Genomic DNA, 112,617 nt, shown 5'->3' on the forward strand with positions numbered 1-112,617 from the left:
AGCTGTTCGCCCGCGAGCGGGTGGAGCGGCTCGTCGACCCCGGCAGCTTCGTCGAGGACGGCCTCTACGCCAACGCGTTGGCCGATGGCCTGCCGGCCGACGGCGTGATCACCGGGACCGCGACCGTCGACGGCCGCCCGGTCTGCCTGATGGCCAACGACTCCACGGTGAAGGCGGGCTCCTGGGGCGCGCGCACCGTCGAGAAGATCATCCGGATCATCGAGACCGCCTACTCGACCGGCGTGCCCATGGTCTACCTGGTCGACTCCGCCGGCGCCCGGATCACCGACCAGGTCGAGCTGTTCCCCGGCCGCCGCGGCGCCGGGAAGATCTTCCACAACCAGGTCCGCGCCTCCGGCTCGATCCCGCAGGTCTGCGCGCTGTTCGGGCCGAGCGCGGCCGGTGGCGCCTACATCCCCGCGTTCTGCGACGTGGTGATCATGGTCGAGGGCAACGCGTCGATGTACCTCGGTTCCGACCGCATGGTCGAGATGGTCACCGGGGAGAAGACCACCCTGGAGGAGATGGGCGGCGCCGCCGTGCACTGCACCACCTCCGGCGTCGGCCACTTCCTGGCCAAGACCGAGGACGAGGCGCTGGGCACCGTGCGCCAGTACCTGTCCTACCTGCCGTCCAACTGGCAGGGCGAGCCGCCCGCCGCCGAGCCGACCGGCCCCGGCAAGGGCGACCTGCGCAAGCTCGTCCCGGACAGCGAGCGCCAGGCCTTCGACATGCGCCGCTACATCAAGGCGCTGCTCGACGACGGCTCGTTCTTCGAGATCCACGCCCTGTGGGCCAAGGAGCTGACGGTCGGCTTCGGCCGCGTCGACGGCCGGGTCGTCGGTGTCGTGGCGAACAACTCGATGTTCAAGGGCGGCGTGCTGTTCGTGGACTCCGCGGACAAGGCCAGCCGGTTCATCCAGCTCTGCGACGCGTTCAACGTGCCGCTGCTGTTCCTCTCCGACGTGCCGGGCTTCATGGTCGGCACGGCCGTGGAGAAGCAGGGCATCATCCGGCACGGCGCCAAGATGATCACGGCGGTCTCCGAGGCGACGGTGCCGAAGCTGTGCGTGGTGGTGCGCAAGGCCTACGGCGCGGGCCTCTACGCCATGGCCGGTCCCGGTTTCGACCCGGACGCCACGATCGCCCTGCCCACCGCCAAGATCGCGGTGATGGGCGCGGAGGCCGCGGTGAACGCCGTCTACGCCAACAAGATCGCGGCCATCGCGGACGAGGCGGAGCGCGAGGCCTTCGTCCAGGCCAAGCGCGCGGAGTACGAGCAGGACATCGACGTGCTCCGGCTGGCGAGCGAGCTGGTCATCGACACGATCGTGCAGCCGGAGGACCTCCGCGCCGAGCTCATCCGCCGCTACCGCGCAGCGGCGAACAAGGACCGCCACTTCTCCCGCCGCCGCCACGGCGTAACCCCCGTCTAACCCCACCCCTTTCTCGCCATTCGCGGGCTTATGGACCTCTTCGGTACTGGCGGAACGGTCCATAAGCCCGCGAATGGCCGGGGGGTCAGGAGAGGAGGGATAGGGCGTGGGGGTGGAGCAGGGAGTTGGAGGTCAGGACGCTGCCCTTGGTGTAGTCGGGGGAGCCGTCCAGCGCGGTGAACCGGCCGCCGGCCTCTTCGACCAGGACCTGGACCGAGGCCACGTCCCAGGGGTTCACGATCGCCTCGGCCGCCAGGTCGATCGCGCCCTCCGCCACCAGGCAGTGCTGCCAGAAGTCGCCGAACGCGCGGTTCTCCCAGCAGGCGTCGACCAGCCTCAGGTACGCCTCGCGTGAGTGGAACTCCACCCACGAGCCCAGGTGGGTGGTGGAGAGGTAGGCGTCCTCGATCGCGTCCACGCCCGAGACCGAGATCCGGCGTCGCGACCCGTCCTGGTCGGAGGTCCACGCGCCCAGGCCCCGAGCCGCCCACCAGCGGCGACCCATCGCCGGGGCGCTGATCACGCCCACCTCCGGGGTGCCGTCCACCACCAGCGCGATCAGCGTCGCCCACGCCGGGACACCGCGCAGGAAGTTCTTCGTGCCGTCGATCGGGTCCAGCACCCAGGACCGGCCCGCACCCGCCGTACCCCCGCGTTCCTCGCCGACCACCGTGTCGTCGGGACGCGCGTTTGTGAGAAGTTCGCGGACCGCGTCCTCCACCGCCAGGTCCGCGTCGGTGACCGGGGTGCGGTCCGGTTTCCGGCTGACGCGCAGGTCCTGGGCGCGGAACCGCTGCGAGGTGATCGAGTCCGCCGAGTCGGCCAGCCTGAGCGCAAGATCGAGATCAACCGATAGGTCCACACGGAGGAGCCTAGGCTGGCCCTGTGAGCGTTGTGCTGCTGGCCGAGGACGATCCGGCCATCGCTGAGCCCCTGTCCCGCGCGCTGGGACGGGAGGGCTACTCCGTCCAGGTCGTCTCCGAGGGCCCGGCCGCACTGCAGGCCGCCGTCAACGGGGGCGTCGACCTCCTCGTGCTCGACCTCGGCCTGCCCGGCCTCGACGGCCTGGAGGTCTGCCGCCGCCTGCGCGCGGCGGGGCGCGGCATACCCGTGCTCATGCTCACCGCGCGGGTCGACGAGGTGGACTTCGTCGTCGGCCTCGACGCGGGCGCCGACGACTACGTCGCCAAACCGTTCCGGCTGGCCGAGCTCATGGCCAGGATCCGTGCGCTGCTGCGCCGCCGCTCGCACAACAGCCTGGAGTCCAACGGCGTGCGCATCGACTTCTCCGCGCGGCGGGTGCAGGTGGACGGGCGTGAGGTCCAGCTCGCCAACAAGGAGTTCGAGCTGCTGCGGGTGCTGATGGAGCGCGCGGGCCAGGTGGTCAGCCGCGACGACATCCTCGACGAGGTCTGGAACGACCCGGAGCTGCGCGGCAGCAAGACGCTGGACATGCACATCTCCTGGCTGCGCCGGAAGATCGGCGACGCCCACGCGGGCACCGCGGAGCGCCGCATCGCGACCGTGCGCGGTGTCGGCTTCCGCTTCAACGCAGACTAGGGGGCGCCAAGCATGCGCCGCCGCATCCTCCGCGCGATCTTGCTCGCCGTCCTGGTGACCGGCTTCGCGCTGGGCATCCCCTTGGGCTACAGCGCCCTCCAGGTCGTCGAGGACGTCACCCGCAAGGAACTGTCCGCGCGGGCCAGGCAGATCGCCACCGAGCTGGACAACCAGCTCGCCGGCGGATCGCACTCGGTCGAGCTGCAGGGGGTGCAGCTCGCGGTGCCGCCAGGCGGCGAGCTCGTCGTCACGCTCCCCGGCCTGCCCTCGCAGCGCCTCGGCCCGGAGCTGACCGGGGACGTGCTCACCGAGGCCCAGCCGATCGTGCGGCAGGGCGAGGTCCGGCTCACCATTCCCGGCGCGACACTGCGCCGCGACCAGCTGGAGATGGCCGGACTGGTGATGCTGCTGGTCGTGGTGTCGATGGCGATCGGGACCGCCGTGGCCACGGTGACCGCGCGCCGCCTCGCCGACCCGCTGCGGCACGTGGCCAACCGCGCGGCCCGCCTCGGCGCCGGCGACTTCCGCCCGGACCGCCGCCGCTACGAGGTGCCCGAGCTGGACCGGCTCGCCGAGGCGCTGGACACCTCGGCCTCCGCGCTCGCCGAGCTGATGCAGCGCGAGCGCGAGCTCATCGGCGACGTCTCCCACCAGCTCCGCAGTCGGCTGACCGCGATGCGGCTGCGACTGGAGGGGTTGGCGATGCATCCGGAGGAGTCCACCGCGAGCGAGGCGGCTGCCGCTCTGGAGCAGGTCGACCACCTGGTCACGGTCCTGGAGGAGCTGCTGGCCGCCGCGCACCGGGCCCGGTCGGTCGGCGCGGAGCCGGTGGACCTGGCCAGCGAGCTGCCCGCGATCGCCGCGGAGTGGCGCGAGCCGCTGCGCAAGGACGGCAGGGCGCTGCGGATCCGGGTCACCTCCGGTCTGCTCGCCCGAGCCACCCCGTCCCGCCTGCGTGAGGCCGTTGGCGTGTTGCTGGACAACGCCAACAGGCACGGCGACGGCACCGTCACCGTCTCCGCCAAGCACGGCGACGGCATGGTGACCGTGGAGATCACCGACGGCGGAGCGGGCGTGCCGGACGAGCTGGTCGCGCACGTCTTCGAACGGGGTGTGTCGGGCTCGGGTTCGACCGGCGTGGGCCTGGCGCTGGCCAGGGCGCTGGTGGAGGCCGACGGAGGGCGGCTGGAGCTCTCCGCGACCCGCCGCGCCACCTTCGTGATCTTCCTGCCGGTGCCGCGCGCCGACGACGTGCTCGGCGTCCCCTGGCCCGCCGAGAGCACTCCCCGCTGACCAGATGCCTTGCGCCATGCGGATTCCGCCGATGTGACCGTCCCCATCGGAAATCGCGAGTGCGGTCGCCCGCGGTGCGGGTCGTGCCGGGCGCCGCACGGCTCAGGAGTGGCCGAACTCCTCGTACTCGGCGTCGACGTTGCGGGTCGAGCCTTGGAGCGCGCGCGGCTTGGCGTTCTCCTCCGGGAAGACGAACTTCCGGAACGCCCACCAACGGAACACCATGCCCAGCAGCACGCCGCCGATCTGGCCGAGGAAGAAGTCGCCGAGCTCCTGGTAGGCCACCGCCACGTCCGGGTACCGCAGGTCCAGCACGTAGCGGGAGAAGAACAGCGGGAAGGCGTAGATCCCCACGCCGATGCCGCTGACCAGGAAGTACAGCGCGGCCTCGTGCCGCTTCTCCCGGCCGCCCCGCGCGCGGAAGGACCACTCGCGGTTGAGGACGTAGGACACGATCGTCGCCACGAGCACCGCGATGACCTTCGAGGTGACGGGGCGGTCGTGCAGGATCGTCAGCTTCAACCCGTAGAAGATCGCGGTGTCGATCACGAACGTCGTGCCACCGACGAAGGCGAACTTCAGCAGCTCACGGTGCTTGAGCATCAGCTCGCGCACGGGCTTGGGGAACTTACCGACGACCGTGTGGATCAGGGACACCCGGCGAGTCTACGTACGCGGAAATCACTCGGATGCCGGTTCGGTCCGGCGCGCCTGTTCCTTGAGCAGCTTCTCGGCGTCGCGGACCACGCGGGCGCCCTCGTCGGGGAAGACGTACTTCCGGAACGCCCACCAGCGGAAGACCATGGCGAGCACGGTGCCCAGCAGCATGCCGCTCGCGAAGTCGGCCACCTCCTGGACCAGGGCGCTGACGTGCGGTTCCTCCAGCATCAGCCAGTAGCGGGACGCGTAGAGCGGGGCGGAGTTGATCAGGACGCCGACGCCGCTGATCAGGAAGTACAGCGCGGCCTCGTGGTGCCGCTCGCGCCCGCCGCGGGTGCGGAAGGACCACTCCCGGTTGAGCACGTAACCGACGATCGTGGCGACGATCACGGCCACCGCGAGGGCGCTGACCGGCTTCGGCTCCAGGATCGTCCACTTCAGACCGTAGAAGACCACGGTGTTCACCACGAAGGTGATCGAGCCGACGATCGCGAACTTCAGCAGCTCGTGGTGCTTGACGAGCAGGTCGCGGTACGGCTGGGGCAGGCGGACGAGAACAGCATCCAGGGCGGCCACTTCCGCATTCTACGGAGCCGGTTCACCCATCCGGATGCAGCCCCCGGTACAGGGGTCTGGTGCGGTGAGGGGCGGGATGTGACACTTGCTCCAACTATTCAGCAAGGGGTGTCACATGCCTGACTACCGGCTCGATGCCGAGCAGGAGGACTTCCGCAAGACCGTGGAGGACTTCGCCAGCACCGTGGTGGCGCCACAAGCGCACGCCAACGACGCCGCTGGGACCTTCCCTTACGACGTCGTCCGCCAGATGGGCGAGATGGGCCTGTTCGGCCTGCCCTTCCCCGAGGAGCTCGGGGGCATGGACGGCGACTACTTCGTGCTCTGCCTGGCCCTGGAGGAGCTGGCCCGCGCCGACTCCTCCGTCGCGATCACCCTGGAGGCCGCGGTCTCCCTCGGCGCGATGCCGATCTACCGCTTCGGCACCGACGAGCAGCGCGCCACCTTCCTGCCCGACCTGGTCGCCGGGCGGAAGCTGGCCGCCTTCGGCCTCACCGAGCCCGGCAGCGGCTCGGACGCCGCGGCGCTGCGCACCACCGCGCGGCTGGACGGCGACGAGTGGGTGATCAACGGGTCCAAGTGCTTCATCACCAACTCCGGCACCGACATCACCTCGGCGATCACCGTCGCGGCGCGCACCGGCGACGACGAGATCTCCTCGATCATCGTGCCCGCCGGGACGCCGGGGCTGACGGTCGCGCCGAAGTACCAGAAGGTCGGCTGGCGGGCCTCGGACACGCGTGAGCTGTCCTTCGACGACCTGCGGGTGCCCGCGGCGAACCTGCTCGGCGAGCGCGGCAGGGGCTTCGCCCAGTTCCTGTCCACCCTGGACGAGGGCAGGGTCGCGATCGCCGCGCTCAGCGTCGGCCTCGCCCAGGGCTGCGTCGACGAGTGCGTCCGCTACGCGGCCGAGCGCACCGCGTTCGGCCACAACATCGGCCACTACCAGGCGATCCAGTTCAAGATCGCCGACATGGAGATGCGCACCCACGTGGCCCGGCTGGCCTGGTACGACGCCGCGGCGCGGCTGGTCGCTGGGCAGCCGTTCAAGAAGCAGGCGGCCATCGCCAAGCTCTACGCGTCGACCATCGCCGTGGACAACGCGCGCGACGCCACGCAGATCTTCGGCGGCTACGGCTTCATGGACGAGTACCCCGTCGCCAGGCACTGGCGCGACGCCAAGATCCTGGAGATCGGCGAGGGCACCAGCGAGGTGCAGCGCATGGTGATCGCCAGGGAGCTCGGCGTCCGCTGAGGCCCAGGGATCTGCGTGCGGGGTCTCGTGAACATGGACTCCACACGCAGGCCCTAGCTCCCCGATGTCGTCGTGGGTGGCGACGTCGGGGAGCTGGTCGTGCTCCTGGGCGGGGTCGTCGCTGGCGGAGTGGTCGTCGTCGTGTGGGGCGCCGGTTTCCCAGGACCGCCCGGCACGCGCAGACCACCCGGAACCGGCGGGATGGTGTTGATGTCCGGGCTCAGGCCGGGGACGCCGACCCGGTCCTCCGGCAGGTCGATGGGCACCGCGAGCTCCCGCGACGCCGCGCCGAGCTGGGCACGCAGCTTCACGGTGCCCTTGTCAGCGCCGAGCGAGAGCAGCCACAGCTGCACCGTGTACTGGCTGCCCGGGTTGACCTGCTTCTCGCAGTGCAGCGTCGTGCCCTGGCCCTTGCACCCGGCAGGCCAGCCGATGCCAACGAAGCCCTGCGGGATGCCGATGTCGACCTCCATCTTCCCGCGCTGCGAGCCCCGGTTCGTCGCGACCACGTCCAGCCGCGCCGGCCACCGGCCGATGTAGCGCACCCGGGCGGACAGGTCGATCGCGTCGACCGGCTTCACCTCGACCGGCACGGTCGGGATGTTCACGTTCGGCAGTGCGCCCGCGTTGATCGTGCCGGTGATCTGACCCGGTTTGGCGTCGACCGAGGCGTAGAGCTTGAAGTGGAACGTGGCGCTCTCGCCGGGCGCGATCCCGCCGGGACTGGTGCACGTGGCGTCGGTGCACTCGATCACCGCGCGCGAGCTCATCGGCGCGAAGCGCGGCGCGGGCTTGCCGACGGTCACGCCCGGCGGCAGGTTCAGCTTCACCGTCACCGGGTCGGAGACCTTCTCGCCGTTGTTGGCGACGGTGATGCCCATCTCCTGGGGCGGACCGCCGGGCGTCAGCGGTCCCTCCGGCGCGGCCACCGAGGGCACCAGCCGCGCGGGCTGCGGCTCCGGTGGGGGCGGAGGCGGCTCCGGGGCCGGGGCGGGGGGCGGCTCCGGCGGGGGAGGGGGAGCCGGTGCCGGCGTTGGCGCCGGTGGCGTCGGCTTGGCCGGGGGCGGGTTCGGCGGTGGCGGTGGCGGTGCGGGTGGGGGCGGTGCCGGCCTCGTGGTGGTCACCTGGGCGGTGATCTTGGGCGGCTCCTTGTCCTGGTCCGCGGTCATGCCGACCGCGATGGCCGCGCCCAGCGCGACCGCGGAGACGGCGCTGCCGACGATCTGCCTGGGCAGCGCGCTCGCGGCGCTGCCGACGCCACCACCACCGGCGCCGCCTCCGGCTCCGGCGGCCGCGCCCGCTCCGGCAGCGGCTCCCGCCGTGAACAGCCCGGCGGCCGCGGCCTTCGCCGTTCCGGCTCCCGCCGCGGCGAGGTACGCGGTGACCGCGCCCCCGAGCACCAGCGGGGCGATGACCAGCCGCAGCGCGCCGTTGACCTCGCCGAGCTCGGCGGCGAGCACGCGGCAGCGGTCGCAGCTGTCGAGGTGCGACTCGACCTGCGCGGTCTCGCGGCGGGACAGGCCGTCCCGGGTCCACGCGCCGAGTCGCTCGATCGTGGCGCGGCACTGCTCTCCGGTCCCGGACCCGACGTGCACCTGGAGGTAGGCCTGCCGCAGCCCCTCCCGGGCGCGGTAGGCCAGCGCGGACACCCCGTTGGCGGTGAGCCCGAGGATGGGGGCGACCTCGGCGGGGGACTGTCCCTCGATCTCGGTATGCCACAGCACCGCCTGCCACCGCTCGGGCAGCCGCGCGAAGGCCTTGGCGGCCAGCGAGCGGTCCAGTCCGGCGACCGCGGTGTCGGTGAAGGGCACGACGACCGACGCCGCGTCGGCGACCGTGGAGATGTCGTCGGAGAACTCGACCCTCCGGTCCCGGCGGGTCTTGTCGTACGCGGTGTGGCGCAGCGCGGTGAGCAGGTAAGCACGGAAGGCAGCGTCGGGTCCCCGGCCACCGCGCAGCGTGTCGAGAACCTTGGCGAAAGCCTCTGACACCAGGTCATCCGCTTCCGCCGTCGAGCGCGCGAGTTGTCGCGCGAGGTTGTAAGCAGCTGCCACGTGCCGCTCGTAGAGCCGGCCGTACGCCTCGGTCGAGCCGTTGCGCACTTCCGTGATCAGCTCGGCATCACCGCGGCTGGGTGTGTCCCCCTGAACGCTCGACACTCTTGCCCTCTCGTTGGGGCGACCGGTCTGATGGGCAGCCGGTCGTCCGTTGTGCTCGCTCAGTGTGACGGAGCGGGACCGGAAACGTCACGCCGAACGGCGTCACGAGTTCTCCAGAGCTGCGTCAGGGAAGTCGACAGTGATCGAGGTCCGGGAGGGTGGCGACGGTGGGTACGCGCGAATTCACGCCACGGGTGGACCGTGAGCGTGATGAAGGCGCGATCCGTACTCTCCGTGCACGGTGGCGTGCCACGAGCCTGGCGGCGGGCTGGCCGTTCCCGAGCGACTGGGCACTGGCCGAGGTCGACGAGGTGTGCCGCGCGCACGTGCTCGGCGGCGACACCGCGCCCGCGCTCAACCGGCTGGCCCAGTCCCGGGCGCAGACCGGGGCAGGACTCGCCGAGACGCTCCAGGACCTCGCCGCGCTGCACGCCGTGCTGACCTCCGCCGGGCCGGGCGCGGTCCCGGTCGACCCGGACGCGGTGCCGGTCGAGCTGATCAGGGCGCACGCGCTCGCCTGGGCCGACGTGCTCTCCCGGCAGGTCGGCGAGCGCGAGGCCGAGGACGGGCTGACCGGGCTCGCCACCACCGCCTACCTGCGCACCAGGCTGCGCGAGGTCTACCGGGAGGCGCGGTCCCGCGAGCAGCGCTGCGAGGACGAGTACGGCCTGGTGCTCGTCGCCACCGACCTGTCCGCGGCGACCGGCTGGTCGAGGCTGGTGGTGATGGTGCTCATCGCCGAGGTCGTCCGGCTCGTCTTCGACTCGGGGGAGACCCTCGCCGCGGTCGGCCCCTCGGTGGCCGCGGTGCTCGCGCGGCGGGACGACCGGCTGCAGCGCCGCGTCGCCGCCACGGCGTGGCTGGTCAAGCGCCGCCTCGCGGTGGACCCGGACCTCGACGACACCGGACCCGTCCGCGTCTGGCTCGAACGCCTCCCCACCACCCCCGAGGCCGCCGGCGACCTCATCACCCACCTCGCCCGAGCCTGACCCCCCCGTTTCCCGGCCATTCGCGGGCTTATGGACGCTTCCGGAGCTCCTCACAGGTCCATAAGCCCGCGAATGGCGGCTGGTGAGCGGGCGTCCAGTAGTGTTCACGGACCGTGGACTCCCGCACCGGCACCCCCGTCGTCGGCATGGTTGGCGGCGGCCAACTCGCCAGAATGACCCACCAGGCCGCCATCGCCCTCGGCCAGTCACTGCACGTGCTCGCCGTGTCACCGGACGACCCGGCTGCGCTGGTCGCGCCCTCGGTCACCCTGGGCGAGCACACCGACCTGGACGCGCTGCGCGCCTTCGCGAAGTCCTGCGACGTGCTGACCTTCGACCACGAGCACGTGCCCGGTGAGCACCTGCGCGTGCTGGTCGAGGAGGGTGTCAAGGTGCACCCCGGCCCGGACGCGCTGCTGCACGCCCAGGACAAGCTGGTGATGCGGGTCAAGCTCGCCGAGCTCGGCCTGCCCGTCCCTCCCTTCGCCCGTGTCGAGGAGGTCGGCGACGTCCTGCGCTTCGGTGCCGAGCACGGCTGGCCCTGCGTGCTCAAGGCGATCCGCGGCGGCTACGACGGCAAGGGCGTGTGGGTGCTGAACACGCCGAGCAGCGCCGAACGGGTGGTTCCCGAGCTGCTCGCCGCCGGGACTTCGGTGATGGTCGAACAGTGCGTGCCGATGCGTCGTGAGCTCGCCGCGCTGGTGTCCCGTTCGCCGTTCGGCCAGGGCGGCGCGTGGCCGCTGGTGGAGACCGTGCAGCGGGACGGCATCTGCGTCGAGGTCCTCGCGCCCGCCCCCGGCCTGGACCCGGAGGTCGCTGCGGCAGCGCAGGAGCTCGCGCTGCGGGTGGCCGACGAGCTCGGGGTCGTCGGTGTGCTCGCGGTGGAGCTGTTCGAGACCGCCGACGGCGTCGTGGTGAACGAGCTGGCGATGCGCCCGCACAACTCCGGGCACTGGACCATCGAGGGTGCCCGCACCTCGCAGTTCGAGCAGCACGTGCGCGCGGTGCTGGACTACCCGCTCGGCGTGACCGACATGGTCGCGCCGGCCGTGGTGATGGCCAATGTCCTTGGCGCGCCGGAACTTCCGGGCATGACGGTGGACGAGCGGCTGCACCACCTGTACGCCCGGTTCCCCGACGCGCACGTGCACCTCTACGGCAAGGCCGAGCGGCCGGGGCGCAAGGTCGGGCACGTGACCGTGCTCGGCACGGACATGACCGAGGCGCGGCGCAGGGCCGTGCTCTCCGCGCACTGGCTCTCGCACGCCGAATGGCCGGACGGCTACGACATCCACGGCTCCGAACCCCAGGGGGACAGCTGAATGACAGGCACACCATTGGTCGGCGTGATCATGGGCAGCGACTCGGACTGGCCGGTCATGCAGGCCGCCGTCGAGGCGCTTGCCGAGTTCGACGTGCCGCACGAGGTGAGCGTGGTCTCCGCGCACCGGACGCCGCAGCGGATGCTCGACTACGCCGCGAGCGCGGTGGAGCGGGGCATCCGGGTGATCATCGCGGGCGCGGGCGGGGCGGCGCACCTGCCGGGCATGGTCGCCTCGGCCACGGTGCTGCCGGTGATCGGCGTGCCGGTGCCGCTGAAGTACCTGGACGGCATGGACTCGCTGCTGTCGATCGTGCAGATGCCCGCGGGCGTCCCGGTCGCCACGGTCTCCGTCGGTGGCGCGCGCAACGCGGGCCTGCTCGCGGTGCGCACGCTCGCGGCGGGCTCGGACGATCTTGCGGCGTCCTTGCGGCAGCGGATGGCCGCGTTCCAGTCGGATCTGGAGAAGCTCGTGCTGGACAAGGACGCGGCGCTGCGGGACCGAATCGGCCAGTAAGGGCAATCAGCATCGAATGATGTGAAGCGAGAGTGATTCACCTCTCGTGCGGACTTACTTTCCCCGCATGGGAGCAAAACTCTTCGCAGGTGAGACGGGGTGGCGTCGCGGCTGGGGTCGCGCCGCCGCCCTGCTCGGCGCGGTAACGCTCGGCCTGGGGGCCATTCCGGCGCAGGCGGCGGCACCGGCCGCGACCGGCTCGTACACGATCTTCAACAACCCGACGGGCAGCACCCCCGACCACCGCATCGAAACCGACCTCGTCAGCCTGGTCGACGGCGCACCGGCCGGCTCGGAGATCCACGGTGAGATGTTCACCTGGACCAGGACACCGGTCGCGACGGCGCTGAAGAACGCGCAGGCGCGCGGGGTGAGGGTGTACCTCGCGATCGACCGCGCGGGCGCAGGCGACTCCAACCTCAAGCCCGACAACGAGGCGATCAAGATCCTCAAGTCCGCGGGCCTCACCCGCCTGGTCTTCTGCGGCAGCGCCTCGGCCGGCTACTCCTCCTGCATCAGCAGCCGCAAGGGCGCGATCAACCACAACAAGGTCTTCATGTTCTCCGCGACGAAGAACATGACCAACGCGGTCTGGGTGTCGTCGCAGAACCTGACCAACAGCCAGAACGAGCACTTCAACAACGCGGTCGTGGTGCACGGCGACAAGCCGCTGTACGACTTCTTCGACCAGCACCTCGACGCGATGCTCAACCAGAAGCGCACCTCGAACTACAACAAGTACTTCCGCTCCGACACCGCGAGCGTCCGCGCGTACCTCTCCCCGCGCGCGGACTCGAAGGGCGGCACGTCGGCGGAGCACTCGACCGACACGATCGCCCAGGTGCTGAAGTACGTGAAGTCCGAGCCCGGCTGCACGGTGGACGTGGCGCACGCGCAGTTCACCGGGCCGCGTCAGCCGGTGATCAGCGAGCTGGTCCGCATCGGCAAGCTGGGGTGCAAGGTGCGGGTGCTGGTCGGTGACAACCTCAGCCAGTACGTGCGCGACGCGTTCAAGGGCCAGAAGAACATCACGGTCCGCCAGCTGAAGAAGCTGCACTCCAAGTACATCGTGGTGAAGTCGCACTACAACGACACCGCGAAGCGGCACCTGGTGTTCACGGGTTCGCAGAACCTGACCGGCCCGGCTCTGCGCACCCACGACGAGACCCTGATCCGCGTGGAGCGCCCGGACGTCTCGAAGGACTACGCCGACAACTTCTCCGCGATCTGGGCCAAGGGCTCCTAGCCCCCTGGCGCCCTCACCACCCCTTGGCGCCCGCACCACCCCCTGGCACCCGCACCACCCCTGGCGCCCTCACTCGCGTGCCCCTCATATCGCGTTTTGTAGCCTTAATGCGAAATGGGAGCGCTCTTTTGCGCATTTAGGTGACAAAACGCGAAAATACCGGCCACGCCAGCCAGCCAGCCCGGGCGCACATCGGGGCATCGGGACGACTTGCGGGACCGGCTGCTCGCCCCTGCCGAGGGACGCCGGAAGTGTGACGGGTCCGTAGGCGACGAAGTTCGGCCGGTACGGGACACGTCCTCGGCAGGGAACGAGAGGGAACCGGCCGAACAGCTCCGACAGCGTGATCCGGCTTTCCAACCGCGCCTGCGCGGAAGTGCGGGCCGTACGCGAAGGACGAGGTGCGCGCTGGGGGCACTGGTGATGTCGAACTCGCCTGCGGTGGGGCCGTACTAGGGACGTGCTGGCCGACCCGGCGGCCAGAGCGGCCACGATCGGAGAGATCGCCGCTAGGAGCGGCTTCACACCGACCTGGTTCTCCTCGGTGTTCAAGGCCCGCTCCGGAGAAGGGCCGAGGGAGTTCCGGCAACGCGGGCTCGCGGAGCCGGTCGAGCCGGGCCGCCGTGGTCAGGGGTGGTAGGTGTTGAAGGCGACGAGGAGTTCTTCCTGACGGCGCAGTGCTTCCGGAGCCTGGTCGGCTCGGCGGGCGGCCACTCCCGCCGCCATCGCCTGGGCCAGCCCCACGAGGGCGGTCACCGAGCGGAGCAGGCCCGCGCCCGCCGTGTCGGCGAAGAAGACGGAGTCGGCCATGTCGGCCAAGGGGGACGCCGCCGTGTCGGTCAGCGCGATCGTGGTCGCTCCCGCGGACTTCGCCTGGCGCACGGCCCGGACCGTGTCCGCCGCGTAGCGGTGCAGGGAGACCGCGACCAGGACGTCGGTGGACTCCAGGCGGCGCAGCCGGTCGGTGAGGGTGCCGGGGCCGGGGATGACCAGGGAGACGTCGTCGAGCACCAGGTCGAGCAGGTAGGCGAGCAGGTAGGCGACCGAGTGGGACTTGCGCAGCCCCATCACGTGCACCCGGCGCGCGCCGGCCAGGGCCCCGACGGCCCGGCGCCACGCGTCCGGGTCGACCCTGGCCAGGGTGCGGGTGAGGTTCTGCTTGTCCAGCTCGACGGCCTTGCTGAGCAGCTCGTCCGGCGCGTCGGCCAGCGATCCGAGCCTGCGGACCAGCTGGGCCTGACCGGAGAGGTGCTCGCGGCAGAGCTTGATCAGCGCGGGATAGCCGGACAGTCCGCACCGCTGGGCGAAGCGGACCACGGTCGCCTCGTTCACCCCGACGTCGCGGGCCAGCTCGCTGACCGTCTTGAAGGCAATGCCCTCCGGGTCGGCCAGCACGCGTTCGGCCAGGGTCCGTTGCGACGGTGTGAACCCGTCGGACTCCCTGCGCAGCAGCTCGCTCAGCTCGGCGAAGGACGTCGGCGCGTCGCTCACCGGGCTCGCCGCCTCAAGCTGGAGATCACCCAGTGCTCCCTCCTGTGAGGTCGTCGACGGCTTCTGCCAGCCGGTTCAGCGCGTCGGCGATCCAGGGCAGCGCCACCGGGTCGGCACTGTGCAGGGCTTCCCACCGCTGCACGTCGTCGGTTCCGTAGAGCAGGCTGGTCGCCATCCGGAAGCGCAGTGCCCTGGGATCATCGCCGAAAGCCTCACCGCGCAGCACACCGACCCGGTACATCGTCAGCAGCACCTCCGCGAGGTCGGCGCCGGAGCCCAGCCGGAACCGCTCCCGCGCCGGTTCGAGGTCCGGGTACAGGTAGAAGCCGCCACCAGGGGCGCGGCACGAGGCACCCGCGGCGACGAGCAGGCGGTGGGCCTCCGTGACGACCTTGCGGTGCAGTTCGCGCCCGGCCCGGACGTACTCGCGCACCTCGGTGGGCTCGTCGAGCAGGTAGCCCGCGGCGATCTGCACCGGCATCGCCGGGTTGGACCACACCTCGCTGGCGACGCCGACCAGTCGCTCGCGCAGCTGAGCGCCCTCGCGGGTCTCCGGGATGCGGCAGAAGCCCAGCCGCCAGCCGCCGAGCGCGTTCGCCTTGCTCAGCCCGGTGGTGACGATCGTGCGCTCCGGGAACACCGCGGCCGGGCTCAACAGCGCGTCCGGGTCGTGCGCCAGGTCGCGGTAGATCTCGTCGGAGATCACCACCAGGCCGTAGCGCTCGGCCACCGCGCAGACCTGCCGCACCAGCTCCGCGTCCGGGGTGGTCCCGGTCGGGTTGTCCGGTGAGGTGACCACGAGGACGCCGGGCCGCTGCCCCCGCCACCTGGCTTCGAGCAGCGCGTTCTCCAGGGCCTCCGGGTCGGGGACACCACCGGTGTGCTCCGGCACGTCCACCCAGATGACCTCCTTGCCCGCGAGCGCGGCTTGCGCGGCGTAGCTCACCCAGCTCGGCCTCGGCAGCACGATGTCGCCCGGCAGCACCGTGAGCAGCGCGTAGAGCAGCGGCTTGCTCCCCGGGCCCGCCACGATCTGGTCCGGCTCGGTCGGCACGCCCCGGCGGCTGAGGTAGCCGGCCGCCGCGGCGCGCACGGCGTCGGTGCCCGCGGTCGGGCCGTAGGAGTTCTCCGTCGCGGCCGCGGAGAGCGCGGCGGCGACCTCGGGCAGCACCGGCAGCCCGGCCTCCCCGAATGCGAGGTGCACCACCGACTCCCCGGTGGCCTGGATGGCGCGGATGCGTTCGTTCGCGGCGAGCGTGGCCGACTGCGCGAGACCTGTCCGCGCGGGCGCGCTCTGGTAGCTGAGCATGAGTCGAGGCTACAACTGAAAATGCAAGAAACAAGACCTTTGCAACTTTGTTTGCAGAGCCGGGGTGCTTCGGTGCTCCGGCGAAGGCGGCTAGCATCCAGGGCAGGAACGGCTACTCGGAGGTAACAAACGTGGACCCGAGCTTCGGCACCTACCAACTGGCCGAGGAGCACGACGCCCTCCGCGACGCGGTCCGGGCGTTGGCAGAGAAGGAGATCGCCCCGCACGCCGCCGAGGTCGACGAGCAGGAGCGGTTCCCGAGCGAGGCCCGTGACGCGCTGGTCAAGGCGGGCTTCGCCGCGGTGCACGTGCCGGACGCCTACGGCGGTGAGGGCGCCGACTCGGTCGCGACCTGCATCGTCATCGAAGAGGTCGCCCGCGTCTGCGGCTCCTCCTCGCTGATCCCGGCCGTCAACAAGCTCGGCACGATGCCGATCCTGCTCTCCGGCTCCGAGGAGCTGAAGCAGAAGGTGATGCCGTCCATCGCCAGCGGCGAGTCGATGGCCTCCTACGCGCTGTCGGAGCGCGAAGCGGGCTCGGACACCGCGTCGATGCGCACCCGCGCCCGGCTCGACGGCGACAACTGGGTGCTCAACGGCACCAAGTGCTGGATCACCAACGCGGGCGTCTCCGACTGGTACACCGTCATGGCGGTCACCGACCCCAACGCGGAGAAGAAGTCCAACGGCATCTCCGCTTTCGTGGTGCACAAGGACGACCCGGGCTTCGAGGTCGGCCCGAAGGAGAAGAAGCTCGGCATCAAGGGCTCGCCGACGCGCGAGATCTACTTCTCCGACTGCACCATCCCGGCGGACCGCATCATCGGTGAGCCCGGCACGGGTCTGAAGACCGCGCTGCGCACGCTGGACCACACCCGCCCGACGATCGGCGCGCAGGCGGTCGGCATCGCGCAGGGCGCCCTCGACGCGGCCATCGCCTACGTCAAGGACCGCAAGCAGTTCGGCAAGGCCATCTCGGAGTTCCAGGGCGTGCAGTTCATGCTCGCCGACATGGCGATGAAGGTCGAGGCGGCCAGGCACATGGTCTACGTCGCCGCGGCCAAGGCGGAGCGCGGTGAGCCCAACCTCGGCTTCATCACCGCCGCCGCCAAGTGCTACGCCTCCGACGTGGCCATGGAGGTCACCACCGACGCCGTCCAGCTCTTCGGCGGCGCGGGCTACACCCGTGACTTCCCGGTCGAGCGCATGATGCGCGACGCCAAGATCACCCAGATCTACGAGGGCACCAACCAGATCCAGCGGGTCGTGATGTCCCGCGCGCTGCTCAGGTGAGCTAGCTCGACTACGCCGAGGCCGGTGACCCCCTGCGGTCACCGGCCTTTCGCGTGGTTAGGGGTTATTCAGGGGCGGGCAAGGGGATGTCCGCGGTTCGTTGGCGGGGGAGAGTGGCCGGACCACGAGTAGGGGAGAGCGCGATGGACGACGGCAAACCCGGGCGGTCGGGGCGGCTGCGCGACGTGGTGCCGCTGCTGCGGGGGCACGGCAGGTGGATGGCCGTCGCGATCTCCCTGATGCTGACCGGGTCCGTGCTCGGCATCGTCCAGCCGCTCGTCGTGCACAGCGTGGTTCAGACCGCGGGGACCGGCGTCATCGTGTGGGGCACCATCGTGGTGTTGGTCGGCGTGTTCCTCGCGCAGGCGCTCGTGGTCACGCTCGGCGGGTACGTCCTGGAGCGCACCAGCGAGTCGGTGGTGCTCGGGTTGCGGCTCAACCTCATCCACCGGTTGCTGCGGCTGCGCATGGAGTCCTACGACCGGCACCGCACCGGTGACCTGCTGTCCAGGACCGGGTCGGACAGCGCGACGCTGCGGATGATGGTGGCCTCCGGGTTCACCGAGGTGGTCACCGGTTCGCTCGGGCTCGTCGGGACCGTCACGTTCATGCTCATCCTGGAGCCGACGCTGTTCCTGATGGTCATGGGCCTCGTGGCGATCGGCGCCACCGTGGTGTTCTCCGTGCTGGCCAAGGTCCGCGCCGCCTCGCTCCAAGCGCAGGAGGCGCTCGGCGTGATGAACTCCGACCTGGAGCGGGCGTTGACCGCGATCCGGACCGTGCGCGCGGTGCAGGCCGAGGAGCGCGAGACCGAACGCATTGGTGGGCAAGCGAAAGCGGCTTTCGGCGCGAGTGTGCGGATGGCGAAGCTCAACGCGCTCGTCGGGCCGGCCGTCGAGCTCTCGGTCAACGGGTCGTTCCTCGTGGTCTTCCTCGTCGGCGGCATCCGGGTCGCGACCGGGGCGACCAGCGTCGCCGACCTGGTCGCCTTCCTGCTGTACATGAGCTTCCTGGCGATGCCGCTTTCCCAGCTGTTCCAGGCGATCGTGACGATGAACCAGGGCGCTGGCGCGCTGCAGCGGGTGCACGAGGCGCTGGACCTGCCGGAGGAGACCGACGAGAACCGACCCGCGCGGACGAGTCCTCGCGTGGTGGAGAAGGGCTCGCCGGTCCTGGAGTTCCGGGACGTGTGGTTCGGCTACCAGGACGTCGCCGAGCCCGTGCTTCGCGGGGTGAACTTCGAGGTGCCGCAGCGCGGGCACGTCGCGCTCGTCGGTCGTTCCGGGGCGGGGAAGTCCACGATCTTCGCCCTGGCCGAGCGGTTCTACGAGCCGGACCGCGGGCAGCTGCTGTTCGAGGGCGCCGATGTCGTCGAGCTCTCGCGCAAGGAGTACCGGCGCCGCGTGGGGCTCGTCGAGCAGCACTCGCCGGTCATGTTCGGCACGCTGCGGGAGAACCTGCGCTACGCCGCGCCGAACGCCACCGACGAGGAGATCCGGCACGTCGTGGAGCTGGTCAACCTCGACGAGCTCGTCGATCGGTTGCCGGACGGGTTGGACACCGCGGTCGGCGAGCACGGGATGAAGCTCTCCGGCGGTGAGCGGCAGCGGGTGGCGATCGCGCGGGCGCTGCTGCCCCGGCCTTCGCTGCTGTTGCTCGACGAGCCCACCTCGAACCTGGACGCGGTCAACGAGGCCGCTTTCCGACGGGCCGTCGAGCAGGTCGCGTCGGAGTGCTCGCTGCTGGTCATCGCGCACCGGCTGTCCACTGTGCAGGCCGCCGACCGGGTCGTGGTGCTGGAGAACGGGGTGGTCACCGGCACCGGGACCAACGATGAGCTGGTGGCGGGCAACGAGTTCTACCGGAGTTTCGCGGCCGGCCTCACCTCCGTGGATTCGAGAGTCTGATTGAGAGCTTGATCAGTTTTACCCTGGCTTTAGTTCAAATTTGTACCGTCCTCCCGTAAGAGCAAACGGGAGGAACCACAGTGGGAAAGCTCGTGCACAGCCTGCGTGACGCGGTGCTGTTGATCGCCAGGATCGGCATCGGCGTCGTCTTCATCGCCCACGGGGCCATGAAGCTCGGCGACCTCGGCGGCACCGCCGCGGGCTTCGGGCAGATGGGGATCCCGCTGCCGACGCTGTCCGCGTACTTCGCCGCCTTCGTCGAGACCTTCGGTGGCGCCGCGCTGGTCCTCGGGGCGCTGCTGCCGATCGTCGGCGTGCTGCTCGCGGTGGTCACGGCGGGCGCGATCGTGTTCGTGCACGGCAAGAACGGCTTCTTCATGCCGAGCGGCTACGAGTACGTCCTGACGCTCACCCTCGCCGCGCTGGCGCTGGGCTTCGGCGGCGGTGGCAGGTACTCCGTCGACGCGTTCCTCGCCGCGCGCAAGGGGCAAGCCGTCTCCGCGTGATGCCACCGTGCCGGGCGGGGTGCTCCCCGCCCGGCGCAGTCGTTCCTACGCTGTGGTCAGGTCGACCGTGATCTGCTCGGTCCTGCGCCGGTCGTCCAGCTTGGCCGGGTCCGGGTTGGTGCACTGCACCAGGGACGCGCCGGCCGCGATCACCGCGACCAGCCCGTCCACAATGGACTGCGGTGACCTCCAGTCCAGGTCGGACAGGACCCGGTCGCCCTCTGAGATGCCCTGTTCCTGTGCGCGCTTGCGCGCCAAGGAGATCAGCTCGTCCACAGTGGACTCGTTCAGGGCGGGGGTGTCACCGGGAACGGCGGCGTAGGAATGGAAGAAGTCGCCGTGCACCCGGATCTCGCCGATGTAGTCCACCGTGCCAGGAGCCGTGTCGCGCAGACCCCGGCCCAGCGGGTCCAGCGCGACCACCGCGACGTTCTCCGCGTCCGACTCGAAGCCCTGCGGCACGAAGGCGACCTCGATGTCGTCCGCGTCCGGGTCGGTCACCACGGACGCGCCCGCCCACCACGAGCCGAGCAGCACGCCCACGGTCTGCCAGTGCGCGGGCAACGCCACCAGCACGCGTGCGCCCTCCTCGATCGCGATCTCGTCGCGCAGCCAGTTCGCGGTCTTCGCCGCCCAGTTCGCCACGGTCGCCCTGGACAGCTCGATGCGCGTGCCGTCGGCGTCGTCGTAGTGGCTGACCAGGGGCCGGGCCGAGTCCGCCATCAGCGGGGCGAACAGAGCTTCGGTGACGTTCATCGCTGGTTCTCTCCGCTCGGTGCTCAGTACACGCAGGGGATGCCGCCCGCCGTGATCGGCTCCTCGCCGGTTCCCGGCTGCTGCGCGGGCACGGGGGTGGCGGCCCCACCACCGTCCAGTCTGAGCAGCCCGCGCCCGGCCATCTTCGGCGGGGTGGTGCCGCCCTGGACGACCAGGCCGGTGACCCAGGCCCTGACCGCGTCCCTGTCCACCGCCACGATGCTCTGACCGCGGTCGTTGCGCGCGTTGATGTTCACCACCGGGATGGTGCGGAACTCGAAGTTGCCCGCCGCCAGGCCCTGGAACTGCCGCGCCAGCGTCAGCGGCTCCCAGCCCTCGTCGAAGACCAGCGACTTGCGCGCCGCGTCCAGCAGCGCCGACAGCTTCGACGGATCGGTCAGGGTGCCGGTGGAGAGCATCTTGTTCACCACCGCCGCCATGAACACCTGCTGGCGCACGACGCGGTCGATGTCACCCCTGGGCAGCCCGGACCGCTGCCGCACGAAGGCCAGCGCGTCACCGCCGGAGACCGACTGCCTGCCGCGCCGGAAGTTCGCGCCGGAGTCGGGGTCGCTCGTCGACTGGCGCAGGCACACCTCGACGCCGCCGAGCGCCTCGGTGAGCAGGTAGAAGCCGTAGAGGTTGATCTCGGCGTAGTGGTCCACCCGCAGGCCGGTCAGCTCCTGCACCGCACGGCCGAGCACCAGGCGGCCCGCCTGGTCGGACTCGCGTTCCTGACGGGCGCGGTCGGTGACGCCCGCCGCGCGCAGCTCGGCCAGGCGCCGGTTCTTGCCCAGCACGTACGCAGCGTTGATCTTCTCGTCCTGGAAGCCGGGGATCGGGACGTAGGTGTCGCGCGGGATGGAGATCGCGGTCGCCTTGCCACCGTTGTCCGGGATGCGCAGCACGATGATGGTGTCGGTGTTCAGGCTGGCGTTGGCCTCGGTGCGCAGCTTCCGGAGCACCGCGGCGGGCAACGGGGCGCCCTGCGCGTCGGTGCGGCTGTCGCTGCCGACGAGCAGGATGTCCGTCGCGCCGTCGCGCACGGGCGGCGCGCCCGGCTGGCTGCCGAGCTGGTTGACCACGTCGGTCGTGCTGACGTTGTCCTGCAACCGTTCCAGCGTGGCCCAGCTGATCCCGCTCGCGGTGAGCGCGACCGCCGACAGCAGCGCGACGACCGCGCGGCCGATGTGGCCCGCCACCCGTCTCGCCCGGCCGGGCCGGGGTGGTGCGGGCCGCTCGTCGGGCTCGTCGTCGTCCAACGGCACGAACTTCTCGGCTCGCTCGGACTCCTCAGCCTGCTCGGACCGCGCCGTCGAGGAGTCGCCGGGCTCCTCGTCCTGGTCCGTCGGGCGCGGCCGGTCCGGCACGTGCTCCTCCTAGCGGAAGTCGTCGCGAAGCAAGGGATCGCGGCCGTTCCGCGGGGACGATGACCCGCTGGGGCCGCTGACTACCAGGCTAGCCAGCCGCAAGCGGGTCACCGTCCTCATGAGTCCACTCGTTCGAGCGCTTTAGTTGATGCAGGGGACCCCGTCGGGCGTGGTGTCCGGTTCCGCGCCCTGCTGCGGCGCGGCCGGGCGGAGCCCGTTGAGCTCCAGGACCGGTTGTCCCGCCACGTTGTTCTTCTTGCCGGGGCCCGAGTAGTCCTTGCCGATGAAGATCCGCACGGTCCCCGCGGGCACCAGGTTCTCCCGGTCGGCCTCCAGGACCACGTTGCCGCCGAGGGCCTCAACGACCTTCTTGCCGAGGTCCTGCTGGCCCTTGGAGTGCCGGACCACCGTCTTCGCCCTGATCGCGGCGTTGTCGGTGTTGCCCTTGATGAAACCCTTGGCGGCCAAGGCCTCCAGCACGTCGTTGGCCAGTCCTGCCGCGCCGGTGGCGTTGCGCACCTCGACGGTGATCGCGGTGTTGCCCGCGTCGCCGCCACCGGGTCCCGGCGGGGGTGGGGTGGTGGTCTCGTCCTTGGTCTGGTTGGCGACGAAGTCCTTGACCCGCTTCGGATCCACCTTCAGCGCGTCGCCGTCACCGGTCTTGATGTCGCCCTCGATCGGGATGGTCTTGAACTCCACCCCGCCGCCCATCACCGTCTGCATCTGCTGGGCGAACTGGAGCAGGTCCATGTTCTTGTCCACCACCACGGACTTCTTCACGGCGCCGACCAGGTCGTTGAGCTTGCCCGGATCGGTCAGCGTGCCCGCGGAGGTGATCTTCTTGGCCATCGCCTTGAGGAAGGTCTGCTGGCGCACGATGCGGTCCAGGTCGCTGGGCAGGCCGTGCCGCTGACGGACGAAGGCCAGCGCCTGCGCGCCCTGGATGGTCTGCACGCCCTTGGGGAAGTTCGCCCCGGACATGTTGTCCTTGGTCGCGGCCTTGAGGCAGACCTCGACGCCGCCGATCGCCTTGGTGATCTCGTAGAAACTGGCCAGGTTCACCTCGGCGTAGTGCTCGATCGTCACCCCGGTCAGCGCGCTGACGGTGTCGAGCATGCCCTTGCGGCCAGCGCGGGTGGACTCCTCCTCGACCTGCGTCTTGCTCTTGCTCGCCGCGCGCAGCTTCTTCGCCGCGGCGTTCTTGTTGTACGAGTACGCGGAGTTGATCTTGTGTTTGCCGAACCCGCCCGCGATGTCCACATAGGAGTCCCGGGGCAGTGAGATGCCGACCGGCTTCCCGTCCACCGGGATGTGCACCAGGATCATCGAGTCCGTGGTGCCGCCGCCGTCGTTGCTGTCACCGGCGTGCAGCTCCCGCAGCACCTCGGGCGGCAGCTCGTTGCCCTGCGCGTCGGTGCGGCTGTCCAGGCCGACCATCAGGATGTCCACCGCACCGTCGAGCGGCTTGGGGCCGGCCGCGGCCTCGGTCACGTCATCGGTGGTGACGTCCCTGAGCGTGCCCCACGCGTATCCGGTGACGCAGAGCACGATCACCGAGACCAGCGCCACGACCGTCTTGCCGGGATGGATGCGCCGGGGGGAGGACGTCCGCGCGGCGGCTGCCGCCGACGGTGGCGTGCGCTTGGTCGTTCGCGCGTCGCGAGAGGACTCCCTGCCCGAGTCCCGCGCCGACGACCTGACGTCGTCCGTGCGGGGACGGGGGGTGCGGCCGCGCGCGGGCGGCGGTCCCTGCGGAACCACCCGCGCGTCGCGCGCACCGGGACGGCCGCTCTGGCCCTGGCGTGGACTCTGACCTTGCCGCCCGCCCGCGCCCTGACGGCGCGGCTGGTCGCTGGGGGGCACCCGGCCCGCCGGAGGAGGGACCGCCCGCCCGCGCCCGCCGCCGGCGGGTGGCTGCTGGGACCGTCCCTGCTGGTCGGGTGCGGGCCGCCCTGGCTGGTTCCGCGACGGAACACCGCGCCTGGGGTTGCCCCCTGGCCGCATGGGCCGGTCGTCCACGTTCACTCCTCCCCGCCGCTGGTCACCGTGTGCTTCGTACCGGTCTCGACGCGCTGGTGGCCCGAGATCCGGTTCTCCAGGCTAACGGCGGTCCGGTCCCGGCTGGTCACTCCCAGCACTTTGTGGACGTACCGCACTTCCATCGGGTTGCTTTCGCGGCCCCCGGTGCTGCTCAGGCCCGTGGCAGACTGCCAGAAGCGGGTGAAGCCGAGGGGGACTTGGAGAGTGGAGAGCATGCGCGTACTGGTCACCGGTGGCGCCGGGTTCATCGGGTCGAACTACGTGCGGAAGGTGCTGACCGGGGCTTATCCGGCCTTCTCCGACGCCGAGGTGGTGGTGCTGGACAAGCTCACCTACGCGGGCAACGAGGCCAACCTGGACCCGGTCGCGGACAACCCGAGGTACCGCTTCGTCAAGGGCGACATCTGCGACCCCTCGGTGGTGAGCGAAGTCATGTCCGGCGTGTCGACCGTGGTGCACTTCGCCGCGGAGTCGCATGTGGACCGCTCGATCCTGGGCGCGTCGGACTTCGTGCTGACCAACGTGCTCGGCACCCAGACCCTGCTCCAGGCCGCGCTGGACGCGGGCGTGTCGAAGTTCGTGCACGTCTCCACCGACGAGGTCTACGGCTCCATCGACACCGGCTCGTGGACCGAGGAGCACGTCCTGGAGCCCAACTCGCCGTACTCCGCGTCGAAGGCGTCCTCGGACCTGCTGGCCCGCTCCTACTTCCGCACCCACGGGCTGCCGGTGTGCGTGACCCGCTGCTCCAACAACTACGGGCCGTACCACTTCCCGGAGAAGGTCATCCCGCTGTTCGTGACCAACCTGCTCGACGGGAGCGAGGTCCCGCTCTACGGCGACGGCCTCAACGTCCGCGACTGGCTGCACGTCGACGACCACTGCCGGGGCATCCAGCTCGTCGCCGAGGGCGGCAGGCCGGGGGAGGTCTACAACATCGGCGGCGGCACCGAGCTGACCAACCGCGAGCTGTGCGAGAAGCTGCTGGCCGCGACCGGCAAGGACTGGTCGAGCGTGCGGCCCGTCGCGGACCGGCTCGGCCACGACCGGCGCTACTCGGTGGACATCACCAAGATCACCGATGAGCTGGGCTACGCGCCCCAGGTGCCCTTCGAGCAGGGGCTGGCCGACGTGGTCGCCTGGTACCGCGACAACCGCGCGTGGTGGGAGCCCCTGAAGCAGCGGGCGGCCTTGGCGGCACACTAGCCACCGTGACCGACTTCGCACTCCTGGTTCCCGGCGGACGCGGCCAGCTCGGCTCGGACGTCTCCGCACTCGCCGAATCCGCAGGAGCCGGGTTCGTGCACGCCCCGGGCTCGGCCGAGCTGGACATCACCGACGCGGAGGCCGTCGCCGACGCGGTCAGCTCGCTCGCCGCGACCGCGCACGACGCGGGGCTGCGGCCGGTGGTCGTCAACACGGCGGCCTACACCGCGGTGGACGCGGCCGAGACCGACGAGGCGGCGGCGCTCGCGGTGAACGCGGACGGTCCTCGCAACCTCGCCGCCGCCTGCGCGAAGCAGCGCGTGCGGCTGCTGCACGTCTCCACCGACTACGTCTTCCCCGGCGATGCCACGCGGCCTTATGAGCCCGGCGACGAGGTCGGTCCGCGCGGCGCCTACGGCCGCACGAAGCTGGCCGGAGAGCGCGCTGTGCTCGACTCCGGAGCGGCGGCGTGGGTGGTGCGCACGGCGTGGGTGTACGGCGCGGTCGGTGCGAACTTCGTCAAGACGATGGCCAAGCTCGAAGGCCAGCGCGACCAGCTTTCCGTGGTCGGCGACCAGGTGGGCTGTCCGACGTGGTCAGCCGACCTCGCGCGCGGCTTGCTGGAGCTGGCGGCTCGTGCGGAAGGACCGCGGCAGCGGGTGCTGCACGCTGCGGGCGGTGGGGAGACCAGCTGGTTCGGCTTCGCCAGAGCGATCTTCGAAGAGCTCGGCGCGGACCCGACGAGGGTGTCCCCGTGCACGACGGAGGACTTTCCCCGCCCCGCGCCCCGGCCCGCCTACTCGGTGTTGTCGCAGCGCGCGTGGCAGGAGGCGGGCCTGACCCCGCTGCGGCCGTGGCGCGAGGCCCTGGCCGCGGCGTTCGCGGAGTGCGGGCCGGCACTGCGATCCTGAACCAGCTACGGCGACAGCGGGGAGCGCGGATGGCGAAGTGGGGCAACAAGCAGCCTGCGGCCGAAGGCAGGACGCGCAGGACGAGCTGGACGAAGCTGACCGGCACGCTGCTGCTGGTCCTCGTCGTGGGTTCGCTGGGCTACCTGTTGGCGCGTACCGCCCTCACGGCGAACCGCCTGCCCAACCCCGGCGCGACCGACCTCCGGGGCACCGCCGTCGTCCAGTCCTGTGTGGACGTGGGACCGGTCAGCGCCAACGGGTTCGGCACGTACTCGCGCTGCACGGCGGAGGTGGCGTGGGACGACGGTGCGCGTGAGTCCCACGAGTTCGACGGCTCGGAGCTGACGGCGAAGGACGTCGGCCAGTCGGTTCGCGTCGTTCGTGTGACGACTCCGCCGTACCAGTGGTTGCCCGCGCCGGAGTCCTACCAGCGCGAGGACGGCGACCGCGCCGGTGAGTGGACCGCGACGATGATCTACGCGATCGTCGGAGGAGTGATCCTGGTGAGCGGCGCGGCGGTCCTCGGCGGCCTGCTCTCCTTCCTCCGCACCCTCGTCGCCCGCAACTAGGCCGTGCGCCGCCTCCTCGCCGCCGCCCACTCCCGCACGTGGCGACACGCCACCTCGCCGACCGCCCGCCCCCGTCGTCTCGGGCCGGCCCAGATTCGCGTTTTGTCACCTTGATGCGAAATGGGAGCGCTCTCCTTCGCATCAAGGTGACAAAACGCGCGAAACGCGATCGGTGGGGTGGCTGAGAGGGCCGGGTCCTAGGTGGTGGGCGGGAAGGTGCCCGCGCGGCCGAGGAGGGCGGGCACCTCGCGGCCGAGGCGCTCGGAGAGCCAGGCCGAGATGTCGATCACCGCGTTGATGTCGACGCCCGTGCGCACGCCCATCCGGTCCAGCGCGTAGAGCATGTCCTCGGTGGCCACGTTGCCCTGCGGCGACGGGGTGTACGGGCAGCCGCCGATGCCGCCGACCGTCACGTCCAGGGTGGACACACCGCAGTCCAGCGCGGCCAGCGCGTTGGCGTAGCCGGTGTTGCGGGTGTTGTGGAAGTGGCCGCGCAGCGGGACTCCGGGCGCGACCGCGCGGACCGCGTCGGTGAGGCGGCGGACCTGGTCCGGGGTGCCGACGCCGATCGTGTCGGCGAGGGAGATCTCGTCCGGGCGGGCCTCGGCGACGCGGCGGGCGATGCCGATGACCTCCTCGGCGGAGACGTCCCCGCTGTACGGGCAGCCGAAGGCCGCCGCGATCGTCACCGTGGTGCGGACCCCCGTGCTGGCGGCCTCGGCGGCGATCTCGGTCCAGGCGCGCAGCGCGTCCTCGACGCCGACCGCGAGGTTGCGCCTGCTGAACTCCTCGGTGGCCGCCACGACCACGTTCACCTCGTCAACGCCCGCGGCCAGCGCGCGGTAGAGGCCCTTGCGGTTGAGCACCAGTCCGGCGTAGGAAACCCCCTGCACCCTCGGCACCGAGGCCATGACCTCTTCGGCGTCGGCGAGCTGGGGGACCTTCTCCGGGCGGACGAAGCTGGCCGCCTCGATCCGCCGGAGCCCGGCGGACACGCAGCACTCGATCAGCTCGATCTTGTCGACGGTGGACAGCAGGCGCGGCTCGTTCTGCAGGCCGTCCCTCGGCCCGACCTCGATCAACTCAATGCTGCGCATCGACCCGCCCTTGTATACAACTTCTCGACCAGCTGAAGGATTGATTTGGCTGGATAGTTGTGTCAAGCCGAATTGGATCCTAATTTGCATACAAAAGATCGGTAGGCTGGGACCGACCGCGCCGATGACGGTGGTGACTGAAGTGGCTCTGGCAGCCGAGAAGGCCTACGAGGTCCTGCGTACGGCGATCCTGGACGGCACCTACCCCCCTGCCGAGCGGCTGGGCGAGGTGGAGCTCGCCGACGCGCTCGGGATCAGCCGTACCCCGATTCGGGAGGCGCTACGCAGGCTGGAGGTCGAGGGCCTCGTCGAGCTGCTGCCGCACCGGGGCGCCAGGGTGGCCAGCTGGTCCAGGGAGGACCTCGACGAGATCTACGAGCTGCGCATCCTGCTGGAGTCCTTCGCCGCGGCCAGGGCCGCGTCCCGGGTCTCCGACGACCAGCTGAGGCGGCTGGGCGAGCTGCGCGACGAGATGGACCGGGCCGTGCACGCGGGCGACGTGGAGCGGGTCGCGGCGTGCAACGCGGAGTTCCACGGCATCGTCCGGCGGGCCGCCTCCAGCACCAGGCTGCTGATGATGCTCAACGCCGTCGTCCAGCTGCCCCTTGTGCTGCAGACCTTTCACCGCTACACCCATGAGGACCTCCAGCGGAGTGCGGCCCACCACCGCGAGCTGGTGCACGCGTTCCGAGCGAGGGATCCGGCATGGGCGGAGTCAGTGATGCGGTCGCACGTGCTGGCCGCCAAGCGCGTGCTCGCGGGCGAGCCGAGGGATGAGGAGTAGACACGCCATGGGGTACCGCCTCGGCGTCGACGTCGGTGGCACCTTCACCGACGTGCTGCTGGTCGAACAGGCCACCGGCCGCACCTTCCGCGTCAAGACGCCCTCAACGCCCGACAACGCCGGGGTGGGCGTGCGCAGGGGCATCGCCCTGGTCTGCGAGCAGGCCGGGGTCCGGCCGGACCAGGTCAGCCAGGTGGTGCACGGGACGACGCTGGCGACCAACCTGATCCTGCAGGGCAAGGGCGCGCGGGTCGGCCTCGTGACCACGCACGGCTTCCGCCGGATGCTCCAGATCGCCCGCTCCTACCTGCCGAGCCCGCTGGCGGGCTGGGTGATGTGGCCGAAGCCGGAACCGTTGGCGCGCATGGAGAACACCGTCGAGGTGGTGGAGCGCGTCGACGCCGACGGCACCGTGGTTGTGCCGTTGGACGTGCAGGACGCGCGGGAGGGGCTGCGCGGTCTGCGCGGGTCCGGCATCGAGGCGCTGACGATCTCGCTGCTGAACTCCTACGCCAACGACGTGCACGAGCGGCTGCTCGCCGAGATCGCGGCCGAGGAGCTGCCCGGAGTGCCGATCTCCTTGTCCGCCAAGGTGATCGCCGAGCCGGGGGAGTACGAGCGGGCCCTCGCCGCGGTGACCAGCAGCTACGTGCGGCCCGGGGTCTCCCGCTACCTCGGCGATCTCGGTGACGTGCTCGACAGCGCCGGTATCGCGGCGCCGCTGTCGATCCTGCGCGGCGACGGCGAGCAGACCATGCCCGACCGCGCGGCCGACCAGCCGCTGGGGCTGCTGCAGTCCGGGCCCGTCGGCGGGGTCGCCGGGGCCAGCTGGTTCGCCCAGCAGCTCGGGCTGCGCGACTTCCTGACCTTCGACATGGGCGGAACGTCCACCGACATCGCCCTGGTCCGCGACGGGCGCCCGCGCGTGGCCAAGCAGACCGTGGTCGGCCGGATCGAGGTCCGGGCCAACAGCGTGGACGTGCGCAGCGTCGGAGCGGGCGGCGGGTCGATCGCGGCGCTGGACGAGCACGGCGACCTGGTGGTCGGGCCGGAGTCGGCGGGCGCGCGCCCGGGGCCCGTCGCGTACGGGCTCGGCGGTGACGAGCCGACGGTGACCGACGCGAACGTGCTGCTCGGCCACCTGCCGGGCAAGCTGGCGGGCGGCGAGATCATGCTCGACCGCGCGGCGGCTCGCCGGGCGCTGAAGGGCCTCGCCCACGAGCTGGGCATCCAGCGCTCCTTCGAGGCCGCCGAGCAGGTCATCGAGACGGTCAACGAGAACATGGCCGCGGCGATGCGCCTGATCAGCGTGCGCCAGGGCGCGGAGCCCAAGGACTTCGCGCTGCTGGCCTACGGCGGCGCGGGACCGTTGCACGCCAACGCGATCGGCGTGCTCACCGGCAGCTGGCCGGTGATCGTCCCGCCCGCGCCCGGTGTGCTGTGCGCGCACGGCGACGCGACCGCGGGCCTGCGCGACGAGGACACCGCGTTCATACGTCGTCCCCTTGATGAAATCGATAACAGTGAGCTCAGAGCCCTAATAGATGATCTTGAGAGGTCAGTGTGCCACCGGCTTGAGTCCCTGGGCGTGCCCCGGGCCGAGCAGACCGTGCGCCGCGAGGCCGTCCTGCGCGGCCGCCGACGGGGCCAGGAGTTGCGCGTCGAGCTCACCGACTCCCTGCTCGGCTCGCAGGACCTGCTCAGGGCCCTCGGCCACCTCCTCGGCGACGTCCCACCCGCCGAACGCGAGCTGGTGCGGATCGGACTGGTCGCACGTGGCCCCCGGCTGGCCTTCGTCTCCGCGGCGGTGCCTCCCGGTGAGGCGGTCCCGGTCACCGCGCTGATCGGCCACACCGAGATCTGGCACGGCGGCAGGCCGGTGGACGCGCGCATCTACGACCGGGCGAAGCTGCTGGCGGGCAACGTGGTCGTCGGTCCGGCGATCATCATGGAGATGGACTCCACCACCCTGGTCCTCGCCGGGCACGCGGCGACCGTCCACCCCACCGGCTGCCTGGTCCTGCGGCCGCAGGGCTGACCCCAGCAGCCCGGACGCGACGGCCGCCAGCAACGCGATCTCGGTGAGCAGCAGCGCCCGCTCGGTGAGCCCGAGCACGAAGATCCCGTCGGCGACACCGGAAACCGGGTAGTCGGGCAGCAGGCTCACCGAGAACACCGCCATCACGCCCCACACCGACAGGACCAGCCGCCGCACCGGGAACACCGGCGCCAGCAGTGAACCGGCGATCGGCAGTGCGACGAACGCGGCCCCGATGGAGTACAGGTGGATGCTCCCGCCGACGGTCACCTCCCCGAGGTCGTCGGTGGGGAACACCGCGACCGCGCCGAGCCCGGCCAGCCACACGGCGAACAACGCGAGGAGTCGCGGATCCCTTGTCACATCGACAAGTCCCCACAGCAACGCGGCCGACCCGACGAACAACGACAGCACGGCGGCGGTGAAGAGAACGCCCGCCCCGTCGACGTAGACGTACTCGCTGATGGTCCGGCCGACGACGTCGAAGCTGTCGAAGGAGCTGATGTCGAGGTAGAGCACGGACGCCGTCGAGAAACCGAAGCCGGTGAGCGCGAGCACCGCCGCACTGGTCCTCCGCCGCGTGTCAGCCATGCGATCGAGTCTGCGCCGCGAACTTTAAGAGAACGGTGAGAGCGGAGTGAGCCTTCGCGCCACTTTTCCTTAGGAACCGAAGCCGGGCGCGCAGGATCAGAGCCTGTCCTGCAAGTCATCCCGATGCCCCGAGGCGGCGCCACCTCCGTGCCCCCATGTGCGCGTGGCCCTGGCTGGCGTGGTCGGGGTTTTCGCGTTTTGTCACCTTGATGCGCAAAGGAGCGCTCCCAATTCGCATTAAGGTGACAAAACGCGAACTGGGGGGCACGTGGGTGGGGGCGCCAGGGGGTGGTGTTGCCACGTGCAGGGCACGACCTAGTGGGCGGCGCGGCGGTAGGCCTCCACGGTGGTCTCCGCGCAGCGGCGCCAGGTGAACTCCGCGGCACGGGTCCGGCGAGCCGCCAGGGTGCCCGCGTCGGCGGAGGACTTGACCACCGTCTCCAGTGCGTCGGTCAGCGCGTCGACGTCGCCCACCGGCACGTGCAGCGCCTGACCGCCCGCCACTTCGCGCAGCGACGGCACGTCGGAGCACACCACCGGCACCCCGCACGCCAGCGCCTCCAGCACCGGCAGGCCGAAGCCCTCGTCGCGGGACGGCAGCACCAGCACCGACGCGCCCGCCACCACTCGGCGCAGGTCCAGCTCCGACAGGTATCCCGTGCGGATCACGTCGCCGTCGGTGCGCGCGGGTCCCGGCCCGGCCAGCACCAGCGGCGGCAGGGCCGCGCTCGCCCCGTGCGCCTTCAGCAGGTTCGGCAGGCCCTTGCGGGGGTTCTCCGCGCCCACGTGGAGCACGTAGCGCTCCGGCAGGTTGAGCCGCTTGCGCAGCGCCAGGCTCGGCGCCTGGGCCACGAACCACGCCGGGTCGACGCCGAGCGGGGTGACGATGATCTTGTCATCGCGCACGCCGAGCCGCTCGTGCACCACGTCGGCGACCGCGCGGGTGGGCGTGCAGATCACCGCCGCGCGCTTCGCCGAGACGCGGACCAGTTCGGGCAGGTCACTCTCCACTTCGGACAGTTCGTCCGCGGCGTCGAGGAAGGCGAGGTCGTGGATGGTCAGCACACCACCGGCGCGCAACGACGGCGGCAGCACGAAGTTCGTGCCGTGCACCACGTCGGTCGGCCCGGCGAACAGCTCCACCGGCGGCAGCGGCGTGCGCAGCCAGCACGCACGCAGGGCCCTCGCGGGCACCGGCAGACCGCGGGCCTTCACACCGTGCGGCACCACCGAGCGCAGCTGGCGCCAGCCGCGCGTGGTGAACGCGACCGCGCGGACCTGGATCTCCGGCATCGACGCCAGCTCCTCGGCGAGGGCCGAGGTGTAGCGGCCGACGCCGGTGCGGTCGCCCAGCAACGGGTTGCCGTCCAGCAGGACCCGCAGCGGCTTGGTGTTCTCCGCCATCAGCGGCCCCGCAATCTCTCACGCACCAGGCGGCGGAGGCGGCCGGAGGCGCGCTTGGCGACCTCGGCGGCTCCACCGGCTTCCAGGTACTCCTTCACCAGCCCGATGTCCCTGCGCACCCGCTGCGACACCCCGACCGGCAGCACCGAGGGCGCCGGGGCGCCCGTCCTGCGGTCGGCGGCGGGCTGGGGGTTGCGGCAGAACTCCACCAGCGGCGCCAGCACCTGCTCCCAGGTGAAGCGCTCGCGGACGACCGCGATGTTGTCCACGCAGCGCGCGGCGAACTCCGTGTCGTAGAGCACCTTCTCCAGCGCGTCGGCAAGCGCCCGCGGGTCCTCGGCCGGCACGACCAGGCCGAGGCCCTCCGTGCGCACCATGTCCGCGAAGGCGTCGCCGTCGGTGGTGATGATCGGCAGCCCCGCCCACAGGTAGTCCAGCGTCCTGGTGCGGAAGGCGAAGGTCGTCTCGACGTGCTCGTAGTGCGTCGTGACACCGCAGTTCGCGTCCAGCAGCCAGTTCTGCCGCTCGTGGTAGGGCACCCAGCCCTCGTTGAAGAACACGTGCCGCCCCACGATGTCCAGCCGCTCCGCGAGCCGCCGGGTCTGGGTCGCCATGTCCATCTCGGGCACGTCCGGGTTGGGGTGGCGCATGCCGAGGAAGCAGAGCTTCACGTCGGAACGCTTGTGCCGCAACCGGTCCACCGCGTGCACCAGGGTCAGCGGGTCGAACCAGGAGTAGACGCCACCGGCCCACAGCACGACCTTGTCGTCCTCGCCGATGCCGTCAACGCCTGCCCGGAGACCGGGGCCGGTGCGCTCGGCGGGTTTGGCGGACAGGCCGAACGGCGACACCGCGAGCAGCGAGCGCACCGTCGGGTCGGCGTCGTAGAGCAGCGGGGTGAGCCTGCCGATCGCGCCGAGGTGGCCCAGCCACAGGTGCCGCTGCCGCTCCGAGGCGCACAGGAAGAAGTCGCCGCGCTCCAGCTGGTTGCTCAGCACCGTGGTGACCACGTCGACCACGTGCGCGCGCTGGCCCGCGTCCAGGTCCTTGCCCTGTTCGAGCTGTTCGAGGTGCATCGGGTCGTAGACGTCGCAGACCAGGATCTGCTCGGAGGTCTTCAGCCAGGGCAGCATCTCCAGCACGTGGCCCTGCAACACGATCACGTCGGCCCACGGCGTCTGCTCGTGCATCTTCGCGGGCGGGATGTAGCGCACCGGGAACGGCGCCTCGGGCGGCTCGCAGTGCCTGTTCAGCGTGACCAGCCGGACCTCGTGCTCCCGGCCGAGCACCTCGGCCATGTTCCACGCGCGGATCGCGGGCCCGGCCATCTTCTTCGAGATCGAGTCCGCGGTGATCACCATGATCTTGCGCGGCCTGCCGTAGACCTCGTCAACGCCGAGGGTCTCCACCAGCGCGTCGTGCGCCAGCAGGTACGGGATCTCCGGCGACGCGCGCTCCATCGCGTTGCGCATCAACGGGAGCAGGTCCCGGTCGGAGCGGCGGCGGGCGGCCTGCTCGACCTCGCGGGAGGCCTTCAGCGAGGGCAGCATCTCCACGAAGCGGTCGATGGCCAGCATCCCGGCGAGGGTGATCCTGGGCAGCTCCACCGGGCCGGAGAGGTCGGGGCCGTCCGGCCGCCTGGTGATCTCCAGCTGCTCCGGGTCGACCTCGCCGCGCGCGGTCGCCCTGCGCACGGTCAGCGCGAGCGCGGCCGGCAGCGCCTTGGCCAGCGTCTCGTCCTCGACGTTCTTGTACAGCGCGGCGAGGGCGTTGCGCTCCAGCAGGTACGCCTCGCGCGAGTTGTCCACAGTGGACATCGAGGCGTGGTGCCGGTGGTAGGCGATCGAGCGCGGCTCGAACCGGACCCGCCAGCCGCGCAGGTTCATCCGCCAGCCGAGGTCGACGTCCTCGTAGAACATGAAGAACCGCTCGTCGAAGCCGCCGAGCGCGCGGAAGACCTCGGCGCGGACGAACAGCGAGGAGCCGGTGCCGAAGAGCACGTCCTTGGGGCTGTCGTGGCTGCCGTCGTCCCGCTGGCCGCCGTGCAGCTTGTAGCCGGCGCCGTACCAGGCCAGCCCGCCGTCGACGAAGTCGATCTTCTTGCCGTCCCAGTCCAGCACCTTGCCGGCGACCGCGCCCACGGTGCGGTCCGCGGCCAGCACCGCGACCGCGGCGCTGGCCCAGTTCCGGTGCGGACGGGCGTCGTTGTTCAGGAAGGCCAGCACCTGGCCCTTGGCGTGCTCGACGCCGAGGTTGCAGCCGCCCGCGAAGCCCAGGTTGGCGGGGGCCTCGACCAGCCGGACGCCCGGTTCGGCGCGCAGCCGCTCTGCCGAGCCGTCGCCGGAGGCGTTGTCGACGCAGATGATGTCCAGCCGGTCGGAGGGGTAGTCCAAGTCCGTGCGCAGAGCGCGCAGGCAGGTGAGGGTGTCCTCGACGCCGCGGTAGTTGACCACTACCACGGAGACGAGGGGCAGCGCCGCCCGGTCCGCCACGTTCCTGGCTCCTTCCCGCCGTGTTTTCGAGGGCATAAGCGTGCACCATCCGGCGTTGATCACTACTGGGAGTCGGGTAGAACGCCGAGTGATCTGGCGCTCACCGTATGGTGACCTGCGCACCCAGGTAGGGAGGCAGTGATGGGCCAGCTTCGGATCCGGCCGCTCAACAAGCTGTCGGATGACCAGTTCGACGTGGTCCAGGGCATCTTTGAGCAGGCATATCCGGATTGGCTGCGCCTGTCGATCGACGAGCTGGACGGCGGAAGGGGCTCCGACCGGATCGCGGTCGCGGGGCTGCTCGACGAGGTCCCGGTGGGCTTCGCGGCGGTCCGCGTGCTCCCCCGATCGGGTTGGTCTTTCCTCAGATACTTCGCGATCACCCCCGATCGCAGGCGCGAGGGACTCGGCCGCACGATGTGGACCGAACTCGTGGACTACCTGGCGCTCAACGTCGCCCCGCGCCGCCTGGTGTGGGAGGCGCAGCTGCCGGAGCGGTCCCAGCCGGGTTCGCCGCAGCACGAGGCGCGCACGACGGCGCTGGCCTTCTACGAGGCCATCGGCGGTGAGGTGCTGCCGGTGCACGACTACGTCATGCCGACGACGCTCGGCCTGCCCGCCGAGCCGATGCTGCTGATGGCGCTGGACCCGACCAGCCCGGTGAAGGACCCGAACGGCCTGGTCAAGTCGTTGCTCTCCGAGCACTACGGCGTCTGACCGGCCCACTTCCGCCAGATCGCGTTCCGCGCGCCACGGCTGGCTTCCACGCGCCGCCGGGCGGCGAGCGAACGCGGCAGCCGGACCAGGACCTCGCCGAGCACGCGCAGCCGCAGCCGCACGGAGAAGTTCGCCGCGTCCGGCCGTGACCCGCGCAGCGGCAGCAGCGCGGTGATCGCGGCGAACCTGGCGAGCTGGGTCAGGGCCACCCCGGCCGGAGCGCAGCGCAGCAGCATGAGCAGCCGGTTCCGCTCGTTCCAGCGGTGGAAACTCCGCGAGCCGGGCTTGGTGCTGGCGCCGTGCTGGTGGAGCACGCGCGCGTTCGGGGCCGGGACGATCTCGTGCCCGTCGAGCCGCAGGCGCCACGCGGTCTCGGTGTCCTCGTAGTAGCAGAAGAAGTCGGCCGGAACTCCGCCGACGGCACGCAGGACTTCGGTCCGCAGCAGCACCGCGCCACCACAGAACCCGAAAACCTCTTGGGTTTCTTGGTTGACGTCCGCCCCGTGCCCGTCGGCGGTCAACCGCACACCTGTCGATTGGACGGTCCCGGCCGGCGTGAGCAGCACCGAGCTGGCGGCGGCCGCATCGGGCCGATCGTCGAGCGCTTTCTCAAGCGCCCCAAGCCAATCAGGCTCCGGGGCGGCGTCGTCGTTGAGCCACGCGACGAACTCCGTGCCGACCCGGGGGAGTGCGGCGGCGATACCGCCCGCGTAACCCAGGTTCTGCTTGAGCCGCAGCACGTCCACGTCGCGCAGCAACTCCGCGGTGCCGTCGTCGGAGGCGTTGTCCACCACGAGGATCCGATGTGGACGGTCCTGGGCCCGCAGTGCGCTCAGGCAGGCCTCGATGTGCTCGCGCCCACGCCACGTCACCACGACCACCGTGCTCCGCACACCGCCCACCCTGGGAAAGTACCTGGCATGCCGGAGTTGGTTGTGGTGGCGGAGCAGTTGCTGGCGCCCGTGCCTGGCGGGACCGCGCGGTACACCAGGGAGCTGGTGCGCGCGCTGGCCTCGACCGCACCCGTTGGGTGGGAGGTCAGCACGGTCGTCGCCCGGCACGCCGATCCGAGCGCCGCGATCATCCCCGGCGCGAACGGACCGCGTGTGCTCGGCCTGCCTCGGCGCGCGTTGACCGCCGCGTGGGAGCGCGGGCTGCCCTTGTGGCCTGGCGGCGACTCCGTGCACGCTCCGACGCCGTTGGCGCCCGCCAGGGCGAAGCGCGGCCGCAGCCTCGTCGTCACCGTGCACGACACCGTGCCGTGGACCCATCCCGAGACCCTGACGCGCCGCGGTGTCGGCTGGCACCGCCGGATGATCACCCGCGCGGTCGACCGGGCCGATGCGATCGTGGTGCCCACCGCGGCCGTCGCCGCCGACCTCGCGCGCTTCGCGCCCGGATCGAGCCAGGTCCACGTGATCGGCGAAGGCGTCTCCGCGAGCCTCGGCGAACCCGATCAGTCCACACAGGACGCCGTCGCGCACCGGTTGGACCTGCCGAAGCGGTACCTGCTCGCGGTGGGCACGGTGGAACCGCGCAAGGGACTGGATGTGCTGGTCAAGGCCCTCGCTGAGGAGGGGGCGCCGGAGATGCCCCTGCTCGTCGCGGGCGCCCGGGGCTGGGGCGGCGTGGACCTGGCCGCGCTGGGGCGGGCCGCAGGGCTGGACGCCGGGAGGGTCCGGCACCTCGGCGCGGTGTCCGACGCCGACCTCGGCGTGCTGTTGCACGGGGCCGCCGCGCTGGTCGCGCCGAGCCAGGCCGAGGGCTTCGGGCTGCCCGTGCTCGAAGCCATGGCCGCCGGTGTCCCGGTGGTCCACTCCGACGCGCCCGCGCTGGTCGAGGTGGCGGGCGGCGCGGGGATCACGGTGCGCAGGGGTGATCCCGGCGCGCTCGCGCGGGCGCTGCGCACAGTGGTGTCCGACCCCGGCCGGGCGACGGCGATGGCCGAGGCGGGGCGGCTGCGGGCCCGTGAGTACAGCTGGGCGAACGCCGCGCGGCTCGCCTGGGGGGTGCACCAGCGGTGCTATGCCACGGTCCGTGCGGATGAGCGCTGAAGATCACTCGATTGGGTCTTTGATCACGTCGCCGCCATCGTTGCCACTTCCGATTCGCCGAATGCTGGCGTGCTTCAGCGTGATCGGCCTTAGGCTGCCCGGGTGGTGTTTCCCGATCCCCGCGTGCTCATCGACGCCACCTCCGTGCCCGCTGACCGCGGTGGGGTCGGCCGCTACGTCGACGCCCTGGTCGCCGCGCTGGACGCAGACGGCTCCCGGATCACCGTGGTCTGCCAGCCCCGCGACGCCGAGCTCTACGGCAAGCTCGCGCCGAACGCGCGCGTCGTCGTCGCCACCGAGACCGTCACGACGCGGACCTCGCGGCTGACCTGGGAGCAGGCCACCCTGCCCGGCCTGGTCCGCAGGCTGAACGTCCAGGTCGTGCACTCCCCGCACTACACGGCGCCGTTGGCCAACCCGGCCGCCTCCGTCGTCACCCTGCACGACGCGACCTTCTTCACCGACGTGACGCTGCACTCCTCGGTGAAGGCCCGCTTCTTCCGGGCCTGGACCAGGACCTCGCTGCGCCGGGCCGAGGTCTGCGTGGTGCCCAGCCGCGCCACCGCGACCGAGCTGGTCCGCGTCGCGGGCGCCGACCCGAGGATCCTGCACGTGGCGCCGCACGGCGTCGAGCACGACCGCTTCCACCCGCCGACCCCGGAGGAGGTCCAGCTCGTCCGCGACGAGCTGGCGCTGCGCGACTCCGAGTACGTGGCCTTCCTCGGCACCCTGGAACCGCGCAAGAACGTGCCCGCGCTGATCAGGGGCTTCGCCAGGGCCTGCCGGGGCAGGGCCGACCCGCCCGCCCTGGTGCTCGCCGGCCAGCCGGGCTGGGACAGCCAGGTCGAGCGCGCGCTGGACTCGGTGCCGCACCGGCTCCGGGTGATCCGCTCCGGCTACCTGCCCTTCGACAACCTCGCCGGCTTCCTCGGCGGCGCGCAGCTGGTCTGCTACCCCAGCCTGGGCGAGGGCTTCGGCCTGCCGATGCTGGAGGCCATGGCCTGCGGCGCGTCCGTGCTGACCACGCGCAGGCTGAGCCTGCCGGAGGTCGGCGGCGACGCGGTCGCCTACTGCGGTGTGGGCGCCGGCGACATCGCTGCGGCGCTGTCGGACCTCTTCGACGACCCGGACCGCCGGGCCCAGCTCTCCCAGGCCGCCCAGCTCCGCGCCAAGGAGTTCACCTGGGCGGCCAGCGCTGCCAAGCACCGCGAGGCCTACGCGCGCGCCGTCGTCCTGCGCCGCCGTGGCCGGTGAGGGCGGCTTCGCGCTGAGGTGGGAGAATGCGACGCCGTGACGTCTGCGAGCAGCGACCCCCAGTCCTACGGCGACGAGCTCGGCGTGGTCACCGTGACGTACTCACCGGGAGACACCCTCGGCCGGTTCCTGGACACGCTGGTCAAGGCCACCAGCCGCGACGTGACGGTGGTGCTCGCCGACAACGGCTCCACCGACGGCGTGCCCGAGGCGGCCGCGGCGGAGCGGGAGAACGTCGAGTTCCTCCCCACCGGCGGCAACCTCGGCTACGGCGGTGGCGCGAACCGAGGGGTGGCGGCGCTGCCGGACTCCGTCGGCTGGATCGTGGTCGCCAACCCCGACCTGGAGTGGGGCCCCGGCTCGCTGGACGAGCTGATCGCCGCGGCTGAGCGCTGGCCGCGCGGTGGCGCGTTCGGGCCGCTGATCCGCGAGCCCAACGGCGAGGTCTACCCGTCCGCCCGGCTGCTGCCCGAGCTCGGCCGGGGAATCGGTCACGCGCTGTTCAGCAAGATCTGGGCGGGCAACCCGTGGACCCGGCAGTACCGCCAGGAGGACAAGACCGTCCGCGAGCGCACAGCCGGCTGGCTGTCCGGCTCCTGCCTGCTGATGCGGCGCGAGGCGTTTGACTCCGTCGCCGGGTTCGACCCGCGCTACTTCATGTTCTTCGAGGACGTCGACCTCGGCGACCGGCTCACCCGCAAGGGCTGGCAGAACGTGTACGTGCCCTCCGCCGAGGTGGTGCACATCGGCGGCGTGTCCACCGCCAAGGTCAAGCCGAAGATGCTGGCCGCGCACCACGACAGCGCCTACCGCTACCTCGCCGACCGGCACCCCGGCCCGGCGTGGGCCCCGGTGCGCCTGGCGATCAAGGCCGGGCTGGCGCTGCGGCTGAAGCTCGAAGTGCGCGGCGCCCAGCGCTGACGCGTCAGGACCAGTGCTGCTGGTCCTGACGCTGCTGCTGGGGTTGCTGCTGCTGGAGCGGGTCCGTGCGCTGCTGCGGCGGGTACTGGTGTTGCTGCTGCTGCTGTTGCTGGGGGTGCTGGGCCAGCTGCTGCGTCGGCTGGTTCTGCGGCAGCTTCTGGGTCTGCTGATTGGCCCCCTGCTGCTGCGGCCGCTGCTGGGGTTGCTGCTGCGGCCGCTGTTGCTGGCCGGGCTGCTGGAACTGCTCGGTCCGCTGCTGCTGCTGCTGCGGGTTCGGGTGCTGTCGCGGCGGTCGTCCGCCCTGCGGCATCACCATCGTCGACTCCGGGTCCGCGCCGCGGCGCGGATCGTTGCCGGTCACCACGATGCGCGGTATCTGCACCGTGTTGGCAGCGTCCATCGGGGAGGTGGCGTCGTCGGGCGTGACGACGAAGGAGCCTCGTGCCCTGGCGCGTGCCAGCAGCTCCTCGGCCCGTTCGCGGGGGTCCATTTCCGCTGACCTCTCCTACCGCCGGGTCCTGATGGGCTCAACCTATCGAACGACCGACCCGGTGTGAGGGTTGTCCCCGCACCGTGCCCGCGTCTGCCAGAGTATTCGTTCGCCGGGCATCCGTCAGCCACCCAAGGAGCGAGAAGCATGACCCAGGACCTCGTGGGGTCGAGCGTCGACGCCGTCCTGCTCGTCGGCGGAAAGGGCACCCGGCTGCGGCCGTTGACGCTCTCCGCCCCCAAGCCGATGCTGCCCACCGCGGGTGTGCCGTTCCTGACGCACATGCTCTCCAGGATCAGGGCGGCCGGGATCACCCACGTCGTGCTCGGCACCTCCTACAAGGCCGAGGTCTTCGAGGAGCACTTCGGCGACGGCTCCCACCTGGGCCTTGAGCTGGAGTACGTGGTCGAGGAGGTGCCGCTGGGCACCGGCGGCGGCATCCGCAACGTCGCGGACCGGCTGCGCGGGGACACCGCGATGATCTTCAACGGCGACATCCTCTCCGGGGTAGACCTGGGCGCGGTGCTCGGCACCCACCGGGAGGCCGACGCCGACGTGACCCTGCACCTGGTGAAGGTGGAGGACCCCAGACGCTTCGGCTGCGTGCCCACCGACGCCGACGGCAGGGTCACCGCGTTCCTGGAGAAGACCGAGAACCCGCCGACCGACCAGATCAACGCGGGCTGCTACGTCTTCCGCCGTTCGGTGCTGGAGTCCATCCCCGCCGGCCGCGAGGTCTCCGTCGAGCGCGAGACCTTCCCCGGCCTGCTCGCCTCCGGCGCACGTGTCCAGGGACACGTCGACGCCTCCTACTGGCTCGACCTCGGCACGCCCGCCGCCTTCGTCCAGGGCTCGGCGGACCTCGCCCGGGGCATCGCCCCCTCGGCCGCGCTGCCAGGCCCGGCGGGCGAGGCGATCGTGCTGGACGGCGCGATGCTGCGCGAAGGCGCCACGGTCACCGGTGGCTCCACCATCGGCGCGGGCTGCCAGCTCGGCATCGGCGCGCGGGTGGACGGCGCTGTGGTCTTCGACGGCGCGGTGATCGGCGCGGGCGCGGTCGTGGAGCGCTCGGTGATCGGCGCGCACGCCCGCGTCGGCGACGGCGCCGTCGTCCGGGACGCGGTGATCGGCGACGGCGCCGTCGTCGGCGCGAACTGCGAGCTGCGCGACGGCGTGCGGATCTGGCCGGGCGTCCAGCTGCCGGACGGCGGGGTCAGGTTCTCCGCCGACGCGTGAGCTAGGACGACCTCATCGCGGTGAAGTTGGCCCGGTACTGGTCGTGGATGGCCGCGGAGTCCAGCCGCAGCAGCGCCTCGTCGTTCTCCCGGAGCGCCGCGTTGGTGTAGTTGTGGCTCCCGGTCACCACCCACTTGCTGTTCTTCTTACCGGCGTAGGTGCCCTCGATCAGCAGGTACTTCGAGTGCACCACGAAGTCGCCGGGGATCTGCTTGAGCACGATCCGGTCGTGGCCGCGCAGGTGGTCGAGGCTGCCCGCGTCGAGCTCGGTGTAGACGACCTCCACCCAGCACTTCTTGGTGGCCAGCTCGCGGAGCTTGCGTGCGATGTCGTCCCGGCTGAAGCTCCACATCGCGATCCGGATGATCGTGCGCCCGGTCTTGGTGCCCACGGTGGTGTTGCCCTCGCACGCCACGTTGTCGTCGAGCATGTTGTAGATCGTGTCCGACGCCTCGCTTCTTCCCGCGCGCGGGAAGAAGTAGGTCTTGGCGTTCCCGCTGGCGTCCGAGCGGTAGTAGTCGTTGTTCTTCCGCTGCGCCACCAGGTCGCGGAAGTAGTTGAGGTAGGAGTTGTACAGCCCGGTGTTGCCCACCAGGGTCACCGCGTTGTTCCACATCTTCGTCGCGTTGGTCGGTGTGAGGTTCGCCGAGCCCTGCACGACGACGTTCTTCGCTCCCGAGGTGTCGGAGAACAGGAAGAACTTGTTGTGCATGATCGGCGTGCCCAGATCGCCGATGCACGCCCTTCCCTTGGTGCACAAGGCGACCCACGACGGCTTCGACCGGTCGGTGCCGAGCTTGGCGATCAGGTCGGCGCCCGCCGGTTTGTCCGAGGACATGTGGTCGAGCACCATCTGCACCCGCACACCGCGATCCCGCGCGGCGACGAGATCGGTGACGACGGTGGGATCGTTGAAGTGGTAGAGCGCGATGTTGATGGTCGAACCCGCCGCGGCGCCCCTGATCAACGACCGCAGGTGGTCGACGATCGCGCGCTGCTGCCCCGCGACGTGCGGGTTGTTGAACACGGCCCGGTCCGTGACCGCCGCAGCCGAGGCCGTCGGCAGCGAGAGCGAGGTGGCGGCGACGGCGCTGATCAGCGCGGCGGCCAGCACACGAAGTGAACGGCGCATCCCCCGACTATCCCCCGTCCCACCCGTTCGTAAGAGACCTTTCCTCTCACCCGGAAACCCCCACCCAGGAACCCCAACGGCCATTCGCGGGCTTATGGACGCTCGGAGTCGCTCCAGAAGGTCCATAAGCCCGCGAATGGCGGATGTCCGGTCGTGTGGGGGGCGAAGCGGTCCTCCGCGGCCATGAGCGGGCGAATCGGCGTTGAGGGTGCTGGTGGGGGCCCCTAAGTCCGCGAAGGCGATGTCGGTCGCTGGGGCTACCGGGGGCTCCTGGCGGCCATTCGCGGGCGAATGGGCGTTCGGGGGTGCTCCAGGAGGTCCATAAGCCCGCGAATGGCCGTCTTGGGAGGTGGGGAGGGTAGCGTGCTGCGGGTGGATGTGGGTGCCGCCGTTGTGACGTCTTGGCGGCCCGCGTTCGACGTTGATCCCGTTGTGGTGCTTCGGCCGCATCGGCGCGGGCACGGCGATCCCGCGTGGCGGCTTGATGCGCGCGGGACCGTGTGGCGGGCGTGCACCACGCCTGCCGGGGCCGTCACGCTCGCCGTGCGGCGTGCGGGTGACCACGTTCGGGGCTCCGCGTGGGGGCCCGGCGCGGAGTGGGCGATCCAGGGGCTGCCCGACCTGCTCGGTGCCTCCGATGACGACACCGGGTTCGTCGCGCACCACCCGCTTGTCGCGCAGGCGCGGGCGTTGCGGCCCGATCTGCGGCTGGGATCGAGCGGGCGGGTGTGGGACGCGCTGGTTCCCGCGATCCTGGAGCAGAAGGTCACCGGCAAGGAGGCGTGGCGGACGTGGCGCGAGCTCTGCTGCCGCTTCGGTGAGCCCGCTCCCGGACCCGCTCCGGAGGGCATGTTCGTGCCGCCGACGCCGGAGCGCGTGCGCGCCGTGCCGGACTGGGAGTGGCATCGCGTCGGGCTCGACGGGGGCAGGAGGCGGGCGCTGCTCGCTGTCGCCTCCGTCGCCAACCGGTTGGAGCGCGCGGCCGAACTCCGTGGGGTGCGGGGAAGAGATCTGCTCCGGCGGGTGCCGGGCATCGGTGTCTGGACTGCTGCGGAGGTCGCTCAGCGCGCGTGGGGAGATCCGGACGCGGTCAGCTTCGGCGACTTCCACCTGGCGAAGACCGTCGGGTGGGCGTTGCTGGGGCACGACATCGACGACGTCGAGCTTCGTGAGCTGCTTGAACCCTATGCGCCGCAACGGCAACGGGCGATCCGCTACCTGGAGGGCTCCGGCGTCAAGCGGCCGAGGTTCGGGCCGAGGTACTCCCCGCGCGACTACCGGGCCTTCTGAACCGCCAGCTCTTCTGCGGTGCGGCCGCGGATCTCCGCGACGACGGGTGAGCTGGCGAAGGCGCGCGAGACCGAGGCCAGCCAAGCGGTCTCGGACTCCACGCACGGCTCGACCTGGTGTGGGACGCAGAAGGGCTTGTCCCAGCGGTGTCCGGCTTTCCACGACACCAGAGCCGCCGCGATCGAGGACGCCTCCAGCAACACGGCGAGCTGGCGGGTGTCGGTGACCCGCGCCCGCCGGGCCGACTCGGTGACCCAGGCGCCGAGGTCCGGCGGGACGTGCGGGCGCAGGGCGAGGTCACCGTCCCTGATCTCGATGACGCGTCGGTACAGGGCGAACTCCACGTTCCTTGGCAGCCTGCTGTGCGAGGTCAACGCGATGCGGGGGAGCGCAGTGGTCAGCTCCGTCCACAGTGGATTGATGGCGCGGTAGCCCCGGTAGGCGGCGATGTGGCGCGACGCCTTTCCCAGCAGCTCGGTCCACCACGCCATCGTCGAGCCGACCAGCCAGAGCACCACCGCGAAGATGCTCAGCACCCGGTCCACCGGCGCCCGCAGCTCGGGGCCGAGGCCGAACAGCAGCACCAGCAACGGTTGTAGCGCTGACCAGGCTCCCCACAGCGCGCTGAACACCGCGGCGGCGACGATCGTGCGCAGTCCGGAACGGAACAGGCCGGGGGCGCACTGCCGCGCATACCGGCTGATCATGCGGACGAAAACCGCGATGCAACCGGTGGCGTAGAAGAAGAAAACCAGTCCGTAAGCGATCAGAACCGGGTTCGACACCGCTGCGGTGAAGATGTCCCTCGACATCGCGGTACCGGTGAGATCGCTGCTGGAGAAGGCCATCAGCGTTGTCATCGCCGCCCAGCTCGCCAGCAGCAGGGCGAAGACGGTGCGCGGTGGTTTCGCTGACTGCGTCGAGTAGGCGATGCCCACCATGTGGTAGACCGCCAGCAGCTGGGCGTGGTTGCACAGCAGTCGCGCTGTGTTGGGCAGCGGTTGCACCAGCACGATCAGCCGCTCGCTCTCCGGGGCCACGAGCGCGAGGCTGACCGCCAGCCACAGCAGGAACAGCAACAGGTGCCGCAGCCCCGGCGTCGGCGGCCGGTCCCGGTTGATGACCAGCTTGTACACCACGACGCCGATGATCAGGGCGCAGGTCAGCAGGTGGAAGCTGGGCAGCTCAGGCACCGCCGGACCGCCCGTCGAAGATGGACTCCAGCCCGTCGAGCCGCTGAACCTGGTGCGGCGCGGTGGGTCTGCGCCGCGCGCGGTGCAGGATCAGCGAGGCGAGCAGCTCCGCCTCCTGCTCCTTCTCCTCGCTGTAGGACGTGCGGCCGAGGACCCTGCGGACGAGGTCGGTGGAAAGGTTGGGCACCAGGACCGATGCCACCGCGGAGTCGACGACCGCGTCCCCCGCGTGGCCGCACAGCAGGTGCCCCAGCTCGTGCAGCAGGATGTGCTCCTGGTGCAGCGCGCTGGTGTCGGCCGCGTAGAAGATGTAATCGGCGCGGTCAGTGGCCGCCAGCACCCCGCACGGGGTGGACGGCCGCGTCGGCAGCTCGACGAGCTCGATCGGCCGGCCGCGCTGTCGAGCGAGTGTCTCGACGAACGCCGCGGCGTCGAACGGATCCGGGATCTCCAGTCCGCCCGCGATGCGTTCGCACTTGCGCCACAGCGCAGATCCCTTTGACCGCATGCGGACCCCGCCTCCCCCTGACGACGCGCTCGGGCCTACTGGCCCGCGGACTCCCCCTGCCCGCCGCGCCGAGCCTCCCTGCGCTCAATAGCATCGATGATGTCGTTCACCGTGCCAAGGCCCTCCTCGGAAAGGTTGACGGCGCGCAGGGCCACCTGGCGCACGGCGTTGTTCCGCAACGCGCCGAGGAGGTCGAGCTCCCTGGCGATCTCCGCACCCTGCTTGTCGTCGAAGAAGTAGGCGGGCGGTACCTGGAAGAACTCCGCGAGCGCTTCGAGGTGGCGCTTGGTCGGGTTGTCCCGCCTGCCGGTGCGCAGCTGCCAGAGGTAGGTCGCCGAGAAGGACTCCCCGGTCGCCTCCCGGCAGGCCTTCGCCACCTCCTCGTGGCTGTGCTGGTCACCGCCCGGCCTGCGGATCACCCGGAACAGGTTGTCGATCTTGTCGGCGAGCGTCCCCGCCGCGGTGCTGTCGGACATCGGTCTTCTCCTTCGTCGCCGCCGCACGCGACTCGGTACGGACCAGGGCGTGGTTCATGAGCCCATGTGAATGGAGATGCTATCGCCATTCGCGTGTGTTGACAGCGTTGCCTCGCTGGGGCAAGCTCTGCGGTGTCGGACATGAGCTGAGATGAATCAACGGGGGACGCTGGGTCATCTCAGCTGAAGGGTCGGCCGTCATGGCGGGCAAGGGGGAGGAACTCCGGTGAACAAGCAGCTCGCTGCGCTGCTGCCGCTGGTCGCGGTGGTGGCGTGCGCGCCGCCGATCGAGACGGCGCAGGACGACACGGTGCGACCGAGGGCGGCGAAGTCCCTCGAGGGCAAGGGTTTCGGGCACAGCCCGGACAACGCCGTCGGCAACGCGATCGAGAGTGCCTACCGGAGGGCGGCGGCCAAGGGCCACGTGCCGTCGAGCTGCGCGGTCGTCAGTGGTGAGCACTCCGCCCGGCCGCCCTACGGCTACGACGGGACAGCGCGGATCACGTGCTCGCGATGACGGCACTCGTGACTTACACCGACAAGGGCAGCGGAACCACCAGGGGCGGTGCGATCCGGATGGCGCAGAGGTACGCCACCGCGAAAGCCCTGCGCGAAGGGAACAGCCCCGAGTGGTGCCGGCTCGTCTCTTCGTCCGCGACCCAGATCGGCGCGGGTCTGTGGTGGGCGACGGTGACCATCAGCTGCTCCCGGCCGTGAGCGGCGGGGAGTGCGGCGCGGGCGGGGGCCGTGCCGGTTCGAGGGATGCGTTTCACAGCGAAGCTAAGGGGACACAGTGAAGAAGCTCCTACTCAGTGCTGCCGTGCTGGCCGCGATCACCTGCGCCGCGGTTCCGGCCACCGCGGCGCCCGTGACCCAGCAGGGGGCCAGCGCGTTGGAGACCCGTCTCTTCGACGGGCGCCAGATCGGCAACACCCCGTCGCAGGCGATCCAGGGCGCACTCGACGCCGCGTACAACCGCGCGTCCTGGGCCGGGTTCTCCCGGTCCCAGTGCTCGGTGGTCCGGACGTCGTACCTGCCAACCAGCGGCGGCTACGACGGTTCCGCCGTCATCAGCTGCACCAGGTGATCGCCGCCATGACGAAGACGATCACAAGGGGAGTCCTGGTGGGCACGGCGCTCGCTGCGGCGCTGGTCGTCGCTCCGGCCGCTCAGGCGAGCACCGTCGCCGGTGACGTCACCGCCAGTGAGACGCAGACGTTCCACGCGAGCGACTACGGCTCGGACAAGAAGCGGGCGATCAACAACGCGCACGAGGCCGCACGGAGGCACGCGGCGATCGCGGGTTTCATCCCGGGCAGCCAGTGCGTGCTGACGCACAGCGACTCGTCTCGGATCAGCGTCGGTTTCTGGCACGCCACTGTCGTCATCAGCTGCACCAGGCCATGAGGGAGAACAGGATGAACACGACGATGCGCAAGGCAGCTGTGGTCGCCTCGCTGTTCGCGGCGGCGATGGTGGTCGGGCCAGCGGCCCAGGCGAGCGCCACCACTGGTGACGTGACCGCCAGCGAGACGCAGACGTTCCACGCCACCGCCACTGGCTCGGACAAGAAGCGCTCGATCAACAAGGCGCGCGAGTCCGCGTACGGGCACGCGGCGGCGGCGGGCTATGTCCCGGCAACGCAGTGCGTGGTGACGCACAGCAGCTCGTCCCAGATCAGCGTCGGCTTCTGGTGGGCGGACGTCTTCATCAGCTGCACCAGGCCCTGACCGGGGCAAGGGGGAAACGGGGCCACGTGTCGACCCCAGCGACACGTGGCCCCTCGGGCGTCAGCGCAACGCCAGCGCGCGCCGGACCAGGTCCGGGATCGAGTCCACATCGGACGGAAGTTCGTCCACCGGCCACCACTGGAGATCGACGGACTCCTCGCTGCGGACCGGCTTCGCGCCGACCGGGGCCCGCACCACGAAGCGCACGTCGAGGTGCCGCGTCGGCACTCCGAGCGAGCAGGTGATCGGGTGCACCTCGACGTGCACCGGCCGGGGATCGATTGTCAGGCCACGGATTCCGGACTCCTCGGTCGCCTCGCGCAGTGCCGCGGCGACGAGCGTGGTGTCCTCCGGCTCGCAGTGGCCGCCGAGCTGGACCCAGCGGCCGACGCGCGGGTGCAGCGTCAGCAGCACGTGCTCCGAGGTCGCGTCCAGCACCACCGCCGACGCGGTGATGTGCCCCGGGGCGCAGGCGCGTTCGCACGCGTCCGGCCGTGCGGCGAGGAAGGCCAGCAGCGCGTGCTTCACCGACTGCTGCGCGTGGTCCTCCGGTTCCCAGTCGGTCAGCCGGCGAACGACGTCCGCGTGCAGGTTGCTCACAGCTCGACCAGTCCTTCCGCGAGCTCGCGCGGCGGGCGCGGGCTCGGATCGCCGTCGCTCGGGTGCCCGACCGCCACGCCACCGAGCGGCTCCCACTCGGCGGGCAGGTCGAGCACTCCGCGCACCACATCGGGACAGAAGATCGTTGAGGAAACCCAGCAGGAGCCCAGTTCCTCAGCAGCGAGCGCCACGAGGAGCCCCTGCACCGCGGCACCGCCAGCGACGGTGAACATCGTCCGCTCCGCCTCCGCGCGGCGAGCGTCCGGGTAGTCGTGCGCGCCCTCGCGGACCAGGAACGGCAACACGATCTCCGGTGCCTCGTAGAGCAGCCGGCCCCGGCGCACGCGTCGTTCGATCCGCTCGGCGCTCATCCCGTCGCCTGCCAGGTCGGACTGCCACGCCTCGCGCATCGCGTCGAGCAGCTTCGCCCGCAGCGACCGGTCCCGCACCCACACGAAGCGCACCGGCCGCGTGTGGTGCGGCGCGGGCGCGGTGAGCGCGGCGGTGACCGCCCTGCGCACCGCGTCGGGGTCAACAGGGCGCTCCTGGTCGTAGAAGCGGACCGAGCGCCGCATCAGCACGGCCTCCCGGCGGCCCTGAGCGATCGCGAGGTCCGTGCCCAACCGGAAGAGGTCCTCCTCCAAGGGGCGCAACAGGTCCCGCGCGGTCGAACCGTCGTCCACAAAGGACATGCCACGGACCACGGCGACCGGGTGCCCGCCGAGCTTGCCCTTGACCAGGTCGCCGGCGGCGGCGACCTCGTCGGCGATGGCGATCGAGGTCACCACGAGCTGGTTGCCCTGCGCGTCCACCCGGCCCGCGTAACCGTGCAGCACCGGCAGGCCCGCCGAGCCGATGGCCACGTCGGTCTGCCCGAGCCGCCACGTCCGGCCCATCGTGTCGGTGACCACCACGGCCACGTCGACACCCAGCAGCCGCGCGATCCCGGCGCGCAGCGCCGCCGCCGAGCCGTCCGGGTCCTCCGGCAGCAGCGCGATCTCGTCCCCGGCCACGTTGGAGGCGTCCACGCCGGAGGCCGCCTGGATGATGCCGAGCTTGTTCCTGGTGATCAGCGTGTTGCGGAACCGGGCGACCACCGCGTCGGACTCCTCGCGCACCAGCCGGCGGCGCAGCTGCTCGCGGCCGTCGTGGTCGCTGGGGGATGGCACCAGCCTTCCCTCCACTTTGGACAGCACCTTGCTCGTCACGACGAGCACGTCGCCGTCGCGCAGCCACGGCGCCGCCGAGGTGATCGCGCCGAGCAGGTCGTCGCCGGGGCGGAACTCCGGCAGGCCCTCGACGAGCAGCACCTCGACCTTGGTCGAGCCGTGGTCGCCGCTGGGCGTGGTGGTGTCGGTCACGGGGTGACTCCGGCGAGTGAGAAGGCCTCGGCGACCATGGCCGAGGTGGCGTCGACGTCGGACATGAGCATGGGGGCTGAGACGACCTTCACACCGGGCACGTCCGCGGTGTCGCCGGTGTGCACCAGCCAGCCGTCGAGCAGGCCGTCGCCGGGCTCGGCGCGCGAGCCGTAATGCCTGCCCACCGCCTCCGCGGTGGTCTCGACCCCGATCGCGGTCAGGCACGCGTCGGCCATGCCGCGCAGCGGCCTGCCGTCGATGATGGGGGAGATCCCGATCACCGGGGCCCTGCCCTCGCGCAGCGCCGCCCTGATCCCCGGCACCGCGAGCACGGTCCCCACGCTGACCACCGGGTTCGACGGCGCGAGCAGCACCACGTCGGCGTCGGCGATCGCCTCGACCACGCCGGGCGCCGGCTTCGCCTCCTCGGCCCCGACCGCGACGATCGCGTGCGCGGGCAGCCCGGCCCGGTGCCGCACCCACCACTCCTGGAAGTGGATCGCGCGCCGCTCGCCGGTCTCCGGGTCGTCGACCGCCACGTGCGTCTCGACCCGGTCGTCGCTGGCGGGCAGCAGCGTGACGCCCGGCTGCCAGCGGTCGCACAGGGCCTCGGTCACGGCCGAGAGCGGGAACCCGGCGCGCAGCATCCTGGAGCGGACCAGGTGCGTCGCGATGTCCCGGTCCCCGAGGCCGAACCAGGTGGGGTCGGCTCCGTAGGCCGCGAGCTCGTCCTTGACCGTCCAGCTCTCCCCGGCCCGGCCCCAGCCGCGCTCGGTGTCGATGCCGCCACCCAGGGTGTACATGCAGGTGTCCAGGTCCGGGCAGATCCGCAACCCGTGCATCCACACGTCGTCACCGGTGTTGACCAGCGCGGTCACCTGGTGCGGGGACGGCGCCGACCCGGTGGCGGGCATGCCGAGAGCGGCCTTCACCCCCAGCAGGAACCGAGCTCCGCCAACGCCACCGACCAGCACAACGACCTTCACGGGTGGCCATCCTCGCACGCGGTCACGGCGCCGCTGTCAGCGCCAGAACATGAACATGTACTGCCCGAGGACGGCGGTGTACCAGTCGCCACCGACGAGCCCGAACAGCGCTTCGGACACGCTGTGGAACACCGAGCCGACGGCGGGAATTCCGATCAGCACGGCGAAGAGCACCAGCGGGGCCCACGGCCGGGCCTTCGCCCCCATCTCCTGCCACTGGTACGGCAGGTAGGGCTCGATCGCGCCGTACCCGTCGAGTCCGGGGATCGGCAGGATGTTCAGCACGAAGGCCATCACCTGCAGCAGCGCCAGGTAGGACAGGGCCGCCGCGAGCCCCGGAGCGGGGTCGGTCAGCGCGACGACCCCGGCGAGCACGATGCCGATCGCGAGGTTTGCCAGCGGCCCGGCCAGGGAAACAGCTGACTCGGCGCGCTTTCCGCGCAGCGCGTGCCGGTTGATCCAGACCGCGCCGCCCGGCAGCGGAATCCCGCCGATCGCGAGGAAGAGCAAGGGAAGCAGCAGACTGAGCACTGGATCGGTGTAGCGGCGGGGATCCAGGGTCAGATAACCCTTCAGGGCGACCGAGTGGTCACCGCCCCGATAGGCGAAAAGCGCGTGCCCGAACTCGTGCAGGCACAAAGAGGCCGTCCACCCCCCAAGAACCGTGAGCACGATGCCGATGGTCATGACGACCTCGGAGTCCACAGTAGACAGGAAGCAGCCGACAGCAGTGATCGCCAGGATGAGCAGGAACAGGGGGCTCGGTCTTACCGCTTGTCGGATCACCGGACCAGTCTGCCCACGTCCGCACAGCGCTTTCCAGCCGCATGGGGGGTCCCCCGTCGTGTGTACTTGGCTTGACCCCCTTGCATCACGCGGGTGTAATCACATTGGTGTCATTCGCCGTGGCAGTGTGGGTAACGACAGTGTTGGAAGAGGCACTGGAAGGCGAATGGGTCCGCCAACCGGGGAGCGGAAGGCGAGGAGGCGGACGTGAAGAAGGACGAAGGGAGCCGTGTGGGCCAGCGGGGGGATGCCGCACCCACCGGGGTGGGCGTCATCGCTGAGCTGTTCGACACGGACGATGACGAGTTCGACTGGCAGGAGGAAGCGCTCTGCGCGCAAACGGATCCGGAGGCGTTCTTCCCCGAGAAGGGCGGCTCCACCCGTGAGGCCAAGCGCATCTGCGGCGGGTGTGCCGTCCGGTCCGAGTGCCTGGAGTACGCCCTCGCGCACGACGAGCGCTTCGGCATCTGGGGCGGTCTGTCCGAGCGCGAGCGCCGCAAGCTGAAGAAACGTCCCGACGACGTGATCACGTTGGACGGACTGACCGCCTGAGCGCGGAGCGTGACCGCGGTCGTCGTACCGTGACCCGGTAATCACCGGGTCACGTTCGGCGATCGGGAGGCCACGCGTTGGCAGCACTGGGACGACGCGCGACCCCGCGCGGCGGGAGTTCCACCACGCACGCGGATCGTTGGTGCCGGTGAACGCCGGGTTCCCCGGCGGCACACCGTTGCTGCGCACGGCACCCGTCCTCGCCGTTCTCGTCTGCCACGACGCCGACCCCTGGCTGGAGCAGGCGCTCGCCGCGCTGCGCGAGCTCACGGTGCGACCACGGCACATCCTCGCCGTGGACACCGGTTCCGTCGACTCCACCTCGGAGACGCTGCGCGCGGCGTGCACCGGGGTGGACAAGACCCTCGACGGAGTCCTCACCCTGCCCCGCGAGACCGGGTTCGGCGCCGCGGTCGAGGCCGCGGTGGCCAACGGCCTTCAGCGCTGGGGCGATCCCGGGCAGTGGATCTGGTTGCTGCACGACGACTGCGCGCCGGAACCGGACTGCCTGACCGCGCTGCTGACCGTAGCCGAGGTCTCACCCTCTGCCGCCGTGCTGGGACCGCTCTGTCTGGAGTGGACGGATCCGCGCCTGGTGGTGGAGGCGGGCGTCTCCACGGACTCCTCCGGGCACCGGCAGACCGGGATCGGGCCCAACGAGCTGGACTGGGGTCGCTACGGCGAGCCCGGGACGATCGGTGTCTGGATCGAGCAGAACACCGAGGCGCTCGCGGTGTCCTCGGCGGGAGCGCTGGTGCGCCGCGAGGTCTGGCAGAAGCTCCACGGGTACGACGAGGCGCTGCCGCTGTTCGGCGACGACATCGACTTCGGCTGGCGGGCGAACCTCTCCGGGTACGTGGTGGTCGTCGTTCCCGGGGCGCGGGTCCGGCACGCGTCGGCCGCGGCCAAGGGCGAGCGCTCGCTCGACGCGCTCGACGGGAACCCGGCGCTCTCGCGAGATTTCCTCGCGTTGAGGGCTCGGCGTGAGCACGGCCTGCGCACGGTCCTGGTCAACTGCTCCGCGCTGTCCTTCGTGCTCGGACTGCCCCGGCTGGCGGTCCTCGGGCTGCTGCGCGGAGCGGGATTCGCCTTGCTGCGGCGGTTTCCCGAGGCCCGCGCGGAGATCAGCGCGACGCTGCGGCTGCTCACCGGGCGCACGGGACTCCTTGCGGCGCGCCGTGATCGCAAGCTCTACCGCGATCCGGACGCGCGCGATGTCCGCGGACTGTTCACCTCCAGGCTGACCCGGCTGCGCAACACCGGTCGCGGTGGCCTGTCCCGGTTCCTGCGCAACCGGATGCGCGCGGACGCGGCGCTGGGCCGGTTGCCGGCCAAGGCCGACCGGTTGCCGACCTGGACCCCGCCAACGCAGGTCGGTCCGCCCGCGCTGCCCGCCGGAGCGCTGGGCCGTGGCAGCCGCCCGGTCCGCCAGACGGCGGGGCTGCGCCGCCCGGCCCGCGCCGTGGTGGTGGAGGTGCCCACCACAGCGCAGGCGAAACTCCGCCCGAGTCCCCGACCGCGCCCGTCGCCCGGCCCACGCACCCGGCCCGAGGCGCCCACGCCCGACCTCGTCGTGGTGGAGGTCGACCGCGCCCGCGTCCTCCGCGAGCTCCTGCTGTCCCCGCCGGTGGTGCTCGTCACAGCTTTGGCCCTGCTCGCCCTGGGAGTCCACGCCGCGCGTCTCGGCGGAGCCCTCTCCGGCGGGCACCTCCTGCCGCTCGCCGACCTCGCCGGGACCTGGTCGGAGTACTTGGCGTCGTGGCACGGAGTCGCCGGTGGCACAACGGCCTCGGCCACTCCGGCCCTCGCGGTCCTCGGTTCCCTCGGCGCGGTGCTCGGCGGTCCTCCGGTAGCCGCGGCGGTGCTGCTGCTGGGAGATCTGCCGCTGTCCGGCCTCACCGGTTACCTCGCGACCCGCCGCCTGCCGGTGCCCCGATGGGTCCGCGCGGTCGCCGCCGCGGGGTACGCGCTCCTGCCGGCCGCGACCGCCGCGACCGCACAGGGGCGGCTCGACGTCGTTGTGGTGCACGTGTTCCTGCCGCTCGTGCTCGCGGGAGTGGTCTCCGCGGTCAAACCCACCTCGGGCTCCTGGCTGTCGGCGGCGTCGGGCACCGCGCTCGGCCTCGCGGTGATCGGTGCGTTCTCCCCGCTGACCCACGTCCTGGTGCTGGTCGCGGCGGTGACCGCCTTCGTCATGGTCCCCGGCGAGCTCGGGCGCCGTGTCGCGCCGCTCGTCGCGATCGTGTTGCTGCCGTTGGGATTGCTGCTGCCTTGGCCGTCGGTTCTGTTGCAGCACCCCGAAGTCCTGGTTCCGGGTGCTGGCGCGCCGCCCGCGTCCGCGCTCTCCCTCGCGGCCCTGAACCCCGGCGGCCCCGGCGGGACACCGTGGGTGGGCTTCGCGGTCCTGGCCGCGGTCGCGCTCGCGGTGGCCCTGCGCCCGCGTCGTGAGGTCCTGCCGGGAGTCGGCCTCGTCGTGCTCGGCGGTCTCGCCGTCGTGGTGGTGCGCCTCGGTCCGTTCGGCGAGCCGGGGTGGGCGGGGGCGCCCCTGGTGCTCGTCGGTTGCGGCCTGCTGTGGATCGCGCTCGCGGCGGTGGCGTACGGAGATCGTCCGCTCACCCCGCAGCCCGTCCTGGCGTTCGCGGCGGCGGCCGCACTGCTCTGCCTGTCGGTGGGGGCGCTCGTGGTGGGACGCGACGGCCCGCTGCGGGTGGGGGAGGGCGCTCAGCTCGCGTCGGCCCCGGCCTACGACCTCGCGACGACCTCGGCGTGGTTGCTGGTCGTTTCCGAGGACCCGCAGTTGGTCATGGGCCGCCAGCCCCGCTTCGGCGACGACGCCCTCCGGGTGGGCGTGAACCGGGCCGCGTCGCTGGCAACGGACTTCGCCAGCCTCGACCAGCCGGTGGTGCGCGCGGTCGTCGCCCGTGCCGCGGCGGCCGGGGTCCTGTTCGTGGTCCTGCCCGACGACCAGACCGCCAACCGCGTCAAGGCGTTCGCGGGCGACCTCGTGACGAGCGCCCCGCCGCGCTCCGACGGCCGCCCGGTGCTCCGGCTGGTCCGGGCCCAGCCGCCCGCGGTGCTGCTACCCGCCGACCTCGGCGTGACGGCCCGCTCCGCGGCGGGCCCGCCCGCGGAGCTCGCCGGGGTGGCTCCGGTGCCCGGCGGGCCGCCCGCCGTGGCGGTGCGGGTCACCCGAGGTGCGGAGGCGCGGCTGCTGGTGCTCGCGGCGGCGGACGAACCGGGCTGGCGCGCCACCGTCGACGGTGAACCGGCGACCCTGACCAGGGCCTGGGGCAGCCAGGTCGCCCTCACCCTGCCCGGCCGCGCGGTCGAGGTCCGGGTGGAGGTGGCGAGCGGGCTCCGCGACGTCCTGCTCCTGGTCCAGGCATTCGCGGTGCTCTTCGCCCTGCTCACCGCCATCCCCGCCCGCCGCTGACCCCACCCCGCCCGCCGCCGGGAGGGCAAGGGGTGATCTTGGTCGCGTTTCGCCCTAGGCGGATGCCTAGTCGTCGTCAGTCGCCGTCGACGATGTCGGGGTCGAGGCCGAGGTAGCTCGCGACCTGCTCGACCAGCAGGTCGTGGACGAGGTCGGAGAGGTCCGCGCCGTCGCGCGCACGGGCTTCGAGCGGGCGGCGGTAGAGCACGATCCGGGCCCGGGTCGGCACCCCTCTGCTGTCCACCCCCGCGGGCACAAGGCGGGCCAGCGGGACGCTGCCGTCCTCCACGACGTCCTCGCCCCAGGACAGCTCGTCCGGGGCGGATCCCAGCACTTCGGGGACGTCGTCGACGGCCACGTCCAGCTCGGTCAGCTCGTTGCGCCAGCGGGCCTCGATCGGCTCAAGGGCCTCCAGCACCACCGCGTCGAACCGCTCCGAGCGGCTGCGCGCCGCGGGCAGGTTCGCCGGGTACAGCTGCCCCCGCAGTCCGCGACCGTGCCGGTCCCGCCTGCGCGGGTTCCTACGCTGTGCCCCGTGAGCCGTCACCACGGCCCGCAGAGTACGCCGGTCGGCCGCTACGCCGTGTGTCATCAGCGTGCCTGACGACGTCACGCCCCGCGAAGCGCTATCGTCCCCATCGTGCGCAGCGTGAGGCAATGCTCGCGGACCGGGTGTGTCAACCCGGCTGTTGCCACGCTCACCTATGCCTACACCGACTCCACCGCCGTGGTCGGGCCCCTCGCCACCTATGCCGAACCGCACAGCTACGACCTGTGTGAAGTGCACGCGATGCGGTTGACCGTCCCCCGCGGCTGGGAAGTCGTGCGGCACGAGGGTGAGTTCACCGTCCCGCAGCCCTCCGTCGACGATCTGACCGCGCTGGCCGAGGCCGTGCGCGAGGCGGGCAGGGCCGACCGCCCTGTCGAGCGCCCGGAGATCTCGGTGGGCACCGGACGCCGTGGCCACCTCCGGGTTCTCCCCGATCCCCATGACGAGCGGTAGGTCCTGACCCGAGTTGCCGGGGGAGCGTCAAGAGCTCGCCGGTAGGCTTCTGCCGTCAGTTCGACAGATCCTCCTCAGCCGATCAGTTGGAGATGGCGTGCGCGACCTGTCCGGCATCGTGAAGGCATACGACATCCGCGGGGTGGTGGGAGAGCAGATCGACACCGAGGTGGTCCGCGACCTCGGCGCTGCTTTCGCCCGGTTCGTCGGTGGACCCGCCGTGGTCATCGGCTATGACATGCGGGACTCCTCGCCCGCCCTGTCGGCCGCCTTCGCCGAGGGCGTGACCGGCCAGGGTGTCGACGTCGTCGACATCGGCCTGGCCAGCACCGACATGCTCTACTTCGCCTCCGGCAAGCTGGAGCTGCCCGGCGCGATGTTCACCGCGAGCCACAACCCCGCGAAGTACAACGGCATCAAGCTCTGCCGCGCGGGCGCCTCGCCGGTCGGCCAGGACAGCGGCCTGTCGGAGATCCGGCAGATGGTCGAGCACGGCGTCCCGGACTTCCTCGGCGCCAAGGGCAGCGTGTCCAAGCGCGACATGCTCGACGGCTACGCCGAGTACCTGCACACGCTGGTCGACCTCTCCACCAGCCGCCCGCTGAAGATCGTGGTGGACGCGGGCAACGGCATGGGCGGCTACACCGTGCCCCGGGTCTTCGACGGCCTGCCCTTCGACGTCGTGCCGATGTTCTTCGAGCTCGACGGCACCTTCCCGAACCACGAGGCCAACCCGCTGGACCCGAAGAACATCGTGGACCTGCAGGCCAAGGTGCGCGAGGTCGGCGCGGACGTGGGCGTGGCCTTCGACGGCGACGCCGACCGCTGCTTCGTCGTCGACGCCGACGGCGAGCCGGTCTCGCCGAGCGCGATCACCGCGCTGGTCGCCGTGCGCGAGCTGGCCAAGGACCCCGGCGGCACGATCATCCACAACCTGATCACCTCCAAGGGCGTCCCGGAGATCGTCACCGAGCACGGCGGCAAGGCCGTGCGCACCCGCGTCGGCCACTCGTTCATCAAGCAGACGATGGCCGAGACCGGCGCGATCTTCGGCGGCGAGCACTCCGCGCACTACTACTTCCGCGACTTCTGGCGGGCCGACTCCGGCATGCTGGCCGCGCTGCACGTGCTGGCCGCGCTGGGTGAGACCGACAAGCCGCTGTCGGATCTGATGGGCCAGTACTCCCGCTACTCGGCCTCCGGTGAGATCAACTCCACGGTGGCCGACCAGGCAGGCCGGATGGCCGCGGTCAAGGAGACCTTCTCCGGGGAGGGTGTGAGCGTCGACGAGCTCGACGGCCTGACCGTTGACCTCGGCGACGGCTCCTGGTTCAACCTGAGGGCGTCCAACACCGAGCCCCTGCTGCGCCTGAACATCGAGGCCCCGACCGACGAGGCCGTCGCCGAGCTGCGTGACCGCGTTCTCGCGATCGTCCGCGGCTGAGGCGGTGGGAGGAGAGACATGGCCGTTCAGCTCGACGCCCAGCTGCTGGAGATCCTCGCGTGCCCGTGCGAGGAGCACGGCGCGCTGGTCACCGGAACCCCGCAGGACGCGGACGCGGACTACCTGACCTGCACCGTGTGCGCCCGGCGCTACCCGGTGCGCGACGGCATCCCCGTGCTGTTGCTTGAGGAGGCCGAAGGCGGCCCCGGGGACACGGCGAAGGCGTGACGTTGTTGCTCGACGACACTCTGCTCGACGACCCGCGCCGGTTGCAGGACGCCGACGCGGGCGGGCTGCTCCGCGCCGCGGCCCTGGCGGGCGCCCAGGTGCGCTCGACGGCCGAGGCGGCCGAGGAGGGCGGCATCGGCCGCCTGATCGGCTCGGAGCGGCCGCGCGCGCTGGTGCTGCTCACCAGGCCGGGCGTGGGCCCGGCGGGCGCCCAGCTGCTCGCCGCCCTGCTCGGCCCGGCCTGCCCGGTGCCGGTGGTGCTCGCCGACGTGGTCCCCGGCTGGGTGGGCGCGCTCGACGTGGTGATCGCGCACACCGACGACCCCGGGGACGGGGTGCTCGCCGAGTCCGTGGAGCTGGCCACCAGGCGCGGCGCCCGCATGGTGATCACCGCCCCGGAGACCGGCCCGGTCGCCCAGGCCGCCGCAGGGCGGGCGCTGCTGCTGCCGCCGCGCGTCCCGGTGCCAGGCGGCCTCGGCTTCGCCAGGGTGCTCGCCGCAGGGCTGGTCACCCTCGCCTCGCTCGGGCTGCTGCGCACCGACCTCGGCGCGCTCGCCGACGAGCTCGACCGCGAGGCCGAGCGCGACCACCCGATGCACGAGTCCTTCGTCAACCCGGCGAAGTCGCTCGCGCTGCGGCTGGCCGACCGGACCCCGCTGCTGTGGGGGCTGGACCACGCGGCGACGGCGGTCGCGGCGCACGGCGCGCTGGCACTGGCCTCCTTCTCCGGCGTCGTCGCCGACGTCGCCGGGTACCCGCAGGCCGTGATCCGGCCCGCGCTGCACCGGGCCGCGATCAACGCGACCAGCCAGGCCGACATCTTCGCCGACCCCGACGACGACGAGGGCGTTCCGCCGAGGGTGCTGCTGCTGGCCGTGCGGCAGGGTCCGGTCGCCGACGCGGCGCGCCGGGCGGCGTCGGAGTCGCTGCGCGGGGCCGACGTGATCGCGCCCGCCGAGGAGATCGTCGGGGACGAGGCACTGCGCGCCGCGCTGCTCGCTGTGCGCTTCGACCTCGCCGCCCTCTACCTTGGACTGGCCGCCGGACGCCTCGGCGGACCCGGAATCGTGTCCCCGGTCGTGCTCTGAGAACCTGTTCTCGGCCCGGCCAGGGCTGGCCCGCCGCGCGCACGCGCGGACGAAGGCCGAGGTAGGGAGCGAGAGGAAGAGTGGATCTACTGCGCAACGCGGTGCGCCCCTATGCGTGGGGTTCGCGCACCGTGATCGCGGACCTCCTCGGTCGGCCGGTGCCCGCTCCGCACCCGGAGGCCGAGCTCTGGATGGGCGCCCACCCCGGCGACCCGTCCTGGCTGGTCGGCCCGGACGGCTCCGAGGTCTCGCTGCTGGAGGCCGTCAACGCCGACCCCACCGGGCAGCTCGGCGAGGCCTGCCTGAACCGCTGGCAGGGCAGGCTGCCGTTCCTGATGAAGGTGCTCGCGGCCGAGGAGCCGCTGAGCCTGCAGGCCCACCCGTCGGTCGAGCAGGCCGCCGAGGGCTTCGCCCGCGAGGAGCGGGCCGAGGTGCCCAGGGACGCGGCCAACCGCAACTACCCCGACCCGACCGCCAAGCCCGAGCTGGTGTGCGCGCTCTCGGAGTTCCACGCGCTCGCCGGGTTCCGCGAGGCCGCGCGCACCGTCGAGCTGCTGTCCGAGCTGGACGTGCCCGCGCTGCGCGGCCACGCCCAGCTGCTGGCCGCCGACCCGACCGAGAACGGGCTGCGGTTCCTGTTCACCACCTGGATCACGCTGCCGCAGACCGCGCTGGACGAGCTGCTGCCGCCGGTGCTGGACGCCTGCGTCCGGCACGTCCAGGAGCACGGCCCGTTCGCGCTGGAGTGCCGGACCATCCTGGAGCTCGGCGAGCGGCACCCCGGCGACGCGGGCGTGCTGGCCGCGCTGCTGATGAACCGGTTGGTGCTGCGGCCGGGCGAGGCGATCTACCTGCCGGCGGGCAACCTGCACGCCTACCTCCAGGGCAGTGCCGTGGAGATCCTGGCCAACTCCGACAACATCCTGCGCGGCGGGCTCACCCCGAAACACGTGGACGTGCCGGAGCTGCTGCGGGTGCTGGACTTCTCCTGCGGTGACATGCCGGTGCTGGCAGGCGAGCAGGTGCAGCCGCACCTGACGGTCTACCGCACCCCCGCGCCGGAGTTCGAGCTGTCGCGGCTGGACTGGCCCGCGGGCGCGCCGGACGGCGACGTGCCGCTGGCCGGTGACGGGCCGCAGATCCTGATCTGCGTCGAGGGCGCGGTGCGGCTGCACACCCACGACGGGGACGAGCTGCGGCTGGACCGGGGCGAGTCGGCGTGGCTGCCCGCCTCCGACGACAAGACCCACATCGGTCCGGCGGGTCCTGGCGCCGCCAGGGTCTTCCGCGCCACATCCGGGGAGCACTGACCCCGGCGGGCTCGGCATGCCCTAATGTCACCCCGGCAATTCGGACTCCATCTCAAATTCGGTCGCACTGAGGAGCGGAAGTGGCTGCTGGGGGCGGAACCAAGGCGATCGTCGCCGCACTGCTGGCCAACGCGGGCATCGCGGTCTCGAAGTTCGTCGGGTTCTTCATCACGGGTTCGTCGTCCATGCTGGCCGAGGCGGTGCACTCGGTCGCGGACACGTCCAACCAGGGCCTGCTGCTCGTCGGTCAGCGGACCGCCAAGCGCCGCCCGACGGAGGAGCACCCGTTCGGCTACGGCCGCGACCGGTACTTCTACTCCTTCGTGGTTGCGCTGCTGCTGTTCACCCTGGGCTCGGTGTTCGCGCTCTACGAGGGCATCCACAAGCTGGAGGCGCCGGAGGCGCTGAGCTCGCCGCTGGTCGCGGTGGTCATCCTGGTTGTCGCGATCATCCTGGAGAGCTTCAGCTTCGCCACCGCGATCAAGGAGTCCCGCGCGATCAAGGGCGACGCCACCTGGTGGGAGTTCATCCGCCGCGCCAAGACCCCCGAGCTGCCCGTCGTGCTGCTGGAGGACGCGGGCGCGCTGTTCGGCCTCGTCCTCGCACTCGGCGGTGTCGGGCTCACCTACGTCACCGGCGACCCGGTGTGGGACGCGATCGGCACCATCTGCATCGGTGTGCTGCTGGGCGTCATCGCGATCATCCTGATCGGCGAGACCAAGAGCCTGCTGATCGGCGAGGGCGCCAACCCCGACGTGCTGAACGTGGTCGTGCACGAGCTGCAGGCGGGCAAGGTCGACCGCGTGCTGCACATCCGCACCCAGTACATCGGCCCGGACGAGCTGCTGGTCGCCGCGAAGATCTCGCTGGTCGGCACCAAGGACATCGGCGACGTCGCGCAGGCGATCAACGACGCCGAGCACCGGGTGCGGGCCAAGGTCCCGGAGGCCCGGTTGATCTACCTGGAGCCGGACATCGACCGCGCCGACGCTTCGACCTCGGCCGGCAACTGATCTTTTCCCTAAGCCTTTCCTAAATCTCGCCGGGAAAGCGGCTGTGTGTCGGGCTACCTGGGTAGGGTGTGGCCCGCACAATCGCGGGGTCACCTGTCGAGGGGTGTCCGTGACTAAGGGTCAAGGAGGACCGGCGTGTCTGGTCTGTGGCGCAAGAAAACCATCGAACAGTCCATTGCGGACACCGATGAGCCGGAGACGCGGCTACGCAAGGATCTCAGCGCGTGGGACCTGACGGTCTTCGGTGTCGCGGTGGTCATCGGCGCGGGCATCTTCACCCTCGCCGCGAGCACCGCGGGCAACCTGGCCGGACCATCGGTCACGGTCTCGTTCGTGCTCGCCGCGATCGCCTGCGGCCTGGCGGCGGTCTGCTACGCGGAGTTCGCCTCCACGGTGCCGGTGGCCGGTAGCGCGTACACCTACTCGTACGCGACCTTCGGCGAGTTCATCGCGTGGATCCTGGGCTGGGACCTCATCCTGGAGTTCGCGCTCGCCGCCGCCGTCGTCGGCAAGGGCTGGTCGAGCTACCTGCAGACGGTGATGGGCGCCTTCGGGCTGCCGACGTCGACCTCGGTGCAGATCGCCGGCCTGACCTTCGACTGGGGCGCGGTGCTGATCGTGGTCGCGCTCAGCGTGCTGCTCGCCCTGGGCACCAAGATGTCCTCGCGGGTCAGCCAGGTGATCACCGCGATCAAGGTGATCGTGGTGCTGCTGGTGATCGTGGTCGGCATCGGCTACATCAACACCGCCAACTACTCTCCGTTCATCCCGCCGGCCGCCGAGGCCAGCGCCTCCGGTCACGCCGGTGGCCTTGAGCAGTCGCTGTTCTCGCTGATCTCCGGTGTGGAGACCTCCACCTTCGGCGTCTACGGCATGCTCGCGGGCGCGGCGCTGGTGTTCTTCGCCTTCATCGGCTTCGACATCGTGGCCACCACCGCGGAGGAGACCAAGAACCCGCAGCGCAACGTGCCGCGCGGCATCCTCGGTTCGCTGGCCATCGTCACCGTGCTCTACGTCGCGGTCTCGCTGGTGATCACCGGTATCCGGCCGTACACCGAGCTGAAGAACAAGATCGGCCCGGACGGCGAGGTGGTCCGCGCCAACCTGGCGACGGCCTTCTCCGACGCGGGCATCAACTGGCTGGGCATCAACTGGTCCACGATCATCGCGGTCGGTGCGCTCGCCGGTCTGACCACGGTCGTCATGGTGCTGCTGCTCGGCCAGAGCCGGGTGCTGTTCGCGATGTCCCGCGACGGCCTGATCCCGCGCGGCCTCGCCGTCACCGGCGACCGCGGCACCCCGGTGCGCGCCACCATCCTGGTCGGCATCGTGGTGGCCGTCGCGGCGGGCTTCTTCCCGACCGGAACCCTCGAAGAGATGGTCAACGTCGGAACGCTGTTCGCCTTCGTGCTGGTCTCCGCCGGTGTGATGGTGCTGCGCAAGACCCACCCGGAGCTGCCGCGCGGGTTCCGCGCGCCGATGGTCCCACTGGTGCCGATCCTGGCGATCCTGGCCTGCCTGTGGCTGATGCTGAACCTCACGGCGCTGACCTGGGTCCGGTTCCTGGTCTGGATGGCGCTCGGCGTCGTCGTGTACTTCGCCTACGGCGCCAGGCACTCCGTGCTGCGCTCCCGCGAGGTCCAGCTCGGCGAGGACAAGAGCAGGGCCGAGTCGAAGGACTGACTCACGGGACTGACGAACGACCGGCCGGGGCCGCCCACGTAATCTGCGTGGGCGGCCCCGGCCGTCTTGTTCATCGACCCCACGAGGAGCTCCGATGTTCGAATCCGTTCTCGTCGCCAACCGCGGTGAGATCGCCCGACGGGTCCTGCGCACCGCACGCAGGCTGGGCATCAGGACCATCGCCGTGCACTCCGAGGCCGACGCGAACCTGCCGTTCGTGCTGGAGGCCGACGAGGCCGTGCTGCTCGGCGCCGCCGCGCCCGCGGAGTCCTACCGCAACGCCGAGCGGGTGCTCGAAGCCGCGCTGAAGACCGGCGCGAAGGCGATCCACCCCGGCTACGGGTTCCTGTCGGAGAACACCGACTTCGCCCGCGCCGTGCAGGAGGCGGGCATCGCGTGGGTCGGCCCGGACAGCGCCGCCATCTCGGCCATGGGCGACAAGGTCGCCGCCCGCGCCGCCATGGCCGCGGCCGGTGTCCCGGTCGCCCCCGGCTCCGCGGACGCCGTGTCCACTGTGGATGACGCGGTCGCCGAGGCGGAGCGCGTCGGCTACCCGGTCATGATCAAGGCCTCCGCCGGCGGTGGCGGCATGGGCATGGCAACGGCCTCCGACGGTGACGCGCTGCGCACGGAGTTCGAGAAGGTCACCGCGTTCGCCGAGCGCACCTTCGGGGACGGCCGCGTCTTCGTCGAGCGCTTCTTCCCCAGCGTCCGGCACGTGGAGGTCCAGGTCCTCGGCCTGGCCGACGGGCGGGTCATCGCACTCGGCGAGCGGGACTGCTCGGTGCAGCGCCGCAACCAGAAGGTCGCCGAGGAGACCCCCTCGCCCGCGGTGGACGCTGAGCTGCGCGCCGCGATGTGCCGTGCCGCGGTGCTGGCCGCGGAGGCGGTGGGCTACCGCAACGCGGGCACCGTGGAGTTCCTGCTCGACCCGGCCACCAAGGAGTTCTTCTTCCTGGAGATGAACACCCGCCTCCAGGTGGAGCACCCGATCACCGAGGCGATCTTCGGCGTGGACCTGGTCGAGGAACAGCTGCGGGTGGCAGCTGGCCTGGAGCCGGGCTTCGACGTGGACGCACTCGCGGCCACCGGCCACGCGATCGAGCTGCGCGTCAACGCCGAGGACTCCAAGCGCTTCTTCCCCGGTCCCGGCGCGATCACCGAGTGGGTCGAGCCGACTGGCGAGGGCGTGCGCGTGGACTCCGGCTACGGCCCGGACACGGTGGTGACCCCGCACTACGACTCGCTGATGGCCAAGCTGATCATCACCGGCGCCGACCGCGCGGACGCGCTGGAGAAGGCCCGCAAGGCGGTCGAGGGCTTCACGATCACCGGCCCGAAGTCCAACCTGGCCTTCCACGCCGAGCTCCTGGAGAACCCCGAGTTCCTCAGCGGCGACTACGACACCGCGATCATCACCCGCATGCGCGCCAAGAAGAAGTGACCCCCCGCCATTCGCGGGCTTATGGACGTGCTGGAGGTCTCAAAAGCGTCCATAAGCCCGCGAATGGCCGTCAAGCGTCGAGGAGGGTCAGGTCGGCGGGGGAGAGGGTCAGGTGGACGGCGGCGGCTGAGGAGTGGATGGTCTCCGGGCGGGACGAGCCGGGGATCGGGATCACCCGGTCCGACTTGGCCAGCTCCCAGGCGATGCAGACCTGCTGCGGGCTGACGCCGTGCTCCTGGGCCACCTTCGCGAAGGCCGCGTGCTGCGAGCCGAGGTCCGCCGCGCCGCCCATGCCGCCGAGCGGGCTCCACGGCAGGAAGGCGATCCCGAGCTCGTCGCACAGCTCCAGCTCCGGCAGCGAGGAGCGGAAGCGCGGCGAGAACTCGTTCTGCACGCTGGCCAGCCGCCCGCCCAGGACGGCGTTCGCCGTGCGGATCTCCGCCGGGTTGAAGTTCGACACCCCGGCCATCCGGATCTTGCCATCGTCCAGCAGCTCCGCGAGCGCGCCGACCGACTCCTCGATCGGGACCTTCGGGTCCGGGCGGTGCAGCTGGTAGAGGCCGATCGCCTCGACACCGAGCCGCCGCAGTGAGCCCTCGCAGGCCCGCTTCAGGTACTCCGGCCTGCCGTCGAGGTCCCAGCCGTTGTCCGGGGTGCGGGTGTGCCCGCCCTTGGTGGCGACCAGGACGTCGTCGCGGCCCTTCACCGCCTCGGCGATCAGCTCCTCGTTGTGCCCGAAACCGCTTGTCTCCAACGAGTACGCGTCAGCGGTGTCGATGAAGGTGATCCCCGCGTCCAGCGCCGCGTGCACGGTGGCGATGGCCTGCTCGCGGCTGGGCATCGCCTTGCCGGACGGGGGCATCGACAGCGGCATGCCGCCGAGTCCGACAGCGGAGACGGAGACCGTGCCGATCTTGCGTTGCTGCAATGTCACTCCTTGTCCAGCGTGTTCAGGTCTTCCTCGGACAGCCGCAGCCGCATCGCGGCGGCCGAGTCGCGGATGGTCGATGGCCTGCGCGAACCGGGGATCGGGATCACCACGGGGGAGAGGGCCAGCTCCCAGGCGAGGCACACCTGCTGCGGGCTGACGCCGTGCCGCTCGCCGACCTCCGCGAACGCCCCGCCGAGCCGGTTCGCCGCGCCGACGCCGCCGAGCGGGCTGTAGGGCAGGAAGGCGATGCCGAGCCGCTCGCACAGCTCCAGCTCCGGCAAGGAGGTGCGCACGCGCGGGGAGAACTCGTTCTGCACGCTGGCCAGCCGTCCGCCGAGCGCCTCGTTGGCCTCGCGGATCTGGCTCGTGTCCACATTGGACATACCGACCATCCGGATCTTCCCGGCGTCCATCAGCTCGCCGAGCGCGCCGGCGGACTCGCTCAGCGGTACCGAGGGGTCCGGCGCGTGCAGCTGGTAGAGCCCGATCGCCTCGACGCCGAGCCGCCGCAGCGACGCGTCGCAGGCCCTGCGCAGGTACTCCGGCGACCCGTCGAGCCCCCACGAGCCGTGCTGGCGCGTGCACCCGGCCTTGCTCGCGACCAAGACGTCGTCGCGACCGCCCACGGCTTCGGCGACCAGCTCCTCGCCGTGGCCGAACTCCGTGTGGTCGGTGCAGTAGGCGTCGGCGGTGTCGATCAGGGTCACACCGGCTTCCAAGGCCGCGCGGATCGTCGCGATCGCCGCCGAGCGGCCGGGTCGCCCGGTGTCCGAGAGCGGCCACTCGCCGAGGCCGATCGCGCTCACCGCGAGCCCGCCGATTGATCGGGACACAGTTGCCATACGGCACAGCCTGAACCAGCTCATCTTGGAGTGCCAACCAAGTACGGTGCGGGCATGGAACCCGTTCTGTGCCTCGATGTGGGCTCGACCTGGACCAAGGGTGCGCTGATCAGCCAGGACGGGAGCCTGATCGCGACGGCCCAGCACCGCACCACGCCACCCGAGGTGATGAACGGCATCGAGGCGGTCGCGGCCGAGACCGGCGGGGACGCCGCGACGGCGCTGGTCTGCTCCTCCGCCGGTGGGGGGCTGCGACTTGCGGTGGTCGGCCAGGAGCGCATGGTCAGCGCGGAGGCGGGCTACCGCGTCGCGCTCTCGGCGGGCGCGAAGGTCGTGCACGTGGCGGCGGGCGAGCTCAGCGGGGCCGGTGTGCGAGCGCTGCGCGAGAGCCGTCCCGACGTCGTGCTGCTGGTCGGCGGCACGGACGGCGGCGAGACCCGGGTGCTGTTGCACAACGCGCACCGCATCGCCGCGAACCGGCTCCGCTGCCCGGTGGTGCTCGCCGGGAATGTCCAAGCGGGACAAGAGGCACTGGCCACGCTGCACGCCACCAAGCGCACGGTCGTCCCGACGGACAACGTGCTGCCCGATGTCGGGGAGCTCGCTCCGGGGCCCGCACGGCGCGCGATCCGGGAGGTCTTCCTCCAGCACGTGATCGGCGGCAAGGGGCTCTCCCGAGGCACCAGGTTCCGCCGCATGGTGCGCGCGGTGACCCCGGACGCGGTTCTCGGCGGGGTGTCCAGGCTGGCCGCCACGCTCGCGACCGACGAGGAGACCCCGGGCGCGGTCCTGGTGGTGGACGTCGGCGGCGCCACCAGCGACGTGTACTCCGCAGTGTCCACTGTGGACGACGACACGCCGAGGAAGACGGTTGAGCTGCCCGCCGACCGGCGCACCGTCGAGGGCGACCTGGGGATGCGCTGGTCGGCTCCCGGCGTGGTCTCGGAGGCGGCGGCGGAGCGCCTGCTCGCCGACGGCGAGGAGGCCGGACTTGCGGAAGCGGCGACTCGGCGGGCTGCGGACGTCGGCTGGATTCCCCAAGCGCGGCAAGACATCGAGGCCGACGCGCGGCTCGCGTCCCTGGCGGCGGTCGTGGCGCTGCGCAGGCACATGCGGCTCGTCGAGGGACGGATGGGACCCAAGGGTGCGGGCCTGCTCGTGCTCTCCGGTGGTGTCTTCCGGCACGCGGATCAATCCACTTTGGACACTGTGCGCGGGGTGCTCGCGGAGGACCCGGTGCTGCGCCCCGTCCTGCGGCACGCGCGGATCACGGTCGACAAGGACTACGTGCTGGCCCCGGCGGGCCTGCTGGCCGACACCGGGCGGGCCGAAGCCGCTGACCGGCTCCTGCGCGACCGCCTGGCCTTCTAGGGTCGCGGTAACACCACTCCCCCTGGCGTCCTCACCCGCGTGCCTCCATTTCGCGTTTTGTAGCCTTAACGCGATTTGGGAGCGCTCTTTCGCGCATTAAGGCTACAAAACGCGAAAACCTCGACCACGCCAGCTGGTCCATGGGGGCGGCGGCTGGCTTTCTAGGGGGTCTCCAGGCCCGCGGCGATCGCGACGGCCCGGTCCCATTCGGGATCGGGCTGGTACTCGTTGTGGCCGAGAACGCCTGGCGCCCAACGAAGTGCCGGGAACGGCCCACCCATCGGATCGGGCAGCCAGTGGTCGTTGCCGAGCACCAGGGAGCCGGTCGGCCCGGCGACGGCGGGGGACAGCGGTCCCTCCGAACCGTCCGGCCGGAAGCCGACGCCGAGCAGCCGCCCGTCGTAGACCTGCCGCGACCACGTGGTCACCGGGCCGCCGAGCGCGTCGGTGCCCCGGCACAGAGAACGCCAGCGGGGGCCCAGCATGCCCGCGAGGGTGGCCAGCGAGGAATGCGGCACCACGGCGGGGAAGGCCCTCGGGTAGGCCCACTGGAGCTGCGAGCCCGCCGTGACAAGGCCCACCCGCTCGCGGTCGTGCTCCGGCAGCGAGTCGACCAGCCAGGCCGCCGCGACCGCCGCCATCAGGCTGCCCTGGCTGTGCCCGACCAGCACGACCCTGGTGTTCGGCTCGGCGAGGTGCTCCGCGGCCCGCGCCACGATCTCCGGGACGACCTTGAGCTTGTAGCAGGGCGGGACCGTCGGGTGCGCCTCACGCGGCCAGAACGACGCAAGGTCGCTGAGGATGCCCAGCCGCCTGGCCTGGTCGGGGTGGCGCGAGGCCTGGTAGACGACGTAGAGGAAGCCACCGGCGAGACCGGCCAGCGCCACGACACCCAGCCCGGACAACCCCGACGCCCAGCCGGGCACCGGGATGTTCAACGCGCGGAAGAAGCCGCCGAAGGTCGCGCCCGCGGTGAGCAACCCCGCCGCCGCGATCAGCAGCCGGTGGTAGTTCTGCCGCTGCCAGCTCGCCTGCCGCCACTTCCGCGCCGCGCGCTTGGCGTCTTCCGGGCGGTCCTTGTGCAGCAGCGCGACCTCGGGCGGGGTGTAGCTGCCGCGCTTCTCCGCGATCGACCGCGACAGCAGCCACAGCGGGAGCACGACCGCGAGCACGACCAGGCTCAACGCCGCGAACAGGCCCCACAGCAAGGTGATCCACCGGTAGCCCAGCGGGAGGACGAGCTCGTCGTAGCCGAGTGACTCGCTCAGGGTGATCGCCAGCCCCGCGCCGAACCCGCCGCCGAGCAGCCCGGCCAGCGCCAGCATCGGCGCGGCCATCCAGCCGCCCGCCCACGGACGCAGCTCGCGGGGCTGCTTCGCCCACTCCGACCTGGCCATCAGCGCGGCGGGCGCGAGCACCACCGCGACGACCACCACCACCAGCGCCAGCAGCGCGCCGAGCAGCTCCGCGGTCGGGTCCGCGCCGACGAGCTTGCCCGCCGGCGGTTCGACCAGCGTCGCGGTCGCGATCAGCAGCAGGCCGGACGCGATCATCAGCACCCGGCGCGGCACCGTGCTCAACGCCGCCCGCAGCCAGCGCCCCGGTCCCCGCGCCTGCGCGCCGGTCGGGTCGTCGAGGAAGAACACGCCGACGCCCGCGATCGCCAGCAGCACCAGCGCGGCCACCCACAGCACCCCGACGCCCGCCGTCACCGGCCCCAGCGGACCGCCGAGGACCAGCAGTGACGCGACCGACAGCGCGGCGGTCACGTGCAGCGCGCGCAGCGCGGGGGTGTCCGGGTCCGCCTCGACCCCGCCGCCCGGCAGCGTCGGCATCCGGCGACCGGGGGCGTCGCCCAGCTCGTGCTTGATCGTCACCGTCCAGTCCACAGTGGACAAGCGGTGCATGGCGAACACGATGAGCAGCACCGGCAGCAGGCCGATCAGCCCGCGCGCCGTGGGGATCTCCCGCACCGACCTCGGTACCAGCGACGTCAGGCAGGCCGCGTCCGGTGCGAGGCACTGCGCGGCGATCAGATCGGCGGTGACGACTGTGAGCTGCCCCACGAGCAGCATGGTCAGCAGCAGCGCGGCCAGCCGCAGCAGCGCGCGCAGCGCCATGCCGAGCCCGTGCGCGACGCGCTTGCCGTCGGGGATCGGCGGCAGCATCCAGTGCGCCACGTTGGCCAGGGAGAACGGGAACAGCAGCGCCCAGCTGGCCTTGGCCAGCCCGCCGGAGGTCATCGCGGCCCAGACGTAGCCCTCGATCACCCGGGGCACCGGCCTGCCGCCCGCGTGCAGCGACGGCGCGGGCGCCGGCCTGCGCATCCGGTCGGCGGGGCGCACGATCCGCCCGAGCTTGTCGCCGGCCACGGTCGCCGTCGCGACCGCGCCGGTCACCGACTCCGGTGTGGCGCCCGCGATCCCCGGTACCCGAAGCTCGACGACCCGTGTGTCCGGTCCTGGGAGCAGCACGTGTCGTCTCCTCACTCGCCCCTGCATGGTGACCTGGCTTACAGCGCTCCCGGAAGCCGCTGGAAAGGTCATCTTGCACAGTCATCTTGCGACATCGGGAACGTGAATCCCGTTACCTGGGGCGCGCGGCGTGGCTAACGGTAGGGTCTCGGCTGAACATCTCACCTGGATGGAGCGATCATGACCGCCGAAAGGCTGCAGACCCGCAACGGCATCGACTTCGCCGTTGCCGACCTCTCGCTGGCCGAGTTCGGCCGCAAGGAGATCCGGCTCGCCGAGCACGAGATGCCCGGTCTGATGGCGCTCCGCCGGGAGTACTCCGAGGTGTACCCGCTGCGTGGCGCGCGCATCTCCGGCTCGCTGCACATGACCGTGCAGACCGCCGTGCTGATCGAGACCCTGGTTTCCCTCGGTGCCGAGGTCCGCTGGGCCTCCTGCAACATCTTCTCCACCCAGGACCACGCGGCCGCGGCCGTCGCGGTCGGCCCGCACGGCACCGAGGAGGAGCCGAAGGGTGTCCCGGTGTTCGCCTGGAAGGGCGAGACGCTGGAGGAGTACTGGTGGTGCACCGAGCAGATGCTGACCTGGCCGGACGGCAAGCTGCCCAACATGCTGCTCGACGACGGCGGTGACGCGACGCTGCTGGTGCACAAGGGCACCGAGTACGAGAAGGCGGGCGTCGTGCCTTCGGCCGAGGACGGCGACCCCGAGGAGTGGCAGGTCATCCTCGGCGTGCTCAAGGAGTCGCTGAACAAGTCCTCGGACAAGTGGACCAAGATCGGCAAGGAGATCCGCGGCGTCACCGAGGAGACCACCACCGGCGTGCTGCGGCTCTACCAGCTGGCCGCCGCGGGTGAGCTGCTCTTCCCGGCGATCAACGTCAACGACTCGGTCACCAAGTCCAAGTTCGACAACCGCTACGGCTGCCGCCACTCGCTGATCGACGGCATCAACCGCGCGACCGACGTCCTCATCGGCGGCAAGGTCGCGCTGGTCGCGGGCTACGGTGACGTGGGCAAGGGCTGCGCGGAGTCGCTGCGCGGCCAGGGCGCCCGCGTGATCATCGCCGAGATCGACCCGATCTGCGCGCTCCAGGCGCTGATGGACGGCTACCAGGTCGGCACCATCGACGACCTCGTCGACCAGGCCGACATCATCATCACCTCCACCGGCAACAAGGACGTGCTGCTCGTCGAGCACATGGAGCGGATGAAGCACCAGGCGATCGTCGGCAACATCGGCCACTTCGACAACGAGATCGACATGGCCGGCCTCGCCCGCTTCCCCGGCGTGCGCCGCACCAACATCAAGCCGCAGGTCGACGAGTGGGTCTTCCCGTCGGGCCGGTCGATCATCGTGCTGTCCGAGGGCCGCCTGCTGAACCTGGGCAACGCCACCGGACACCCGAGCTTCGTCATGTCGAACTCCTTCTCCAACCAGGTGATCGCGCAGATCGAGCTGTTCACCAAGGCCGAGGAGTACGACAAGGAGGTCTTCCGCCTCCCGAAGAAGCTGGACGAGAAGGTCGCGCGCATCCACGTGGAGGCGCTGGGCGGCAAGCTCACCAAGCTCACCAAGGAGCAGGCGGAGTACATCGACGTCGACGTCGAGGGCCCGTACAAGCCGGACCACTACCGCTACTGATCACGTCACTGCTCTCGCGCAGCGGCCCGTCTCCCCTCGGGGAGGCGGGCCGCCGCCGTGGTGAGCACGGCTGTGAGCTGCGAAATTGTTGATGGAAGTGTCGGTCTACCGGTGTAGTGCCGAAGTCCAGACCTGTGCATGCACCAGCCCATGCCCTACACGTGGTGACACCACCTCCCCGCCCACGCCCGCCCCCCGTTTCGCGTTGTGGACCCTTAACGCGAAATGAGTGCTCTTTTGCGCGCGCACCCGGCGGCACGGGGTCGGTGCGCCACGTCGGGTGTCGGGACGACTTGCAGGACGGGCGCTAGTCGTTGGGGTGCCGGTTCGCCCTGGAGAGCTCGCCGGCGGTGCTGAACTCCTCCTCGAACGCCCGGGGGAAGCGCTCCGGCAGGCCCGAGGAGGGGCTGTCCTCGCCGCACAGGCGCGCGAAGACCTCGTCCATGGTGGCGATGTCGTGGATCCGCTCGGGGTGGCGGTAGGCCCACCACACCCGCGCCGTGCGCACGTCGGTGAAGGCCGTGGAGCGCAGGTGCTCCATCTCCTCCTTGTCGATCTTGCGCCGGAGCTCGCCGATCGCCTCGGCCCGCCGTAACCGCTCGTACTCCTCGGTGGCGTCCACGTGGGCCTGGCTGGCGCTGAGGGTGACCTCGCCGACGACCGCGACCAGCTCGTCGAACTCGTGCCGCACGCCGAGCCGCCGGTTGGCCTCGGCCTGCACCGCCTCGACCTGGGTGACCAGCGCGCAGCGCGCGACCACCGCGACCAGGTCGGCTGCTCCGGCCTTCACCACCTCCTCCGGCCTGGAGTGCCGGAGGTGTTGTCCCGGAAGGGGTTCCCAACGCAGGGTGAAGCTGGCGTCGAACCACGTGCCGGGCACGAAGCTCGGCAACCTGGTCGCCAGGGTCGTCACGTTCGGCTGCGCGGGTGGGCGCATCGACTGCTGCGGGAACAGCTCCGGCTTGGCCGCCGGGACCACGGGCACCACCGGCTTGGCGGTCGTGGTGCTCCCGGCAGGGGCAGCGGGTGCGGACGGCTTCTCGGCGGCAGCGGGCTTCGCCGAGACCGGCGCCGCCGCGCCCGCGAGCGCGGCGGTCCTGGCCTGGATGAGGAAGTCCGAGCCGTACCGGCGGCGAGCGCGGAACAAGGCCCAGCGTTCAGACAGTCGCATCGTCGTCTGCTCCGTAGGTCGGCGATGGTGGTCGGCGATCTGGCCCCGAAGGATCCACTGTCCTGGAACTCGACCGTCGGCAGTACCTCCGACCAGGCGTTTACCCATAGCTTCCAGGAAGGCGATTCCTACCCCACACCCCCGACAGGACGACAGTCGTTCGACCGAACGCACCCCGTTGTCACTGGTGGGGCCCGCTCACCGACTAGCGTGTTCGGCATGGGGCGGTTGATCGTCATCGAGGGCCTGGACGGTTCCGGCAAGCGCACGCTGACCGACGCGCTGACCAAGGAGCTGACCGACCGTGGGCTGAGCAGCACGCGCTGGGCGTTCCCGCGCTACGGCGAGAGCGTGCACGCCGACCTGATCCACGACGCGATGCACAACCGCCTCGGGCCCCTCGTCGACACCGTGTACGGCATGGCGGTGCTCTACGCGCTGGACCGCCAGGCCGCGGCGGCGGGCATCCGCGCCGACCTGGAGAAGTTCGACGTGGTGCTCATCGACCGCTATCTCGCGTCCAACGCCGCGTACTGCGCCGCCCGGCTGCACGAGGACGCGCATGGCGACATGGTCCGCTGGGTGCGCGACGTCGAGCTCGGCCGGTTCGAGCTGCCGGTCCCCGACGCGCACCTGTTGCTGCGGGTCCCGGTCGAGGTCGCGGCCGCGCGCACGGCGCACCGCGAGGGCAGCGAGGTCGGACGCGAGCGCGACTCCTACGAGACCGACGGTGGCCTCCAGGCCCGTTGCTCCAAGGTCTACGAGCAGTTGGCCGAGCTGAACTGGGTCAGCCCGTGGCACGTCGTCGACGGCTCGACCGCGGTGGACGCCGCCGCGCTCGCCGACCGCATCCTCGGCTGACGCCGCCGCGCCCTGAACGAGTCGTTCAGGGCGCGCCGACCAGGTCCGCGCCCCAGTGCTCGATCTCCGCGGCCAGGTCGAGGCGGTCGCTCCGCACCGTCGAGCGCATCTCCTGGGTGACACGGTCCAGGGGGACCAACCAGGACACCTCCATTTCGAGGCCGTCCGGGTCCTTGGCGTAGAGCGCCTTGGTCGTGCCGTGGTCGGAGGAACCGACAAGGGCGCCCGCCGCCATCAGCCGTTCGGCGTACTCGGCGAGCTCGGTCAGCGTTTCCACCGACCAGGCCAGATGGTAGAGGCCGACGGTCGTTTGACCCGCACGCGACGGCCCCGCATCACTTCCGAGCGCGAACAAACCCAAATCGTGATCGTTGGTCGACCCCGCCGCGCGGAGGAAGGCGGCCCCTGGCATCGAATTGATCACCTGGAAGTCGAGAACTCCCTGGTAGAAGGCGAGACTGCGAGCGAGATCGGTGACGTAGACGACGGCGTGGTTGAGGCGTCTGATGGGCATCTCCACCGCTCCAATCTTGTTCGAATTTGAACTGTACTCGGTCTCGGTTTGACAAAGTTGACTGGAGTTGGTCGCGAATCAGTAACGTCTAGGGAGAACACACCGCTGTACCGGTGAACGGCAGCGGCGCCGTGGGGGCGAGGAGGCTGGCAATGGTCCAGATCGACAGGCAGCAGCGTGCGGGGCTCGGCACACCGGCGATGCCCGCGAACCAGAATGGTCACCGGGCGGTTCGAGGGCGTCCGGCGGGCAGTGCGAACATGTGGCCCATGAAGGCACGCGTACTGGTGGTGGACGACGACCCGGCGCTGGCGGAGATGCTCACGATCGTGCTCCGTGGCGAGGGCTTCGACACCGCGGTGGTGGGCGACGGCACCCGGGCGCTCCCCGCGCTCCGGGAACTCAAGCCGGACCTCGTCCTGCTCGACCTGATGCTTCCCGGCATGAACGGCATCGACGTCTGCAAGGCGATCCGGTCCGAGTCCGGGGTGCCCATCGTCATGCTCACCGCCAAGAGCGACACCGTCGACGTGGTGCTGGGCCTTGAGTCCGGCGCCGACGACTACGTGGTCAAGCCGTTCAAGCCGAAGGAGCTGGTCGCCCGCATCCGCGCCCGGCTGCGCCGGACCGAGTCCGAGCCCGCCGAGATGCTCGGGATCGGCGACCTGACCATCGACGTCCCCGGCCACGAGGTCACCAGGGACGGCGTCGCCATCCAGCTCACGCCGCTGGAGTTCGACCTGCTCGTCGCCCTTGCCCGCAAGCCGCGCCAGGTGTTCACTCGCGAGGTGCTTCTGGAGCAGGTGTGGGGCTACCGCCACGCGGCCGACACCCGGCTGGTGAACGTGCACGTCCAGCGGCTGCGGTCCAAGGTCGAGCGCGACCCCGAGCACCCCGAGGTGGTCCTGACCGTGCGAGGTGTCGGGTACAAGGCCGGTCCTCCGTGATCGGAGCGTGCCAGGCCGTCCCGGACGGACGGTGGGGATGAGGCCGGGCGCCCAGCACGCTCGCTCGCTCGTGCACCGGGGCAGAAGCCTCGGTGCCGACGTGCGTCGGCGCTGGGCTGCCTTCGGCGCCCTGTGGCGCCGGTCCTTGCAGCTCAGGGTCGTGGTCAGCACGCTGGCGCTGTCCTCCTCGGTGGTGTTCGTGCTGGGCATGGTGCTGCAGACGCAGATCACCACCAGGCTGCTCGCCGAGAAGGAGAACGCGGCCCTCGTCCAGACCGAGATCAGCGTGAAGATCATCGAGCGGGAGCTGCTCGGGGTCGACCCGGTCTCCGACACCCTCAAGAGCAAGCTCGCCAGCGCGCTCACCAAGCTCACCACCCCGGGCTTTCGGGAGGCCCCGCAGGACTACGCGGAGGCGGGCGCCTTCACCCCGGTACTGGCCGACAGCCGGTCCCTGCTGGACCCCACCTCCAACCAGCCGACCTCCGTCGGCCCCTACTACGAGGTGCCGCTCGAACTCCGCAAGGAGGTCGAAGGCGGCGGCTGGGCCAGCCAGAACACCACCGTCACCAGGGAGAACGGTCGCACCCCGATCTACGTGATCGGCGCGCCGGTGCGCAGCGCGGGCCGCGCGCTGCAGCTGTACCTGGTCTTCCCGCTCACCGCTGAGCAGCGCACCATCGACGTCGTGCAGAGCACGCTGTTCGTCGGCGGTCTCGTGCTGCTGCTGTTGCTCGCCGGGATCGCGAACCTGGTGACCAGGCAGGTGGTCCGCCCCGTGCGGCAGGCCGCCGAGGTCGCCGAGCGCTTCGCCGACGGCAAGCTGGAAGAACGCATGTCCGCGGTGGGCGAGGACGACGTCGCCAGGCTGGCCGACGCCTTCAACGAGATGGCGGGCAGCATCCAGAACCAGATCCAGCAGCTGGAGGAGTTCGGCACCCTGCAGCGCCGGTTCACCTCCGACGTCTCGCACGAGCTGCGCACCCCGCTGACCACCGTGCGGATGGCCGCCGACGTGCTGCACGCCTCTCGCGAGCAGTTCCCCGCGGGGCTGGCCCGGTCCACCGAGCTGCTGGTCAACGAGCTCGACCGGTTCGAGGTGCTGCTCGCCGACCTGCTGGAGATCAGCCGCCTGGACGCGGGCGTGGCCGACCTGTCGGTGGAGAGCGTCGACGTGCGCTCGCTCGTCGACCGGTCGATGGCCGCCGTCCGGGTGATCGCGCACAAGGCCGGGGTGCCCATCCAGGTGGACATGCCCGAGACCGAGGTGGTCGCGGACATCGACTTCCGGCGGGTCGAGCGGATCCTGCGCAACCTGCTGGCCAACGCGGTCGACCACAGCGAGGGCAGACCGGTCGAGGTGCGGGTCGCCGAGGACGCCGAGTCCGTCGCGGTGACCGTGCGGGACCACGGCGTCGGCCTGCGCCCCGGCCAGGAGGAGCTGGTCTTCACCCGCTTCTGGCGGGCCGACCCCTCGCGCAACCGGCAGACCGGCGGCACCGGGCTCGGGCTGGCGATCAGCCTGGAGGACGCCCGCCTGCACGGCGGCTGGCTGGAGGCGTGGGGCGAGACCGGGGTCGGCGCGTGCTTCCGGCTCACCCTGCCGAGGCGGCCCGGCATCGAGCTCACCGGCAGCCCGCTGCCGCTGGACCCCACCGGGCGGTGGCAGCTCCCGGCGACGACGCCCGCGCCTCCCGCGCTCGCCGAGCCGGACCAGCAGTACCCACCGGAGCCGCCCGAGATCGCCGACCCGCAGCGCGCGACCGTCGCGGCGGGGGCGAAGCGCCAGGAGGAGGAGATGTGAGCCGGGTGTCGCCACGCCGCCGTGCCCACCGGGTCGCAGCCGCCTGCCTCACGCTGGTCGGCGCACTGCTGCTGAGCGCCTGCGCCGCCATTCCCGAGTCCGGCGCGCCCAAGCGGCTGCGCCCCGGCCAGTCCATCGGGCAGGCGTCGGAGGCGGCGCTGCCGGAGACCGGCCTCACCCCGCTCGGTCTGGTCCGCAGCTTCGTCAAGGCCTCGGCCGACTCCGAGCAGAAGCACGCCACCGCCCGCCTCTACCTCACCGACCTGGCGCGCCGGTCCTGGGACGACCGCAGCCTGCAACGGGTCATCGCCGACGACTTCGACACGATCCCGCGCTCGGTGCCCGGCCCGAACGGCGACCCCCTGCCCGACGAGCAGATCGTCACCATCCGCGGCACCCAGTTCGGCCGCCTGGACTTCGACGGCTCCTTCGTCCCGGAGACCAAGAGCATCGAGACCGAGCTGCGGGTCCGCAAGCAGGCCGACGGCGAGTGGCGCATCGCCGAGCCGCCGCAGGGCGTCGTGGTCACCATCAGCAACTTCAAGGACAACTACAAGCAGGTCCGGCTGTACTTCTCCGATCCCAACCACCGCACGGTCGTGCCCGACCTGCGGTACGTGCCGATCCGCCCGGCCCCCGCCGTGCCGGGCAAGGTCATGGAGATGCTGCTGCTCGGGCCCTCCGCCGCCATCCGCGGCTCGGTCACCAGCGTGATCCCGGAGAAGGCCGAGCTGACCACCAACGTCAGCGAGGGCATCGACGGCTCGCTGGTGGTGAACCTCGGCAACCTGGGCGACAAGACCACCCAGGACCGGCGGCTGATCGCCGCGCAGGTGGTGCTGTCCCTGCAAGGGGTCACCAACAGCCGGGTCAAGCTGCTCAGCGACAACCAGCCGCTGCTGCCCGACAAGCTCGACTGGCGGCCGGTGGACGTCTCCACCTTCGAGGCGCACCTCGGCCCCAGCCCGGAACTGGCCGGGATGTACGTGGCGGGCGGCAGGCTGCGCTCGCTCAAGGACGAGTCGGTCGTGGCCTCGGCCGCCGAGCTCCAGGTGATCACCGCCGCCCAGTCCAAGGAGGGCAGCCAGCTCGCCGTCGTCGCCCGCCAGGGCAGCGGCGTGCAGCTGCGGGTCGGGCCGACCAACGGACCGCTGCGCGAGGTGCCGGTCCGCCAGTCCGCGTCGCTGACCCGGCCGAGCTGGATGCCGGACGCGCCGGAGATGTGGACCGTGCTCGACCAGGCCACCGTCGTGCGGGTGGTGGACACGACGGGCCGGGGCACCTGGACCTCGACCCAGGTCAACGCCGAGGAGCTCACCAGGATCGGGCCCATCACCGACCTGCGGCTCTCCCGTGACGGGCTGCGGGTCGCCGCCATCGTGGCCGGGCGCGTCGTCGTCGGCACCGTCGCCGAGCAGGCCGGGGAGCGCAGCGTCCGCGCCGTGCAGGTGCTGGGCTACAACCGGCTGAACAACCCGATGTCGGTGGAGTGGCCGCAGCCGGACGCGGTGATCGTCGCGACCGCCAGCTCCACCTCTCCGGTGATCAAGGTCGGCGTGGACGGGCTGACGCTGGACCCCTACCTCAGCTCCAACCTGACCACCCCGGTGCACGCCGTCGCGGCCGCCCCCGGCCGCCCGGTCGTCGTCTCCGACAACGGCGGGCTCTGGAAGGTCAACGAGACCACCGAGGTCTGGCAGCCGATGCCGTTCAACCCCGGCCCCAACTCGCTGCCGTTCTATCCCGGCTGAGCCGCTCCGGACACCACCCGAGTGGCCTAGTCAGTTCCGCCCGGGGGTCTCCGATAAGGAGGAGGAACCCACCGCCTCCTCGTTTCCCCCGCGCGGGTAGCACCTCGCACCGGACGCGTGAAACGAACTCCACCCGCGGTAGCCGTCCCGCTCGACGCCCCGGTTCTCCGGCGGCACCGTGGGGACGTGGTCTCCGCACTGCTCGACCTGCTCATGCCCGCCCACTGCGTCTGCGGCGCACCGGGCGGTGATCTGTGCGCTCCCTGTCGCGCCGAGTTCGCCCGGCCGCGCGGAGTGCACCGCCCCGCACTCGCTGCGGGGCCGCCGGTCCACGCCCTCGGCGCTCACGCCGGGGTCACCCGAGAGGCCGTGCTGGCCGCCAAACTGGGCGGCCGGCGCGACCTCGCCCGGTCGCTCGGGTCCTGTCTCGCCGCCGCGCTGCCCGCGCTGTTGCCGCTGCCGGGGCGTTCGGCGCCCCCCGCTGCCGCGCTCTGGTTGGTTCCCGTGCCCTCGCTCGCCCGCGCCGCCCGCCGCCGGGGCGGTCACCACATGCGCCACATCGCCAGGCACTGCGCGCTCGCGCTGCGGGCCCGCGGCTGTGCCGCGGTGCTGGCGCCCGCGCTCCGGCTCGCCAGGGACGCGGGGGACTCGGTCGGGCTCACCGCGGCACAGCGTGTCGCCAACCTCTCCGGACGTGTTCTGGTGCGCGGGCGCGCGCTGCCGCCGCCCACTGCTCCGGTCGTGTTGCTCGACGACGTCGTCACGACCGGGGCGACCCTGTCCGCGTGCGCGGCGGCCCTTGCTCGCGCCGGTTCGCCGCCGCTTCTGGCCCTCGTGCTCACCGAGGCGGGGCGCCCAGCGTGAACCTGAGAGTTCCCTTGGAGTTCCGGCAGCGGGGAACCCCGCGACGTCCCGGCCCGTTGGCCGGGACATGAGGCATCGGGTGATCCCGATCGGGCTACCGAGCGCGCTGACCACAGCGAGTGCTCGGTTGCTGCGAAAGGGTGAAGACACGCTCCGATGGCCCGTGCTACCTGCGATCTTGGGCGCGGGGGTCGCTAGGGGCCGGACCTCTGAGTGGTTGCGGAAAGTAACCGCGCACGGTGCATTGACATCCCCCGTCCTGGGGGGTGTTGTGACCGAACAAGCCGGGATAGCGTGCTCGGCTATCAGCAACTCCGGGCGTTGTTTGGAGGCGAAAACCCCACGACTGAAGGCGCCGGAGGCAGGCTGAGACCCCCTCCGTACGGCGCCACAGCGATACCTTTGCTGATACACCGCGCATGACGCGATGGGAGGTCCGTGTATGGACATCGTGGTTAAGGGCCGCAACGTCGAGGTGCCCGATCACTACCGAGTGCACGTCGGCGAGAAGCTGGCCCGGTTGGAGCGGTACGACCGCAAGGTCGTCCGTTTCGATGTCGAGCTTTTTCACGAGCCTAACCGCAGGCAGGCGAAGAACTGTCAGCGGGTCGAGATCACCGGCAAGGGGCGGGGCCCCGTGGTGCGCGCGGAAGCGTGCGCCGGTGACTTCTACGCGGCGCTCGACGTCGCGGTCAACAAGCTGGAAGCCAGGCTCCGCCGGGCGCACGACCGCCGTCGTGTGCACCACGGCAGGCACGCACCCAAGTCCGTCGCCCAGGCCACCGCGGCCAGCGCCGCTCGGCTGCTCAACGACTACGACCCCTCGTCCATGCAGGCCCAGCGCGGGCGCACCGCCGTGCTGGAGGCCACGGCCTACGACGCAGAGCCCCAGATCGCCGAGGTCCCCGAACAGCGCTGGGACGACGGTCTGGAGGAGAAGCTCCCCGGCCGCGTCGTGCGGGAGAAGGAGCACCCCGCCAAGCCCATGACGGTCGACCAGGCACTGTACGAAATGGAGCTCGTCGGACACGACTTCTACCTCTTCCACTGCGCCGACTCCGGACGGCCAACGGTCGTGTACCGGCGCAAGGGCTTCGACTACGGCGTCATCAGGCTCGCCTAGACAGGACTAGGCGAACGGCCTGCGGCCCCCGTGCGATCCACACGCGCGGGGGCCGCCGGCCGTTTTCGGCTTTTCGCGGGGTTTCGCCGACAGCGGGGTCGTCTCTTCGCGAGCCGGACCCGCCCGCCTCTACGATGGGTGGTGAAGGCGTCCATGTCGGGCGCAACCGATCAGGTAGTGAGGTCGACCCCGCATGGTCCTGTCGCGACTGCTCCGCACCGGCGAGAACAAGATCGTCAAGCGTCTGCGTGCCATTGCGACGCACGTCAACTCGATCGAGGACGACTACGTCGAGCTCTCCGACAGTGACCTGCGCGCCAAGACAGACGAGTTCCGCAAGCGCCACGCCGAGGGCGAGGAGCTCGACGACCTGCTGCCCGAGGCGTTCGCCGTGGCCCGCGAGGCCGCCAAGCGCGTCCTGGGCCAGCGGCACTACGACGTGCAGCTGATGGGCGGTGCCGCGCTGCACCTCGGCCAGATCGCGGAGATGAAGACCGGTGAGGGCAAGACCCTGACCTGTGTGCTGCCCGCGTACCTCAACGCGATCTCCGGCGACGGCGTGCACGTGGTCACGGTCAACGACTACCTGGCCAAGCGCGACGCCGACCAGATGGGCCGGGTGCACCGGTTCCTGGGCATGGAGGTCGGCGTGATCCTCTCGGCGATGACCCCCGAGGAGCGGCGCGCGGCCTACAACGCCGACATCACCTACGGCACCAACAACGAGTTCGGCTTCGACTACCTGCGCGACAACATGTCGTGGAGCCTGGACGAGTGCGTGCAGCGCGGCCACAACTTCGCCGTGGTCGACGAGGTCGACTCGATCCTCATCGACGAGGCCCGGACCCCGCTGATCATCTCCGGTCCCGCTGACCAGTCCTCGCGGTGGTACCAGGAGTTCGCGCGGCTGTCGCCGATGCTCAAGAAGGACGTGCACTACGAGGTCGACGAGCGCAAGCGCACCGTCGGCGTCACCGAGGAGGGCGTCGCGCTGGTCGAGGACCAGCTCGGCATCGACAACCTCTACGAGGCCGCCAACACCCCCCTCGTCGGGTACCTGAACAACGCCATCAAGGCCAAGGAGTTGTTCAAGAAGGACAAGGACTACATCGTCCGCCAGGGCGAGGTCATGATCGTCGACGAGTTCACCGGCCGCGTGCTCGCCGGGCGCCGCTACAACGAGGGCATGCACCAGGCGATCGAGGCCAAGGAAGGCGTCGAGATCAAGGCGGAGAACCAGACCCTCGCCACGATCACGCTGCAGAACTACTTCCGCCTCTACAAGCGCCTGTCCGGCATGACCGGTACCGCCGAGACCGAGGCCGCCGAGCTGCACCAGATCTACAAGCTCGGCGTGGTGCCGATCCCGACCAACAAGCCGATGATCCGCGCCGACCACGCCGACCTGATCTACAAGTCGGAGGAGGCCAAGTTCGAGGCCGTCGCCGACGACATCGCCGAGCGGCACCAGAAGGGCCAGCCGGTCCTGATCGGCACCACCAGCGTCGAGCGCTCCGAGTACCTGGCGAAGCTGCTGCTCAAGCGCGGCATCCCGCACGAGGTGCTCAACGCCAAGCACCACGAGCGCGAGGCGCACATCATCGCGATGGCCGGCCGCAAGGGCGGCGTCACCGTGGCCACCAACATGGCGGGCCGCGGTACCGACATCATGCTCGGCGGCAACCCGGAGTTCCTGGCCGAGGCGGAGATGCGCGAGCGCGGCCTCGACCCGGACGCCACCCCGGAGGAGTGGAAGGCCACCTACCCGGTCGTCTACGACGAGGTCAAGGCCGGCATCAAGGCCGAGGCCGAGGAGGTCCGCGAGGCGGGCGGCCTGTACGTGCTGGGCACCGAGCGGCACGAGTCCCGGCGCATCGACAACCAGCTGCGCGGCCGCTCCGGCCGTCAGGGCGACCCCGGCGAGTCGCGGTTCTACCTCTCGCTCGGTGACGAGCTGATGCGGCGCTTCAACGCCGCCATGGTCGAGGCCGTGATGACCCGCCTGCGGGTGCCGGACGACGTGCCGATCGAGCACAAGATGGTCACCCGCGCGATCCGCAGCGCCCAGACCCAGGTCGAGCAGCAGAACTTCGAGATCCGCAAGAACGTCCTCAAGTACGACGAGGTGATGAACCTCCAGCGCAAGGTGATCTACGCCGAGCGCCGCCGGGTGCTGGAGGGCGAGGACCTGCGCGAGCAGGTCGAGCACATGATCCGCGACGTGGTCACCGCCTACGTGCAGGGCGCGACCGCGGACGGCTACGCCGAGGACTGGGACCTCGAACAGCTCTGGACCGCGCTGAAGACCCTCTACCCGGTCGGCATCGACTGGAAGACCGTCGTTGAGGACACCGACGACCTCACGCCGGAGCGCCTGCTCCAGCTGCTGCTCGACGACGGCCAGGCCGCCTACGCCAAGCGCGAGGCCGAGATCGACGGCATGGTCGGCGAGGGCGCCATGCGCGAGCTGGAGCGCCGCGTGGTGCTCTCGGTGCTGGACCGCAAGTGGCGCGAGCACCTCTACGAGATGGACTACCTCAAGGAGGGCATCGGCCTGCGCGCCATGGCCCAGCGCGACCCGCTGATCGAGTACCAGCGCGAGGGCTTCGACATGTTCAACGCGATGCTCGACGCGTTGAAGGAGGAGTCGGTCGGATTCCTGTTCAACCTCCAGGTCGAGGCGGCGGAGCCGCAGGAGCAGGCGCCGGCGCCCACCCCGGACATGGAGGCCACCACGGTCATCCCGCGCATCGAGGACGACATCCCGCCCGCGCTGCGCGGCAAGGGCCTGGACGGCCAGTCCCCGCAGAACCTGATGTTCTCGGGCCCGTCGGAGGGCGGTGGCGTCTCCACCCACGGCGACACCGACAGCTCCGACGGTGACGCGGGCGCCACCCGCCGCGAGCGCCGCGCCGCCGAGCGCGCCGCGAAGAAGGAGAAGAAGCGCCCCCGTCGCTGACCCTCCCCGACGCCGCTCAGCGCCCGCCCTCCGCTCCAGGAGGGCGGGCGCTGTCGTTGGCCACGTCGTCAGAGGATGGCGAAGACGGTGCAGAGCCAGCCGGGTTCGGTGATCTCCAGGCGGGCCGTGACCGCTCGGACGCGGGAGCCCTGCTGGATGGTCCCGCTGGCCTCGATCACGCCCGGGGCCGGTTCGCAGACGTGCACCGTGCGCAGTCGGTGGGTCTGACCGGGGCGGTTGCGGCGGAGCTGGGCCGCGAGGCGGCGGTGGACCGGCTCGGCCAGCCGGGTGTGCAGGAGCTGGCGCAGCGGGCGACGGCCGTCGAGGGCCTCCAGGACCGTGGTGATCAGCTGGCCCGCCGCGTCGTGCAACCGCTTCTGGCGGAGCCGCACCGGGTCGGAAGGCTCCCGGCGGCGCTGGGTGAGGTCCAGCTCCAGCATCAGCTGATCCAGCGCCCGTGCCTCGGCGTTCGACGGCTCCGGCTCCGGTTGCTGCCCGAGGAACTCGGGCAGGCTCAACACGAGCACCATGGCGTCCCCCCAGTGGCGTTGTCCCCACGACAACAGAGGGGCGGCGTCGGCGGATCCGGTCAGTTGCTGCCGCAACGAGTGATGTCGCCGCGAATCGCCAACACTCCGGTTTTCCTTGTGAGTCACCGGTGTTCGCCACCCGCGTCGACTAGGGTCCCCCGGGTGGAGCTGGCTGGACTTGTCCTCGACTACGGCGGCGTGCTCACCGACTGGGGGCCGGAGCCCGGCGACGAGCCCCCGCTGATCGAGGTGCTCCGCCAGGCCCGGCGGAACGGGCTGCGCACCGCGCTGCTGTCCAATGCGGACGGTCCCGGCCCCGATCCGGCCAGCCCGTTCGGCTCGCTTTTCGACGCGATGGTGCTGTCCGGCGAGGTCGGCATCGCCAAGCCGGACGAACGGATCTACCGGCTCGTCGCGGACCGGCTCGGCCTGGAGCCAGGGGCCTGCGTGTTCGTCGACGACCTCGCGGGCAACGTCCGGGGAGCCGTCGTCGCGGGCATGGTCGGTGTGCACCACACCTCGACGGGGGCCACGATCACCGAGCTGGAGGCGCTGTTCGACGTGCGCCTGAGCTAAGCCCGCCCCGGCGCCACGCTGCGATGCGTGTGCACGTGACTTGGCTGGCGTGGTCCAGGTTCTCGCGTTGTGCCACCTTAATGCGCAGGAGAGCGCTCTCATTTCGCGTTAAGTTCTCATAGCGCGAAGTCGGGGCACGTGTGATGAGGGCTCCGGGTGAGGGTTCGGGGTGGGGGCTCTGGGGCGGTGAGGGGTGTCGCCGCTTTCAGGGTGCGGCCTGGGCAGGGCCTTCAAGTCGTCCCGATGCCCCGGGGTGGCGCCGCCCCTCGTGTCCGGTGTGCGCGTGGGTTGGCTGGCGTGGTCCGGGTTTTCGCGTTGTGTCACCTTGATGCGCGGGAGAGCGCTCTCATTTCGCGTTAAGTGCTCATAGCGCGAAGTGGGGGCACGTGTGGTGAGGCTCGGGGTGGGGGCTCTGGGGCGGTGAGGGGGATGCCACCGCTTCCAGGGTGCGGCCTAGGCAGGGGCCTTCGCGAAGGCGGCGCGGCCCGCGGCGACCCAGCGCGGCTCGTCCGGGGTGCCGTCGCCGACGTGGATCTCCAGCAGGTAGCGGGACGTGGCGATGTACATGTCACCGCCGGCCGAGCCCTGCGGCGCGGGCACCGTCACCGCGCCGAGCCCGATGTCGGGCAGCAGCGTGCTGCCGGGGGAGTTCTTGTTGGCGCGCTGGACCAGCTCGCTGGGCTGCTGGCCGGTCGTGCCGTAGATGTTGATCCAGTTCTTCGGCAGCCCGGAGGACTCGGTCGGGTAGAAGCAGCTGCGCTTCTGCCCCTCGGGGCCCATGTCCAGCTGGGTGTTGGTGCCCGGCGAGACCGGCTGGCCGACCAGGGCGCTGAACTCCGCGGTGGTGAGCAGGCACTCGTCCTCGACGACCCCGGTGACCAGCGGCGTGCCGGATGTCGTCGTCGGCGGCGCCACATCGCTTTCCGACGTGCTGGTCGTGGGCTTGGTGAAGGTCAGCGGCGGCACGGTGCCGCTCTCCGTCCCCGGCGGTGGGGGCGGGGCCTGGCTCTCCGTGGTCCGCGCGCATCCGGCCAGCAGCAGGGCGACCATGGCAAGGGCTGCGGTCGCCCGGTGACGGCGGGAAAGCAGCTGATCTGCTCGCACGGCACCCAAGTTAGTGCACCGCTCTCACGTTCTCCCGCCCAGACGCGGGCTCAGCGGCTCCTGCGCACCAACTCGAAGCACAACACCGCGGCGGCGCTGGCCACGTTGAGCGACTCGACACCGCCCGCCATCGGGATCGACACCCAGCTCGTCACGTGCTCGCGCACCTCGGGGGAGACTCCGTCGGTCTCGCCGCCGAGCACGAACGCCGCCCGGCCCGGGATCTTCGCGTCGAACACCGACGTGCGGCTACCGCCGTCCATCCCGATCACGGCGTAGCCCGCGGAGCGCAGCTCGCGCGCCGCCTCGCCCGCCGTGGCGCAGCGCAGCATCGGCGCGTGGAAGGCGACCCCGGCGGAGGACTTCACCACCAGCGGGTCGATGCTCGCGACCCCGCGCCTGGGCACCACGATGCCGCCGATCCCGGCCGCCGTCGCGGTGCGCAGGATCATCCCGACGTTCGCCGGGGTGGTGATGCCGTCGAGCACCAGCACGGAGGACGGCAGCTTCCGCCCGGACAGCGCCGCGTCCAGCGTGCGCATCCTCGGCGCCACCACGTCGGCGAGCACGCCCTGGTCGTGGCGGCCGTTCCCGGCGAGCACCTTGACCCGGTGCGGGGTCGCGCGCTGCACCTGCACTCCGCGCCGCCGCGCCGCGTCCAGGATCTCGTGCGCGGCGGCACCCCTGGCGTTCTCGGCGAGGATCACCTTGTCCACGGCGAGTTGGTCGTCAGCGAGCGCCTCCAGCACCGGCTTGCGGCCGTACACGGTGACGAATCGGTCCTTCGGCGACAACTGCTCCACGCGGCCCAGCATCCCACGTCGGATAAGTGACTCGTTTCCCACGACAGCTCGAACGGGCCCCGCGCTGTGCCAGGATCAATCGCATGCCCGATCGCCTCTCCGCGCTGGATGCCTCGTTCCTGTACCTCGAGGATCCGATGACCCCCATGCACATGGGAGGCGTATCGATCTTCCGCACGCCGCGCGGGGGTTTCGACTACGACCGGCTGCTCGGGCTGATCGAGGAGCGGCTGCCGCTGGTGCCCCGGTACCGGCAGAAGGTCATGCAGGTCCCGGCGCGGCTGGCCCGCCCGGTGTGGGTGGACGACCCGGACTTCGACCTGACCTACCACGTGCGTCGGTCCGCGCTGCCGAGGCCGGGCAGCGAGGAGCAGCTCAACGAGCTCGTGGCGCGGTTGATGTCGCGGCAGCTGGACCACACCCGCCCGCTGTGGGAGGCCTACCTCGTCGAGGGGCTCGCGCGCGGCCGGGTCGCGGTGGTCACCAAGACGCACAACGCGATGGTCGACGGCATCGCCGCGCCGGACATCACCCAGGTCATCCTCGACGTCACCGCCACGCCGAGGCAGGCTCGCGAGGAGCTGTGGATGCCGCACCCGCAGCCCAGCGCCGCGCAGCTGGTGCTGGAGGCTGTCGCAGAGGTCGTGCAGCGGCCCGGCGAGCTGCTGGAGAACGTGCACGCGGCGGCCCTGGACGCGGCCGCGACGGTTCGCAAGGTCACCGACGCCGTCGGCGGGCTCGCCTCCGCGATGACCACCGCCGCCCGCCCCGCGCCCTCCGGGCCGCTGAACGTGCGGATCTCCACGCAGCGCCGTTACGCGGTCGCCCGCACCCGGTTGGAGGAGTACCGCGCGGTGCGCCGCAAGCACGGCGGCACGATCAACGACGGTGTGCTGGCCGTGGTCTCCGGGGCGCTGCGCAACTGGCTGCTCTCCAGGGGAGAGGCGGTCACCTCCTCGACCACGATCCGCGCGATGGTGCCGGTGTCGGTGCTCGGAACGGACGGCAACGGGGAACGACCGGTCGGCAACAGCGTGTCCTCGTACCTGGTCGACCTGCCGGTGGGCGAGCCGAACCCGGTGGTGCGGCTGCACCACGTCAGCCACGCCATGCGCGCGCACGCGGAGTCCGGCCAGTCGGTCGCCGCGGACGCGCTGGTCCGGCTCTCCGGGTTCGCCCCGCCGACGTTGCACGCGCTCGGCGCACGGGCCGCCAGCTCGTTCTCCAAGCGCATTTTCAACCTCGTGGTGACGAACGTTCCGGGGCCGCAGGTGCCGTTGTACGCGGCTGGGGCCAAGATGATGGAAATGTTCCCGGTGGTCCCGTTGGCCATGAACCAGGCGTTGTCGATCGGAGTCACCTCCTACGACGGCGGCGTCTACTTCGGGCTCAACGCCGATCGCGATGCGATGCCAGACGCTGACGTGCTGGCCGGAATGGTCGAAGAGTCGTTGGAAGAACTAGTAGGAGCGGTGTCGGTGTGAGGGTCTACATCCCGGTCACGGTGCCGATGTTGCAGCGTTTCGTGAAGGACAGCGAGCTCCAGCCGCTCGGGGGCACAGCGTTCGCGCTGACCCCGGCGCTGCGCGAGTCCTATGCCTCGGGGGACACCGAGGAGCTGGAGTACGCGGCCATGTCCGAGGCCGCGCGTGCCTCCCTGCGGCTGATCGCCGCCGAGTTGGCCGACGACCCGGGCGCCCCGGTGCGCCGCGCGGTGGTCTCGGTGGACGTCGACGACGTGAAGCTGCGTCCCGACCTTGACGACGCCGTGGTCAAGCTGTCGGCACCGGTGCCGATGAGCGTCGTCGCCGCGGTGCACGTGGACCTGCCGGACGCCGAGGACGCCGTTCGCGCGGCCGCGGCGGTGATCGACGCGGCGGACCTGGGCGATCCCGACGCGGAGTTCACCCTCGGTGACGCGGAGGACCACGAGCTGGCCTGGTACGCCGTGCAGGAGCTGCCGTTCCTGCTGGAGCTCATGTAGCGGCGCGGTCGCCGTCCCGGTGACAGGATGGGCGGGGTAGTCGATCCGAGAGGGAGGCGAACCCGACCCATGGACGCCGTCACGTCCGTTCCGAGCCCGGTGAACGAGCCGATCCGTTCCTACGCGCCCGGAACCACCGAGCGCGAGTCGCTGCTGCGCAGGATCACCGAGCTGGAGGGCGAGCAACACGAGCTCACCATGACCATCGGCGGCAAGCAGCGGATGGCCGGTGGTGAGCGCGTCAACGTCGTGCAGCCGCACGACCACGCGCACGTGCTCGGGGTGACCGCGCAGGCCACCGCCGCCGACGTCGCCGACGCGGTCGCCGCCGCCAAGCAGGCCGCGCCCGGCTGGCGGGAGCTGCCCTTCGACCAGCGGGCCGCCGTGCTGCTGCGCGCCGCCGACCTGCTCTCCGGTCCCTGGCGGGACACCCTCAACGCCGCGACGATCCTCGGGCAGTCCAAGTCGGCGCAGCAGGCCGAGATCGACTCCGCCTGCGAGCTGATCGACTTCCTGCGGTTCAACGTGTCCTTCGCCCGCCAGCTGATCGCCGAACAGCCGATCTCCAGCCCGGGGGTGTGGAACCGCTTCGACCACCGGCCGCTGGACGGCTTCGTCGTGGCGATCACGCCGTTCAACTTCACCGCCATCGCGGGCAACCTGCCGCTCGCGCCCGCGCTCATGGGCAACACCGTGGTGTGGAAGCCCTCGCCGACCCAGCAGCTCGCCGCGCACCTGACCATGCGGCTGTTGGAGACCGCGGGCCTGCCGCCGGGGGTGATCAACCTGGTCACCGGCGACGGCGCCGCGGTGAGCGAGGTCGCGCTGACCGATCCCGGGTGCGCTGGCCTGCACTTCACCGGCTCCACCGCGACGTTCAAGAAGCTGTGGCGCACCATGGCCGACAACCTCGACGTCTACCGGTCCTACCCGCGCATCGTCGGCGAGACCGGCGGCAAGGACTTCGTGGTCGCGCACCCCTCCGCCGATCCCACCGCGGTCGCGGTCGGGTTGGTGCGCGGGGCCTTCGAGTACCAGGGGCAGAAGTGCTCGGCCGCCTCCCGCGCGTACCTGCCGCGGTCCTTGTGGGACAACGGGCTTCGCGAGCAGTTGGCCGACCTGACCGGCTCGGTCTCCTACGGCGACGTCACCGACTTCTCGTTCTTCGGCGGCGCGGTGATCGACTCGCGCGCGTTCGCGAAGAACAAGGGCGCGCAGCTGATGGCGAGCGCGTCCTCGTCGATCGAGGTCCTCACCGGCGGCACCGCCGACGACTCCGTCGGCTACTTCGTGCAGCCCACGGTCCTCGTCGGCACCGACCCGACGCACGAGGTGTTCACCACCGAGTTCTTCGGGCCGATCCTCGCGGTGCACGTCTACCCCGATGATTCCGCCGCGGACTTCGAGAAGGTCCTGGAGGTCGTCGACACCACCACGCCGTACGCGCTGACCGGTGCGGTGTTCGCCACCGACCGCGACGCCGTCGAGAAGGCGCAGAAGTCGCTCCGCTTCGCGGCGGGCAACTTCTACGTCAACGACAAGCCCACCGGCGCGGTCGTCGGCCAGCAGCCCTTCGGCGGCAGCCGGGCCTCCGGCACCAACGACAAGGCGGGCTCGGTGTTCAACCTGCTCCGCTGGACCAGTCCGCGTTCGGTGAAGGAGACCTTCGTCCCGCCCCTGGACCACACCTACCCGCACATGGGCTGACCCGGCTCTCCCTGGCGCGCCGAGGAAAGGCGCGCCAGGGAAGCTCAGCCGAGCCAGGCCCCGGTCGGCTCGGGGTGCCTCGGGCGCCAGCCGGTGGCGTTGGTGAACTTGGCCGAGCTGAGCCGGTGCGACCTGCCCAGCACGCTGAGGGAGCCCGCGCGCCGCATCAGCCAGTCCGGCACCCCGCGCACCTTCCTGGCTCCGGCGGCGTTGGCGATGACGGCCCCGAAACCCCTGCGCCGCACGGGGTTCGCGCCGACGTTGTAGATCCCGCTCGGCGCTCGCAGCGCGGCGACCACAGCCGCGCCCACGTCGTCCGGGTGGATCGCGGTCGTCCACCCTCGTGGGCTGCCCAGCATCGCCGGGCCGCCCCGGCGCGCCAGGGACACCAGAGCGCGCGAACTGGCGTCGTCGCCGAAGATCATCGCGATCCGCAGTGCGACACCGGTCCGACCCTCCGCCGCGAAGCGGGCCGCGTTCACCGCCGCCACCTGAGTACCGTCCATGATGGACGGAACGTCCAGCGCGGCGTTCTCGTCGAGCACCTCGTCCCCGCCGTCGGCGTAGATCAGCGAGATCCCCTCCTGCACCAGCGTGCGCACGGTCCCCGTCCGCAGCGCGGCGTCGACCAGCACGGTGCTGCCCGCACCGCGGACGCGGTCGTGTTCCCGCCACGCGGACGGCCGCGTCACCCTGCTCCCCGTCGGCACCCTGGTCGCCAGGTTCAGCACCGCCTCCTGGCCGCGCAGCGCCGTCGCCATGGCCTCGGGGTCGAACAGGTCGCCGACGACGGGCTCCGCCCCGAGCGCCCGGACCGCGTCGCAGCGCTGGGCGTTCCTGGCCAGCACCCGCACGTCGTGTCCCTGCGCGAGCAGCGTCGGCACCGCCACCCGCCCGATCACCCCGGTTCCGCCGAGCACCAGTACGCGCACAGAAGAACACCTCCCCGGTCTCGTCCTACTGCCAGGACGAGACCGGGGAGGTGGATGTGACAGGCGGAGGTCAGCGGGTGGGCTGCGGCAGCTCCACCGGCGGGGCGATCTCACTCTCGGCGGGAGCCTTGATGTCCACCGGCTCACCCCACGCGGAGTACTTCGCGACCATGGTGATCCCGGCGTCGGAGCCCGGCATCCGCTGGGTGAACTGGAACTGCTTGGGCAGGTCCTGCGCGTCGGTCCAGAAGTCGTAGTCCATCGTGGTGACGCCGTTCTTCAGCAGTGCCTCGTAGCTGAGCTTGGTCAGCGGGTCGGTGGCCTTCTCCGACATCTTCCTCAGGTCGACGGCGAGCTTGTGCTTGGTGGTGGCGACCCCGTCGAGGGTGTCGGGGGAGGAGCCGTTGAGGGTGCCCGCGTCGGTGAAGGTCTTGAACATGTTCTTCGGGTCCGCGGACTGGCGGACCTGCCTGACCACCACCCCGAGCAGCTTCGACATCACGTCGGTGCCGTTGGGGTCGATCTTCACCCACTTCTTGCCCGGCTCGACCGGCATGTCCTTGGGGGCCTCGACGTACATGGCGCCGCCGACGACGATCATCTTCGTCTCCTGGGCGGGCTGGCCGGGCTCCCCGGCCATCTTCGAGGTCATCGATAGCGCGACCTCGTTGCCGTCGAGGCGGATCACGCCGCTGCCGCCCATGCCGTCGGCCGCGGGCGCGCCGGAGGCGCTCACGGTGATCTTCGCGGTCTTCTTCGCCGCCATGGCGGCGCCGGCCTTGGTGACGAGCTGCTCCAGCGGGCCCGACGGCGCGGTGGCACCGCCTCCGCCCGAGGCGCCGGTGGTGGGCGCGGCCTGGTCGGAGCCGGCCGCGGGAACGGGCTCGCCCTGCTGGGCCGAGCCGCACGCGGTGAGCACGCCGACGAGCGCGAGCCCGCTGATCGCGAGAATGGTGGTGCGACGCAAGGTGAATCCCCCTGGAGATGATGAGAGCGCCGCTACGACGACCCCTGGTGCGTGCCGGTTCCGTCCGGGTCGGACGGGACGTCCTCGACGCCCGCACGCGAGCGCAGCAGGCGACGTAGCGACTCCAAACGACCGGATGGTGCCACACCGTCGGCCACGACGTGGTCCAAAGCGCAGTCCGGGTCCTCCGGATCGCCCATGTGACCGCAGTTGACCTGGCACTCCTCGGCGGCCTCCGCGAACTCGGGGAAGGCGAGCACCAGGTCGTCCGGGGTGATGTGGGCGAGCCCGAACGAGCGCACGCCCGGGGTGTCCACGACCCAGCCCTTGCCGTCGGGGAGCGGCAGCGCGAGCGCCGTCGTGGACACGTGCCGCCCCTTGCCGACGCCGGAGACCGCCCCGGTGCGCCGGTTCGCGTCCGGCACGAGCTTGTTGACCAGCGTGGACTTGCCCACCCCCGAGTGCCCGATGAACGCCGAGACCCGGTCGGTGATGCGCTCGCGCAGCTGGACGGGGTCCTGGTCGCGCCGGGTCACCACGACGGGCAGGTCCAGGTCGGAGTAGGCGGCGAGCAGCTCGGCGGGGTCGGCGAGGTCGGCCTTGGTCAGGCACAGCAACGGGTCGAGCCCGCCCGCGTAGGCCGCGACGAGGCAGCGGTCGATGAAGCCGGTGCGCGGCTCCGGGTCGGCGAGGGCGGTCACGATCACCAGTTGGTCGGCGTTGGCCACCACGATCCGCTCGAACGGGTCGGTGTCGTCGGCGGTGCGGCGCAGCACGCTCCTGCGCTCGGTCACCCGCACGATCCTGGCCAGGGTGTCCGTCCGCCCGGAGGTGTCGCCGACGAGGTCCACCCAGTCGCCGACGACGACGGGCGTGCGGCCCATCTCCCTCGCCCGCATGGCGGTCACCTCCCTGGCCGGGTCACCGCCGAGCGCGCAGGTCCAGCGGCCCCGGTCGACGGTGAGCACCATGGCGGCCTCGGCGTCGTCGTGGCTGGGCCGCAGCTTGCTGCGCGGGCGCGTTCCCTTGCTCGGCCGGACGCGGACGTCGGACTCGTCGAGGTTGCGCCAGCCCTTGCGGCTCACACCGACTCCACAGTGGACCGACAGTCGGACTGTCCACTGTGTACCCCATCGAGCATCGCCCGCCACATCGCCGGGAAGTCCGGCATGGTCTTCGAGGTGGTGCCGATGTCGTCGACCTCGACACCACCGACGAGCAGCCCGACGATGGCGCCCGCCGTGGCCATCCGGTGGTCGGCGTAGGCGCCCCACGTCCCGCCGTGCAGCTCACGCGGCCGGATGACCAGCCCGTCCTCGGTCTCCTCCGCGTCGCCGCCGAGCCGGTTGATCTCAGCGGTCAGCGCGGCGAGTCGGTCGGTCTCGTGGCCTCGGATGTGGGCGATGCCGCGCAGCTGCGACCGGCCCTCGGCGAGCGCTGCGATCGCGGCCACTGTGGGGGCGAGCTCGGAGAAGTCCCGCATGTCGATGTCGATCCCGGTGAGCACGGCGGGACCGCGCACGGTGAGCCCGCGCTCGTCCAGCACGACCTCGCAGCCCATCAGCGCCAGGACCTCCCGGATGGCGTCGCCGGGCTGTGTGGTGCGGGACGGCCAGCCGGGCACGGTGACCTGGCCGCCGGTGACCGCCGCGGCGGCCAGGAACGGCGTGGCGTTGGACAGGTCGGGCTCGATGTCCCAGTCCCGCGCGGCGATCGCGCCGGGCCGCACCCGCCACGTGTTCGGCTCGGAGTCGTCGACATCGACGCCGTGCGCGCGCAGCATCTCGACGGTCATCTCGATGTGCGGCATGGACGGAACGGGCTCACCGTCGTGCACGACGGTGAGGCCGTTGTCGTAGCGCGCCCCGGACAGCAGCAGGCCGGAGACGAACTGCGACGAGCTCGACGCGTCCAGCACGACCTTGCCGCCGGTGAGGTGCCCGGACCCGTGCAGTGTGAAGGGCAACGCGTCCCCGTCGATGTCCGCGCCGAGCGCGCGCAGCGCTTCCAGGATCGTGCCCATCGGCCGCTCACGGGCGCGGGGGTCGCCGTCGAAGCGCACGGCTCCCTTGGCCAGCGCGGCGGCGGGGGGCACGAAGCGCATGACGGTGCCAGCCAGCCCGCAGTCGAGCTCCGCGGGGCCGGTGAGCGGCGCCGGGGTCACCAGCCACGAGCCGTCCGGCCCGTCGGCCACGCCCACTCCGAGCGCGCGCAGCGTGCCGACCATCAGATCGCTGTCCCGGCTGCGCAGCGGGGCGCGCAGCACGGACGACCCGTCGGCCAGAGCCGCGAGGACCAGCGCGCGGTTGGTGATCGACTTGGAGCCGGGCAGCCGGACGGTGGCGTGCACGGGGGAGTCGGTGCGGGGGGCCTGCCAGTGCGACGTCATGTGTCGATGATCCCCCAAGTGGCCCTGAAGCCCTCGCCCGGACCGGGCTGACATGCCACGATGGATCACGTGTGCGGCAGATACGCCACCACCAGGGACCCGGCCACGCTGGCCGGCGAGTTCGACGCGGTGGACGGAACCGAGGGCCTCGCCGGTGCTGCGGACTACAACGTGGCCCCGACCAAGCACGTCCCGGCGGTCGTGGCGCGGCACCCGCGCGACGCCGACGGCACGCCCGACCCGGACAGCCTGGTCCGCAGCATCAGGATGATGCGCTGGGGCCTGGTGCCGATGTGGGCCAAGGACCCGGCGGTCGGCTCCCGCATGATCAACGCGCGGGTCGAGTCGGCAGCGGAGAAGCCCGCCTTCCGCACGGCCTTCGCCCGCCGCCGCTGCCTGATCCCGGCCGACGGCTGGTACGAGTGGAAGGTCGACGGCGACCGCAAGCAGCCGTACTACGTGACCCCGGAGGACGGCTCCGTGCTGGCGCTCGCCGGGATCTGGGAGACCTGGCGCTCGCCGAAGGCGGCGGCCGACGAGTTCCCGATGGTGACCTTCGCGGTGCTGACCACGGACTCAACGGGGCCGCTCGCCGAGGTCCACCACCGGATGCCGATCATGCTCCCGCGCAGCGCGTGGGCGGGCTGGCTGGACCCGGACTCGGCGGACCCGACCCAGCTCGTCGCGGAGCCGGACCCGGAGCTGCACGCGGGCCTTGAGCTGCGCCCGGTCACGACGAAGGTCAACAGCGTCCGCAACAACGGCCCGGACCTCCTGCGGCGCCACGTCGAGGAAGAGCCGGCCGAACAAGCACTCTTCGAGCTGCCATGACGACACTGGAGATCGACACGCCGCACGGCCCGGCCCGTGCGGAGCTGCACTGCGCCCCGGAGGCCCGTGCGGCCCTGCTGCTCGGCCACGGCGCGGGTGGCGGCATCAGCGCCCCCGACCTGGTCGCGGTGACCCGGGCGGCGACGGCGGCGGGCCTGGACGTGGCCCTGGTGGAGCAGCCCTACCGCGTGGCGGGCCGCCGCGCCCCGGCCCCGGCCCGCCAGCTCGACGCTGCCTGGCTGGCGGTGGCGGAGCACCTCGGCGCGTCCTGGTGCGAGGGCCTGCCCCTGGTGTTCGGCGGTCGCTCCTCCGGAGCGAGGGTGGCCTGCCGGACGGCGGCGGAGGGCCAGGCGGTCGCCGTGCTGTGCCTGGCGTTCCCGGTCCACCCACCGGGCAAGCCGGAGAAGACCAGGATCGCCGAGCTGGCCGGAGTGGAACAACCGGTGCTCGTGGTGCAAGGCGAGCGAGACCCGTTCGGCATGCCGGAGGCGGCGCACCACCGCGAGGTCGTCGTGGTGCCGGGCGACCACTCACTGAAGGCGGACGTGGCGACGGTGGCCAAGACGGCGGGCGAATGGCTCTCCCGCATCCTCCGCCCCCTGGACTAGCGCCTGCCCCGAAGCCCCGAGTCGGCACCACCCCCTCCCCCGGCCCCCTGTGCGCGTGCGGACTGGCGGGCGTGGCCGGGGTTTTTCGCGTTTTGTCACCTTGATGCGAAATGGGAGCGCTCTTTCGCGCATCAAGGTGACAAAACGCGCAGAACCCGACCAGAGGAGCGGGCGCTGGGCGGAGTCGGGGCGCGGTCGTTCAGGAGGCGATCGACGCCGTCACTGCCGAGGTCAGTCGCACCAGGTCCGACGGGGCCAGTTCGACTTCCAGGCCGCGTCGGCCCGCGCTGCAGAACACCGTGTCGAACGACTCCGCCGACGCGTCGACCACCACGGGGAGCCGCTTCTTCTGGCCCAGCGGGGAGATGCCTCCCGCGACGTACCCCGTCGCGCGCTCCGCGTCCGGGACGGCGGCCATCTTCGCCTTCTTGCCGCCCACCGCCGCGGCCAGTGCCTTCAGGTCCAGCTGGGCCGTGACCGGAACCACACCGACCGTCAGCTTGCCGTCGACCTCGGCCACCAGGGTCTTGAACACCCGCCCCGGCTCCAGTCCCAGCGCCTCGGCGGCTTCCAGGCCGTAGGAGGCGTGCCGGGGGTCGTGCTCGTAGGAGTGCAGCTTGTGCGCCACTTTCTGCTTGTCCAGCAACGCCGTCGCCGGTGTTCCGCGTCCCGCCATGATCGAACCCTAGATCCAGGAATGCCCGGCGGGTCCACCGCGTTTCCCCCTTCGTGGGAACCGAGCTGATGAGCGATCCAGGCAAGCGTTGCCCGTCGCGGCCGCCCAGGGACGCGCGGACCGGCCGTGGAGCCGTGCGGCGCGTATCCTCGGGACCGACATATGCGTCCCCGGTGATGGGACCGACGACAGCAGTGACCATCACCCCGGCCGCCGAGCCGGAGTGGTTGGAAGGGAGCCAGGTGCCGGACACCTCGCCCGAGGTCGGACAGGCAGTGGAGGAGTCCGCCGAGCAGCGCGCCGCTCGTTTCGAGCGGGACGCGATGCCGATGCTGGACCAGTTGTACTCGGCCGCCCTGCGCATGACGCGCAACCCCGCGGACGCCGAGGACCTCGTGCAGGAGACCTTCCTCAAGGCGTACAGCGCGTTCGCCTCGTTCAAGGACGGCACGAACCTCAAGGCGTGGCTGTACCGGATCCTGACCAACACCTACATCAACAGCTACCGCCGCAAGCAGCGCCAGCCGGTGCAGCAGCCGACCGAGGAGATCCAGGACTGGCAGCTCGCCCAGGCCGAGAGCCACACCTCCTCCGGTCTGCGCTCCGCCGAGGTCGAGGCGCTCGACCGGTTGCCGGACAGCGACGTCAAGGACGCCCTGCAGCGCCTTCCGGAGGAGTTCCGGATCGCGGTGTACCTCGCCGACGTCGAGGGATTCGCCTACAAGGAGATCGCGGACATCATGGGTACGCCGATCGGGACCGTCATGTCCCGGTTGCACCGCGGCCGTCGCCAGCTGCGCGAGATGCTGACCGGTGTCGCCGAGGAACGGGGTCTGCTGCGCGGCCGCCAGCGCGAGGTGACCGGGTCATGAGCTGCGAGGACCACGAGACCGACTGCTCGGAGGTGCTGGCCGAGGTCTGGCTCTACCTCGACCAGGAGTGCGGCAAGAACCGCAGGGAGCTGCTGTACCGGCACCTCAACGAGTGCAACCCGTGCCTGGAGAGCTACGGAATCGAGGAGCAGCTCAAGGCCCTGCTCGCCCGCAAGTGCGGCGGCGAGCACGCGCCGGACACGCTCAAGGACCGGCTGCGCGCCTCGATCAGGGAACAGGCCGAGGTGATCGTCCAGCACAGTGCCGAGGGCACCACCGTGGAGATCCGGCACAAGCGGGTCGAGGGCACCGCGGAGGGCTAGCGAGGTCTGGAGAGCCCCATCACGCGAAAAGGCCCCGCAGCCGACCGGCTGACGGGGCCTTCGCACGCCTGATGTCAGGAGTTGGGGCGCTTGCCGTGGTTCGCGCCACCCTTCTTACGGTCACGCTTCTTGCGTCCCCGCTTCGACATTGCGGTCACCTCACTTGCGAACGAACAGCCCTTGCCACCCGCACAGCGTCGAGCGGCTCCAGCCGTAGCTTTTCCAGGCACAAGTTTGACACGTCCGATCCTGGGGGCACTCCGCGCCCTGGGCGTGATTGGATTGGGCCGATTCAGCAGCGTCGAGGAGGGCTAGGGATGGCCGAGGAGATCAAGGCCGAGATGGTGGCCAACGTCTGGAAGGTGGTCGTCGCCGACGGCGACACCGTGGAGGACGGTGACACCCTGGTGATCCTGGAGTCCATGAAGATGGAGATCCCGGTCGTCGCCGAGGCCGATGGCGTGGTGACCATCAAGGTCGCCGAGAACGACGTGGTCCAGGAAGGCGACCTGATCGCCGTCATCGACTAGGGCCCCAGTCCTGCAAGTCGTCCCGGTGCCCCGAGGCGGTGCCGACCCCGTGCCGCCGGTGCGCGCGAGGCGGCCAGCGCGATCACGGTTTTCGCGTTATGGACACTTGTTGCGCAAGAGAGCGCTCCCATGTCGCGTTAAGTTTCCAAAACGCGAAACGAGGGTGCGGGGCGGGGGTGGTGAGGTGGTGTCACCACTTGCAGGACACGACCTACGACCAGGACGCCACCACCCGGCCCGCCGGGTGAGAATGGGTTGTGTCCACCCTCAGTGAACTGCTCGCCGAGCACACCAGGCTGCCCGGCACCGCGGTCGACCACCTCCAGCTCGTCGTCGCGGAGTGGCAGCTGCTCTCCGACCTCTCCTTCGCGGACTTCCTCATGTGGGTCCCGGTGGAGGACTCCGACGACGAACGTTTCCTGTGCGTGGCCCAGGCCCGGCCGACCACCGCGCCCACCGCGCACCCGGAGGACATGGTGGGCACGGTGGTCACGGCCGCCGAGCACCCGCAGCTGCGGCGCGCCATGGCCGAGGGGCGGATCTGCCGGGAGGAGGACCCGCGCTGGCACCTCGGTGTGCCGGTGCGCCGGGAGACCATCCCGGTCCTGATCGACAGGTCCTGCGTCGCCGTTCTGAGCCGGGACATCAACCTCGCCGTGCCGCGGGTGCCGAGCCCGCTGGAGATCGCCTACCTCGGCAGCGCGGCCGACCTGTGCCAGATGATCGCCGACGGCACGTTCCCCGCACCTGAGCCGACGCCGGGCGCGCACACCAGCCCCCGCGTGGGCGACGGCTTCATCCGCCTCGACCCCGCGGGCGCGGTCGTCTTCGCCAGCCCCAACGCGCTCTCCGCCTACCACCGCATGGGCCACGCCTCGGATCTGGTCGGGGTGCACCTCGCGCCGCTGACGCGATCGCTGATCTCCGACCCGTTCGACGCGACGGAGGTCGTCCAGCGGGTCCGCGCCGCGCTCGACGGCAAGCCGAGCATGCGGGTGGAGGCCGAGGCGCGCGGCGCCATGGTGCTCTTCCGCGCGCTGCCGTTGCGCCCGCGCGGGCAGTCCGCCGGTGCTCTGGTCCTGGTCCGCGACATCACCGAGGTGCGGCGGCGGGACCGCGCGCTGATGTCGAAGGACGCGACGATCCGCGAGATCCATCACCGGGTGAAGAACAACCTGCAGACCGTGGCCGCGCTGCTGCGGTTGCAGGCCCGCCGCACCGGCAACGACGAGGCCCGGCAGGTCCTTGAGGAGTCCGTGCGGCGGGTGACCTCGATCGCCCTGGTGCACGAGACGCTGTCGATGTCGGCCGACGAGCGGGTCAGCCTGGACGACGTCGTCGACCAGGTGATCCCGATGATGAGCGACGTCGCGACGACCGAGACCCGGGTCGCCGTGCGTCGCGAGGGCAAGTTCGGGGTGGTGCCCGCCGAACTTGCGACGCCCTTGGTGATGGTCCTGACCGAGCTGGTGCAGAACGCCTTCGAGCACGCCTTCGAGCCGGGTCAGCGCGGGGACGTGCTGGTGACGGCCGAGCGCTCGTCGAAGTGGCTCGACGTCGTGGTCTACGACGACGGCCGGGGGTTGCCGCCGGGGTTCTCGCTAGAACGGACGAAGTCCCTGGGGCTGCAGATCGTGCGGACCCTGGTGGAGTCGGAGCTGCGCGGCTCGCTCAGCCTGCGCCGACGCACCTCGGCGCCGGGAACCGAGGCCGTCCTTCGAGTACCGCTGAAACGTCGTCGCTAGCGCGATACGTGAATGCGCACGTAATAACTGAGGGCCGACACCTTTGTAGCCAGGTGTCGGCCCTCAGAAATATATGTGGGGGGTGCGCCTGCAATCAGGCACCGCTCCGGGCCCGGGTACGAGCGTTACGGCGCTTCAGCGCACGACGCTCGTCTTCGCTCATTCCGCCCCAGACGCCGGCGTCCTGGCCGCTCTCGAGTGCCCAGGTCAGGCAGTCGGAGATCACGGGGCAGCGACGGCACACGGCCTTCGCTTCGGCGATCTGCAGCAGCGCAGGCCCACTGTTCCCGACCGGGAAGAACAGCTCCGGGTCTTCGTCGCGGCAGGCCGCGCGGTGGCGCCAGTCCATTGTTCCTAGCTCCTCGCCAGGCGCGTATATCGCGCCAGTTGTGGGGGTTGGGGTGTCGTTCGTGGGTGCTTGTGAATGCTTTCACGAACTCCGGCGATGTCAAGAGGTCCGAACCAAACCGGTGAGGGAACTCACCACATGGGGGGACCGGATTGACCTGCGGTTTCAGGCCGTAACCGGATCTTCGAGAAAAAATCTTCCTCAGCGATGGTGTGCGGATCGCGGAGGGATTACACCGCCACCTGCAGTGCGGCGGGCACCGAAGTGAAGCGCACCTCGGTCCGCTCGCCGAGCAGGTCACCATCAACCTGCAACTTTACTGGATTCTCGCACGTGACGCGCGCCCATTCAATATCGTCTTCGCGGAGGAGGTGTACGCCCCGAGGGTCGGGGGCGCTCCGGGTTGCCTGGGCCAGGTGCTTTACCACCGTGAGTGTTCGAACGTTACTCAGAGCGAACACGCCGAGCCCGGAGTCGAGCGAACACCCCGGGTTCAGCCGAAGCGGGCGCGTTCCGTAGTACGTCCAGGGGTCGGTGTTGGAGACCAGCGCGATGTACTGCCCGGGGACCGGGTCCCGGCCGGGCAGGTGCACGGTCAGCTTCGGCTCCTCGCGCCGCAGCCGCAGGTACCGCGAGATGGCGACCTTCGCGTAGAGCAGCGGCGTGGCCTCCTTGCGCTTGGCCCGTCTCTGCTCCACCCCCGCCACCACATCGCCGTCGAAGCCGAGGCCCGCGTTGAAGGTGAACCACCGGTCGTCGGCGCGGCCGAGCCCGACCCGCCTGCTGCTGCCGGACTCGATGGCGTTGAGCAGCTTGTGCGTGGCCTCCAGCGGGTCCAGCGGCACGCCGAGCGCCCCCGCGAACACGTTCGCCGAGCCACCCGGCACCACGCCCAGCATCGGCGCGTCCGGGCGGACGCCGTCGGCGAGCAGGCCGTTGACGACCTCGTTGACCGTGCCGTCGCCACCGTGCGCCACCACCAGGTCGAAGCCGTCGGCGACGGCCTGCCTGGCGGCGTCGGCCGCGTGGCCCCGGTACTGGGTCTCGACGAGGTCGAGCTTGGTGTCGCTGGCCAGGGCGTGAGCAATCACGTCGCGGCCCGCCGGGGTGGTGGAGGTGGCCTGGGGGTTCACCACGAGAAGGGCACGCACCTGAGCAGCGTATGACAGCGCGTGACCGTGTGCCCGCGACAGGCTGCTCGGTTTGACCGACCTCACTCCCGGATGGGGGAGGACCGCCCTACCGGGGTCGGACCCGGTCACCACCGTCAACCGCTGTCGACCACCGCCTCCGGTGCCGGAGTCGGGCCCGGCGGCGTCGCACGCGTCACCGCGTCGGCAACGGCCCGGAACCTGACTCTCGCCGAACGAGGCTTCGTGCGCAGGCACTAGCATCGCCGGCGTGACCAGTCGCGTTGCCGCTCCGACCGCAGTCCGCGCCGCTGGAGCGCTCGTCGGCCTCCAGGGGCTCGCCGGTGTCGTGTTCGTGGTCGCGCTCGTGGTGCGCGCCCTCACCGGGGCGCCCGAGCCCGGCAAGGTCTTCGGTGAAGCCGGTTACTTCGCCGTGCTGACCGCGGGGGTGGTCGCCACCGCCGTCGGGCTGCTGCTGGCCAAGCGCTGGGCGCGGACGCCCGCCGTGGTGACCCAGCTCCTGCTGCTCGGTGTCGCCTGGTACGCCTTCGGTCCCTCCCACCAGTACGTCTACGGCGGGCTCGCGGCGATCTACTGCGCGGCCCCGTTGGTGCTGCTCTTCACCGCTCCCGCGAGGGACTGGGCGATGGGTGTCGGCGCGTACTCCGACGCGGGCGCTGAGGACTGACCCGCCCCGCCCCGCCGCTTCGGCAGTGACGTGATCCCCACCCCGGCGATCACCAGCACCGCCGCCACGCATCGCAGCGGGGTCACCGCTTCGCCCAGCAGCAGCGCAGCCGAGCTCATGCCGAAGATCGGCACCAGCAACGAGTACGGCGCGACCGCCGTGGCGTCGTACTCGCGGAGCAGGTAGCCCCACACGCCGAAGCCGAAGAGGGTCGCTCCCCACGCGACGTAGAGGATCGCACCCACCCCTGACGCGCTCAGGTCGCCGAGCGCCGCCAGATCGGCTTCCGGGCCCTCCACCAGCAAGGACAGGCCGAGCAGCGGCAGGATCGGCACCGCGCTCACCCAGACCATGAAGCGGAACATGTCCGGCGGCTGCGCCTTGCGCGTGATCGTGTTCGACAGCCCCCAGCACGCGGCGGCGGCGATCACCAACAGGAACGCCGCGAGCGGGCTGGTGCTGCCGTAGTCGATCGCGACCAGCGCGATGCCGGTGAAGGCGACCGCCATCCCGGCCAACCGCGACCTGCCAGGGCGTTCGCGGAGCAATGCGGTCGCGAAGAACGCCGTGAACAGCGCTTGGCTCTGCAACACCAGTGAGGACAGGCCCGCGGGCATGCCCGCCTTCATGCCGACGAAGAGCACGCCGAACTTGGCAACGCCGAGCACCAGGCCGACCCCGAGCACCCAGCGCCACGCGACTCGCGGCGGTCCCACGAACAGGATCGCAGGCAGCGCGGCGACCAGGAACCTCAGCGCCGAGAACAGCAGCGGCGGGAACTCGCCGAGCCCGATCTCGATCACCACGAAGTTGACGCCCCACACCGCCGCGACGCAGACCGCCAGCGCGACGTGCTTCGGCTTCACGACATGCCCCGGATGCTCATGCGGCGAGCTTCAGCCAGACCCTGGTTTAAGCACCAGCGAATTCTTCTTGCCATTTTTGTTTAGCATCACTTCATGATGGATCTCGGCCGCCTGCGCGCCCTGCACGCCGTCGCACTGCACGGTTCGATCGGCGCGGCCGCGTCGGCGCTCGGGTACACGCCGTCCGCGATCTCCCAGCAGCTGGCCAAGCTGGAGCGGGAGACCAGGACGACGCTGCTGGAGCGGCGGGGCAGGGGCATCGCGCTGACCGACGCCGCCGTGCTGCTCGCGGAGACCGCCGCCCAGGTGCTGGGGCTGGTCGAGCAGGCCGAGATCACCCTCGAAGCACAGCGCGGGACGCCGGTCGGCCGGTTCTCCGTCGCCGCGTTCGCCACCGTGGCGCGCGGGCTGATGCCGCTGGTGCTCGCCGACCTGGCGGCCCGGTTCCCGGCGCTGGACGTGCGGATGACCGAGATCGACCCGCCGGAGGGCGTCGAGCAGGTCGCGCGCGGTGAGACCGACCTCGCCGTGGTGCACGACTGGCAGAACACGCCGCTCGCGGTTCCGGAAGGGCTCACCCGTGCGGCGATCGGCCAGGACGAGGCGGATGTGCTTCTGCCACAAGGACATCCGCTGGCCGAACGCGATGTGCTGGTGCCGGAGGACCTCGCGCGCCAGCGGTGGATCTGCCAGCAGCCGGGAGCGATCTGCCACGACTGGCTCGTGCGCACGTTGCGGGATGCGCAGGTCGAGCCCGATGTGGCCCACCAGGTGACGGAGTACCAGACGCAGAAGGCGTTGATCGCGGCCGGGCTCGGGGTCGGGCTGCTGCCCCGGCTCGGTCGCGGGGACCTGCCGGACGGGATCGTCGTGCGGCCGCTGCGGCCGACCCCGACGAGGCGGTTGTTCGCCGTGTGGCGCGCGCAGGCGAGCCGGCGGCCCGCGATCACCGTGCTGGTCCAGGCCCTGCGGTCGCACTGGGACAACCGGGACAGTGCTGACCCGCTGTGATGCCGTTCGCCCGCGGCATCCCACGGACGAGCGGCCACGGTAGCCCGCACCGGTGCTTCGGAGAACGTCCGGAATGTCGATCACCCGACCCGGCCAGCCCTGCTCGGTAAGCCCGACGAGCGGAGAGGTGGCCGTGGTGATCACTCAGGAAATGGTCCAGCAGTTGTTCGGCGACGTGGTCTACGACCGCGACGGCGAGAAGATCGGCAAGGTCGGCCAGATCTACCTGGACGACCGGACCGGCCAGCCCGTGTGGGTCACCGTCCGCACCGGCCTGTTCGGCATGAAGGAGAGCTTCGTCCCGCTCAACCAGGCCGATGCCGACGGTGACGCGCTCCGGGTCCACGTCACGAAGGAGCAGGTCAAGGACGCTCCGAGGATGGACGTCGACGGCGGCCACATGTCCAGTGAGGAGGAGCAGGAGCTCTACCGCTACTACGGCATCGAGTACGCCGCGCTCCCGGGGCAGCGCAAGGGAGAACGTGGCACGCGTCAGCCGGCCGCGCCGAACCCGTTGCCGCACAAGGAGATGCGGGATCGGGATGCCCGTGCGGATGCGGAGATGACGCGCTCGGAGGAGCGGCTGCGGGTCGGCACCGAGCAGGTCGAGACGGGGAAGGTCCGCCTGCGCAAGTACGTGGTGACCGAGCAGCGGCAGATGAGCGTTCCAGTGCGACACGAGGAGGTCCGGCTCGAACGTGAACCGATCACCGATAGCTCGGCGCGCGGGAGCGGCGAGATCGCCGAAGCCGAGAGGGAAGTGACCCTGCACGCCGAGAAACCGGTGGTGAGCAAGGAAACCGTGCCGGTGGAGCGAGTTCGCATGAGCACGGAGACGGTGACGGAGCAGCAGCAGGTGACGGGGGAGGTGCGCGAGGAACGGATCGAGGTCGACGACGCCGCGAAGCGTCGCGAGGACACGCGCTGAACCACCGCGGTGCCACGCCCGGCCCCTCCGGCGTGGCACCGCCCCGTCGGTCGGGTCCCTAGTGGGGGAAGGAGGCGATCGCGGAGATGATCAAGTCCCAGAACCGGTCCGTGTCGAGAGTGGTCGCCACGTGCGCGTTCGGCCGGCGGTCGGTGACTCCGTGGAAGTCGATCACTGTCGCGCCCCGCGTGTGCTCGCCCGTCAGCTCGATCGCCACCGCGGCGGGTCGGGTCAGGACCGTGGCGGGGTCGATCAGCCTCGCGACCGCCACCGGGTCGTGCAGCGGGGGCGCGGGGAAGCCCCAGATCGCCTTGTAGGTGGAGGTGAAGAACGTCAGCAGCTCCACGCACAGCGTCGCCAGCGGGGTGCCGATGCGGGCCATGCGGTCGCAGACCTCCTGGGTCGCGAGGGCTTGGTGCGTGACGTTCAGGCCGCACAGCGTGATCGGGAGACCGGAGGTGAGGACCAGGTCGGCCGCTTCCGGGTCGCAGTAGATGTTGAACTCCGCGACCGGGGTGACGTTGCCGATGCCGTGGCCCCCGCCCATCAGGACCACTTCGGCGATGTGCGGCAGGACCTCCGGGTGGTCGCGGAGGAGAACGGCGACGTTCGTCAACGGTCCCGTCGGCACGAGTGTGACGGGCTCCTTGTGGGACAACAGGATCTCGCGCATCAGGGCGACTGCGTCCTTTGTGGACACCTCGACGGCGGGGGTGCCGAAGTGCGGGCCGTCCAGTCCCGACTCGCCGTGGACCTCCACGCCGCCGATCCTGGCGCCCACCGGCGCCGTGTCACCGCAGAGCGGCCGGGAGCGGCCCGCCGCGATCGGGACGTCGGTGATGCCCGCGACCGTGCAGACCCGCCGGGCGTTCAGGGTTGTCCTGGCCAGCGTCTGGTTCCCGGCGACCGTGGTGATCGCCAGGAGGTCGATCGCCGGGTTGGCCGCCGCCAGCAGGATCGCCAGTGCGTCGTCGTGTCCCGGATCGCAGTCCAGGATGATCGGAGTCGGCACGGGGTCAGGCCCCGCCCGCGAACTCGGTCAGCGCGGCGTCGGTCAGGCGGTGCATCTCCCACTCGTCCATGGGGGCCGCGCCGATGGACTTGTAGAACTCGATCGCGGGGGTGTTCCACTTCAGCACCGACCACTCCAGGCGCTGGTAGCCCTCGCGGACGCACTCCCGCGCCAGCGCGACCATCATCGCCTTGCCCAGGCCGGAGCCGCGCTGGGCGGGATCGACGTAGAGGTCCTCCATGTAGATCCCGTGCACGCCACGCCAGGTCGAGAAGCTCAGGAACCACAGGCAGTAGCCCACGACCGCGCCGTCGACCACCGCGACGTGGCCGAAGACGGCGGGGGCTTCGCCGAACAGCGCCGTGTGCAGCTGCTCGGAGGTCAGGTGGCACTCCTGGGGTGCTCGCTCGTAGTCGGCCAGGGCGTGCACCAGGCGGACCACGTCGTCCACATCGGATGGTTGGACGCGGCGGACGCGGGGGTCGGTCACGGCGGTTCCTCCTCGGCTGGGCAGAAGCCGATCTTCACACGGGCGGCAGGTTGAGGTGGAGGAGCTGCGGTGCTCCGCGTTCGAAGCCGAGTGCCGCGACCGCCGCCGTGTCCATCGCGAAGCCCACCCCGGCCTCCGCGGGGAGGGCGAGCCACCTCGCGACCAGCACGCGGCTGAAGTGACCGTGACCGATGAGCACGACGTCGCCGCCCAAGAGCGCCGAGCGGGTCCTGGCGAGCACCTGGTCGGCTCGCGCGGTCACGGCCGCCGCGGTTTCGCCGTGCGGGCTGGGGTGGGTCCACACGGTCCAGTCCGGGACTCGCTCGCGGATCTGCGGTGTTGTCAGACCCTCGTAGTCGCCGTAGTCCCACTCCGACAGGGCTTCGGTGACCTCGTCCGGAGAGCCGAGCCCGGCCAGCTCCGCCGTGCGCGTAGCGCGCTCACGGGGACTGGACAGCACCAGCGCCGGTTTCTCCGCGCCACGGAGTCGGGCGAGCACTTTGCCCGCCGCGACCGCCTGTTGCTCCCCGGTGGCCGTGAGGGGGATGTCCGTGCGGCCGGTGTGCTTGCCGGACTTCGACCACTCGGTCTGTCCGTGCCGCAGCACGTACACGTGTCCATTCGCCATGCTTGGAGTTTTCAAGGAGATGAGGCGGGGCGCACGTCAGCGCAGCGTGCTCAGGGCGGTGTCGAGCTGGTTGAGGCAGGTCTGCGCCGCCGAGACCGAGTAGCCGTCCCACCACGCGACCGGGTCGAGCTTGACCACGCGGCCCGCGCGCACGGCCGGCAGCTGCTTCCAGATCCCGCCGTTGGCGTACTTCTCGAAGGTGGCCGAGGCCGAGTCGACCAGCCCGCCTCCACCGACGAAGTAGAACACCACGTCGGAGTCCGCGAGCACGCCCACGTTCTCCTCGCTCAGCGACACGTACGTCGAGCTGGTGGAGGGCCGGTCGGTCGACGCGGGACGACGTGCCCCGGCGTCGGCGAGGACCGCCGAGCCGAAGATCGGCCCGCGCACGATGCGCAGCTCGGTGCTGGTGAACCGGAGCAGGGCGACGGTGTGCCTGGCCAGCGGCTCGCGGTGCTTCGCGGCCAGCTCGGCGACCCGGGCTGTGTACGCGGCGAGCCTCCGGTCGATCTCCCCGCGTGCTCCGAGCAGGTCGCCGATCGTGCGGACCGACTGCTGCCAGCCGACACCGCTGCCCGCGTTCTCGTAGGCCACCGTCGGCGCGATGCCGGAGAGCTTGGCGTAGTTCTCCCTGAGCCGCTGGGTGTTGCCGATGATCATGTCCGGCCGCAGCCCGGCGAGCTGCTCCAGGTTGAGCTGGTTGAAGCCGAGCGAGGTGAACCCGGGGGCGGGGGCCGGGACGTAGGGCGGTACCGGCTGACCGCCTTGCAGCGTTTCCGACGCGACAAGGGGGACGCCCAGTTCGAGGCTGGTCTGGAGACCGCCGTTGCTGTCCAGCGACACCACCCGTCGCGGAGCCACCGGGACGCTGCTGGTGCCCAGGGGGTGCTCGACGGTTCGCATGGGCCGGTCCCCGTCTCCCGACCCCCTGCCGGGTGAGCAGCCGGCCACGGCCAGCAGGCCCGCCGCGGTGAGCAGGCCGCGCCGCGTGAGCTCGGCATCAGGCGTGGTCAGCCCGCCGCCCAGGACGGGGAGCTGTCGGTCCAGGTCACGGAACACGGCGCGACGGTATTGGTTAGCCTTGCCTAATGTCCAGCGGCAGGCGCAGGTTCGAGACCGCCCACATGCCCGCCCGTTCCTCGTCGCCCAGCAACGGACAAGTCAGGCACATGCCGTGCGAGCCGTCGGTGAAGTCCAGGCAGCACGCGCCGCGGACGCCCCAGGACTCGTCGTCGGAGTCGCCGTACCTGGCCAGCACCGGTCGGGAGCGGCGCGGGATGCCCGCCGCGTAGAGCTCCTCGGCGAGCTCGGCGGCCCTGGACCACGCCGCGGCCCGGTCGTGGCCGAGTTGGCGCGCGAGGTTCAGCATGCCGAAGTGGATCATGTCGACGACGTAGCTCCACAGGGTGCGCGAACCGACCCTTGAGCGGGCGCCCACCTCGGTGACCAGCGGCGTCACCGTCGCGGTGAACCCGGCGGCGATCTCCGGGGCGGAGGTCGAGAACTCGGCGACCACGAGCCGCCTCCGGTCCACCTCGGTCCCGTGGTGGAACCAGTAGCGCTCGCCGGAGATCGTCGGCGCGGCGTCGAGGAGGTAGACCGAGGCCGCCGTGCAGAAGATCAGCTCGCGAAGCAGCTCGCGCAGGGTGTGCACGGCACGCGGCCCGGGCGGCACGTCATCGCCTTGTGCGGCAAGGAGTTCGGCCACGCGTTCGCGCATCCCGACGGCCGTCAGCCAGCCGTCGCCGCCGGGCGTGCCCTCGGGGCCGGTCAGCTCCGGGAGCGGGGCGAAGGCCAACCCGGAGCAGCGCTCGCGCAGCTCGTCCAACACGGGCGCCACTGTCGCATCCCGGCGCCGGAACGCGATAACGGCGTCGCTGGGTCTGGCGACCGCCGGACAAACGAAACGACGCTGACCCGAATGCGGGTCAGCGTCGTTCGCGGTGGCAGATCAGGCCGCGGCCTTGGTCTCCCAGAAGATCTTGTCGATCTGCGCGATCAGGTCCAGCAGCTCCTGACCGGTCTTCGGGTCCGTTGAGCCCTTGGCCCCGCCGGCACCCGCGGCCTTGGTGGCCTTGTTGAACAGCTCGTGCAGCTCCGGGTACTTCTCGAAGTGCGGCGGCTTGAAGTAGTCGGTCCACAGCACCCACAGGTGGTGCTTGACCAACTCGCAGCGCTGCTCCTTGATCTCGATGGCGCGCGAACGGAACTCGGGGTCCTCGTTGCCCTGGTACTTCTCCTGGATCGCCTTGACCGACTCGGCCTCGATCCTGGCCTGGGCCGGGTCGTACACGCCGCACGGCAGATCGCAGTGGGCGGTGACCTCCAGACGGGGGCCGAGGACGCGCGACAGCAGTCGCATCTTTCCTCCCTGACAGTGGATGCTCCGACGTGCGGGACCCTACTCCGCGCGTGTACAACCGGCAGGCGGGGAGGTGATCACCATGCGTCGGGTCCGCTGGCTGAGGGTGCACGGGCCGTCGATGGTGCCCGCGCTCCACGACGGTGACACCGCGCTCGTCCGGATGGGCGCACGGCCGGAACCCGGCGACGTCGTGCTCGTCAGGTGGCCCGCCCGGCCCGGCCAGCTGTCGGTGAAACGGGCCGTGCGCAGGCAGGACGACGGGTGGTGGGTGGTGGGGGACAACACCTTCGGCTCGACCGACTCGCGGCAGCTCGGGGCGGCCGAGGTGCTGGGCGTCCTCCGCTGGCGGCTGGCCCCGCGCCCCGGCCGGATCCGCTGACTCAGACCAGGACGGAGCGCAGCGAGGCGTAGTGCGCCTGGCAGGCGTCGTAGTTCGGCAGCAGGCCGGAGGCCAGCGCCTCGGCGAGCGCCGGGGCACCGCGGTCCTTGTCGGACAGGATCGGCTCGGCCCCGTCCAGCCAGGACTCCCACGGCAGGCCCAGCATCGGGTCGGTCGGGTTCACCGCGTGCTCGCCCGCCGGGTTGTACGGGGTGGAGCACAGGTAGGCCATCACCGTGTCCTCTTCGAGCGCGACGAACGCGTGTCCGATGCCCTCGGCGATGTACACCGCGCGGAAGTCGGTGGAGTCCAGCAGCGCCGCGTCCCAGGTGCCGAAGGTCGGTGAGCCCACGCGCAGGTCGACCACCACGTCCATCAGCGCGCCGCGCGGGCAGTAGACGTACTTCGCCTGGCCGGGCGGGGTGTCGGCGAAGTGCAGGCCGCGGACGGCGCCGCGCCGCGACACGCTGTGGTTCGTCTGCGCCAGCCGCATCGGGTGGCCGGTCGCCTCGATCAGCGCCGCCTCCTGGAACGGGGCGACGAACAGTCCACGGGAATCGGGAAAAGAACGGGGAGTGAACTCGAAGGCGTCTGGGACGGCGAGTTTGCGGACCTGCACGGCAAAAAAGTCTATTACACCCCCGCCATGGCCAGCGATGATCAAACAAGCCGGACGGACGTCTTGTAAAAACCGCCTCTGACCTGCGACATCACTTTCTCGGTTATGTGATCCCCGCCGCAGACATCGGAGGGATTGCCTGCCACACTGTGCCAACTCCGACGCCCGGTGTCGTTGTGCTCACCACCCACGAGCATCACAACGCCGTCGTTGTCATGCCCACCGACCCTCGGCGCGATCGCGTCGGACGGCGGGTTCCGCACCTTGAGGCCGATGCGCGATTCCGGCCTGCCCCCGCTGCCTGGAGGGACGCTGTGACCACTGTGAACGATCCGGCTGTTTCGACTTCCACGATCGAGCTCACCGACGAGGAGATCTTCGCCGCGCACGAGGGCGGCAAGCTCGCCGTGGGCGCGACCGCCTCCCTCGCCGACCCGCGCGCCCTCTCCATCGCCTACACCCCCGGCGTCGCCCGCGTGAGCAGGGCCATCGCCGAGGACGCCTCCCTCGCCGGCCGCTACACCTGGACCGGCCGCCTGGTCGCGGTGGTCAGCGACGGCACCGCCGTGCTCGGCCTCGGCGACATCGGCCCGCGCGCCTCGCTGCCGGTCATGGAGGGCAAGGCCGCGCTGTTCAAGACCTTCGGCGGGCTGGACTCGATCCCGCTGGTGCTGGACACCACCGACGTCGACGAGATCGTGGAGACCCTGGTCCGGCTGCGCCCGTCCTTCGGCGCGGTCAACCTGGAGGACGTCTCCGCGCCCCGCTGCTTCGAGCTGGAGGCCCGGCTCATCGAGGCGCTGGACTGCCCGGTCATGCACGACGACCAGCACGGCACCGCCATCGTGGCGCTCGCCGCGCTCAAGGGCGCCGTCGCGGTGCAGGGCCGCTCGCTCGGCGAGCTCAAGGTCGTCATCTCCGGCGCCGGGGCGGCGGGTGTGGCCTGCGCGAAGATCCTGATCGCCGCCGGTGTCGGCGAGGTGGTCGTGATCGACTCGCGTGGCATCATCAGCGCGGGCCGGGACGGGCTCAACGCCGTGAAGACCGAGCTGGCCGCGATCACCAACCCGCGCGGGCTCACCGGTGGCCTCGCTGAGGCGGTCCAGGGATCGGATGTCTTCCTCGGCGTGTCCTCGTCGAAGGTGCCGGAGGAGCTCGTCGCCACCATGGCCCCGGAGGCGATCGTCTTCGCCCTGTCCAACCCCGACCCGGAGATCCACCCGGAGGTCGCGGCCCGGCACGCGGCGATCGTGGCCACCGGCCGCAGCGACTTCCCGAACCAGATCAACAACGTGCTCGCCTTCCCCGGTGTGTTCAAGGGGGCGCTGGACGCCGGTGCCCGCCGGATCACCGAACGGATGAAGATCGCCGCAGCCGACGCGATCTTCGCCGTGGCCTCGGACGACCTCGCCGCGGACCGCATCGTGCCCAGCGCGCTGGACCCCAGGGTCGCCGTCGAGGTCGCCGCCGCGGTGGCGCAGGCGGCTAGGCAGGACGGGGTAGCCTGATTCCACCGGGGGAGAAGCAGCCCCTCCGGTGCACAGCGAGATCCTTACCGGGCTTGGGGCGGTGATGGAAACCTTTCCATCCGCGACACGGAAGATTTCCCGCT

At 71.1% G+C, this 112,617-nt stretch carries 109 protein-coding genes and 1 pseudogene (1 of these 110 cut by a window edge); 62 read left to right on the forward strand and 48 right to left on the reverse strand.

All coding sequences use genetic code 11. From position 1 onward, the window contains the following. A protein-coding gene (locus tag ACFFQA_RS12385) for an acyl-CoA carboxylase subunit beta (protein WP_377851930.1) crosses the window boundary here: on the forward strand, positions 1-1,436 show its 3' portion. 130 nt of this gene lie to the left of the window's left edge; only the last 1,436 of its 1,566 coding nucleotides appear in the window; the start codon falls outside the window, past its left edge; it ends in the stop codon at positions 1,434-1,436. An 85-nt stretch (positions 1,437-1,521) separates the two neighbouring features. On the opposite strand, the gene hisN is transcribed toward ACFFQA_RS12385, so the two are convergent. Further along, positions 1,522-2,298 (reverse strand): histidinol-phosphatase, encoded by a 777-nt coding sequence (gene hisN, locus ACFFQA_RS12390; protein ID WP_377851931.1) that lies wholly within the window; start codon positions 2,296-2,298, stop codon positions 1,522-1,524. Between the two features lie 23 nt (positions 2,299-2,321). Between hisN and ACFFQA_RS12395 the strand changes: the two genes are divergently transcribed. Both ACFFQA_RS12395 and ACFFQA_RS12400 read left to right on the forward strand, forming a co-directional pair. Further along, the gene (locus ACFFQA_RS12395; RefSeq protein ID WP_377851933.1) at positions 2,322-2,996 is read left to right on the forward strand and encodes a response regulator transcription factor; all 675 of its coding nucleotides are present in this window, start codon (positions 2,322-2,324) and stop codon (positions 2,994-2,996) included. A 12-nt stretch (positions 2,997-3,008) separates the two neighbouring features. After that, positions 3,009-4,289 carry a sensor histidine kinase gene (locus ACFFQA_RS12400; RefSeq protein WP_377851935.1) on the forward strand — a complete coding sequence of 427 codons (1,281 nt, stop codon included), beginning with the start codon at positions 3,009-3,011 and terminating at the stop codon, positions 4,287-4,289. Positions 4,290-4,391: 102 nt separating this feature from the next. On the opposite strand, the gene ACFFQA_RS12405 is transcribed toward ACFFQA_RS12400, so the two are convergent. Together ACFFQA_RS12405 and ACFFQA_RS12410 are read right to left on the reverse strand one after the other, a co-directional pair. Next, on the reverse strand, positions 4,392-4,946 hold the full coding sequence (locus ACFFQA_RS12405) for a GtrA family protein (RefSeq protein ID WP_377851936.1): 555 nt from the start codon (positions 4,944-4,946) through the stop codon (positions 4,392-4,394). Between the two features lie 24 nt (positions 4,947-4,970). Continuing rightward, entirely contained in the window at positions 4,971-5,525 is a 555-nt protein-coding gene (locus ACFFQA_RS12410) for a GtrA family protein (protein ID WP_377851937.1), read from the reverse strand. A gap of 115 nt (positions 5,526-5,640) precedes the next feature. Between ACFFQA_RS12410 and ACFFQA_RS12415 the strand changes: the two genes are divergently transcribed. Beyond that, on the forward strand, positions 5,641-6,780 hold the full coding sequence (locus ACFFQA_RS12415) for an acyl-CoA dehydrogenase family protein (protein ID WP_377851938.1): 1,140 nt from the start codon (positions 5,641-5,643) through the stop codon (positions 6,778-6,780). Positions 6,781-6,833: 53 nt separating this feature from the next. Here the strand turns inward: ACFFQA_RS12415 and ACFFQA_RS12420 are convergent, their stop codons facing one another. After that, complete coding sequence (locus tag ACFFQA_RS12420; RefSeq protein WP_377851939.1) at positions 6,834-8,939, reverse strand: sigma-70 family RNA polymerase sigma factor; 2,106 nt, start codon at positions 8,937-8,939, stop codon at positions 6,834-6,836. A gap of 167 nt (positions 8,940-9,106) precedes the next feature. On the opposite strand from ACFFQA_RS12420, the gene ACFFQA_RS12425 reads away from it, so the two are divergent. From ACFFQA_RS12425 to ACFFQA_RS12445, 5 genes are all read left to right on the forward strand, one after another. Further along, complete coding sequence (locus ACFFQA_RS12425; RefSeq protein WP_377851941.1) at positions 9,107-9,928, forward strand: GGDEF domain-containing protein; 822 nt, start codon at positions 9,107-9,109, stop codon at positions 9,926-9,928. A gap of 113 nt (positions 9,929-10,041) precedes the next feature. Next, positions 10,042-11,250 (forward strand): 5-(carboxyamino)imidazole ribonucleotide synthase, encoded by a 1,209-nt coding sequence (locus tag ACFFQA_RS12430; protein WP_377851943.1) that lies wholly within the window; start codon positions 10,042-10,044, stop codon positions 11,248-11,250. Beyond that, positions 11,251-11,766, forward strand: coding sequence for a 5-(carboxyamino)imidazole ribonucleotide mutase (gene purE / locus ACFFQA_RS12435; protein ID WP_377851945.1), 516 nt, complete (start codon positions 11,251-11,253; stop codon positions 11,764-11,766). 67 nt (positions 11,767-11,833) lie between these two features. Beyond that, positions 11,834-13,012: a phospholipase D-like domain-containing protein gene (locus tag ACFFQA_RS12440; protein WP_377851946.1), complete on the forward strand. Its 1,179-nt coding sequence runs from the start codon at positions 11,834-11,836 to the stop codon at positions 13,010-13,012. 460 nt (positions 13,013-13,472) lie between these two features. Next, on the forward strand, positions 13,473-13,652 hold the full coding sequence (locus ACFFQA_RS12445) for a helix-turn-helix transcriptional regulator (protein ID WP_377851947.1): 180 nt from the start codon (positions 13,473-13,475) through the stop codon (positions 13,650-13,652). Here ACFFQA_RS12445 and ACFFQA_RS12450 read toward each other — a convergent pair. Then, positions 13,640-14,503: a MurR/RpiR family transcriptional regulator gene (locus tag ACFFQA_RS12450; RefSeq protein WP_377851949.1), complete on the reverse strand. Its 864-nt coding sequence runs from the start codon at positions 14,501-14,503 to the stop codon at positions 13,640-13,642. The genes ACFFQA_RS12445 and ACFFQA_RS12450 overlap by 13 nt on opposite strands. Before the next feature lie 25 nt (positions 14,504-14,528). After that, complete coding sequence (locus ACFFQA_RS12455) at positions 14,529-15,812, reverse strand: pyridoxal phosphate-dependent aminotransferase (protein ID WP_377851950.1); 1,284 nt, start codon at positions 15,810-15,812, stop codon at positions 14,529-14,531. A 131-nt stretch (positions 15,813-15,943) separates the two neighbouring features. Here ACFFQA_RS12455 and ACFFQA_RS12460 point away from each other — a divergent pair, with 131 nt between their 5' ends. The 3 genes from ACFFQA_RS12460 (at position 15,944) to ACFFQA_RS12470 (ending at position 19,517) form a co-directional block, all read left to right on the forward strand. Further along, complete coding sequence (locus tag ACFFQA_RS12460) at positions 15,944-17,104, forward strand: acyl-CoA dehydrogenase (RefSeq protein ID WP_377851951.1); 1,161 nt, start codon at positions 15,944-15,946, stop codon at positions 17,102-17,104. Between the two features lie 143 nt (positions 17,105-17,247). Then, positions 17,248-19,011: an ABC transporter ATP-binding protein gene (locus ACFFQA_RS12465; protein ID WP_377851953.1), complete on the forward strand. Its 1,764-nt coding sequence runs from the start codon at positions 17,248-17,250 to the stop codon at positions 19,009-19,011. A gap of 80 nt (positions 19,012-19,091) precedes the next feature. Next, the gene (locus tag ACFFQA_RS12470; RefSeq protein WP_377851955.1) at positions 19,092-19,517 is read left to right on the forward strand and encodes a DoxX family protein; all 426 of its coding nucleotides are present in this window, start codon (positions 19,092-19,094) and stop codon (positions 19,515-19,517) included. A 45-nt stretch (positions 19,518-19,562) separates the two neighbouring features. On the opposite strand, the gene ACFFQA_RS12475 is transcribed toward ACFFQA_RS12470, so the two are convergent. The 3 genes from ACFFQA_RS12475 to ACFFQA_RS12485 form a co-directional block, all read right to left on the reverse strand. Continuing rightward, positions 19,563-20,273: a TIGR03089 family protein gene (locus tag ACFFQA_RS12475; protein WP_377851956.1), complete on the reverse strand. Its 711-nt coding sequence runs from the start codon at positions 20,271-20,273 to the stop codon at positions 19,563-19,565. 23 nt (positions 20,274-20,296) lie between these two features. Then, positions 20,297-21,643, reverse strand: coding sequence for an LCP family protein (locus ACFFQA_RS12480; RefSeq protein ID WP_377851957.1), 1,347 nt, complete (start codon positions 21,641-21,643; stop codon positions 20,297-20,299). Between the two features lie 141 nt (positions 21,644-21,784). Further along, positions 21,785-23,662: an LCP family protein gene (locus ACFFQA_RS12485; protein WP_377851958.1), complete on the reverse strand. Its 1,878-nt coding sequence runs from the start codon at positions 23,660-23,662 to the stop codon at positions 21,785-21,787. A 234-nt stretch (positions 23,663-23,896) separates the two neighbouring features. On the opposite strand from ACFFQA_RS12485, the gene rfbB reads away from it, so the two are divergent. The 3 genes from rfbB to ACFFQA_RS12500 are packed head-to-tail and all read left to right on the forward strand — an operon-like array spanning position 23,897 to position 26,369. Further along, a complete protein-coding gene (gene rfbB / locus ACFFQA_RS12490; protein WP_377851959.1) occupies positions 23,897-24,889 on the forward strand; it encodes a dTDP-glucose 4,6-dehydratase in 993 nt (330 codons plus the stop codon). Positions 24,890-24,894: 5 nt separating this feature from the next. Continuing rightward, positions 24,895-25,800 carry a dTDP-4-dehydrorhamnose reductase gene (gene rfbD, locus ACFFQA_RS12495; RefSeq protein ID WP_377851960.1) on the forward strand — a complete coding sequence of 302 codons (906 nt, stop codon included), beginning with the start codon at positions 24,895-24,897 and terminating at the stop codon, positions 25,798-25,800. A 29-nt stretch (positions 25,801-25,829) separates the two neighbouring features. Then, positions 25,830-26,369, forward strand: a complete 540-nt coding sequence (locus ACFFQA_RS12500) for a DUF6346 domain-containing protein (RefSeq protein ID WP_377851961.1) — start codon at positions 25,830-25,832, stop codon at positions 26,367-26,369. Positions 26,370-26,566: 197 nt separating this feature from the next. On the opposite strand, the gene ACFFQA_RS12505 is transcribed toward ACFFQA_RS12500, so the two are convergent. Beyond that, positions 26,567-27,466 (reverse strand): hydroxymethylglutaryl-CoA lyase, encoded by a 900-nt coding sequence (locus ACFFQA_RS12505; RefSeq protein WP_377851962.1) that lies wholly within the window; start codon positions 27,464-27,466, stop codon positions 26,567-26,569. Between the two features lie 142 nt (positions 27,467-27,608). Here ACFFQA_RS12505 and ACFFQA_RS12510 point away from each other — a divergent pair, with 142 nt between their 5' ends. Next, positions 27,609-28,250 carry a GntR family transcriptional regulator gene (locus ACFFQA_RS12510; protein WP_377851963.1) on the forward strand — a complete coding sequence of 214 codons (642 nt, stop codon included), beginning with the start codon at positions 27,609-27,611 and terminating at the stop codon, positions 28,248-28,250. 7 nt (positions 28,251-28,257) lie between these two features. Continuing rightward, positions 28,258-30,288, forward strand: a complete 2,031-nt coding sequence (locus ACFFQA_RS12515; RefSeq protein ID WP_377851964.1) for a hydantoinase/oxoprolinase family protein — start codon at positions 28,258-28,260, stop codon at positions 30,286-30,288. Between the two features lie 24 nt (positions 30,289-30,312). Here the strand turns inward: ACFFQA_RS12515 and ACFFQA_RS12520 are convergent. The 3 genes and pseudogenes from ACFFQA_RS12520 to ACFFQA_RS12530 all read right to left on the reverse strand — a co-directional run. Further along, positions 30,313-30,879, reverse strand: a pseudogene (locus tag ACFFQA_RS12520) (DUF998 domain-containing protein); the annotation flags it as partial. A gap of 315 nt (positions 30,880-31,194) precedes the next feature. After that, positions 31,195-32,283, reverse strand: a complete 1,089-nt coding sequence (locus tag ACFFQA_RS12525; protein WP_377851965.1) for a glycosyltransferase family 4 protein — start codon at positions 32,281-32,283, stop codon at positions 31,195-31,197. After that, a complete protein-coding gene (locus ACFFQA_RS12530) occupies positions 32,283-34,811 on the reverse strand; it encodes a glycosyltransferase (protein ID WP_377851966.1) in 2,529 nt (842 codons plus the stop codon). The genes ACFFQA_RS12525 and ACFFQA_RS12530 overlap by 1 nt, the downstream gene beginning before the upstream one ends. Before the next feature lie 105 nt (positions 34,812-34,916). On the opposite strand from ACFFQA_RS12530, the gene ACFFQA_RS12535 reads away from it, so the two are divergent. Then, entirely contained in the window at positions 34,917-35,492 is a 576-nt protein-coding gene (locus ACFFQA_RS12535; protein WP_377851967.1) for a GNAT family N-acetyltransferase, read from the forward strand. Here ACFFQA_RS12535 and ACFFQA_RS12540 read toward each other — a convergent pair. Continuing rightward, positions 35,480-36,385, reverse strand: coding sequence for a glycosyltransferase family 2 protein (locus ACFFQA_RS12540; protein ID WP_377851968.1), 906 nt, complete (start codon positions 36,383-36,385; stop codon positions 35,480-35,482). The genes ACFFQA_RS12535 and ACFFQA_RS12540 overlap by 13 nt on opposite strands. Before the next feature lie 27 nt (positions 36,386-36,412). On the opposite strand from ACFFQA_RS12540, the gene ACFFQA_RS12545 reads away from it, so the two are divergent. The 3 genes from ACFFQA_RS12545 to ACFFQA_RS12555 all read left to right on the forward strand — a co-directional run bounded on the left by ACFFQA_RS12545 (position 36,413) and on the right by ACFFQA_RS12555 (position 39,721). Continuing rightward, positions 36,413-37,546 (forward strand): glycosyltransferase family 4 protein, encoded by a 1,134-nt coding sequence (locus ACFFQA_RS12545; protein WP_377851969.1) that lies wholly within the window; start codon positions 36,413-36,415, stop codon positions 37,544-37,546. A 123-nt stretch (positions 37,547-37,669) separates the two neighbouring features. Continuing rightward, positions 37,670-38,800 carry a glycosyltransferase family 4 protein gene (locus ACFFQA_RS12550; RefSeq protein WP_377852268.1) on the forward strand — a complete coding sequence of 377 codons (1,131 nt, stop codon included), beginning with the start codon at positions 37,670-37,672 and terminating at the stop codon, positions 38,798-38,800. Between the two features lie 36 nt (positions 38,801-38,836). Further along, positions 38,837-39,721 (forward strand): glycosyltransferase family 2 protein, encoded by an 885-nt coding sequence (locus ACFFQA_RS12555; RefSeq protein ID WP_377851970.1) that lies wholly within the window; start codon positions 38,837-38,839, stop codon positions 39,719-39,721. A 4-nt stretch (positions 39,722-39,725) separates the two neighbouring features. Here the strand turns inward: ACFFQA_RS12555 and ACFFQA_RS12560 are convergent, their stop codons facing one another. Then, entirely contained in the window at positions 39,726-40,211 is a 486-nt protein-coding gene (locus ACFFQA_RS12560) for a hypothetical protein (RefSeq protein WP_377851971.1), read from the reverse strand. Positions 40,212-40,358: 147 nt separating this feature from the next. Between ACFFQA_RS12560 and manB the strand changes: the two genes are divergently transcribed. Then, positions 40,359-41,447 carry a mannose-1-phosphate guanylyltransferase gene (gene manB / locus ACFFQA_RS12565; protein WP_377851972.1) on the forward strand — a complete coding sequence of 363 codons (1,089 nt, stop codon included), beginning with the start codon at positions 40,359-40,361 and terminating at the stop codon, positions 41,445-41,447. Position 41,448: 1 nt separating this feature from the next. Here the strand turns inward: manB and ACFFQA_RS12570 are convergent, their stop codons facing one another. Then, complete coding sequence (locus ACFFQA_RS12570; RefSeq protein ID WP_377851973.1) at positions 41,449-42,579, reverse strand: phospholipase D-like domain-containing protein; 1,131 nt, start codon at positions 42,577-42,579, stop codon at positions 41,449-41,451. A 363-nt stretch (positions 42,580-42,942) separates the two neighbouring features. Here ACFFQA_RS12570 and ACFFQA_RS12575 point away from each other — a divergent pair, with 363 nt between their 5' ends. Continuing rightward, the gene (locus tag ACFFQA_RS12575; RefSeq protein ID WP_377851974.1) at positions 42,943-43,869 is read left to right on the forward strand and encodes a DNA-3-methyladenine glycosylase family protein; all 927 of its coding nucleotides are present in this window, start codon (positions 42,943-42,945) and stop codon (positions 43,867-43,869) included. Here the strand turns inward: ACFFQA_RS12575 and ACFFQA_RS12580 are convergent. The 3 genes from ACFFQA_RS12580 to ACFFQA_RS12590 are packed head-to-tail and all read right to left on the reverse strand — an operon-like array spanning position 43,854 to position 46,046. Beyond that, complete coding sequence (locus tag ACFFQA_RS12580) at positions 43,854-45,062, reverse strand: MAB_1171c family putative transporter (RefSeq protein WP_377851975.1); 1,209 nt, start codon at positions 45,060-45,062, stop codon at positions 43,854-43,856. The genes ACFFQA_RS12575 and ACFFQA_RS12580 overlap by 16 nt on opposite strands. After that, on the reverse strand, positions 45,055-45,570 hold the full coding sequence (locus ACFFQA_RS12585) for a M48 family metalloprotease (RefSeq protein ID WP_377851976.1): 516 nt from the start codon (positions 45,568-45,570) through the stop codon (positions 45,055-45,057). The genes ACFFQA_RS12580 and ACFFQA_RS12585 overlap by 8 nt, the downstream gene beginning before the upstream one ends. Positions 45,571-45,605: 35 nt before the next feature. Beyond that, on the reverse strand, positions 45,606-46,046 hold the full coding sequence (locus ACFFQA_RS12590; protein WP_377851977.1) for an XRE family transcriptional regulator: 441 nt from the start codon (positions 46,044-46,046) through the stop codon (positions 45,606-45,608). Positions 46,047-46,272: 226 nt separating this feature from the next. Between ACFFQA_RS12590 and ACFFQA_RS12595 the strand changes: the two genes are divergently transcribed. The 5 genes from ACFFQA_RS12595 (at position 46,273) to ACFFQA_RS12615 (ending at position 47,776) form a co-directional block, all read left to right on the forward strand. After that, complete coding sequence (locus tag ACFFQA_RS12595; RefSeq protein ID WP_377851978.1) at positions 46,273-46,563, forward strand: hypothetical protein; 291 nt, start codon at positions 46,273-46,275, stop codon at positions 46,561-46,563. Next, entirely contained in the window at positions 46,560-46,763 is a 204-nt protein-coding gene (locus ACFFQA_RS12600) for a hypothetical protein (protein WP_377851979.1), read from the forward strand. The genes ACFFQA_RS12595 and ACFFQA_RS12600 overlap by 4 nt, the downstream gene beginning before the upstream one ends. Before the next feature lie 76 nt (positions 46,764-46,839). Then, positions 46,840-47,133, forward strand: a complete 294-nt coding sequence (locus tag ACFFQA_RS12605) for a hypothetical protein (RefSeq protein ID WP_377851980.1) — start codon at positions 46,840-46,842, stop codon at positions 47,131-47,133. Between the two features lie 8 nt (positions 47,134-47,141). Then, positions 47,142-47,453: a hypothetical protein gene (locus ACFFQA_RS12610; protein ID WP_377851981.1), complete on the forward strand. Its 312-nt coding sequence runs from the start codon at positions 47,142-47,144 to the stop codon at positions 47,451-47,453. Positions 47,454-47,464: 11 nt separating this feature from the next. After that, positions 47,465-47,776 carry a hypothetical protein gene (locus ACFFQA_RS12615; protein ID WP_377851982.1) on the forward strand — a complete coding sequence of 104 codons (312 nt, stop codon included), beginning with the start codon at positions 47,465-47,467 and terminating at the stop codon, positions 47,774-47,776. Between the two features lie 60 nt (positions 47,777-47,836). Here the strand turns inward: ACFFQA_RS12615 and ACFFQA_RS12620 are convergent, their stop codons facing one another. The 4 genes from ACFFQA_RS12620 to ACFFQA_RS12635 are packed head-to-tail and all read right to left on the reverse strand — an operon-like array spanning position 47,837 to position 51,509. Further along, complete coding sequence (locus ACFFQA_RS12620) at positions 47,837-48,376, reverse strand: NUDIX hydrolase (RefSeq protein ID WP_377851983.1); 540 nt, start codon at positions 48,374-48,376, stop codon at positions 47,837-47,839. Further along, entirely contained in the window at positions 48,373-49,737 is a 1,365-nt protein-coding gene (locus tag ACFFQA_RS12625) for a coenzyme F420-0:L-glutamate ligase (protein WP_377851984.1), read from the reverse strand. The genes ACFFQA_RS12620 and ACFFQA_RS12625 overlap by 4 nt, the downstream gene beginning before the upstream one ends. Continuing rightward, positions 49,734-50,723: a 2-phospho-L-lactate transferase gene (gene cofD / locus ACFFQA_RS12630; RefSeq protein ID WP_377851985.1), complete on the reverse strand. Its 990-nt coding sequence runs from the start codon at positions 50,721-50,723 to the stop codon at positions 49,734-49,736. Before cofD ends, ACFFQA_RS12625 begins: the two co-directional genes overlap by 4 nt. Positions 50,724-50,759: 36 nt before the next feature. Then, positions 50,760-51,509: a site-2 protease family protein gene (locus ACFFQA_RS12635; RefSeq protein ID WP_377851986.1), complete on the reverse strand. Its 750-nt coding sequence runs from the start codon at positions 51,507-51,509 to the stop codon at positions 50,760-50,762. A 264-nt stretch (positions 51,510-51,773) separates the two neighbouring features. On the opposite strand from ACFFQA_RS12635, the gene ACFFQA_RS12640 reads away from it, so the two are divergent. Both ACFFQA_RS12640 and ACFFQA_RS12645 read left to right on the forward strand, forming a co-directional pair. After that, positions 51,774-52,061: a WhiB family transcriptional regulator gene (locus ACFFQA_RS12640; protein ID WP_377852270.1), complete on the forward strand. Its 288-nt coding sequence runs from the start codon at positions 51,774-51,776 to the stop codon at positions 52,059-52,061. 148 nt (positions 52,062-52,209) lie between these two features. Further along, positions 52,210-55,494: a glycosyltransferase gene (locus ACFFQA_RS12645; protein ID WP_377851987.1), complete on the forward strand. Its 3,285-nt coding sequence runs from the start codon at positions 52,210-52,212 to the stop codon at positions 55,492-55,494. Between the two features lie 76 nt (positions 55,495-55,570). On the opposite strand, the gene ACFFQA_RS12650 is transcribed toward ACFFQA_RS12645, so the two are convergent. After that, positions 55,571-56,044 (reverse strand): metallopeptidase family protein, encoded by a 474-nt coding sequence (locus ACFFQA_RS12650; RefSeq protein WP_377851988.1) that lies wholly within the window; start codon positions 56,042-56,044, stop codon positions 55,571-55,573. 99 nt (positions 56,045-56,143) lie between these two features. Between ACFFQA_RS12650 and ACFFQA_RS12655 the strand changes: the two genes are divergently transcribed. The 8 genes from ACFFQA_RS12655 (at position 56,144) to ACFFQA_RS12690 (ending at position 64,707) form a co-directional block, all read left to right on the forward strand. Then, a complete protein-coding gene (locus ACFFQA_RS12655; protein ID WP_377852271.1) occupies positions 56,144-56,497 on the forward strand; it encodes a DUF3499 domain-containing protein in 354 nt (117 codons plus the stop codon). 97 nt (positions 56,498-56,594) lie between these two features. Next, positions 56,595-57,941, forward strand: a complete 1,347-nt coding sequence (locus ACFFQA_RS12660) for a phosphomannomutase/phosphoglucomutase (protein WP_377851989.1) — start codon at positions 56,595-56,597, stop codon at positions 57,939-57,941. 18 nt (positions 57,942-57,959) lie between these two features. After that, on the forward strand, positions 57,960-58,169 hold the full coding sequence (locus tag ACFFQA_RS12665) for a Trm112 family protein (protein ID WP_377851990.1): 210 nt from the start codon (positions 57,960-57,962) through the stop codon (positions 58,167-58,169). A 5-nt stretch (positions 58,170-58,174) separates the two neighbouring features. Further along, complete coding sequence (locus ACFFQA_RS12670; protein ID WP_377852272.1) at positions 58,175-59,257, forward strand: hypothetical protein; 1,083 nt, start codon at positions 58,175-58,177, stop codon at positions 59,255-59,257. 80 nt (positions 59,258-59,337) lie between these two features. After that, a complete protein-coding gene (gene manA / locus ACFFQA_RS12675; protein ID WP_377851991.1) occupies positions 59,338-60,567 on the forward strand; it encodes a mannose-6-phosphate isomerase, class I in 1,230 nt (409 codons plus the stop codon). An 80-nt stretch (positions 60,568-60,647) separates the two neighbouring features. Further along, positions 60,648-61,580: a cation diffusion facilitator family transporter gene (locus ACFFQA_RS12680; protein ID WP_377851992.1), complete on the forward strand. Its 933-nt coding sequence runs from the start codon at positions 60,648-60,650 to the stop codon at positions 61,578-61,580. A gap of 135 nt (positions 61,581-61,715) precedes the next feature. Continuing rightward, positions 61,716-63,263, forward strand: a complete 1,548-nt coding sequence (locus ACFFQA_RS12685) for an amino acid permease (protein ID WP_377851993.1) — start codon at positions 61,716-61,718, stop codon at positions 63,261-63,263. Positions 63,264-63,357: 94 nt separating this feature from the next. After that, positions 63,358-64,707, forward strand: a complete 1,350-nt coding sequence (locus ACFFQA_RS12690; RefSeq protein WP_377851994.1) for an acetyl-CoA carboxylase biotin carboxylase subunit — start codon at positions 63,358-63,360, stop codon at positions 64,705-64,707. A 70-nt stretch (positions 64,708-64,777) separates the two neighbouring features. Here ACFFQA_RS12690 and ACFFQA_RS12695 read toward each other — a convergent pair whose 3' ends face one another. Beyond that, positions 64,778-65,635 carry an aldo/keto reductase gene (locus ACFFQA_RS12695; protein ID WP_377851995.1) on the reverse strand — a complete coding sequence of 286 codons (858 nt, stop codon included), beginning with the start codon at positions 65,633-65,635 and terminating at the stop codon, positions 64,778-64,780. A gap of 2 nt (positions 65,636-65,637) precedes the next feature. Further along, complete coding sequence (locus ACFFQA_RS12700) at positions 65,638-66,480, reverse strand: aldo/keto reductase (RefSeq protein WP_377851996.1); 843 nt, start codon at positions 66,478-66,480, stop codon at positions 65,638-65,640. 54 nt (positions 66,481-66,534) lie between these two features. Between ACFFQA_RS12700 and ACFFQA_RS12705 the strand changes: the two genes are divergently transcribed. Further along, positions 66,535-67,851, forward strand: a complete 1,317-nt coding sequence (locus ACFFQA_RS12705) for a glutamate mutase L (RefSeq protein ID WP_377851997.1) — start codon at positions 66,535-66,537, stop codon at positions 67,849-67,851. Between the two features lie 161 nt (positions 67,852-68,012). Here the strand turns inward: ACFFQA_RS12705 and ACFFQA_RS12710 are convergent, their stop codons facing one another. Next, entirely contained in the window at positions 68,013-70,325 is a 2,313-nt protein-coding gene (locus tag ACFFQA_RS12710; protein WP_377851998.1) for a lipase family protein, read from the reverse strand. A 180-nt stretch (positions 70,326-70,505) separates the two neighbouring features. On the opposite strand from ACFFQA_RS12710, the gene ahcY reads away from it, so the two are divergent. Further along, on the forward strand, positions 70,506-71,969 hold the full coding sequence (gene ahcY, locus ACFFQA_RS12715) for an adenosylhomocysteinase (RefSeq protein ID WP_377851999.1): 1,464 nt from the start codon (positions 70,506-70,508) through the stop codon (positions 71,967-71,969). A 307-nt stretch (positions 71,970-72,276) separates the two neighbouring features. On the opposite strand, the gene ACFFQA_RS12720 is transcribed toward ahcY, so the two are convergent. Next, positions 72,277-73,140 (reverse strand): hypothetical protein, encoded by an 864-nt coding sequence (locus tag ACFFQA_RS12720; protein ID WP_377852000.1) that lies wholly within the window; start codon positions 73,138-73,140, stop codon positions 72,277-72,279. Between the two features lie 219 nt (positions 73,141-73,359). Here ACFFQA_RS12720 and ACFFQA_RS12725 point away from each other — a divergent pair, with 219 nt between their 5' ends. Then, positions 73,360-74,001 (forward strand): dTMP kinase, encoded by a 642-nt coding sequence (locus ACFFQA_RS12725; protein ID WP_377852001.1) that lies wholly within the window; start codon positions 73,360-73,362, stop codon positions 73,999-74,001. Between the two features lie 25 nt (positions 74,002-74,026). Here the strand turns inward: ACFFQA_RS12725 and ACFFQA_RS12730 are convergent, their stop codons facing one another. After that, positions 74,027-74,515 carry a VOC family protein gene (locus ACFFQA_RS12730; protein WP_377852002.1) on the reverse strand — a complete coding sequence of 163 codons (489 nt, stop codon included), beginning with the start codon at positions 74,513-74,515 and terminating at the stop codon, positions 74,027-74,029. Between the two features lie 269 nt (positions 74,516-74,784). Between ACFFQA_RS12730 and mtrA the strand changes: the two genes are divergently transcribed. The 6 genes from mtrA (at position 74,785) to secA (ending at position 83,963) form a co-directional block, all read left to right on the forward strand. Beyond that, positions 74,785-75,462, forward strand: coding sequence for an MtrAB system response regulator MtrA (mtrA, locus tag ACFFQA_RS12735; protein WP_030426801.1), 678 nt, complete (start codon positions 74,785-74,787; stop codon positions 75,460-75,462). Between the two features lie 37 nt (positions 75,463-75,499). After that, a complete protein-coding gene (gene mtrB, locus ACFFQA_RS12740; protein ID WP_377852003.1) occupies positions 75,500-77,266 on the forward strand; it encodes an MtrAB system histidine kinase MtrB in 1,767 nt (588 codons plus the stop codon). After that, positions 77,263-79,017, forward strand: a complete 1,755-nt coding sequence (locus tag ACFFQA_RS12745; RefSeq protein WP_377852004.1) for an LpqB family beta-propeller domain-containing protein — start codon at positions 77,263-77,265, stop codon at positions 79,015-79,017. Before mtrB ends, ACFFQA_RS12745 begins: the two co-directional genes overlap by 4 nt. Positions 79,018-79,203: 186 nt before the next feature. Continuing rightward, complete coding sequence (locus ACFFQA_RS12750; RefSeq protein WP_377852005.1) at positions 79,204-79,881, forward strand: ComF family protein; 678 nt, start codon at positions 79,204-79,206, stop codon at positions 79,879-79,881. Between the two features lie 442 nt (positions 79,882-80,323). Next, positions 80,324-81,004, forward strand: coding sequence for a ribosome hibernation-promoting factor, HPF/YfiA family (hpf, locus tag ACFFQA_RS12755; RefSeq protein ID WP_377852006.1), 681 nt, complete (start codon positions 80,324-80,326; stop codon positions 81,002-81,004). Positions 81,005-81,197: 193 nt separating this feature from the next. Then, the gene (gene secA, locus ACFFQA_RS12760) at positions 81,198-83,963 is read left to right on the forward strand and encodes a preprotein translocase subunit SecA (protein ID WP_377852007.1); all 2,766 of its coding nucleotides are present in this window, start codon (positions 81,198-81,200) and stop codon (positions 83,961-83,963) included. Between the two features lie 68 nt (positions 83,964-84,031). On the opposite strand, the gene ACFFQA_RS12765 is transcribed toward secA, so the two are convergent. Continuing rightward, a complete protein-coding gene (locus ACFFQA_RS12765) occupies positions 84,032-84,493 on the reverse strand; it encodes an Rv3235 family protein (protein ID WP_377852008.1) in 462 nt (153 codons plus the stop codon). Positions 84,494-84,655: 162 nt separating this feature from the next. On the opposite strand from ACFFQA_RS12765, the gene ACFFQA_RS12770 reads away from it, so the two are divergent. Next, positions 84,656-85,069, forward strand: coding sequence for an HAD-IA family hydrolase (locus ACFFQA_RS12770; protein WP_377852009.1), 414 nt, complete (start codon positions 84,656-84,658; stop codon positions 85,067-85,069). Positions 85,070-85,522: 453 nt separating this feature from the next. Here ACFFQA_RS12770 and ACFFQA_RS12775 read toward each other — a convergent pair whose 3' ends face one another. Together ACFFQA_RS12775 and ACFFQA_RS12780 are read right to left on the reverse strand one after the other, a co-directional pair. Then, entirely contained in the window at positions 85,523-86,173 is a 651-nt protein-coding gene (locus ACFFQA_RS12775) for a hypothetical protein (RefSeq protein ID WP_377852010.1), read from the reverse strand. A 50-nt stretch (positions 86,174-86,223) separates the two neighbouring features. Continuing rightward, a complete protein-coding gene (locus ACFFQA_RS12780; RefSeq protein WP_377852011.1) occupies positions 86,224-86,976 on the reverse strand; it encodes a TrmH family RNA methyltransferase in 753 nt (250 codons plus the stop codon). An 83-nt stretch (positions 86,977-87,059) separates the two neighbouring features. Here ACFFQA_RS12780 and ACFFQA_RS12785 point away from each other — a divergent pair, with 83 nt between their 5' ends. The 3 genes from ACFFQA_RS12785 (at position 87,060) to pruA (ending at position 90,667) form a co-directional block, all read left to right on the forward strand. Then, complete coding sequence (locus tag ACFFQA_RS12785) at positions 87,060-88,460, forward strand: WS/DGAT/MGAT family O-acyltransferase (protein ID WP_377852012.1); 1,401 nt, start codon at positions 87,060-87,062, stop codon at positions 88,458-88,460. Continuing rightward, positions 88,457-88,960 carry a DUF6912 family protein gene (locus ACFFQA_RS12790; RefSeq protein WP_377852013.1) on the forward strand — a complete coding sequence of 168 codons (504 nt, stop codon included), beginning with the start codon at positions 88,457-88,459 and terminating at the stop codon, positions 88,958-88,960. Before ACFFQA_RS12785 ends, ACFFQA_RS12790 begins: the two co-directional genes overlap by 4 nt. Positions 88,961-89,029: 69 nt before the next feature. Continuing rightward, on the forward strand, positions 89,030-90,667 hold the full coding sequence (pruA, locus tag ACFFQA_RS12795) for an L-glutamate gamma-semialdehyde dehydrogenase (RefSeq protein ID WP_377852014.1): 1,638 nt from the start codon (positions 89,030-89,032) through the stop codon (positions 90,665-90,667). Between the two features lie 44 nt (positions 90,668-90,711). Here the strand turns inward: pruA and ACFFQA_RS12800 are convergent, their stop codons facing one another. The 4 genes from ACFFQA_RS12800 to aroA form a co-directional block, all read right to left on the reverse strand. Further along, a complete protein-coding gene (locus ACFFQA_RS12800) occupies positions 90,712-91,599 on the reverse strand; it encodes an NAD-dependent epimerase/dehydratase family protein (RefSeq protein ID WP_377852015.1) in 888 nt (295 codons plus the stop codon). Positions 91,600-91,669: 70 nt separating this feature from the next. Beyond that, the gene (locus ACFFQA_RS12805) at positions 91,670-92,566 is read right to left on the reverse strand and encodes an SCO4651 family lipoprotein (protein ID WP_377852016.1); all 897 of its coding nucleotides are present in this window, start codon (positions 92,564-92,566) and stop codon (positions 91,670-91,672) included. Positions 92,567-92,598: 32 nt separating this feature from the next. Continuing rightward, positions 92,599-93,651, reverse strand: coding sequence for a ribosome small subunit-dependent GTPase A (gene rsgA, locus ACFFQA_RS12810; protein ID WP_377852017.1), 1,053 nt, complete (start codon positions 93,649-93,651; stop codon positions 92,599-92,601). Then, complete coding sequence (gene aroA / locus ACFFQA_RS12815) at positions 93,648-94,955, reverse strand: 3-phosphoshikimate 1-carboxyvinyltransferase (RefSeq protein ID WP_377852018.1); 1,308 nt, start codon at positions 94,953-94,955, stop codon at positions 93,648-93,650. Before aroA ends, rsgA begins: the two co-directional genes overlap by 4 nt. Before the next feature lie 69 nt (positions 94,956-95,024). Between aroA and ACFFQA_RS12820 the strand changes: the two genes are divergently transcribed. Then, positions 95,025-95,786, forward strand: coding sequence for an SOS response-associated peptidase (locus ACFFQA_RS12820; protein WP_377852019.1), 762 nt, complete (start codon positions 95,025-95,027; stop codon positions 95,784-95,786). Continuing rightward, positions 95,783-96,394: an alpha/beta hydrolase family protein gene (locus ACFFQA_RS12825; protein ID WP_377852020.1), complete on the forward strand. Its 612-nt coding sequence runs from the start codon at positions 95,783-95,785 to the stop codon at positions 96,392-96,394. Before ACFFQA_RS12820 ends, ACFFQA_RS12825 begins: the two co-directional genes overlap by 4 nt. 199 nt (positions 96,395-96,593) lie before the next feature. Here ACFFQA_RS12825 and ybaK read toward each other — a convergent pair whose 3' ends face one another. Next, positions 96,594-97,070 carry a Cys-tRNA(Pro) deacylase gene (gene ybaK, locus ACFFQA_RS12830; protein WP_377852021.1) on the reverse strand — a complete coding sequence of 159 codons (477 nt, stop codon included), beginning with the start codon at positions 97,068-97,070 and terminating at the stop codon, positions 96,594-96,596. A gap of 194 nt (positions 97,071-97,264) precedes the next feature. Here ybaK and ACFFQA_RS12835 point away from each other — a divergent pair, with 194 nt between their 5' ends. Both ACFFQA_RS12835 and rsrA read left to right on the forward strand, forming a co-directional pair. After that, positions 97,265-97,942, forward strand: coding sequence for a sigma-70 family RNA polymerase sigma factor (locus ACFFQA_RS12835; protein WP_377852022.1), 678 nt, complete (start codon positions 97,265-97,267; stop codon positions 97,940-97,942). After that, positions 97,939-98,265, forward strand: coding sequence for a mycothiol system anti-sigma-R factor (rsrA, locus tag ACFFQA_RS12840; RefSeq protein ID WP_377852023.1), 327 nt, complete (start codon positions 97,939-97,941; stop codon positions 98,263-98,265). Before ACFFQA_RS12835 ends, rsrA begins: the two co-directional genes overlap by 4 nt. Positions 98,266-98,339: 74 nt before the next feature. Here the strand turns inward: rsrA and ACFFQA_RS12845 are convergent, their stop codons facing one another. After that, positions 98,340-98,414, reverse strand: a complete 75-nt coding sequence (locus tag ACFFQA_RS12845; RefSeq protein ID WP_156050472.1) for a 50S ribosomal protein bL37 — start codon at positions 98,412-98,414, stop codon at positions 98,340-98,342. A gap of 168 nt (positions 98,415-98,582) precedes the next feature. Here ACFFQA_RS12845 and ACFFQA_RS12850 point away from each other — a divergent pair, with 168 nt between their 5' ends. Further along, positions 98,583-98,795 carry a biotin/lipoyl-binding carrier protein gene (locus ACFFQA_RS12850; protein ID WP_377852024.1) on the forward strand — a complete coding sequence of 71 codons (213 nt, stop codon included), beginning with the start codon at positions 98,583-98,585 and terminating at the stop codon, positions 98,793-98,795. Positions 98,796-99,052: 257 nt separating this feature from the next. After that, the gene (locus ACFFQA_RS12855; RefSeq protein WP_377852025.1) at positions 99,053-100,540 is read left to right on the forward strand and encodes a sensor histidine kinase; all 1,488 of its coding nucleotides are present in this window, start codon (positions 99,053-99,055) and stop codon (positions 100,538-100,540) included. A gap of 94 nt (positions 100,541-100,634) precedes the next feature. Here the strand turns inward: ACFFQA_RS12855 and ACFFQA_RS12860 are convergent, their stop codons facing one another. Together ACFFQA_RS12860 and ACFFQA_RS12865 are read right to left on the reverse strand one after the other, a co-directional pair. Next, positions 100,635-100,889: a WhiB family transcriptional regulator gene (locus ACFFQA_RS12860; RefSeq protein ID WP_377852026.1), complete on the reverse strand. Its 255-nt coding sequence runs from the start codon at positions 100,887-100,889 to the stop codon at positions 100,635-100,637. 230 nt (positions 100,890-101,119) lie between these two features. Continuing rightward, positions 101,120-102,040 (reverse strand): diacylglycerol/lipid kinase family protein, encoded by a 921-nt coding sequence (locus tag ACFFQA_RS12865; RefSeq protein WP_377852027.1) that lies wholly within the window; start codon positions 102,038-102,040, stop codon positions 101,120-101,122. A gap of 250 nt (positions 102,041-102,290) precedes the next feature. Here ACFFQA_RS12865 and ACFFQA_RS12870 point away from each other — a divergent pair, with 250 nt between their 5' ends. Beyond that, positions 102,291-102,707, forward strand: coding sequence for a hypothetical protein (locus ACFFQA_RS12870; RefSeq protein ID WP_377852028.1), 417 nt, complete (start codon positions 102,291-102,293; stop codon positions 102,705-102,707). Here the strand turns inward: ACFFQA_RS12870 and ACFFQA_RS12875 are convergent. Continuing rightward, positions 102,611-103,573 (reverse strand): EamA family transporter, encoded by a 963-nt coding sequence (locus ACFFQA_RS12875; protein ID WP_377852029.1) that lies wholly within the window; start codon positions 103,571-103,573, stop codon positions 102,611-102,613. The genes ACFFQA_RS12870 and ACFFQA_RS12875 overlap by 97 nt on opposite strands. Positions 103,574-103,666: 93 nt before the next feature. On the opposite strand from ACFFQA_RS12875, the gene ACFFQA_RS12880 reads away from it, so the two are divergent. Together ACFFQA_RS12880 and ACFFQA_RS12885 are read left to right on the forward strand one after the other, a co-directional pair. After that, positions 103,667-104,584 (forward strand): LysR family transcriptional regulator, encoded by a 918-nt coding sequence (locus ACFFQA_RS12880; protein ID WP_377852031.1) that lies wholly within the window; start codon positions 103,667-103,669, stop codon positions 104,582-104,584. 151 nt (positions 104,585-104,735) lie between these two features. Continuing rightward, positions 104,736-105,512 carry a DUF2382 domain-containing protein gene (locus ACFFQA_RS12885; RefSeq protein ID WP_377852273.1) on the forward strand — a complete coding sequence of 259 codons (777 nt, stop codon included), beginning with the start codon at positions 104,736-104,738 and terminating at the stop codon, positions 105,510-105,512. Between the two features lie 58 nt (positions 105,513-105,570). Here ACFFQA_RS12885 and ACFFQA_RS12890 read toward each other — a convergent pair whose 3' ends face one another. The 6 genes from ACFFQA_RS12890 to sodN form a co-directional block, all read right to left on the reverse strand. Continuing rightward, positions 105,571-106,524, reverse strand: a complete 954-nt coding sequence (locus ACFFQA_RS12890) for a nucleoside hydrolase (RefSeq protein ID WP_377852032.1) — start codon at positions 106,522-106,524, stop codon at positions 105,571-105,573. A gap of 4 nt (positions 106,525-106,528) precedes the next feature. Further along, positions 106,529-107,014 carry a GNAT family N-acetyltransferase gene (locus ACFFQA_RS12895; RefSeq protein WP_377852033.1) on the reverse strand — a complete coding sequence of 162 codons (486 nt, stop codon included), beginning with the start codon at positions 107,012-107,014 and terminating at the stop codon, positions 106,529-106,531. A 34-nt stretch (positions 107,015-107,048) separates the two neighbouring features. Further along, positions 107,049-107,642 carry an acid phosphatase gene (locus tag ACFFQA_RS12900; RefSeq protein ID WP_377852034.1) on the reverse strand — a complete coding sequence of 198 codons (594 nt, stop codon included), beginning with the start codon at positions 107,640-107,642 and terminating at the stop codon, positions 107,049-107,051. A 36-nt stretch (positions 107,643-107,678) separates the two neighbouring features. Next, positions 107,679-108,701 (reverse strand): iron-siderophore ABC transporter substrate-binding protein, encoded by a 1,023-nt coding sequence (locus ACFFQA_RS12905; RefSeq protein WP_377852035.1) that lies wholly within the window; start codon positions 108,699-108,701, stop codon positions 107,679-107,681. A 16-nt stretch (positions 108,702-108,717) separates the two neighbouring features. Beyond that, positions 108,718-109,482: a hypothetical protein gene (locus tag ACFFQA_RS12910; RefSeq protein WP_377852036.1), complete on the reverse strand. Its 765-nt coding sequence runs from the start codon at positions 109,480-109,482 to the stop codon at positions 108,718-108,720. Positions 109,483-109,593: 111 nt separating this feature from the next. Then, positions 109,594-110,004, reverse strand: coding sequence for a superoxide dismutase, Ni (gene sodN / locus ACFFQA_RS12915; protein WP_446681678.1), 411 nt, complete (start codon positions 110,002-110,004; stop codon positions 109,594-109,596). An 82-nt stretch (positions 110,005-110,086) separates the two neighbouring features. On the opposite strand from sodN, the gene ACFFQA_RS12920 reads away from it, so the two are divergent. Further along, complete coding sequence (locus ACFFQA_RS12920) at positions 110,087-110,386, forward strand: S24 family peptidase (RefSeq protein WP_377852037.1); 300 nt, start codon at positions 110,087-110,089, stop codon at positions 110,384-110,386. Position 110,387: 1 nt separating this feature from the next. On the opposite strand, the gene ACFFQA_RS12925 is transcribed toward ACFFQA_RS12920, so the two are convergent. Next, positions 110,388-111,005 carry a dTDP-4-dehydrorhamnose 3,5-epimerase family protein gene (locus tag ACFFQA_RS12925; protein ID WP_377852038.1) on the reverse strand — a complete coding sequence of 206 codons (618 nt, stop codon included), beginning with the start codon at positions 111,003-111,005 and terminating at the stop codon, positions 110,388-110,390. Between the two features lie 314 nt (positions 111,006-111,319). Between ACFFQA_RS12925 and ACFFQA_RS12930 the strand changes: the two genes are divergently transcribed. Further along, a complete protein-coding gene (locus ACFFQA_RS12930) occupies positions 111,320-112,513 on the forward strand; it encodes an NAD(P)-dependent malic enzyme (protein ID WP_377852039.1) in 1,194 nt (397 codons plus the stop codon). Positions 112,514-112,617: the final 104 nt, after the last annotated feature.

Source organism: Allokutzneria oryzae (assembly GCF_042429765.1).
GTDB lineage: Bacteria > Actinomycetota > Actinomycetes > Mycobacteriales > Pseudonocardiaceae > Allokutzneria > Allokutzneria oryzae.

Bases quoted from the DNA above. Each gene is read 5' to 3' on its own strand.
- ACFFQA_RS12530 (WP_377851966.1), bottom strand. From the start codon at position 34,811: ATGCCCTCGAAAACACGGCGGGAAGGAGCCAGGAACGTGGCGGACCGG.
- ACFFQA_RS12400 (WP_377851935.1), top strand. From the start codon at position 3,009: ATGCGCCGCCGCATCCTCCGCGCGATCTTGCTCGCCGTCCTGGTGACC.
- ACFFQA_RS12590 (WP_377851977.1), bottom strand. From the start codon at position 46,046: ATGTCCGACAGCACCGCGGCGGGGACGCTCGCCGACAAGATCGACAAC.
- ACFFQA_RS12700 (WP_377851996.1), bottom strand. From the start codon at position 66,480: ATGGCAACTGTGTCCCGATCAATCGGCGGGCTCGCGGTGAGCGCGATC.
- ACFFQA_RS12570 (WP_377851973.1), bottom strand. From the start codon at position 42,579: ATGCGCCGTTCACTTCGTGTGCTGGCCGCCGCGCTGATCAGCGCCGTC.
- ACFFQA_RS12730 (WP_377852002.1), bottom strand. From the start codon at position 74,515: ATGCCCATCAGACGCCTCAACCACGCCGTCGTCTACGTCACCGATCTC.
- ACFFQA_RS12880 (WP_377852031.1), top strand. From the start codon at position 103,667: ATGATGGATCTCGGCCGCCTGCGCGCCCTGCACGCCGTCGCACTGCAC.
- ybaK (WP_377852021.1), bottom strand. From the start codon at position 97,070: ATGGCGGGACGCGGAACACCGGCGACGGCGTTGCTGGACAAGCAGAAA.
- ACFFQA_RS12690 (WP_377851994.1), top strand. From the start codon at position 63,358: ATGTTCGAATCCGTTCTCGTCGCCAACCGCGGTGAGATCGCCCGACGG.
- ACFFQA_RS12475 (WP_377851956.1), bottom strand. From the start codon at position 20,273: ATGAACGTCACCGAAGCTCTGTTCGCCCCGCTGATGGCGGACTCGGCC.
- pruA (WP_377852014.1), top strand. From the start codon at position 89,030: ATGGACGCCGTCACGTCCGTTCCGAGCCCGGTGAACGAGCCGATCCGT.
- ACFFQA_RS12465 (WP_377851953.1), top strand. From the start codon at position 17,248: ATGGACGACGGCAAACCCGGGCGGTCGGGGCGGCTGCGCGACGTGGTG.
- ACFFQA_RS12600 (WP_377851979.1), top strand. From the start codon at position 46,560: ATGACGGCACTCGTGACTTACACCGACAAGGGCAGCGGAACCACCAGG.
- purE (WP_377851945.1), top strand. From the start codon at position 11,251: ATGACAGGCACACCATTGGTCGGCGTGATCATGGGCAGCGACTCGGAC.
- ACFFQA_RS12920 (WP_377852037.1), top strand. From the start codon at position 110,087: ATGCGTCGGGTCCGCTGGCTGAGGGTGCACGGGCCGTCGATGGTGCCC.
- ACFFQA_RS12560 (WP_377851971.1), bottom strand. From the start codon at position 40,211: ATGGACCCCCGCGAACGGGCCGAGGAGCTGCTGGCACGCGCCAGGGCA.
- ACFFQA_RS12850 (WP_377852024.1), top strand. From the start codon at position 98,583: ATGGCCGAGGAGATCAAGGCCGAGATGGTGGCCAACGTCTGGAAGGTG.
- mtrB (WP_377852003.1), top strand. From the start codon at position 75,500: ATGAGGCCGGGCGCCCAGCACGCTCGCTCGCTCGTGCACCGGGGCAGA.
- ACFFQA_RS12500 (WP_377851961.1), top strand. From the start codon at position 25,830: ATGGCGAAGTGGGGCAACAAGCAGCCTGCGGCCGAAGGCAGGACGCGC.
- ACFFQA_RS12505 (WP_377851962.1), bottom strand. From the start codon at position 27,466: ATGCGCAGCATTGAGTTGATCGAGGTCGGGCCGAGGGACGGCCTGCAG.
- ACFFQA_RS12535 (WP_377851967.1), top strand. From the start codon at position 34,917: ATGGGCCAGCTTCGGATCCGGCCGCTCAACAAGCTGTCGGATGACCAG.
- rsrA (WP_377852023.1), top strand. From the start codon at position 97,939: ATGAGCTGCGAGGACCACGAGACCGACTGCTCGGAGGTGCTGGCCGAG.
- ACFFQA_RS12765 (WP_377852008.1), bottom strand. From the start codon at position 84,493: ATGGTGCTCGTGTTGAGCCTGCCCGAGTTCCTCGGGCAGCAACCGGAG.
- ACFFQA_RS12440 (WP_377851946.1), top strand. From the start codon at position 11,834: ATGGGAGCAAAACTCTTCGCAGGTGAGACGGGGTGGCGTCGCGGCTGG.
- ACFFQA_RS12885 (WP_377852273.1), top strand. From the start codon at position 104,736: ATGGTCCAGCAGTTGTTCGGCGACGTGGTCTACGACCGCGACGGCGAG.
- sodN (WP_446681678.1), bottom strand. From the start codon at position 110,004: ATGCGACTGCTGTCGCGCGTCCTCGGCCCCCGTCTGGAGGTCACCGCC.
- ACFFQA_RS12545 (WP_377851969.1), top strand. From the start codon at position 36,413: ATGCCGGAGTTGGTTGTGGTGGCGGAGCAGTTGCTGGCGCCCGTGCCT.
- ACFFQA_RS12525 (WP_377851965.1), bottom strand. From the start codon at position 32,283: ATGGCGGAGAACACCAAGCCGCTGCGGGTCCTGCTGGACGGCAACCCG.
- mtrA (WP_030426801.1), top strand. From the start codon at position 74,785: ATGAAGGCACGCGTACTGGTGGTGGACGACGACCCGGCGCTGGCGGAG.
- ACFFQA_RS12720 (WP_377852000.1), bottom strand. From the start codon at position 73,140: ATGCGACTGTCTGAACGCTGGGCCTTGTTCCGCGCTCGCCGCCGGTAC.
- hpf (WP_377852006.1), top strand. From the start codon at position 80,324: ATGGACATCGTGGTTAAGGGCCGCAACGTCGAGGTGCCCGATCACTAC.
- manB (WP_377851972.1), top strand. From the start codon at position 40,359: ATGACCCAGGACCTCGTGGGGTCGAGCGTCGACGCCGTCCTGCTCGTC.
- ahcY (WP_377851999.1), top strand. From the start codon at position 70,506: ATGACCGCCGAAAGGCTGCAGACCCGCAACGGCATCGACTTCGCCGTT.
- ACFFQA_RS12785 (WP_377852012.1), top strand. From the start codon at position 87,060: ATGCCCGATCGCCTCTCCGCGCTGGATGCCTCGTTCCTGTACCTCGAG.
- ACFFQA_RS12705 (WP_377851997.1), top strand. From the start codon at position 66,535: ATGGAACCCGTTCTGTGCCTCGATGTGGGCTCGACCTGGACCAAGGGT.
- rfbB (WP_377851959.1), top strand. From the start codon at position 23,897: ATGCGCGTACTGGTCACCGGTGGCGCCGGGTTCATCGGGTCGAACTAC.
- ACFFQA_RS12515 (WP_377851964.1), top strand. From the start codon at position 28,258: ATGGGGTACCGCCTCGGCGTCGACGTCGGTGGCACCTTCACCGACGTG.
- ACFFQA_RS12585 (WP_377851976.1), bottom strand. From the start codon at position 45,570: ATGCGGTCAAAGGGATCTGCGCTGTGGCGCAAGTGCGAACGCATCGCG.
- ACFFQA_RS12415 (WP_377851938.1), top strand. From the start codon at position 5,641: ATGCCTGACTACCGGCTCGATGCCGAGCAGGAGGACTTCCGCAAGACC.
- ACFFQA_RS12725 (WP_377852001.1), top strand. From the start codon at position 73,360: ATGGGGCGGTTGATCGTCATCGAGGGCCTGGACGGTTCCGGCAAGCGC.
- ACFFQA_RS12665 (WP_377851990.1), top strand. From the start codon at position 57,960: ATGGCCGTTCAGCTCGACGCCCAGCTGCTGGAGATCCTCGCGTGCCCG.
- ACFFQA_RS12860 (WP_377852026.1), bottom strand. From the start codon at position 100,889: ATGGACTGGCGCCACCGCGCGGCCTGCCGCGACGAAGACCCGGAGCTG.
- secA (WP_377852007.1), top strand. From the start codon at position 81,198: ATGGTCCTGTCGCGACTGCTCCGCACCGGCGAGAACAAGATCGTCAAG.
- aroA (WP_377852018.1), bottom strand. From the start codon at position 94,955: ATGACGTCGCACTGGCAGGCCCCCCGCACCGACTCCCCCGTGCACGCC.
- ACFFQA_RS12610 (WP_377851981.1), top strand. From the start codon at position 47,142: ATGACGAAGACGATCACAAGGGGAGTCCTGGTGGGCACGGCGCTCGCT.
- ACFFQA_RS12825 (WP_377852020.1), top strand. From the start codon at position 95,783: ATGACGACACTGGAGATCGACACGCCGCACGGCCCGGCCCGTGCGGAG.
- ACFFQA_RS12615 (WP_377851982.1), top strand. From the start codon at position 47,465: ATGAACACGACGATGCGCAAGGCAGCTGTGGTCGCCTCGCTGTTCGCG.
- ACFFQA_RS12455 (WP_377851950.1), bottom strand. From the start codon at position 15,812: ATGCTCAGCTACCAGAGCGCGCCCGCGCGGACAGGTCTCGCGCAGTCG.
- ACFFQA_RS12900 (WP_377852034.1), bottom strand. From the start codon at position 107,642: ATGGCGAATGGACACGTGTACGTGCTGCGGCACGGACAGACCGAGTGG.